Annotated in this window: 74 protein-coding genes and 1 pseudogene; 44 read left to right on the forward strand and 31 right to left on the reverse strand. The window is 68.7% G+C overall.

Annotated features, from left to right (window positions below; genetic code table 11):
* The 7 genes from MKK54_RS02340 to MKK54_RS02370 all read left to right on the forward strand — a co-directional run.
* A partial coding sequence (locus MKK54_RS02340; RefSeq protein ID WP_279597128.1) for a transketolase C-terminal domain-containing protein occupies positions 1 to 297 on the forward strand: 297 nt, incomplete at its 5' end.
* 154 nt (positions 298 to 451) lie between these two features.
* Positions 452 to 1,477, forward strand: a complete 1,026-nt coding sequence (hpnA, locus tag MKK54_RS02345) for a hopanoid-associated sugar epimerase (protein ID WP_244008895.1) — start codon at positions 452 to 454, stop codon at positions 1,475 to 1,477.
* Complete coding sequence (gene hpnC / locus MKK54_RS02350; protein ID WP_244008896.1) at positions 1,474 to 2,400, forward strand: squalene synthase HpnC; 927 nt, start codon at positions 1,474 to 1,476, stop codon at positions 2,398 to 2,400. Before hpnA ends, hpnC begins: the two co-directional genes overlap by 4 nt.
* A complete protein-coding gene (gene hpnD, locus MKK54_RS02355; RefSeq protein ID WP_244008897.1) occupies positions 2,397 to 3,251 on the forward strand; it encodes a presqualene diphosphate synthase HpnD in 855 nt (284 codons plus the stop codon). Before hpnC ends, hpnD begins: the two co-directional genes overlap by 4 nt.
* A complete protein-coding gene (hpnE, locus tag MKK54_RS02360) occupies positions 3,251 to 4,555 on the forward strand; it encodes a hydroxysqualene dehydroxylase HpnE (protein ID WP_244008898.1) in 1,305 nt (434 codons plus the stop codon). The genes hpnD and hpnE overlap by 1 nt, the downstream gene beginning before the upstream one ends.
* A gap of 39 nt (positions 4,556 to 4,594) precedes the next feature.
* Entirely contained in the window at positions 4,595 to 6,592 is a 1,998-nt protein-coding gene (gene shc / locus MKK54_RS02365) for a squalene--hopene cyclase (RefSeq protein WP_244008899.1), read from the forward strand.
* Between the two features lie 65 nt (positions 6,593 to 6,657).
* Positions 6,658 to 7,395 (forward strand): phosphorylase, encoded by a 738-nt coding sequence (locus MKK54_RS02370; protein WP_244008900.1) that lies wholly within the window; start codon positions 6,658 to 6,660, stop codon positions 7,393 to 7,395.
* Between the two features lie 20 nt (positions 7,396 to 7,415).
* Here the strand turns inward: MKK54_RS02370 and MKK54_RS02375 are convergent, their stop codons facing one another.
* A complete protein-coding gene (locus MKK54_RS02375) occupies positions 7,416 to 8,687 on the reverse strand; it encodes a DUF5666 domain-containing protein (protein ID WP_244008901.1) in 1,272 nt (423 codons plus the stop codon).
* Between the two features lie 11 nt (positions 8,688 to 8,698).
* Positions 8,699 to 9,532 carry a DUF6502 family protein gene (locus MKK54_RS02380; protein ID WP_244008902.1) on the reverse strand — a complete coding sequence of 278 codons (834 nt, stop codon included), beginning with the start codon at positions 9,530 to 9,532 and terminating at the stop codon, positions 8,699 to 8,701.
* 142 nt (positions 9,533 to 9,674) lie between these two features.
* Between MKK54_RS02380 and MKK54_RS02385 the strand changes: the two genes are divergently transcribed.
* From MKK54_RS02385 to MKK54_RS02395, 3 genes are all read left to right on the forward strand, one after another.
* Positions 9,675 to 9,947 (forward strand): hypothetical protein, encoded by a 273-nt coding sequence (locus tag MKK54_RS02385; protein ID WP_244008903.1) that lies wholly within the window; start codon positions 9,675 to 9,677, stop codon positions 9,945 to 9,947.
* Complete coding sequence (locus MKK54_RS02390) at positions 9,947 to 10,084, forward strand: hypothetical protein (RefSeq protein ID WP_244008904.1); 138 nt, start codon at positions 9,947 to 9,949, stop codon at positions 10,082 to 10,084. The genes MKK54_RS02385 and MKK54_RS02390 overlap by 1 nt, the downstream gene beginning before the upstream one ends.
* A 640-nt stretch (positions 10,085 to 10,724) precedes the next feature.
* Positions 10,725 to 11,738: an HD-GYP domain-containing protein gene (locus tag MKK54_RS02395; RefSeq protein WP_244008905.1), complete on the forward strand. Its 1,014-nt coding sequence runs from the start codon at positions 10,725 to 10,727 to the stop codon at positions 11,736 to 11,738.
* A 267-nt stretch (positions 11,739 to 12,005) separates the two neighbouring features.
* Here the strand turns inward: MKK54_RS02395 and MKK54_RS02400 are convergent, their stop codons facing one another.
* Positions 12,006 to 12,260, reverse strand: coding sequence for a hypothetical protein (locus MKK54_RS02400; RefSeq protein ID WP_244008906.1), 255 nt, complete (start codon positions 12,258 to 12,260; stop codon positions 12,006 to 12,008).
* Positions 12,257 to 13,042, reverse strand: coding sequence for a Crp/Fnr family transcriptional regulator (locus MKK54_RS02405; RefSeq protein WP_313898370.1), 786 nt, complete (start codon positions 13,040 to 13,042; stop codon positions 12,257 to 12,259). Before MKK54_RS02405 ends, MKK54_RS02400 begins: the two co-directional genes overlap by 4 nt.
* Before the next feature lie 594 nt (positions 13,043 to 13,636).
* Here MKK54_RS02405 and MKK54_RS02410 point away from each other — a divergent pair.
* From MKK54_RS02410 to MKK54_RS02450, 9 genes are all read left to right on the forward strand, one after another.
* A complete protein-coding gene (locus MKK54_RS02410; protein WP_409564115.1) occupies positions 13,637 to 15,244 on the forward strand; it encodes an ABC transporter substrate-binding protein in 1,608 nt (535 codons plus the stop codon).
* A gap of 73 nt (positions 15,245 to 15,317) precedes the next feature.
* The gene (locus MKK54_RS02415; protein WP_244008908.1) at positions 15,318 to 16,298 is read left to right on the forward strand and encodes an ABC transporter permease; all 981 of its coding nucleotides are present in this window, start codon (positions 15,318 to 15,320) and stop codon (positions 16,296 to 16,298) included.
* Positions 16,295 to 17,245 carry an ABC transporter permease gene (locus tag MKK54_RS02420; protein WP_244008909.1) on the forward strand — a complete coding sequence of 317 codons (951 nt, stop codon included), beginning with the start codon at positions 16,295 to 16,297 and terminating at the stop codon, positions 17,243 to 17,245. Before MKK54_RS02415 ends, MKK54_RS02420 begins: the two co-directional genes overlap by 4 nt.
* A 10-nt stretch (positions 17,246 to 17,255) precedes the next feature.
* Positions 17,256 to 18,239 carry an ABC transporter ATP-binding protein gene (locus tag MKK54_RS02425; protein ID WP_244008910.1) on the forward strand — a complete coding sequence of 328 codons (984 nt, stop codon included), beginning with the start codon at positions 17,256 to 17,258 and terminating at the stop codon, positions 18,237 to 18,239.
* A gap of 11 nt (positions 18,240 to 18,250) precedes the next feature.
* Positions 18,251 to 19,270, forward strand: a complete 1,020-nt coding sequence (locus MKK54_RS02430; RefSeq protein WP_244008962.1) for an ABC transporter ATP-binding protein — start codon at positions 18,251 to 18,253, stop codon at positions 19,268 to 19,270.
* Between the two features lie 40 nt (positions 19,271 to 19,310).
* Positions 19,311 to 20,807 (forward strand): amidase, encoded by a 1,497-nt coding sequence (locus tag MKK54_RS02435; protein WP_244008911.1) that lies wholly within the window; start codon positions 19,311 to 19,313, stop codon positions 20,805 to 20,807.
* Between the two features lie 16 nt (positions 20,808 to 20,823).
* Entirely contained in the window at positions 20,824 to 21,717 is an 894-nt protein-coding gene (locus MKK54_RS02440; protein WP_244008912.1) for a polysaccharide deacetylase family protein, read from the forward strand.
* Between the two features lie 174 nt (positions 21,718 to 21,891).
* A complete protein-coding gene (locus tag MKK54_RS02445; RefSeq protein WP_244008913.1) occupies positions 21,892 to 22,638 on the forward strand; it encodes a PIG-L deacetylase family protein in 747 nt (248 codons plus the stop codon).
* Complete coding sequence (locus MKK54_RS02450) at positions 22,638 to 23,489, forward strand: glycosyltransferase family 2 protein (protein ID WP_244008963.1); 852 nt, start codon at positions 22,638 to 22,640, stop codon at positions 23,487 to 23,489. The genes MKK54_RS02445 and MKK54_RS02450 overlap by 1 nt, the downstream gene beginning before the upstream one ends.
* A 7-nt stretch (positions 23,490 to 23,496) precedes the next feature.
* Here MKK54_RS02450 and MKK54_RS02455 read toward each other — a convergent pair whose 3' ends face one another.
* Genes MKK54_RS02455 through MKK54_RS02465 form a run of 3 tightly spaced genes read right to left on the reverse strand, consistent with a single transcriptional unit; the run spans position 23,497 to position 26,730 of the window.
* Positions 23,497 to 24,555 carry a glycosyltransferase gene (locus tag MKK54_RS02455; protein ID WP_244008914.1) on the reverse strand — a complete coding sequence of 353 codons (1,059 nt, stop codon included), beginning with the start codon at positions 24,553 to 24,555 and terminating at the stop codon, positions 23,497 to 23,499.
* Positions 24,552 to 25,655 carry a glycosyltransferase gene (locus MKK54_RS02460; protein ID WP_244008915.1) on the reverse strand — a complete coding sequence of 368 codons (1,104 nt, stop codon included), beginning with the start codon at positions 25,653 to 25,655 and terminating at the stop codon, positions 24,552 to 24,554. Before MKK54_RS02460 ends, MKK54_RS02455 begins: the two co-directional genes overlap by 4 nt.
* Entirely contained in the window at positions 25,648 to 26,730 is a 1,083-nt protein-coding gene (locus MKK54_RS02465; RefSeq protein ID WP_244008916.1) for a glycosyltransferase family 4 protein, read from the reverse strand. The genes MKK54_RS02460 and MKK54_RS02465 overlap by 8 nt, the downstream gene beginning before the upstream one ends.
* A 440-nt stretch (positions 26,731 to 27,170) precedes the next feature.
* On the opposite strand from MKK54_RS02465, the gene MKK54_RS02470 reads away from it, so the two are divergent.
* Both MKK54_RS02470 and MKK54_RS02475 read left to right on the forward strand, forming a co-directional pair.
* A complete protein-coding gene (locus MKK54_RS02470; protein WP_244008917.1) occupies positions 27,171 to 27,467 on the forward strand; it encodes a hypothetical protein in 297 nt (98 codons plus the stop codon).
* 415 nt (positions 27,468 to 27,882) lie between these two features.
* Positions 27,883 to 28,938, forward strand: coding sequence for an HD-GYP domain-containing protein (locus MKK54_RS02475; protein WP_244008918.1), 1,056 nt, complete (start codon positions 27,883 to 27,885; stop codon positions 28,936 to 28,938).
* 110 nt (positions 28,939 to 29,048) lie between these two features.
* Here the strand turns inward: MKK54_RS02475 and MKK54_RS02480 are convergent, their stop codons facing one another.
* From MKK54_RS02480 to gltB, 7 genes are all read right to left on the reverse strand, one after another.
* Entirely contained in the window at positions 29,049 to 30,431 is a 1,383-nt protein-coding gene (locus MKK54_RS02480) for a class II 3-deoxy-7-phosphoheptulonate synthase (RefSeq protein ID WP_244008919.1), read from the reverse strand.
* Positions 30,432 to 30,671: 240 nt separating this feature from the next.
* Positions 30,672 to 30,977 (reverse strand): RNA polymerase sigma factor region1.1 domain-containing protein, encoded by a 306-nt coding sequence (locus MKK54_RS02485; RefSeq protein WP_244008920.1) that lies wholly within the window; start codon positions 30,975 to 30,977, stop codon positions 30,672 to 30,674.
* A 64-nt stretch (positions 30,978 to 31,041) separates the two neighbouring features.
* Positions 31,042 to 33,345, reverse strand: coding sequence for an FdhF/YdeP family oxidoreductase (locus tag MKK54_RS02490; protein WP_244008965.1), 2,304 nt, complete (start codon positions 33,343 to 33,345; stop codon positions 31,042 to 31,044).
* 122 nt (positions 33,346 to 33,467) lie between these two features.
* Positions 33,468 to 34,898, reverse strand: coding sequence for a glutamate synthase subunit beta (locus tag MKK54_RS02495; protein ID WP_244008967.1), 1,431 nt, complete (start codon positions 34,896 to 34,898; stop codon positions 33,468 to 33,470).
* Between the two features lie 70 nt (positions 34,899 to 34,968).
* Positions 34,969 to 35,370, reverse strand: a complete 402-nt coding sequence (locus MKK54_RS02500) for a type II toxin-antitoxin system VapC family toxin (RefSeq protein WP_244008921.1) — start codon at positions 35,368 to 35,370, stop codon at positions 34,969 to 34,971.
* On the reverse strand, positions 35,371 to 35,601 hold the full coding sequence (locus MKK54_RS02505; RefSeq protein WP_244008922.1) for an antitoxin: 231 nt from the start codon (positions 35,599 to 35,601) through the stop codon (positions 35,371 to 35,373).
* Positions 35,602 to 35,643: 42 nt separating this feature from the next.
* Positions 35,644 to 40,359 carry a glutamate synthase large subunit gene (gltB, locus tag MKK54_RS02510; protein ID WP_244008923.1) on the reverse strand — a complete coding sequence of 1,572 codons (4,716 nt, stop codon included), beginning with the start codon at positions 40,357 to 40,359 and terminating at the stop codon, positions 35,644 to 35,646.
* Positions 40,360 to 40,993: 634 nt separating this feature from the next.
* Between gltB and MKK54_RS02515 the strand changes: the two genes are divergently transcribed.
* Positions 40,994 to 41,923, forward strand: coding sequence for a hypothetical protein (locus MKK54_RS02515; protein WP_244008924.1), 930 nt, complete (start codon positions 40,994 to 40,996; stop codon positions 41,921 to 41,923).
* Between the two features lie 96 nt (positions 41,924 to 42,019).
* Here MKK54_RS02515 and MKK54_RS02520 read toward each other — a convergent pair whose 3' ends face one another.
* From MKK54_RS02520 to MKK54_RS02545, 6 genes are all read right to left on the reverse strand, one after another.
* Positions 42,020 to 42,310, reverse strand: coding sequence for a formate dehydrogenase subunit delta (locus MKK54_RS02520; protein ID WP_244008925.1), 291 nt, complete (start codon positions 42,308 to 42,310; stop codon positions 42,020 to 42,022).
* On the reverse strand, positions 42,307 to 43,203 hold the full coding sequence (gene fdhD / locus MKK54_RS02525; RefSeq protein ID WP_244008926.1) for a formate dehydrogenase accessory sulfurtransferase FdhD: 897 nt from the start codon (positions 43,201 to 43,203) through the stop codon (positions 42,307 to 42,309). The genes MKK54_RS02520 and fdhD overlap by 4 nt, the downstream gene beginning before the upstream one ends.
* Positions 43,190 to 46,051 carry a formate dehydrogenase subunit alpha gene (gene fdhF, locus MKK54_RS02530; RefSeq protein ID WP_244008927.1) on the reverse strand — a complete coding sequence of 954 codons (2,862 nt, stop codon included), beginning with the start codon at positions 46,049 to 46,051 and terminating at the stop codon, positions 43,190 to 43,192. The genes fdhD and fdhF overlap by 14 nt, the downstream gene beginning before the upstream one ends.
* A gap of 13 nt (positions 46,052 to 46,064) precedes the next feature.
* Positions 46,065 to 47,624 carry a formate dehydrogenase beta subunit gene (locus MKK54_RS02535; RefSeq protein WP_244008928.1) on the reverse strand — a complete coding sequence of 520 codons (1,560 nt, stop codon included), beginning with the start codon at positions 47,622 to 47,624 and terminating at the stop codon, positions 46,065 to 46,067.
* Positions 47,621 to 48,094, reverse strand: coding sequence for a formate dehydrogenase subunit gamma (locus tag MKK54_RS02540; protein WP_244008929.1), 474 nt, complete (start codon positions 48,092 to 48,094; stop codon positions 47,621 to 47,623). Before MKK54_RS02540 ends, MKK54_RS02535 begins: the two co-directional genes overlap by 4 nt.
* 166 nt (positions 48,095 to 48,260) lie before the next feature.
* Positions 48,261 to 49,169 (reverse strand): LysR family transcriptional regulator, encoded by a 909-nt coding sequence (locus MKK54_RS02545; protein ID WP_244008930.1) that lies wholly within the window; start codon positions 49,167 to 49,169, stop codon positions 48,261 to 48,263.
* 413 nt (positions 49,170 to 49,582) lie between these two features.
* On the opposite strand from MKK54_RS02545, the gene coxB reads away from it, so the two are divergent.
* The 14 genes from coxB (at position 49,583) to MKK54_RS02615 (ending at position 64,251) form a co-directional block, all read left to right on the forward strand.
* Positions 49,583 to 50,422, forward strand: coding sequence for a cytochrome c oxidase subunit II (gene coxB / locus MKK54_RS02550; protein ID WP_244008931.1), 840 nt, complete (start codon positions 49,583 to 49,585; stop codon positions 50,420 to 50,422).
* A gap of 87 nt (positions 50,423 to 50,509) precedes the next feature.
* Positions 50,510 to 52,141, forward strand: coding sequence for a cytochrome c oxidase subunit I (ctaD, locus tag MKK54_RS02555; RefSeq protein WP_244008932.1), 1,632 nt, complete (start codon positions 50,510 to 50,512; stop codon positions 52,139 to 52,141).
* Between the two features lie 200 nt (positions 52,142 to 52,341).
* Positions 52,342 to 53,292, forward strand: a complete 951-nt coding sequence (locus MKK54_RS02560) for a heme o synthase (protein ID WP_244008933.1) — start codon at positions 52,342 to 52,344, stop codon at positions 53,290 to 53,292.
* Positions 53,289 to 53,462 carry a hypothetical protein gene (locus tag MKK54_RS02565; RefSeq protein ID WP_244008934.1) on the forward strand — a complete coding sequence of 58 codons (174 nt, stop codon included), beginning with the start codon at positions 53,289 to 53,291 and terminating at the stop codon, positions 53,460 to 53,462. Before MKK54_RS02560 ends, MKK54_RS02565 begins: the two co-directional genes overlap by 4 nt.
* Before the next feature lie 25 nt (positions 53,463 to 53,487).
* A complete protein-coding gene (locus MKK54_RS02570; RefSeq protein ID WP_244008935.1) occupies positions 53,488 to 54,105 on the forward strand; it encodes a cytochrome c oxidase assembly protein in 618 nt (205 codons plus the stop codon).
* A gap of 136 nt (positions 54,106 to 54,241) precedes the next feature.
* Complete coding sequence (locus MKK54_RS02575) at positions 54,242 to 55,099, forward strand: cytochrome c oxidase subunit 3 (RefSeq protein ID WP_244008936.1); 858 nt, start codon at positions 54,242 to 54,244, stop codon at positions 55,097 to 55,099.
* Positions 55,100 to 55,234: 135 nt separating this feature from the next.
* Positions 55,235 to 55,603, forward strand: coding sequence for a DUF983 domain-containing protein (locus MKK54_RS02580; protein ID WP_244008937.1), 369 nt, complete (start codon positions 55,235 to 55,237; stop codon positions 55,601 to 55,603).
* Entirely contained in the window at positions 55,603 to 56,379 is a 777-nt protein-coding gene (locus MKK54_RS02585) for an SURF1 family protein (RefSeq protein ID WP_244008938.1), read from the forward strand. The genes MKK54_RS02580 and MKK54_RS02585 overlap by 1 nt, the downstream gene beginning before the upstream one ends.
* Before the next feature lie 82 nt (positions 56,380 to 56,461).
* On the forward strand, positions 56,462 to 56,890 hold the full coding sequence (locus tag MKK54_RS02590) for a DUF4864 domain-containing protein (RefSeq protein ID WP_244008939.1): 429 nt from the start codon (positions 56,462 to 56,464) through the stop codon (positions 56,888 to 56,890).
* 67 nt (positions 56,891 to 56,957) lie between these two features.
* Positions 56,958 to 58,370 carry a threonine synthase gene (gene thrC, locus MKK54_RS02595; protein ID WP_244008940.1) on the forward strand — a complete coding sequence of 471 codons (1,413 nt, stop codon included), beginning with the start codon at positions 56,958 to 56,960 and terminating at the stop codon, positions 58,368 to 58,370.
* Between the two features lie 6 nt (positions 58,371 to 58,376).
* Complete coding sequence (locus MKK54_RS02600) at positions 58,377 to 59,672, forward strand: M16 family metallopeptidase (protein ID WP_244008941.1); 1,296 nt, start codon at positions 58,377 to 58,379, stop codon at positions 59,670 to 59,672.
* Between the two features lie 242 nt (positions 59,673 to 59,914).
* Positions 59,915 to 62,779, forward strand: a complete 2,865-nt coding sequence (locus MKK54_RS02605; protein ID WP_409564116.1) for an EAL domain-containing protein — start codon at positions 59,915 to 59,917, stop codon at positions 62,777 to 62,779.
* Between the two features lie 133 nt (positions 62,780 to 62,912).
* Positions 62,913 to 63,242, forward strand: a complete 330-nt coding sequence (locus tag MKK54_RS02610) for a hypothetical protein (RefSeq protein ID WP_244008942.1) — start codon at positions 62,913 to 62,915, stop codon at positions 63,240 to 63,242.
* Between the two features lie 64 nt (positions 63,243 to 63,306).
* A complete protein-coding gene (locus MKK54_RS02615) occupies positions 63,307 to 64,251 on the forward strand; it encodes a ferredoxin--NAD(+) reductase (RefSeq protein ID WP_244008943.1) in 945 nt (314 codons plus the stop codon).
* A 117-nt stretch (positions 64,252 to 64,368) separates the two neighbouring features.
* Here MKK54_RS02615 and MKK54_RS02620 read toward each other — a convergent pair whose 3' ends face one another.
* Entirely contained in the window at positions 64,369 to 66,912 is a 2,544-nt protein-coding gene (locus MKK54_RS02620; protein ID WP_244008944.1) for a glycogen/starch/alpha-glucan phosphorylase, read from the reverse strand.
* Between the two features lie 470 nt (positions 66,913 to 67,382).
* Between MKK54_RS02620 and MKK54_RS02625 the strand changes: the two genes are divergently transcribed.
* The gene (locus MKK54_RS02625; protein WP_244008945.1) at positions 67,383 to 68,981 is read left to right on the forward strand and encodes an alpha-amylase family glycosyl hydrolase; all 1,599 of its coding nucleotides are present in this window, start codon (positions 67,383 to 67,385) and stop codon (positions 68,979 to 68,981) included.
* Between the two features lie 168 nt (positions 68,982 to 69,149).
* Positions 69,150 to 70,655 carry a glycogen synthase GlgA gene (gene glgA, locus MKK54_RS02630; RefSeq protein WP_244008946.1) on the forward strand — a complete coding sequence of 502 codons (1,506 nt, stop codon included), beginning with the start codon at positions 69,150 to 69,152 and terminating at the stop codon, positions 70,653 to 70,655.
* Between the two features lie 310 nt (positions 70,656 to 70,965).
* Here glgA and glgB read toward each other — a convergent pair whose 3' ends face one another.
* The 7 genes from glgB to MKK54_RS02665 all read right to left on the reverse strand — a co-directional run bounded on the left by glgB (position 70,966) and on the right by MKK54_RS02665 (position 90,755).
* A complete protein-coding gene (gene glgB, locus MKK54_RS02635) occupies positions 70,966 to 73,266 on the reverse strand; it encodes a 1,4-alpha-glucan branching protein GlgB (RefSeq protein ID WP_409564117.1) in 2,301 nt (766 codons plus the stop codon).
* A gap of 3 nt (positions 73,267 to 73,269) precedes the next feature.
* Positions 73,270 to 76,527 (reverse strand): maltose alpha-D-glucosyltransferase, encoded by a 3,258-nt coding sequence (gene treS, locus MKK54_RS02640; RefSeq protein WP_244008948.1) that lies wholly within the window; start codon positions 76,525 to 76,527, stop codon positions 73,270 to 73,272.
* A gap of 172 nt (positions 76,528 to 76,699) precedes the next feature.
* Positions 76,700 to 80,080 (reverse strand): maltotransferase domain-containing protein, encoded by a 3,381-nt coding sequence (locus tag MKK54_RS02645; RefSeq protein WP_244008949.1) that lies wholly within the window; start codon positions 80,078 to 80,080, stop codon positions 76,700 to 76,702.
* A 163-nt stretch (positions 80,081 to 80,243) separates the two neighbouring features.
* Entirely contained in the window at positions 80,244 to 85,145 is a 4,902-nt protein-coding gene (locus MKK54_RS02650; protein ID WP_244008950.1) for a malto-oligosyltrehalose synthase, read from the reverse strand.
* Entirely contained in the window at positions 85,145 to 86,947 is a 1,803-nt protein-coding gene (treZ, locus tag MKK54_RS02655; RefSeq protein WP_244008951.1) for a malto-oligosyltrehalose trehalohydrolase, read from the reverse strand. Before treZ ends, MKK54_RS02650 begins: the two co-directional genes overlap by 1 nt.
* Before the next feature lie 218 nt (positions 86,948 to 87,165).
* Positions 87,166 to 89,265 carry a glycogen debranching protein GlgX gene (gene glgX, locus MKK54_RS02660; protein ID WP_244008971.1) on the reverse strand — a complete coding sequence of 700 codons (2,100 nt, stop codon included), beginning with the start codon at positions 89,263 to 89,265 and terminating at the stop codon, positions 87,166 to 87,168.
* Between the two features lie 68 nt (positions 89,266 to 89,333).
* Positions 89,334 to 90,755 (reverse strand): trehalose-6-phosphate synthase, encoded by a 1,422-nt coding sequence (locus MKK54_RS02665; protein ID WP_244008952.1) that lies wholly within the window; start codon positions 90,753 to 90,755, stop codon positions 89,334 to 89,336.
* 446 nt (positions 90,756 to 91,201) lie between these two features.
* Between MKK54_RS02665 and MKK54_RS02670 the strand changes: the two genes are divergently transcribed.
* The 6 genes from MKK54_RS02670 to MKK54_RS02695 all read left to right on the forward strand — a co-directional run bounded on the left by MKK54_RS02670 (position 91,202) and on the right by MKK54_RS02695 (position 94,433).
* On the forward strand, positions 91,202 to 91,681 hold the full coding sequence (locus MKK54_RS02670) for a hypothetical protein (RefSeq protein WP_244008953.1): 480 nt from the start codon (positions 91,202 to 91,204) through the stop codon (positions 91,679 to 91,681).
* Between the two features lie 10 nt (positions 91,682 to 91,691).
* The gene (locus MKK54_RS02675) at positions 91,692 to 92,087 is read left to right on the forward strand and encodes a phage holin family protein (RefSeq protein ID WP_244008954.1); all 396 of its coding nucleotides are present in this window, start codon (positions 91,692 to 91,694) and stop codon (positions 92,085 to 92,087) included.
* Positions 92,084 to 92,506 carry a DUF3618 domain-containing protein gene (locus MKK54_RS02680; RefSeq protein ID WP_244008955.1) on the forward strand — a complete coding sequence of 141 codons (423 nt, stop codon included), beginning with the start codon at positions 92,084 to 92,086 and terminating at the stop codon, positions 92,504 to 92,506. The genes MKK54_RS02675 and MKK54_RS02680 overlap by 4 nt, the downstream gene beginning before the upstream one ends.
* 65 nt (positions 92,507 to 92,571) lie before the next feature.
* Positions 92,572 to 93,321: a YqjD family protein gene (locus MKK54_RS02685; protein ID WP_244008956.1), complete on the forward strand. Its 750-nt coding sequence runs from the start codon at positions 92,572 to 92,574 to the stop codon at positions 93,319 to 93,321.
* A 157-nt stretch (positions 93,322 to 93,478) separates the two neighbouring features.
* Positions 93,479 to 94,030: an RBBP9/YdeN family alpha/beta hydrolase gene (locus MKK54_RS02690; protein WP_244008957.1), complete on the forward strand. Its 552-nt coding sequence runs from the start codon at positions 93,479 to 93,481 to the stop codon at positions 94,028 to 94,030.
* Positions 94,031 to 94,139: 109 nt separating this feature from the next.
* Entirely contained in the window at positions 94,140 to 94,433 is a 294-nt protein-coding gene (locus tag MKK54_RS02695) for a hypothetical protein (protein ID WP_244008958.1), read from the forward strand.
* A 322-nt stretch (positions 94,434 to 94,755) separates the two neighbouring features.
* On the opposite strand, the pseudogene MKK54_RS02700 reads toward MKK54_RS02695, so the two are convergent.
* The 3 genes and pseudogenes from MKK54_RS02700 to MKK54_RS02710 form a co-directional block, all read right to left on the reverse strand.
* A pseudogene (locus tag MKK54_RS02700) lies at positions 94,756 to 95,800 on the reverse strand (IS110 family transposase).
* A 126-nt stretch (positions 95,801 to 95,926) separates the two neighbouring features.
* Positions 95,927 to 96,958: a YcjF family protein gene (locus MKK54_RS02705; RefSeq protein ID WP_244008959.1), complete on the reverse strand. Its 1,032-nt coding sequence runs from the start codon at positions 96,956 to 96,958 to the stop codon at positions 95,927 to 95,929.
* An 82-nt stretch (positions 96,959 to 97,040) separates the two neighbouring features.
* A partial coding sequence (locus MKK54_RS02710; protein WP_244008960.1) for a YcjX family protein occupies positions 97,041 to 98,030 on the reverse strand: 990 nt, incomplete at its 5' end.

Consider the following 98,030-nt stretch of genomic DNA (forward strand, 5'->3'; position numbering starts at 1 on the left):
GACGCGGCGCTGATCCTGGATCTGGCAGGCCGGCACGAGGTTCTGGTGACGCTGGAGGAGGGCTCGGTGGGCGGCTTCGGCGCACACGTGCTGCACCTGCTCTCGGAGCGGGGCGCGCTGGATGCGGGCCGGGTGCGGGTGCGGACGCTGACGCTGCCGGACAGCTACCAGGACCACAACGCGCCCGACGCGATGTACGCCGAGGCCGGCCTCGACGCCGCCGCCATCGTCAAGACCGTCAAGGATACCCTGCCCGAACGGAAGGCCGGCCAGTCGGGGCGCCTGCGCCTCGCCTGACGCGCCACCCTTCCGTGACCCGCGCGGGCACCGCCCGTGTGTGGCTCCGTTGCGCTTGTCCGGCACCGGTTTCGATGACAAAAGCGCGCCATCGGCGGGTCCGAACGTCGGTTCGGACCCGTCTCACGTCGAGATTCTCAGACCCACGAGAGAAATGCCCCAGGCGACCTCTTCCGGCCCGTTCGATGCCGGCCCGGTTCTCATCACGGGCGCGAGCGGTTTCCTGGGGGCCGCCCTGGTCGACGTGTTCCGCAAGGCGGGCTTTCCCGTGCGGATCATGGTCCGCGCCACCTCGCCGCGCACGAACCTGACCTGGACCGACGTCGAGGTCGTCGAGGGCGACATGCGTGACCGCGCCGCGGTCGCCCGCGCACTTCAGGGTCAGCGCTACCTCGTCCATGCCGCCGCCGATTACCGCCTCTGGGCGCCCGATCCCGAGGAGATCGTGGCGACCAACCGCGACGGTGCCGTCATCCTGATGGAGGAGGCCCTGCGGGCCGGCATCGAGCGCATCGTCTATACGTCGAGCGTCGCCACCATCAAGCCGCATGACGACGGCACGCCCGCCGACGAGAACCGCCCCCTCACCCCCGGCACCGCGATCGGCGCCTACAAGCGCAGCAAGGTCGTGTCGGAGCGCGTGGTCGAGGAGATGGCGGCCCGCAACGGCCTGCCCGTGGTCATCGTCAATCCCTCGACGCCGATCGGCCCGCGCGACGTCAAGCCGACGCCGACCGGACGCATCATCCTGGAGGCGGCCCTCGGCCGGATGCCGGCCTTCGTCGATACGGGCCTCAACCTCGCCCACGTGGACGACGTCGCGGCCGGGCACCTGCTGGCGCTCCAGCGCGGTCGCACCGGCGAGCGCTACATCCTGGGTGGGGAGAACGTCCTGCTCTCGCAGATGCTGGCCGACATCGCCGGCATGATCGGGCGGAAGGCCCCGACCGTGAACCTGCCGCGCGCCGTGGTCTACCCGATCGCCTTCGTCTCCGAGCAGATCGCCCGCTTCACCGGCAAGGCCCCCTTCGCCACGATCGATGGCATCAAGATGTCGCGCTACCGCATGTTCTTCACCGACGCCAAGGCGCGCGCGGAACTCGGCTACAGCGCCCGGCCCTACCGCGAAGGCCTGTCGGACGCGATCGCCTGGTTTCGCCAGGAAGGACGTTTGAAATGAGCGCGAGGATCCAGACGGCCACCGAGGCGCGCACCGGCAAGGGCTATCGCGACGAGAACTTCCCCGTCGCGTCCCACCTGATCCACCCGAGGCACCGGAGCGCGATCCTCGCGTTCTACGACTTCGTGCGGGCCGGCGACGATGTGGCCGACCACACCGGCCTGACCCCGGAGCGCAAGCTCGCGCTGCTGGATGCGCTGGCGGGCGACCTCACCGGGACCAGCCCCTCGGATTCCGCCGCCGAGCCGCTTCGGCGCGAACTCGCCGCGCGCGGCCTCGCGCCGACGCACGCCCTCGAACTCCTCGACGCCTTCCGCCTCGACGCGCGCAAGAACCGCTACGCCGACTGGGACGAACTGATCGCCTATTGCCGGCTCTCGGCGATGCCCGTCGGGCGCTACGTCCTCGACGTCCACGGCGAGGATCGCAATGTGGTCTGGGGACCGTCCGATGCGATCTGCGCCGCGCTCCAGATCATCAACCACCTGCAGGATTGCGGGAAGGATTTCCGGGCGATCGACCGGGTCTACATCCCGCAGGATGCCCTCGACCGGCATGGCGCCGCGATCTCTGAACTCGGGGCCGACAAGGCCTCGCCCGCCCTGCGCGGCACCATCCGCGAGCTTGCCGAGCGCACCATGCTGCTCCTCGACGAGGGCGCGGTGCTGCCCGACCTGATCGCGGACCTTCGCCTGAGCCTGGAGATCGCCGCGATCCACCGCCTCGCCGTCGTGCTGTGCCGGGGCCTGATGGAGCGTGATCCGTTGAGCGAGAAGGTCCATCACGGTAAGGCCGCCTTCGCGCTGACGGCGCTCGGCGGCATCGCCGCGACGCTGGCTCGCCGCCCGTTGCGCGGCCGGACGCTGCGCGCCCAGGCCCTGCGGCAAGCCCATCGCCCGTTGGCGCGGGAGACCCGCCCGTGAGCGCGACCGTGTCCCCCGCCGCTGAAGGCCCCCCGACCGAGGTCGCGGCGCTCCCGGCGAAATCCTCCTCGTTCTACACCGCGATGCGGCTGCTCCCGCCGGAGCGCCGCGAGGCCATGTACGCCGTCTACGCCTTCTGCCGGGCCGTCGACGATGTCGCCGACGATGGCGGCCCCGCGCCGGTTCGCGCCGCCGAACTCGATCGCTGGCGCGCCGATATCGACGACCTCTACGCGGGGCGGCCGGCGCCGCGCGTGCAGGATCTGGTGGTGCCGATCCGGCGCTACGGCCTGCTGCGCGCGGATTTCCAGGCCGTCATCGACGGCATGGCGATGGACGCCTTCGAGGATATCATCGCGCCCGACGAGGCCACCCTCGACCTCTACTGCGACCGGGTCGCGAGCGCGGTCGGGCGCCTGTCCGTGCGCATCTTCGGCGTCTCCGAGGCGGAAGGCATCGCCCTCGCCCACCACGAGGGACGTGCCCTGCAGCTCACCAACATCCTGCGCGACATCGACGAGGACGCGGAGCGCAACCGGCTGTACCTGCCGCGCGAGAAGCTCGCGGCGATCGGGCTCGATGCACCGACGCCGCAGCAGGCGGTCGACCATCCGCGCATCGGCGAAGTCTGCGCGCAGGTCGCGGCGGAGGCCGATGCGCATTACCGGGCGACCTGGGAGATCATCGCCCGCTGTCCCCGCAAGGTGACGAAGGCGCCCCGCCTGATGGCCGCCGCCTATCGGCTCTACCTCGATGCCGTCCTGGCGCGGGGCTGGGCCAAGCCGCGCGCGCGCGTGAAACCGAGCAAGCTCGCGCTCTTCGGCGTCGCCCTCCGGCACGGGATCGTCTGATGGCGGGGACCGTTCACGTCGTCGGCGCGGGCCTCGCAGGGCTGTCGGCCGCCGTCTCGCTGGTCGAGCGGGGCGAACGGGTCGTCGTGCACGAGGCCGCCAAGCAGGCCGGCGGCCGCTGCCGCTCGTACTACGATCCGACCCTCGGGCTGACCATCGACAACGGCAACCACCTGCTCCTGTCGGGCAACACCTCGGCGCTCGGCTTCATGAAGACGATCGGCGCGCCCGACAGCGCGCTGAGCGGGCCGGTCGAGGCCGCCTTTCCCTTCGCCGATCTGAAGACCGGCGAGCGCTGGACCCTGCGCCCCAATGCCGGCCGGGTGCCGTGGTGGGTGCTCCAGGCCTCGCGCCGGGTTCCCGGAACCTCGGCGCGCGACTACCTCGCGCCCCTCGGCATTCTGAAGGCGGCCGCCGGCAAGGCGCCCGGACAGGGCGGCACCATCGGCGAGAGCATGGCCTGCTCGGGCACGCTCTACGAACGCCTCTGGCACCCGGTGCTGCTGGCGGCTCTGAACACCGACCCGAAGGAGAGCGACACCGGCCTCGCGGCGACGATCCTGCGCGAGACCCTGGGCGCGGGCGGCAAGGCCTGCCGGCCCCTCGTGGCGGTGGGCGGCCTCTCGGCGGCCTTCGTCGATCCGGCCGTGGAGTACCTGACGGCGCGTGGCGCGGAACTCCGCTTCGGTCATCGGCTGCGCAGCCTGACCCTGGGCGAGGGCCGGATCGACGGCCTCGTCTTCGGCGACGAATCGATTGCCCTCGGCCCCGACGACGGCATCGTCCTGGCGCTGCCGGCCTGGGTCGCCAGCGACCTTCTGCCCGGCCTGCCCGCGCCGCAGAGCCACCGCTCGATCGTCAATGCGCACTTTGCCGTGGTTCCGCCGCCGGGCTCGCCGTTACTGCTCGGCGTGGTGAACGGACTGACGGAATGGCTATTCGCCTATCCGGATCGTCTGTCCGTGACGATCAGCGGCGCGGATCGACTGCTCGACGTCCCGCGCGAAGATTTGGGACGTCGGATCTGGGACGAGATCGTGACTTTGACCGGACTTGCGCCGGAACTGCCAAGCTGGCAGATCGTCAAGGAGAAGCGGGCGACCTTCGCGGCAACGCCCGCCGAGGCCGCGCGGCGCCCCGGCGCCGCGACGGGCCATCGGAATCTCGTCCTGGCAGGCGACTGGACCGCGACCGGTCTGCCTTCGACGATCGAGGGAGCGATCCGTTCGGGAACGACCGCCGCGCATGCCCTCGGCCGAACGGCCGGGACGTGTGGACAGGCACCGGCACGCGGCGCGGCGTGAGGTATGGCGGCCGCCTGCGCGGCCGGTGAGGCGAGGACGATGCGGGACGCATTCAAGAAGGTCGAGGCGCTGCAACGCCCCAAGACTCAGGAAATCTCACTCGAGGACGTCGAGCGCGGCGTCGTGCGCGCGACCCAGGCCCTGACGGGTCTGGTGCATGCGGACGGACACCTGTGCTTCGAACTCGAGGCGGATGCGACCATCCCGTCCGAGTACATCATGTTCCACCAGTTCCGCGCCACCGAGATTCCGGCGGATCTGGAAACCAAGATCGGCAATTACCTGCGGCGCACGCAGGGCAAGCACGGCGGCTGGGCCCTGGTCCATGACGGGCCGTTCGACATGAGCGCCAGTGTGAAGGCGTATTTCGCGCTCAAGATGAGCGGCGATTCCATCGAGGCGCCCCACATGCGCCGGGCGCGCGAGGCGATCCTCTCGCGCGGCGGGGCCGCCAATTCCAACGTGTTCACCCGCTTCCTGCTCGCCCTCTTCGGTGAGGTCCCGTGGCGCGCCGTCCCGGTGATGCCCGTCGAGATCATGCACCTGCCGAAGTGGTTTCCCTTCCACCTCGACAAGGTCTCGTACTGGGCGCGCTGCGTGATCGTGCCCATGCTGGTCATCCAGGCGAGAAAGCCGCTCGCCAAGAATCCGCGCGGCATCGGCATCCCCGAACTGTTCGTGGCCCCGCCCGAGACCGTGCGCACCTGGCCCGGCAGTCCGCACGCGACCTGGCCGTGGACGCCGATTTTCGGCGCGATCGACCGCATGCTCCAGGTCACGCAGGAGTACTTTCCGAAGAAGCCGCGCGACCACGCGACCGACAAGGCCGTGGCCTGGGTCAGCGAGCGCCTGAACGGCGAGGACGGCCTCGGCGCGATCTTCCCCGCCATGGTCAACACCGTGCTGATGTACGACGTGCTCGGCTACCCGCACGATCACCCGCAGGTGCGGATCGCCTGCGAGGCGATCGAGAAGCTCGTCGTCGTCAAGGAACACGAGGCCTACGTGCAGCCCTGCCTGTCCCCGGTCTGGGACACCGCGCTCGCCGGCCACGCACTTCTGGAAGCCGGCGGTCCCGACGCCGAGCATCAGGCCCGGCGCGGCCTCGACTGGCTGAAGCCCCTCCAGGTGCTCGACATCAAGGGCGATTGGGCGGCCGGCCGGCCGAACGTCCGTCCGGGCGGTTGGGCGTTCCAGTACGCCAACCCGCACTTCCCGGACCTCGACGACACCGCCGTGGTCGTCATGGCGATGGACCGGGCGACCCGCCAGCACGGCCTCGTCGCCGACGTGCCGGATTATGCCGGCTCGATCGCCCGCGCCCGGGAATGGGTCGAGGGCCTGCAATCCAGCGATGGCGGCTGGGCGGCGTTCGACGCCGACAACAATCACCATTACCTGAACCACATCCCGTTCTCGGATCACGGCGCGCTGCTCGACCCGCCCACCGCCGACGTGACCGCCCGCGTGGTCTCGATGCTGTCGCAGCTCGGCGAGACCCGGGACAGCTCGAAGGCCCTCGATCGTGGCGTCACCTACCTCCTGAACGATCAGGAGGAGGACGGCTCCTGGTACGGACGCTGGGGCATGAACTTCATCTACGGCACGTGGTCGGTGCTGTGTGCCCTGAACGCCGCCGGCGTCGATCCGGCCGCGCCGGAGATCCGCAAGTCCGTGGCCTGGCTCATCCGCATCCAGAACCCGGATGGCGGCTGGGGCGAGGACGCATCCTCCTACAAGATCGATCCGGCCTTCGAGCCCGGCTATTCCACCGCCTCGCAGACGGCCTGGGCCCTGCTCGCGCTGATGGCGGCGGGCGAGGCCGACGATCCGGCCGTGACGCGCGGCATCAACTACCTGACGCGGACGCAGGGCGCCGACGGGTTCTGGTCCGAGGAGCGCTACACCGCGACGGGTTTCCCGCGCGTGTTCTATCTCCGGTATCACGGCTACCCGAAGTTCTTCCCGCTCTGGGCCATGGCCCGCTACCGTAACCTGCAGCGCAGCAACACCCGGAACGTCGCCTTCGGGATGTAGGGCTCCGCGCCTCGCCGGAGACGTTGTCCGGCGACAGGCCACGCCGCGTCGAACCGAAGAGCCGCATGATCAGCGACCGAGCGTCCTCGTCTCTCCCCGTCCTCGCGGTCACCGGCTTGGCGAAGGAGGCGCGGCTGGCGGCCGGGCCGGGCGTTCTCGCCATCGGGGCGGGCGGAGATCCGGTCCGCCTGCGTGCCCTCCTCGCGAGGCGGACGGAGCCGGGCTGTCGCGCGGTCGTCAGCTTCGGCATCGCCGGGGGACTCGAGCCCGACCTGCGACCCGGCGACGTGCTGATCGCCTCGGCCATCGTCTCCGTGGACCGACGCTTCGAGGCCGATCCGGCGATCGCCGACGCGCTGCTGAAGGCTCTGACGAAAGCCGGCGCGCGGGTCCGCTCCGGCGCGCTCGCGGGCGTGGACGAGGCGGTGCTGACCGTCGCCGGGAAGGCCGCGACCCGAGCACTAACCGGATGCGTGGGCGTCGACATGGAATCCCACGTGTCCGCGGCGTTCGCCGAACGGCACGGACTGCCCTTCGCGGCCCTGCGCATCGTCTGCGATCCCGCCGCGCGCGCCATTCCTGCCTTTGCGGCGAAGGCCTTGAAGCCGAATGGCGAACCGGACATCCTGGCGGTTCTGTCGGCGGTCGCGCGCGATCCGAGACAGATCCGCCCGCTCATTCACCTCGCCCGCGATTCCGGCACCGCCTTCGCCAGCCTCAAACGCTGCCGGGTCCGACTCGGCGAGGGCCTGGGTGTGCCGTTGCTCGCGGATGCCCGCCCGACCCGGGCACGGGCGATCTGACCTGGATGGCGGCGGCCGGATCAGCGGCCGCCGGGGCCGCCAGGTCCTCCACCGCCAAGGCCTCCTCCACCGCCGGGGCCTCCTCCACCGCCGGGACCACCGCCCGGACCGCGACCGAAGCCCCCGGGTCGCTCGAAGCCCCCGGGCCGCTCGGCGCCACCCGGACCACCGAAGCCGCTGCCCGAACCGGCGCCGTGACCGCCGAAACCACCCGCGCCCGGACCGCCGGGCGACCGCGTATCGATGTCGAGGTGCTGCGGCGTACCGGGGAGGCCCCCGGGCCGCGAGAACTCGGGGCGGACGCCGTCGAGACGCGGCATCCCGCGCTCGCCGGGGCCCGGTTCATCCGGTCGCACGCTGCCGCGCGGGTCGATCTGCAGGCGCTCGACCGTGAGGCGGCCATTCCCGGACGTCTCGGCGGTGACGATGGCCCGCACGCTTCCGCGCCGAGGCAAGCTCGAACTCGGAGCCCCGGCGACATCGTATCCCGAACCGAGGTGGAGACCGCTGCCGTTCCGGCCGACATACGCCTCGATGGAAACCCGATGCAGCCCCGGAACGAACAGAGCGCGCGCTTCGTCGACCTGGGTGACCCTGAAGCCATCCCCGGTCATCTCGCCCGTCACCGTGGCGCGATGGCCGAGATGCCGGGGCTCGACGCCGATCAGGCGGAGGCCACCCAGCATCGCGCCACCATCCTGGGTACGCCGGATGCGCCCGGCGACATGGGCGGGGCCCGACGCGCGGCCCTCGACGAGGCTCGCGACCACCACGCCGTCCGGCCGCCGCAGGCCGCTCACCGCGACCCGGTCCCCCACGCTCCAGGTGCCGGAAAGCCGGGCCGGCACGGCGACGCGCTGCCCGAGCACGGTCAGCGTTCCCTTGCCCACCGCCTCCACGGGTCCAACGACTTCGCTGGTCACGTCGATGCGGCGTGTAGCGAGCCCGCTTCCGTTCACCCGCGCCACGACGCGGACCACCTGACCGATCTTCAGGTCCGAGACGGAGGCGGGGGCTCCGTCGATGCGCACCGCGACATTCTTCGGATAGGCGATGCGCAGATCGTTGACGATGATCGAGCCGAAGCGGCGGATCGTTCCGATGACGCCGGTGCCACCGAGGCCGCGGTCCCCCCCCTCCTCCGGGCCGTCACCGGGCGGATGGCTCGGGCGGGCCCCCGTGCCGCCGATGCCCTGATCGCGGATCGGCGGGAGCGGATCGGCCCGCGCCGCGAGGACAAGGGGTGCCGAACCGAGCAGGCGCAGGGCGTCGCGACGGGTGGGAACGCGCATGGACGTCCCCCTCACGCCTTGGCCGCCGTGGGTGGCGTATCCTCGGCATAGACGTAGAGACCGAAATTCCAGCGATGGCTGCCGCCCGGATCCGTCTCGCAGGCGGCATGCGCCTCGCGGTTGGCCTGCTGCAGCGCCTCCATGGCGATCTCGCGCGCCCTCGCCTCCAGACGCTCGGCGAGTTCCTTGGACAGGCCGTCGTAATGAACGGCGCGTTCGAGGAAGCGCGGCGTCGGCTCCGTGATGTTGGCGACGCTCGCGGCGATGTGGTCGTGGAGGTTGCGGCCGAAATAATACAGGTGCGATTCGCTGCCGCCCTTGGGCACGTAGGCCGCCTCGGCCAGGACGATGCGGCCATCCGCATCGGCGATCACGAGGCCGCGGTCGAGCCACTCGTCGAGAACGGCGCGGGGGCGCAGGTCACGCGTGACGGCGGCGACCAGGCTCTCGAAGGACGGTGCGTCGGCCTCGCCCGCCCGCACGAGCGGCAGGGGTTGTCCGTTCGCATCCGTGAATTTGGGATCGGCGAGCCAGCGCGCGATGATCCGGCTGGTGCGCGAGACCACCGACGGCACGACGCTGACGGGCGCGCCGGCGCCGCGCAGACGGCTGACCTCCTTGCGATGGATACCCGTCAGGAGGCTGACGCGGCTGTCCGTCTGTTCCTTGCCCGGAAGGGCGAAGTCGTATTCCGCGACATTCACGTAGAGTTCGCGCAGGAGGGTCGTCAGGGCCGGAAAGGTGATGCCGCGCGCCACGAACAGGCGCACCAGCGGGCGCAGCAGGCGCGCGACCGGGGCATGCAGGCTCGCGCCCTCGGACAGTGTTTCGGACGGATCGGCCATACCGCCATCTTAGCGGCGAAGGCGTGGGAGACAATCCCACACCGTGCGTGCTCACACCCCGTTTCTCGATTTTTCGCATTGACGTGGGAAATTTGCACACATAGAAAATTTGGCGTGGTAATATTTCCCACGGAGACGCTCGATGATTCCCCTGAGGCCCAATTGCACGGTGTCCGACCTTCCGCCGCTGCAACTCGACCGCCCTGCGGGATCGGACGTCGCGCTTCGTTTCCACCTCCTGTTTCTCACGCGCGGCCTGCTCGTGCTCGCCGCTCTCGGACTGCCCGCTCTCGGCATCCATCTGGCTGATTCCGCCCCCCAGCCAACGGCCGCCGAGGCGATGCAGGTCGCCGCCGTCCTTCCTCCGTCCCCCGTTCGGACGGCGGCGACACCCCTTCTGCGAGGAGCGCGCTGATGCACATGACGCCTCCGCTCCTCCATCCCAATCCCTTCCGCACGATGATCCGGCAGCAACCGATCCTGGCGATCGACCTGATCCTCTGCGCCGTGCTGGCCGTCTCGGTCGTGGGATTGCTGTTCGTCGCCCTCTGAGGACGTTACGGCAGGTCGCGCACGACCCGTTTCCCGATCTCGCGCCCGAATGGCGAAGCCATGCCTTTCTACCGTCTCGACCCACGCCTGAGTCCTTCTCTGCGCGCCTGCCTGCCCACCTCGGAGCGCCGACGGAGCCCGACCGGATGGCGTCTGTGCCCGACCTGGATCGCCCGGATCTTTCGGCGGGCACATGCCGGTCGTCACCGCGGCGCGCTTTGATTTACTGACCGGTCGGTCTCTCGCGCACGAAGGCTTGGACGCCCGGTGCTTCGACGACAGCCATCTCCGGCCCGAACGACGGGCTCGTGAGGTTCGTGGCGCAACACTCATCCGGCGCGGGACCGCACCGGTGTCTGCATTCACACACCTGCGAGCGGACAGGGCTCGAGCGTCCCTTTTCAGGACAGGGCGGGTTCAGGACATGGCGGGAACGCGCACGGCGAGGGCCGATGCGCGAACGTCACGGCCGGCGGACTTCAGCGAACATCACGACCCCACCACCCGTGAACGCACGCGACAACGGCTCCGTTCTGGTATCGAAGGGATCGAGCCGGATCGCCTGACCAGGGGCACCGGTTGCCCGACGCTCAGCCGTGGCCCTGTCGACCGTCGCAGGGACTGGTATACGGAACCCTCGATGTTCGTGCTCATCCTCGACGACGCCCCGCTCAACAACCTGCTGCTCGCCGAGGTCATCCGGGATCTGCCCGACTGCACGGTCCGCGATTTCACCCGGCCCGCCGACGCCCTCGCCTTCGTGCGCGAGAACGCGGCGCGGATCGGCGTGGCGATCTCCGACTTCGAGATGCCGGGGATGAACGGGGTCGAGTTCATCCAGGCGGCCCGACAGGTCCCGGGCTTCGAGCACGTGCCGGTCGTCATGGTGACGAGCCTGGACCAGCGCAGCCTGCGCCGCGAAGCCCTGGCGGCGGGCGCCACGGACTTCCTCGCCAAGCCCTTCGACGCCGTCGAGATCCGGGCCCGCGTGTCCAACCTCCTGGCCCTCAACCAGGCGCGCCTGGACCAGATGGACCGCGCGGCCTGGCTCGACCGCGAGGTGAAGGCCGCCACAGCGCTGATCGCGGCCCGCGAGCGCGAGATCGTCCTGATGCTGATGAAGGCCGCCGAGCACCGGGACAACGAGACCGGCAACCACGTGGCGCGCGTCGCCGGCCTCGTCACCGTGATCGGCACCGGCCTCGGTCTTCCCGAGGATCAGGTCGAGCAGCTCAGCCTCGCCTCGACGATGCACGATGTCGGCAAGATCAGCGTGCCGGATTCGATCCTGCTGAAGCCCGGGCCGCTGACGGCGGAGGAGCGCAGCGTGATGGAGAACCATGCGGAGCGCGGCAAGCGCATCCTCGAGGGGAGTTCGTCGAGCCTGATGCAGCTCGCCGCCGAGATCGCGGCCACGCATCACGAGCGCTGGGACGGAACCGGCTATCCGCTGGGGCTCGAAGGCGAGGCGATCCCGCTATCCGGCCGCATCGTCGCCATCGCCGACGTGTTCGATGCGCTGACGTCGGAACGGCCTTACAAGAAAGCGTGGAGCGAGGCCGAAGCGCTCAATCACATCCGCGCCAATGCCGGTTCGCATTTCGATCCGGCCTGCGTCGACGCCTTCCTGCGCGTGCGGGCATCGAACGGCTGATCCAGGGTCCGCATCGGTTCGTCGACGCAGCTCTTCGGCGCGGGACGATCCGATGGACGCGAGGGCCGTCGGAACGGGGTCTCGCCGATACGATCGGGGGGCAAAGCATCGACGAGACCCGGTCGAGCAACGCGTGCCCGACCCGTCGAGTCTGCCCGGCCTCACGCAAGCCCGCACTCACAAAGGTCAAAACCGTGCCGCGATCCGCCAGCGTCGTTTCGTGTCCGCCTCGCGCATGGACGCGGCGGCTCGAGGCGTGAGCGGCGCTCAGGCGCGCGGTGCGTCGGTGCCGAGTTGTCGGACGATCCAGTCCTGCGCATGGGCGAGATCGTCGAAGAGCGGTGCGTGAGGATCTTCGACGCGTCCGAAACCGATCTCCAGGAACCACTTTCCCGCCTGGGAATCATGCTCGCCGGACAGCTGGACCAGCACGGCGACAAGCAGCCCGTTCTCGAAAACCAAGCGGCTCTCGCGGTCGTTGCTGCCCGTCGCGATCTGAACGGGCTGTAGCTTCATGCTCATGCCGCGGCCCGCGTTCCCAGGTGCAGGTACTTCGCGTTGAATTCTGCGATCGACCTGAGGCGTTGACGATCCAGGATCTTCAACGTCCTGCCCTTCAGTTCAATCACCCCCTGACGCCGGAGTTCCTGAAGCGAACGGTTTACGTGCACGTTCGAGAGGCCGACCGTGTCGGCGAGATCGAGCTGGGTGACGGGGAATTCGTAGGAATCCTCGCTGGCGAAACCCACAACCTGGAGTCGCACCAGCAATTCGCAGAACAGGTGCGCGATCCGCTCGATGGCGGAGCGGCAGCCCACGTTCACCAGCCACTCGCGCAAGGTGGCCTCGTCCACCAACGTCGAGATGCGCAGCGACCGCGCGACGGCGGGATGCTCGTCCATCAGGCGCTTGACGTGATCGGTCGGGATTCGCACGACGCGGCAGGGGGACAGCGTGGTGATGGTATGGTCCATCTGCGTGACCAGCGCGACGTCGAGATCGCAGGCGTCGCCCGGCACGAGATAGGCCGTGATCTGGCGCGCCCCGTTCGCCCGGTGCTTCTGGCGGCAGGCGATGCCCTCCATGACGAGGATCACGCCATCGGGCGCGTCGCCTTCACGCACGAGGTCGATCCGTGGCCCGATGACGTGGCCACCGGCGCTGAGCCGCTCCAGGAGCGCGCGATCGGTGCCCGAGAGCGGCCCGAAGCCCTCGAGCTTTCGCACGAACGGATTGACGATGTCGGGGGGCGAAGCGGGCAAACGAGGGGGCAAATCGGCATCCGTACCAAGGGCGTCTGTCACGGGATCTCACGCATGGCCCTGATGCGGTCGCCGGGCCCGAGACCGATGATCCGCCGATCCGGGATGGGGCCTCGGATCGAACGGCCTGCCCGCCGAACCATCGAAGAGGCAGGACGACGACCGATAGGGCGAGCCGGCACCGATCGCGGCCAGCCAATGCCCGGCCTGCCCGACAGATCCTCGATCCGGCGACGCCATGTACCTGTCTTTCGGATCAACGCTTCGGAGCACGCGGATCGATTGCACGCAGATCACCGCCCTCAGCCTGCGTCCTCGGACCCTGTAAGCGCCTGTTGCCGCTTCATGTGATTTCAAACACTAACCTAGGTTTATGGCCGCGTAGCGTTTCGTCTTTCTTGTTCCCGCCGGGTCCGAACTGCTTCGTCGATCTAGGATCAACACCTCGACCGGGGAAGCGCGACGGATCGACTTTCAGGCGGACGACCGCGCGGCCTTGGCCGGGGCCGGAGGCCGACGGGGCGTGGACGGCGCGCGCGAGCCGGTTCGGAGTTGGCCCGATCCATGCCAAGGTGCGGGTTCCAGGCGGCGGTGACGCCCGGCGCGCGGACGGCAGACACGAAGAGGATCGAAGCCTTGTTGAACTCCACGCTCAAAGCGTTCGTGTCGGCGACGGCCCTTGCCGGGTTCCTCGGGCTGGCCGTCACGGGTCCGGCTCAGGCCGCCAACGTCTTTCGCTTCGCGTTCCAGGGCGACATCAAATCCCTCGACCCCTACTCGCTGAAGGAAAGCTTCACCATCGGCATGCACGGCGCGGTGTTCGACTCGCTCACCACGCGCGACAAGGATCTCAACATCGTCCCCATGCTGGCGGAATCGTGGGAGACGCCGGAGCCGACGCGCTGGCGCTTCCACCTGCGCAAGGGCGTGAAATTCCATGACGGTTCGGATTTCACCGCCGACGACGTGATCTTCTCCGCCAACCGCGTGCGGGCGCCGGGTTCCAACTTCACCACCAACGTGCCGGCCGACGCCACCTGGGTGAAGGTCGACGACCACACGGTCGACATGGTGCTGAAGACACCGAACCCCATCGCCCTGTACCAGTTCTCGACCTGGTACATCATGTCGAAATCCTGGGCCGAGAAGAACGGCGCCGTGGCACCCACCCTGCCGAGCGCCACCTCCACCAGCTACGCCGCCCTCCACGAGAACGGCACCGGCCCATTCATCATCAGCGAGCACCAGCCCGGTGTCCGCACGGTGTTCAAGAAGAACCCAAACTACTGGGGCAAGGTCGAATCGAACCTCGACGAGGCGATCTTCACCACGATCCAGAACGATGCCACGCGGGTCGCCGCCCTGATCTCCGGCGAGGTCGACTGGATCGACCCCGTGCCGCTGCAGGACGCGCAGCGCGTGAATTCCAGCGGCACCGCCACCGTGATGGCCGGGCCGGAACTGCGCACGATCTTTCTCGGCATGGATCAGTCCCGCGACGAGTTGAAGGACTCGAACGTCAAGGGCAAGAACCCGTTCAAGGACGTGCGCGTGCGCGAAGCCTTCTACCGGGCCATCGACGAGGAGACGATCGCCAAGCGCGTCATGCGCGGGCAGGCGGTGCCCTCCGCCCTGCTGATCGCACCGGTGCTCTACCCGCGCGCCTCCGAGTTCAAGCGGCCCGACTACGACCCCAAGCGCGCCAAGGCCCTGCTCGCGGAAGCCGGCTACCCGGACGGCTTCTCGCTCGGCATGGACTGCCCGAACGACCGCTACGTCAACGACGAGGCGATCTGCCAGGCGGTGGTCTCGATGCTGGCCCGCGTCGGCGTCAAGGTGAACCTGAACGCCCAGCCCAAGGCCAAGTACTTCGCCAAGGTGCTGGCGCCCGCCTACGACACCTCGTTCTACCTCGTCGGCTGGACCCCCTCCTCCCAGGATTCGCACAACATCCTGTTCGAGATCGCGGGCTGCCGGAACGGATCGAAGCCCGGCCGGGGCAACTGGAACCTCGGCAATTACTGCAACCCGAAGGTCGATGCCCTGGCGGATTCGGTCGAGGCCGAGACCGACCAGACCAAGCGCAATGCCGAGATCAAGGAAGGCTTCGAGACCATCCAGACCGATTGGGGCTTCATCCCGCTGCACCAGCAGGCGCTGGCCTGGGGCGTCTCGAAGAAGGTCACGCTGACCCAGCGTCCCGACAACATGCTGATGCTGTACTGGGTCTCGAAGCAGCCGTGAGAAGACGCATGGTCGGCCCAGCGACTGCTGATCGGCGGGGCGCGCTCGGCGACACGGCCGGAGACATCCACCCATGATCGCCTTCGTCCTCCAGCGCCTCCTGCAATCCATCGCCGTCCTGTTCGCGGTCGGCCTCATCGCCTTCTCGATGTTCCGCTTCGCGGGCGACCCGGTGAACCAGATCGTCGGCGTCGACACGCCCTATGCCGAGCGCGTCGCGATCCGGAAGGACCTCGGGCTGGACGATCCCGTGGCGGTGCAGTTCCTGCGCTATGCCGGCAACGTGGTCCGGGGCGAGTTCGGCACGTCGTACCAGTTCCGCCAGCCGGTCTCGGCGCTGCTGGCCGAGCGCATGCCCGCGACCCTCGAACTCGCGCTCTGCGCCACGATCTTCGCGCTGACCGTCGGCATCCTGATGGGGGTCTATTGCGCGCTCAGGCGCGAGACCTGGCTCGCCAAGGTGTTCCTGGCGATCTCGCTCGTCGGCATCAGCCTGCCGACCTTCCTCATCGGCATCCTGCTGATCTTCCTGTTCTCCGTGACCCTGGGCTGGCTGCCCTCCTTCGGGCGGGGCGACACGGTGCGCCTCGGCTGGTGGACGACCGGATTCCTCACGGCCTCGGGCCTGCGCGCCCTCATCCTGCCCTCCGTCACCCTGGGGCTGTTCCAGATGACCCTGATCATGCGGCTCGTGCGCGCCGAGATGCTGGAGGTGCTGCGCACCGACTACATCCGCTTTGCCCGCGCGCGCGGGCTGACCACCCGCTCCATCCATCTCGGCCACGCCCTGAAGAACACCCTGGTGCCGGTCATCACCATCGCGGGGCTCCAACTCGGCTCGGTCATCGCCTTCTCGATCATCACCGAGACGGTGTTCCAGTGGCCCGGCATGGGGCTGCTCTTCGTCCAGGCGGTCCAGAACGTCGATATCCCCATCATGGCCGCCTACCTGCTGCTGGTGGCCGCCATCTTCGTCGTCATCAACCTCGTGGTGGACGTGCTCTACACCATCGTCGATCCCCGCCTGCGCCTCTCCACGGGGCGCAGCGCATGAAGGCGTCCACGCAGGACATCCTGCCCGCCCCGAAGCGCTCGGCCCTTGCCCGCTTCCGCGATTCCGACCTCTATGCCAGCTTCCGGCGCTCGAAGCTGGCGATGGGGGCCTTCGCGGTGACCCTCCTGTTCTTCCTCCTCGCGGTGGCGGCCCCCTGGATCTCGCCGCAGAACCCCTACGATCCGGCGCAGCTCGAGCTGATGAATTCCAGCCTGCCGCCGCTCTGGTACGCGGACGGCGTCTCGCCCTTCGCCCTCGGCACCGACGACCAGGGCCGCGACGTGCTCTCGGCGGTATTCTACGGCCTGCGGCTCTCCCTCGTGGTCGGACTCCTCGGCGTAGTGGTCTCGGGCTTCCTCGGCATCCTGCTCGGGCTGGTGGCGGGCTATTTCGGCGGCGTCATCGATACGCTGATCATGCGCGTCGCCGACGTGCAGCTCACCTTCCCGGCCATCCTGATCGCGCTCGTGGTGGACGGCGTCGCCAAGGCGGCCCTCGGCAGCCAGATGGACGCGAACGCCGCCATCGGCCTCATCGTTCTGTCCATCGGCCTGTCGTTCTGGGTGCAGTACGCCCGCACCGTGCGCTCCTCAGTGCTGGTCGAGAAGAACAAGGACTATGTTCAGGCCGGGCGGCTCATCGGCCTGTCCTCGCCGGTGATCATGGTGCGCCACGTCCTGCCCAACGTGCTCGGGCCGGTCTTCGTCATCGCCACGATCAATCTCGCGCTCGCCATCATCACCGAGGCGACGCTGTCCTTCCTCGGCACCGGCCTGCCCGATTCGATGCCGTCGCTGGGCACCCTGATCCGCACCGGCAACCGCTTCCTGTTCTCCGGCGAGTGGTGGATCGTCGCCTTTCCGGGCCTGGCGCTCGCCGGCCTCGTGCTGGCGATCAATCTGCTGGGCGACTGGCTGCGCGACGCCCTGAACCCCAGATTGCAGTGACAGGGTCGCCATGACAGAGCCCGTCCTCTCGGTCCGCAACCTGCGCGTCGCCTTCGCGGGCCGGCGCGGCACCCTGACCGCCATCGACGACGTCTCCTTCGACATCGCGCGGGGCGAGATCCTCGGCGTCGTCGGGGAATCCGGCGCCGGCAAATCCGTCACCGGCTCCGCCGTCATCGGCCTCATCGACCCGCCCGGCGGCATCGTCGGCGGGCAGATCCTCCTGAAGGGCGAGCGCATCGACGACCTGTCCCCCGAGGCCATGCGGCGCATCCGGGGCCGGCGCATCGGCATGATCTTCCAGGACCCGCTGACCAGCCTCAACCCGCTCTACCGGGTCGGCCGGCAGATCGTGGAGACCATCCGCACCCACACCGACCTTTCGGAGAAGGCCGCCCGCCGGCGCGCCATCGACCTCCTGGCGGAGGTCGGCATCCCGGCGCCCGAACGGAGGATCGACGGATACCCGCACGAATTCTCGGGCGGCATGCGCCAGCGCGTGGTGATCGCCCTGGCGCTGGCCGCCGAGCCGGAACTCATCATCGCGGACGAGCCGACGACGGCGCTCGACGTCTCGGTCCAGGCTCAGATCATCGCGCTGCTGAAGCGCCTCGGCACCGAGCGCGGCACCGCCGTGATGCTGGTGACCCACGACATGGGCGTGATCGCCGAGGCCGCCGACCGCGTGGCGGTGATGTATTCCGGGCGCATCGCCGAGATCGGTCCCGTGCGCGACGTGGTGCAGAACCCCCTCCACCCCTACGCCAAGGGCCTGATGGGGGCGATCCCGACCCTGGCGCAGGAGACCGACCGGCTGGCGCAGATCCCGGGGTCGATGCCGCGCCTCTCGAACATTCCGAAGGGCTGCGCCTTCAACCCGCGCTGCCCATCGGCCTTCACGCGCTGCGTGGTCGAGCGGCCCGACCCGATCCCGGTCGGCGCCCACCGCGTCGCCTGCCACCTCTACGACCGTTCGGAGGCCTCCGCCGCATGAACGCGCCCGTGATGCCCCTGCCCGAGACGGACACCCGGCCCTCCGACACGCCCTATGTGGCGATCCAGGGCCTGCGCCGCACCTTCGACGTCTCGCGCCCCTGGCTGAGCCGCGTCATCGAGCGCCAGCCGAAGCAGATCCTGCGCGCGGTCGACGGCGTCAGCTTCAGCATCCGCCGGGGCGAGACCTTCGCGCTCGTCGGCGAATCCGGTTCGGGCAAATCGACCGTGGCCCGCATGGTCGTGGGACTGCTTGCCCCGACCGAGGGCGATGTCCGCATCACCGGCGTCTCGATGACCGACCCGCGCGAGGCGGCGGCGCGCCGGCGCCTGCGCCGCCGCATCCAGATGATCTTCCAGGACCCCTACGCCTCGATGAACCCGCGCTGGCGGGTCCGGAAGATCGTCGCCGAGCCGATCCGGGCCTTCAACCTGCTGCACGGCGAGGCGGCCATCGGCAGCCGGGTCGGCGAACTCCTCGGCCTCGTCGGCCTGCATCCCGACGACGGCGTGAAATACCCGCACGCGTTCTCCGGCGGCCAGCGCCAGCGCATCGCCATCGCCCGCGCGCTGGCCTCCGAGGCCGAGTTCCTGGTGGGCGACGAGCCGACCTCGGCCCTCGACGTCTCGGTCCAGGCCCAGATCCTCAACCTGATGCGCGACCTTCAGGACCGGCTCGGCCTGACCTACCTGTTCATCAGCCACAACCTCGCCGTCGTCCGTCACATGGCGAACCGCATCGGCGTGATGTACCTGGGACGCGTGGTCGAGATCGCAGACGGACGGGAACTCTTCCGTGCTCCGAAACATCCCTACACGCGCATGCTGCTCGATGCGGTGCCGGATATCGGCCTCACCGGACGCAAGCGCATCCCGGTCTCCGGCGAGATCCCGAACCCGATCGATCCTCCCTCGGGCTGCGCCTTCAACCCGCGCTGCCCCTTCGCGAACGAGCGCTGCCGCGCGGAAGTCCCCGCCCTCCTCGAGGGCGTGGCCTGCCATGCCTTCCAGGAGCGGCGCCTGCCGGTCTGAGGGCGAGCGGTCCGCGCGTTAGGTGTTCCAGAGCGAGCGCATGAGCACAGACCCATCCATCGCCGCGGCCGTGCCGCCGTCGACGGGCGAGGACGCGACCACGGACATCCTCGACCTCAGCGCCGTCGACCTCTCGGCCGCGATCCACGCCCGCCGCGTCTCCTGCGTCGAGGTCATGACGGCATATCTCGACCAGATCGAGCGGCTCAATCCGGTGGTCAACGCCATCGTGGCCCTGCGCGAGCGCACCGACCTCCTGAGCGCCGCCGAGGAGCGGGACGCGCAGGCCGCGCGCGGCGAGTTCCTCGGGCCCCTGCACGGCGTCCCCCTGGCGGTGAAGGATATCGATGCGGTCAAGGGCCTGCCCTTCACGCAAGGGTCGCCGATCTTCCGCGACCGGATCGCGGCCGCCGATTCCATCATGGTCAAGCGCTTGCGCAGGAGCGGCGCGATCCTCGTCGGCAAGACCAACATGCCGGAATTCGGTCTCGGGTCGCAGACCTTCAATCCGGTCTACGGCGCCACCCGGAACGCCTACGATCCGACCAAGACCTCGGGGGGATCGAGCGGCGGCGCGGCCGTGGCGGTGGCCCTGCGCATGCAAGCCGTCGCCGATGGCAGCGACCATGCCGGATCGCTGCGCAACCCGCCCGCCTTCAACAACCTCTTCGGCCTGCGCATCGGTTACGGCCGCATCCCGATCGAGACCAAGGACGCCTTCACCCCCGGCCTCGGGGTCGCGGGCGGGATCGGGCGCTCTCCGGCCGATATCGGCCTGCTGCTCTCGGTGCAGGCCGGCTACGACGCGCGGGTGCCCTACTCGAACACGCAGGACCCGGCGATCTTCGCCGAGGACCTGAAGCGGGACTTCACGGGCGCGCGCATCGCCTGGTTGGACGATCTCGGCGGCCACATCCCCTTCGAGCCGGGCGTGCTCGACCTCGATCGTAACGCGCTGCCCGCCTTCGAGGCGCTGGGGGCCCGGGTCGAGTGGGACCGGCCGCGCTTCGACATGGGCAAGGTCTGGCGCGACTGGCTCACCCTGCGGGCCTGGATGACCGCCTCCAACCTGCGGCCCCTCTACGATGAGCCGGCCTATCGCGCCCTCCTGAAACCCGAGGCGGTCTGGGAGGTCGAACGGGGGCTGGCGCTCAACGCCGATCAGGTCACCGCCGCGCAGGAGGGCCGCACCGCCTGGTACGAGGCCGTGCGCCGCTTCCAGGAACGCTACGACTTCCTCGTCATGCCCTCGACGCAGGTGTTCCCCTTCGACGTCGCGGAGCGCTGGCCGACCTCCGTGGGCGGCCGGGCCATGGGCACCTACCATCGCTGGATGGAGGTGGTGATTCCCGTCACCATGAGCGGCCTTCCGGCTCTGAACGTCCCGGCGGGGTTCGATCCCGCCGGGCGCCCGTCCGGCATCCAGATCGTCGGCCCCAACAACGGCGAGCGCGCCTGCCTGCAACTCGGCGCCGCCTACGATGCCGCGACGAACTGGGTGCGCCGGCGCAAGCCCGCCCTGCTCGACCCGTCCTGATGTCCGGAAGGCCCCGATGACCGACCAACCCGGCCCGCATCACGGCCGCTACCCCTACAGCGCCCTGCCCGACCGGCCCGTCTACGACTGGCCCGGGGGCAAGCGTCTCGCGGTCTATCTCGGGCTGAACCTCGAGGGCTTCGATTTCGGACGCGGCCTCGGCGCCGAACTCGCTCCCGGCGTTCCGCAACCGGACGTGCTGAACTACGCCTGGCGCGATTGGGGCAACCGCATCGGCGCCTGGCGCATCAAGGAGACGCTCGACACGCTGGGCCTTCCCGCCAGCGTCATCGTCAACAGCCGGCTCTACGCCGATTGCCCCGGCCTGATCGAGGCCTTCCGGGCACGCGGCGACGAGATCGTCGGGCATGGCCGCACCAATTCGGAGCGCCAGGGTGATCTCGACGAGGCCGGGGAGCGCGCCCTCATCGCGCAGGCCACCGCGGCGTTGACCGAACGGGAGGGCAAGGCGCCCGCCGGTTGGCTCGGACCCTGGATCTCCCAGAGCCGGACCACGCCCGATCTCCTGGCGGAGGCGGGCTACCGCTACCTGCTCGACTGGTGCCACGACGACCAGCCGACCTGGTTCGCGACGCGGAAGGGCGGCCGCATCCTCGCGATCCCCTATCCCCAGGAACTCAACGACATCCCCGCCATCGTGGCCCGCAAGGACACCGGACCGCAATTCGCCGAAGCCCTGGTCGAGGCGTTCGACGAGATGCTGGAGCAGTCCCGCACCGCGCCCCTGGTCATGGGCATCGCGCTGCACCCCTATATCGTCGGGCAGCCGCACCGCCTTCGCCCCCTGCGCAGGGCCCTCGCCCATATCGCCGCCCGCCGCGACGACATCTGGCTGACCACGGCCGGCGGCATCGCCGCGTTCACCGAGGCGAGCGGCACGGCGGTGTGAGACGGTCTCGCTCAGCCCGCGCGGCGCCCGAGCGAAGTCCAAATCCGCTATCCCGAAGGGATCGATCGGATTTGGTGTAAGGCCGGGGCGGCTCCGGCCCTCGTTCAGGCAGCGATCAGGGAACCCCGGCTAGAAAAGCGGCTCGCGATCGCCGCGCCGTCACACGAGCCCGTCATGCACGCCGATGCCTTCCTCGCCGCCGCCGAACGCCTGCCGGTGGTCGATCTCGATACGCTCACGGGCGGTGCGGGGCTCGTCGTCGTGGCGCCGCATCCCGACGACGAGAGTCTCGGCTGCGGCGGCGTGATGGCGGAAGCCCGTGCCCGTGGGCAGACGGTCGAGGTCGTGATCGTCAGCGACGGCTGCGGCTCGCACACACACTCGGCCCTGTACCCGCCCGACAAGCTGCGGACGCTTCGCGAGCAGGAGACCCGCGACGCCGTCGAGGCCCTCGGCGTGCCGGCTGAGTGCGTGACGTTCCTGCGCCTGCCCGATGCCGGCGTTCCGCGTTCGGGCCCGACCGCCGAGGCGGCCGCCGCCCGGATCGTCGACATCGCCAAGCGCGCCGGCGCTGGCGCGGTCTGCGTGACCTGGGGGCACGACCCGCATTGCGACCATCAGGCCGCTGCCGCCATCGTCACGCTGGCGCGAGGCCGGCTCGGCAGGATCCGCAGCTTCGCCTATCCGGTCTGGGGCTGGACCCTGCCGGAGGGCACCGAGGTCGGGGACGCGCCGACAGGATACCGGATCGATGTCGGCGTTCACCGGGCGGCCAAGGCCCAGGCCGTCGCCGCTCACCGATCGCAGACGACGGACCTCATCGCCGACGATCCCGCCGGCTTCCGGCTGGAGGCGGCGATGATCGAGCGCTTCCTCGGCCGTCACGAGATCTTCATCGCCATGGACCCGTCCGCCTCGTGATCGCCGGAACCACCGTCATCACCCTGAACAAGGGCCGGGACGCGCATCTGGCGCGCCTCCTCGAAGGTCTCGCGCGCGGTCCTCACCCGGAGGATTGCATCGTGGTCGAGATGGGGGCCGAGCCTGCGCCACTGACGGAGCTCGGGTTTCCGATCCGCCGCGTCGTGCTCGATGCTCCGGGCCTGCCGCTGGCGCGGGCCCGCAACGCGGGCCGGCGGGCGGCGACCACCGAGCACCTGATCTTCCTCGACGTCGATTGCATCCCCTCCGCCGATCTCGTGCCGCGGCTGAGCGCCGACCTGGAAGAGGCCGATGGCCTGATCTGCTGCGAGATCCGCTACCTGCCCGCCGGTGCCGTCGCGGATGGCTGGACGGAATCCGGCCTGCGCGCGGCCGGCCATCCGCACCCCGTGCGCCACTTCCCCGAGAGCGGACGCGAACGCTCGGGGAATGCCGGCCTGTTCTGGTCCCTGGCCTTCGGCGTGCGCGCGACGACCTTCGACCGTCTCGGCGGTTTCGACGAGGGCTTCGACGGCTATGGGGCCGAGGACACCGATCTCGCCTTTCGAGCAGACGCGCTCGGTGTTCCGGTGCTCTTCACCGCCGGGGGCCGGGCCTTCCACCAGCACCACCTCGCCTGCGACCCGCCGCTGCAGCACTTCACCGACATCGTCCGCAACGCAGAGCGCTTCCATGGCCGCCATGGGATCTGGCCGATGGATGGCTGGCTCGACGCCTTCGCGGCGCGGGGCCTGATCGGCCCGGACTGGCGCACGACCCTCTCCGTCCTGCGCCAGCCGACGACGGAGGAGATCGCGGCCACGCGGGTACCCGCCGACCGCCCGTTCTAAGGTCGCTTCAGGCGCGGCGTGCCTCGGCCCGGTCGGCGACGTCGCCGATGAGCCGGGCCGCCCGAGCGACGGCGCCGGGCTCCGCGAGGGCCCCGATGCGCGCCGGGTCGAGCCGCAATCCGGCGGCGATCAGGGCCGGCCATTCGGACCCTCGCGGCCAGGCCGGGCAGTGGATCGCAGCGGCCATCGCCGCCAGGGCCTCGGCCTTGGCGACCTGTTCGTCGAAGGCACGCGGCTCGGGCAGGCAGAGGAAGCGCTTGGCCAGGGCCGCCACCGTCGAGACCACGCCGTCGCCACCGGCTCCCACCACCAGGGCGGCCCGCGCGAGGAACGCGGCCGGATCGGCGACCCACCCGTAAAGGGTGAGATTCGCGGGCAGATCGGCGGCGACGCCCTCGACCGGTCCAAGGACGTGCCAGTGCCGCTCCGGAACCGCGCGGGCCGCATCGGCAAGGTCGGTGATCCGGCCTCCCTCGCCGCCCCGCCCGTAGACGACGACGATCGAGCCGTCGTCCGAGACGGGGGTCGCGACGGTCCCGGGCGCCAGCATGCCGGCATAGAGGGTCTTTGCCCGAACCCAGTCCGGCGTTCCGGCCGCCTCGAGTTCGGGAGAGAAGAACGCCAGGACCGCCTCGGCGCTTCGGAAAGCCTCGCAATGGGGCGTGTCGGTGCGGTTGCCGGACAGGCGCACCACCAGGGTCGGCACCGACATCAGGCGCGCGAAGAGGGCGATCTCCACCGAGACGTCGACGACGATCAGCGCCGGGTCGGCCTCGACGATCCAGGCCGCGAGACGGCCCATGCGCGCGCGCACGTTGTCCGCGCCGACCGGCGCGTAGTGGAACGCCTCCGGGCGCGCGGAGGCGCCATCCCGTCCGTCGAAGCGTGCGAGCAGACGATCGTCGGGCAGGTCGAGGGTGGGCGCGCGTGCGCCACGCGTGTCGAGATCCGCCAGCGTTCCGATCAGCGTCACCGGGCGGTCCAGGGCCTCCGCGATGAGGTTCGCCCGCTGCCAGTGCCCGGCGCCCTGATGATGGACATAGTAGCCGATGGGCCGGCGGCTCATGCGACGCGCGCCATCCCGGCCTCGGCGAGCATGGCGTGCAACCCTGCCAGGGCCTCCTCCAGCGGCACCGCCACCGCCTCCGGGATTCCCTCGCCGACCCGCGCCTCGACGCGCTCGACCAGGGCGATCGCGTTCGGGCAATGCGTCGGGGCGACGGCGGCGATATCGGCCGGCGAGAGGCCGAGGGCCCGCAAGGCCGCCTCGGGTCCGGCCGGATCGGTCAGCGTCGCGGCGATCGCGCGACGGCGCTCGATCAGGCTGCGCCAATGCCGGGCCGATGGCAGCCGATAGGCCTCCGTGCCGGCAGCGACGCGCGCCCGGCGCACCATCTCGGTCGCCATCCCGCCCTGGACCCGGCCGATGCCGCGATCCGAGACCAGGATCGAGACGTGGGGGCAGTGACGCACGCGGCCGCCATGCCAGCGCACGCGCGAGACCAGCGCGTTGTCCTCGCCGCAGGGCAGCATCGGCAGGCCGCCGACCCGCTGATAGAGATCGGCCCGCAGGCACAGGCTGGCGGCGACGTGATCGCCGTGGCGCGGAGCGGGATCATGCGCCGGCGGATCGAATGCCTCCTCCAGGTCGCGCACCGCCGACCAGTATTCCTCGATCCGATCGTGAAGCGCGCGGATCGCCGGGTTGTCCGCGCGCTCGTCGCCCTGCAGGCGCAGGCGACCGCCGACGAGCTCGCTCCCGCGCAGGGCGCGAAGGTTGGCGCGCACCCAATCCGGTGGCGTGATCGCGTCCGCATCGGTGCTGAGCAGGACGCCGTCGGCGACGCCGTCCTCGGCCAGCCACGCGACGCCGGCATCGAGCGCCCGGCGTCGCGCCGTCCCCACATGCGCGTCCGGAGGCGCGATCGTCGCCTCGACGATGCGCAGATCGAGATGAGGGACAACGCCGTCGCTCCGCATCGCGCGCAGGGTGGCGGCGGTGGCGTCGGTGCAGTTGTTGGCGAGCACCAGGACGCGCAGACGCGCCCCGTCACCGTAACCGTCCTGCCGGTCGAGCGAGCGGATGAGGCGGGGCAGCGCCTCCGCCTCGTTGCGGGCCGGGACGCAGACCACCGCCCGGCCGAGGGACAGGTCCATCTCAGGCATTGATGACGCGTGCCGTGATGGCTGCGCGAGCGGCCCGCTGAAGCTCCATGTCGTAGAGCTGCTCGTACCGGTCGGTCATCGTGCTGGCATCGAAGAGATGCTCGGCCCGGCGACGGCAATCGGCCCGGTCGAGGCGGATGGCCTGGGTCACGGCCCGACCGAGATCGGCGACGTCGTCGGCATCCGCCAGCACGCCCGAGGCGGCATCGAGGATGTCGGGGATCGCACCCCGCCGGAAGGCGGCGACGGGCGTGCCGCAGGCGAGGAACTCGGCGAGCACGAGGCCGAACGGCTCCTCCCACCGCGGCGTACACAGGGCGACATGCGCCTCGCCGACCCGGGCCGCGAGGTCGTCGTGCCCCAGATGTCCGAGATAGGTGATGTCATCGCCGAGCCGCGGCGCGATCTCGGCGTCCCAATAGGCGGGGTTCGAACGGGGACCGGCGAATTTCAGCGGCAGTCCTGCGGCGCGGGCGGCATCGATGGCGAGGTGCGGACCCTTCTCGGGGACGAGGCGACCCATCCAGATGGCGTGCGGTGCTCCCTTCGGCGCAGCGGAGTAGCGGAAGGCATCGAGATCGATCCCGTTGCCGATGACCTGCGGCTCACCGAGCAGGTCGCGCCATTCCCGTGCCAGGGAGGGCGACACCGCCGCGAAGGTCATGTCGCGGGCGCGGGCTCGGACGCCGCGCACGAACGGCTCGAAGGGCGGCGTGTGAAGGGCCGTCACCATCGGAACGGCCAGTTCGCCCGCCCGCAGCAGCGGAAGGAAGTGCAGGCTGTTGTTGTGGACGAAATCGTAGCCGCCGGCCACGACCGCATCCATGATCCGCACGTAGGCGGCGTGCTCGGCGGCATCGATCCGGGCTTCCGAAACGTCGTCGAAGGCACAGCCCGTCGGAGGACAGACCGAGACGAGATCGAAATGTCCACGTGACCCCTCCGAAGCATAGAGGGTGACGGAATGCCCGCGCGCCTGGAGCGCCGATGCGAGCAGATGCGTGTGCATCTCCAACCCCCCCGAGAACGGCTGAGCGATCGGGAACTTGAGGTGCGCGATGATGGCGATCTTCACGGGATGCGGATCACGGACGTTCGAGGGCGGGAGGCACCGGATTGCAGGAAGCCGGACCATCGGAGCCGGTATCGCGGGGATGCCGGCGATGGAGAGGAAGCCATCCCGATCCACAACGTAACGTGAACACGCGGGCGGAAAAAGGCGGCTGGTGTACCAGAGACACGATCCTGTTCGTCGCAGGTGCGGTGTCGAGCCGGCGTGCCGACCCCCGGGGCAGGAGGATCATCGTCTCCGACGGACGAGGTCATCCGCGCGCAGTCAAGGCCATGGTCTCATTGCGCCGCAACATCGAATGCGCAGTCCTCATCGGCGTCGGTGTCAATGCAGGCCGATGGCCCGCAAGTCTCGCTGGCGCCCAGCATCAGGAACCAAGGCAATCACGCGACGTTGAGAGCCCGATAAGAATCACGTCTGCGACGAACAAGTCTGGAGATCACATGTCCCGCCTGACGACACTCGCCGGTACGGCCTTCATCCTCGGTCTGTCGGCGACCACCGCCTTCGCGGCCCCGTGCAGCACCGGCTCCACGGGCCAGAACCCGAGCCAAGCCGACAAGTCCTCGAAGGTCGAGCCCGGCTCGACCGGGAACGTCACGCCGGGCGCCAAGGCCGAGTCGCCCGGCACCGTCGGCGCCCTGAACGGTGTCGGCACCGACCGCGCGACGTCGCCCAGCGATGTGGCCAAGCAAACCGAGGGTAAGCCGACGGCCGCGCAGAAGGCCGAAGGCTGCTGAACCCTCCGATACTCGGCCGGGCGGACAGGTGACGCGTCGCGGAGCGAGGTGGATGACGTGAAGGACGCGCGGACCGCGACGGGCGAAAGCTCCGCGGTCCGCGCTCGCGTGACGGACGAACGATCGCGGGGGCGACGTCATCTCCCGCTCCACCCCGTCGAACAGACACCTCCGAACCACAGATCGTCCGCGAACGACGGGAATTGCGGCGAATTCACCTCGGCGTTTTTATCCGACTTTCTTGCACGTTCGGCAGCTGACTTCCACACCGAGTGAGGCACAAGCAATACTCTCCCGCGAAAATCTAACCTTGATGTCGGCGCGCCAGAATTTATTGTTGCGTCGACAGCGGCTCGGATAAACGACTTGTTTTCGATTTCGGCGCATAACGCGGCGTGGGAGGAACAAAGCCGTTATGCGACAGGGCGCGATCTATCTGCTGACCGACCGTCCCGATCGGAGCGCCGCCCTCGAGACGCTGATCAAGGCGATCGGGCAGTGCAAGGTCGTCGGCAGCAGCGAGGAGGCCGTCGGCTATACCAAGCCCTGCGCGATCGTATCGGATCTGACCCTGACCCGTCGTGAAGCGGTCAGTCGGTTGCGTGCCTTCATTCCTCATGGAAAGGCGGCCGAGATTCCGCTCATCTGCCTGCTGCGCTCGACGTCGGATCGCGATCTGCGCCTTGCGCGCGATCTCGGCGCCACCGTCTGCTTCCCGGCCTACACGGCGCCGCACATCGTCGTGAACGCGCTGCTCGACCAGATCGGCCCGGACGAATCCGACCCGAAGATCCTGCCGGTCGTGCAGGGAGTCACCCGCGCGACGGAAGTGCTCACGGGTCTCTTCGATGGTGTTCGGGACGGGGGCACGATCGCCCTCCCGCAGCTCGATGCCAGCCTCGACCCGATCCTCTCGGCCGTGCGCGAAGGCGGCTTGAACCGCTGGTTGGAAACCGTCTGGACGCACGATGACGCCACCTACCAGCACTGCCTGCTGGTGGCCGGCGTGGCGGCGCAGTTCGTTCTGCATCTCGGCTTTCGCACGGAGGACCGCGAGCACTTCGTGCGCTCCGCCCTGTTGCACGACGTAGGCAAAGCCAGGATTCCCCGCGAGATCCTGAACAAGCCCGGCCGCTTGGACGCCGACGAGACGACGATCATGCGCCAGCATCCCGTGATCGGCTACGAGATCCTGCGCGACAGCGGATGCGATGCCACGACCCTCGGCGCCGTTCGTCACCACCACGAGATGCTGGACGGATCGGGCTATCCGGATGGGCTCGTGGGCGCCGAGATCAGCGACACCGTCCGCCTCCTGACGATCTGCGACATCTACGCGGCGCTCACCGAACGGCGGTCCTACAAGCCGCCGATGCCGCCCCGCGATGCCATGGCGATCCTCGAAAGTATGCAGGGCAAGCTCGAGATGCGCCTCGTGCAGCGCTTCGGCGACGCGATGCTCGCCTCCTGATCGGCGGAGGATTCGCGACCGGACGGACCGGCACGGGACATCGACGGCATCGCTGCAAGCCGTATCCCGATCCGCCGCTCCGCCCGTGTCGCTTCTACCGCGAGCGGCCGCTATTCGGCGGCGTCGAGGCGCGGCCGCTCGATCGCGGTGCGCTCGCGCTTGACCAGCTCGGCGGTCAGGAAGGCCACTTCCAGGGCCTGCTCCGCGTTCAGGCGGGGATCGCAGTAGGTGTGGTAGCGGTCGCGCAGATCGTCGGCCGTCAACGCCCGGGCGCCGCCCGTGCATTCGGTGACGTCCTTGCCGGTCATCTCAAGATGGATGCCGCCCGCGACGGTCCCCTCGGCGCGATGGACGCCGAAGAAGCCTTCGATCTCCTGCATCACCCGCTCGAACGGACGCGTCTTGTATCCGCCGGCCGAGATGGTGTTGCCGTGCATGGGATCGCAGACCCAGACCACGTTGCGCCCTTCCCGCTCCACGGCCCGGATCAAGGCCGGCAGATGCTCGCCGACCTTGTCCGCGCCGAAGCGGCAGATCAGCGTCAGGCGCCCGGCCTCGTTGGCGGGGTTGAGCTGGTCCACGAGCCGGATCAGGCCCTCGGCCGTCATCGACGGTCCGCATTTCAGGCCGATCGGGTTCTTGATGCCGCGCGCATATTCCACGTGCGCGTGGTCCGGCTGACGCGTGCGATCACCGATCCACAGCATGTGCCCCGAGGTGGCGTACCAGTCGCCGCTGGTGGAATCGACGCGGGTCAGCGCCTCCTCGTAGCCCAGCAGAAGGGCCTCGTGGCTGGTGTAGAAATCCGTGGTGCGGACTTCCTGGTGCGTCTCGGGGTTGATGCCGATGGCCCGCATGAAGTCCAGGGTTTCGGTCATCCGTTCGGCGCAATCGGCGTAGCGCGAGGATTGCGGCGAATCCTTCACGAAGCTCAGCATCCAGCGGTGCGAGTTCTCGAGGTTCGCATAGCCGCCGGTGGCGAAGGCGCGCAGCAGGTTCAGCGTCGCCGCCGACTGGCGGTACGCCTCCAGCTGCCGGCGCGGATCGGGCACGCGCGCCTCTTCCGTGAAGCTGAGCCCGTTGACGATGTCGCCCCGGTAGCTCGGCAGGCTCACGCCCTCCAGCGTCTCGGTCGGCGAGGAGCGCGGCTTGGCGAACTGACCGGCGATGCGGCCGACCTTCACCACGGGTGAACCGCCCGCGAAGGTGAGGACTAGTGCCATCTGCAGGAAGACGCGGAAGAAATCGCGGATGTTGTCGGCCGAATGTTCGTCGAAGCTCTCGGCGCAGTCGCCGCCCTGAAGCAGGAACGCCTCGCCCGTGGAGACACGGGCCAGGGCGGACTTCAACTTGCGCGCCTCGCCTGCAAAAACGAGCGGCGGGAAGCTCGCCAGTTGCGATTCGACGGACTCGAGGGCGGCGGCATCCGGATAGGCCGGGACCTGCTGGATCGGCAGGTTACGCCAGGTCTTCGGTGTCCAACGCTCGGCCATAATCGTCTCCGTTCCGCCTTTCGGTCGGGTCCGCGCGGCGGAAAGCGCCGCGGAGAGCGGGGCTTATAGAGCGGTTCTCACGCGGAGGCGAGGGAAAGCGCGGACGCGGCTGCCATTCCCGGTGCGCGCGGCGCACTGGATTGGCGTGGGGCGGGACGATCACCCGACCAGAACATCGGTCGGAGCCCGTCCACGTCGCCCGAGTGAGACCGTCTCCGCTTCGATCGAGCAGAGACAGTATCACTCCCCGGCCGGATCGCCGTCCTCGATGGCGATCCCGTGCTCCGAGAGAATCCAGAAGATGGCTTCGAGGTCCTCGGCCGTGACGTCGCGCGGCGGGAGGGCCTCCTCCAGGTCCTCGTAGGTCAGGCGACGCTGGCGCTGCGCCTCGGCCTTCGCCAGCAGGAGGTCGACGGTCCGGCGCATGTCCTCTGACAACCCGCCATGGCCGCGTGGCCCCTCCTCTCCGGCCGGATGCAGCGCCTCGGCGAGCATGCGGTCGATGATGGCCTGGCGCCGGTCATGCGCGTCGTCGAAGCGTTCCATGCAGCGATTATGGGTCGCCGAAGCTGGCCGTCGAGGGAGTGGCACCGGAAAAACCGGCCCGGCGTCAATCCGCGACCGCGAGCGGCCCCCCCTTCCGGATGCGCACCGGGATCGCCTTGGCGGCCGGTGTCTTGGCCTGCGCGTCGTAGTGCCAGAGGGGGATCAGGGCATTGAGCTCCGGGTAGTAGCCGCCGACATTGCCCGCGGGAATGCCATACTTGATCACGCGCAGGCCTCGGACCTCGCGGACGAATTCGTCCTTCGCCTCCGTCACGAGGTCGACATCCTCGCCATCGGACAGGGCGAGCCGCTCCATGTCGTCGCCGTTCATGAACAGCACCATGCGGGTACCCTTCACGCCTCGGAAGCGATCGTCGTAACCGTAGACCGTGGTGTTGAATTGGTCGTTCGATCGCAGGGTGATGAGGTCGAGCACGTCGCGCCGGTCGCTTCCCATGTCGGGGTCGGCTTCGAGGCCGCCCGGCACCGTGAAATTCGCCTTGCCCGTCTCGGTCTCCCACTTGCGGTCGCGGGCCGCCAGCGGCTTGTGCAGCCCGCCCGGATCGAACATCCGCCCGTTCAGGTCATGGAACACGGTCGGATAGGTCGCCTCGATCGCGTCGCGGACCTTGGCGTAGTCACCGACCCAGGCGTCCCAGTCGACCTTCGGATTGGGGGGAAGCAGGCTCTTGGCGATCTCGGCCACGATCCAGGGCTCGGATCGCACGGCCTCGCTCACCGGCTTGGTCTGGCCACACGAGCCGTGGAAGCAGGAGGTCGAATCCTCCATCGAGACCGCCTGGGGACCGCTGGCCTGGACGTCGACCTCGATCCGGCCGAGACAGGGCAGGATGTAGGCGACCTCGCCGTGGACGAGGTGCGAGCGGTTGAGCTTGGTCGAGATCTGGACCGAGAGGCGTAAAGATCGCCAGGCCTCCTCCATCCGCACCGTGTCGGGCACCGCCCGGACGAAGTTGCCGCCGAGCCCCACGAAGGCTTTGACCTCGCCGGCGACGATGCCCTCACAGGCTTCCACGGTGTTGAGGCCCTTCTCGCGCGGGGGCTCGAATCCGTAGAGGTCCTTCAACGTGTCGAGGGGAGCGAGTTCCGGTTTCTCCGTGATGCCGACCGTGCGCTGGCCCTGCACGTTGGAATGCCCGCGCACCGGGCAGAGGCCGGCGCCGGGGCGGCCGACATTGCCGCGCAGCAGCATCAGGTTGACGAGCATCTGCACGCCCTCGGTGCCGCGACGATGCTGCGTCAGGCCCATGCCGTAGACGGCGATCACCGAGCGGGCGCGGGCATAGACCGTCGCTGCCTCCTCCAGCGCCTCGCGGGTCAGGCCGGAACGCGCCTCGATGGCCGGCCAGCCCTGCCCGTCGCAATAGGTGACGAAATCCCGGAAGCCGTGCGTGTGCTCGGCGATGAAATCGACGTCGAGGATGCGAGGTCGGCAGACTTCCGTCGCTTCGCGGTCGGCGGCGATGAGCACCTTGCACATGCCGGTGATCGCCGCGATGTCGCCGCCCGCCTTGACCTGATGATACTGCGTCGAGATCTCGGTGGAGCTTCGCGTGAGCATCTCGGTGGGCGATTGCGGGTTGGTGAAACGCTCGAGTCCGCGCTCTCTCAAGGGGTTGAAGGTGATGATCGGAACCCGCCGCTTGCGGGCATCCTGCAGCGGATGAAGCATCCGCGGCGCGTTGGAGCCGACATTCTGGCCGAAGAACAGGATCAGGTCGGTCGATTCGAAGTCTTCCAGGATCGTGGTGCCGACCGGACTGCCGATCGAGGCTTTGAGGCCGACCGAGGTCGGCTCGTGGCACATGTTCGACGAATCGGGGAGATTGTTGGTGCCGTGCATGCGCGCCATCAGGGCGTACATGTACGAGGTCTCCAGGGAGGCCCGACCGGAGGTGTAGTAGATCACCGAATTCGGATCGAGGGCGCGCAGTTCACGCCCGATCTCTGCGCAGGCGTCTTCCCACGAGACGGAAACGTAGCGGTCGGTGGCGGGGTCGTAGCGCATCGGATGGGTCAGGCGGCCCTTCTCCTCCAGCGCGTAGTCGGTCCAGCCCAGCAGTTCCGTCACCGAGTGGCGGGCGAAGAAGTCGGGTCCGACCCGCTTGGCGGTCTGCTCCCAGACCGTCGCCTTGGCGCCGTTCTCGCAATATTCGAAGGTGCTGGGCTTGGCGGGCTTCGACCATGCGCAGGACACGCACATGAAGCCGCCAGGCTTGTTCTGCTTCATCAACAGGGCGGCGCCCGAGACCGGGATTTCTTCCCGCTTCAGGATTTCCGCGAGGGACCCCGCCGAGCCCCAGCCACCCGCGGGGCCGTCATAGGGTTCGATCTTCGGCTCGGCCATCGGCTCGGTCATGCGCGGGTCCCGACTTCATCGTGTGTCGGAAGGGCAATCGGGAGCGGGTGCACGGTGTTCCGGACTGCGACGGTTGGGCCGTCACAATCCGGAATCGGAGGTCTTCGGCCTCAGCGCGGCAGGATGCTCGCGCCCATCAGGGCTTCGTCGATCGAGCGGGCGGCCTGACGGCCCTCGCGGATCGCCCAGACCACGAGCGACTGCCCACGGCGCATGTCGCCGGCGGCATAGATCTTCTCGTTCGAGGTCCGGTAGTCGAGCTCGTTGGCGGTGACGTTGCCGCGCTTGTCCATGACGACGCCCGACTCTTCCAGGAGGCCCTTGCGCACCGAGCCGGCGAAGCCGATCGCCAGGAAGACGAGGTCGGCCGGGAGAACGAACTCGCCGCCCGGCACGGGCTGGCGCTTCTCGTCGACGCGGGTGCAGACCACGCCGGTGAGCTTGCCCTTCTTGCCCTCTAGACGAAGCGTCGCCGCCTGGAACTCGCGCTCGGCGCCCTCGGCCTGGCTGGATGAGGTCCGCATCTTCGTCGGCCAGTACGGCCAGACCGAGAGCTTGTCCTCGCGCTCGGGCGGACGCGGACGGATGTCGAGCTGCGTCACCGACAGGGCGCCCTGGCGGAACGAGGTCCCGACGCAATCCGAGGCGGTATCGCCGCCGCCGATCACCACGACGTTCTTGGCGGTCGCCAGGATCGGCGCCTCGCCGTTGCCCGGCATCGGCTCGGCCCCGACGCGGCGGTTCGACTGCACCAGGAACGGCATGGCGTAGTGCACGCCGGCCAGATCCTGACCCGGAAGCTGCGGATTGCGCGGATCCTCGGCGCCACCGGCGAACAGCACCGCGTCGAACTCCGCCGTGAGTTCGTTCAGCGGCTTGTTCACGCCGACATTGACGCCGTAATGGAAGCGCACGCCCTCGCCTTCCATCTGCTTCACGCGCCGGTCGATGTGGCGCTTCTCCATCTTGAAGTCGGGGATGCCGTAGCGGAGCAATCCGCCGGCCTTCGGCTCACGCTCGAAGACGTGGACCTCGTGGCCGACGCGGGCGAGCTGCTGCGCCGCCGCCATGCCGGCCGGGCCGGAGCCGATCACCGCGACCTTCTTACCGGTCTTGTGCTCAGCCGGCTCGGGCTTGACCCAGCCGTTGTTCCAGGCGCGATCCGCGATCGCCTGCTCGATGGTCTTGATCGCCACCGGCTGGTTCTCGAGGTTCAGCGTGCAGGCCTCCTCGCAGGGCGCGGGGCAGATGCGGCCGGTGAACTCGGGGAAGTTGTTGGTGGAGTGCAGGTTGCGCGCCGCCTCCTCCCAGTCGGACTGGTATACGAGCTCGTTCCAGTCCGGAATCTGGTTGTGGACCGGGCACCCGGTGTCGCCATGGCAGAACGGAATGCCGCAATCCATGCAGCGCGCCGCCTGCTTCTTGAGGTCGTGCTCGTCGAGCGGCAGCGTGAACTCGCGGAAGTGCCGCACGCGATCGGCGGCGAGCTGATACTTCTGCTCCTGCCGGTCGAATTCGAGGAAACCCGTGACCTTGCCCATAACCGAAAGCCCCACCTTATCTTCGTTGCTCCGCGCGAAGCGGAGACTCAATCCTTCGCGCGAATGCGCGCTAGCGCTCGAACCAGTTCTCCACCCGCAGACCCGGTACGCGTGAGAACTCGCCGACATTGTCGGTCACCATGACACTCGCGTCGCACAACGCCTGCGACGCGATCAGGAGGTCGTTCGCGCCGATCGGCGTTCCGGCTCTCTCCAGGGCCCAGCGGACCTCGCCATAGACGCGATCGGCCGGGGGAGAGAACCCGGCGACGTCGATGGCGTCGAGGACGCGCTCGACTTGCCGGGAAAGGCGCTCCGATCCTCGCTTGGCCGCCCCGAAGCGCAGTTCGGCGGCGACGACGACGCTCGTATAGACGTTGGCCTCGCCGACCTCGCCGATCTTCTCAGCCAGATATCCGTTTGGAGCCCGAACGAGTCCCGAGAGGATGTTCGTGTCGAGAAGGTAGCGCATCTAGAAGGCGACGGCTTCGGGCGGCCGGTCCTCGATCTCCGGCCAATCCTCGTCGATCGGAGACAAGCCCGCGAGTGTCGCGAGCAGCGACGGCCGCCGGAGAGGAACCAGCGTCAAAAGCCCGTCCTCCACCTGAAGCAGGGCCTCGTCCCCGGGCAGCGCGAACTCGGCCGGAATCTCGATGGTCTGGGACGGACCGTTGCGATGGAGCCGCACGCGTCTCTCGATCATGAAGCCCTCCTCTTCCAGTCCGCCCCAGACGACCCGAAACGCCTATTCGGCCGCCACCGGCATCCGCGCCATCTCCATTTCGCGCAGGGCGCGCCGGTACTCCACCGGCATCACCTTGACGAACTTGGTGCGGTAGCCGGCCCAGTCATCGAGGATCGCCTTGGCACGCGGGGAGCCCGTGTACTTCAGGTGATTGGTGATGAGCTGGGACAGGCGCTCCTCGTCGTGGCCGGACATGTCGGCCAGGATGTCGACGCGGCCCTTGGTCTCCAGGTCGCCGTCCTGGTGGAAGCGGCGCATGAGGTCGTCCTCCTCCTCCACGGGCTCCAGATCGACCATGGAGAGGTTGCAGCGGGCCGAGAACGAGCCGTCCTCGTCGAGCACGTAGGCGATGCCGCCCGACATGCCGGCCGCGAAGTTGCGACCGGTCTCGCCGATCGAGACGACGACGCCGCCGGTCATGTACTCACAGCCATGGTCGCCCATGCCCTCGACCACCGCGATGGCACCCGAGTTGCGCACGGCGAAGCGCTCGCCGGCCGAACCCCGGATATAGGCCTCGCCCGCGATCGCGCCGTAGAGCACGGTGTTGCCGGCCATGATGGTGTGCGAGCCCGGCGCCTTCAGTTGATCGGACGGGCGGATGATGAGCTTGCCGCCCGAGAGGCCCTTGCCGACATAGTCGTTGGCGTGGCCCGTGAGCACCACGGTGACGCCGGCCGCCAGCCAAGCGCCGAAGCTCTGCCCGGCGGTACCGGAGAGTTCGACCCGGATGGTGTCGTCGGGCAGGCCCTCGTGGCCGTACGCCTTGGCGACCATGCCGGAGAGCATGGCACCGGCGGTCCGGTCCGAGTTCCTGATGACGTCCCGCACCACCACGGGCTCGCCACCGTCGAGCGCCGACTGCGCGCCCGCGATCAGGCGACGGTCCAGCACGGTGTCGATCGGGTGCTTCTGCTTCTCGGTGTGCCGGATCGCGACGTGCTCGGGCACGTCGGGACGGTGGAACAGCTTCGAGAAGTCGAGGCCCTTGGCCTTCCAGTGCTGGATCACCTCGAGGGTGTCGAGGTAGTCGGCCCGGCCGATGAGGTCCTCGAGCTTGGTGAAGCCCATCGCCGCCATCAGCTCGCGCAACTCCTCCGCCACGAAGAAGAAGTAGTTGATCACGTGCTCGGGCGTGCCCTTGAAGCGCTTGCGCAGGACGGGGTCCTGCGTCGCCACGCCCACCGGGCAGGTGTTCAGGTGGCACTTGCGCATCATGATGCAGCCGGCCGCGATCAGCGGCGCGGTGGAGAAGCCGAACTGGTCGGCTCCGAGCAGCGCCGCGACGAGCACGTCGCGGCCCGTGCGGATGCCGCCATCGGCCTGGAGCACCACGCGCCCGCGCAGGTGGCTGAGCACCAGGGTCTGCTGGGTCTCGGCGAGCCCCGTCTCCCAGGGGCCGCCCGCGTGCTTGATCGAGGTGAGCGGGGCCGCGCCCGTGCCACCGTCGAAGCCCGAGATGGTGATGTGGTCGGCGCGCGCCTTGGCGACGCCCGTGGCGACCGTGCCGACGCCGACCTCGGAGACGAGCTTCACCGAGACGTCGGCCGCCGGATTCACGTTCTTCAGGTCGAAGATCAGCTGGGCCAGATCCTCGATCGAGTAGATGTCGTGGTGGGGCGGCGGCGAGATCAGGCCGACGCCCGGGGTGGCGTAGCGGACCTTGGCGATCTTGGCATCGACCTTGTGGCCGGGCAGCTGGCCGCCCTCGCCGGGCTTGGCGCCCTGCGCGACCTTGATCTGCATCATGTCGGAATTGACGAGGTATTCCGTCGTCACGCCGAAGCGGCCCGACGCCACCTGCTTGATCGCCGAGCGGCGCGAGCGCCCGTCCGCCATCGGCTTGAAGCGCTCGACCTCCTCGCCGCCCTCGCCCGAATTCGAGCGGCCGCCGAACGAATTCACCGCGATGGCGAGCGTCTCGTGCGCCTCCTTGGAGATGGAGCCGTAGGACATCGCGCCCGTCGCGAAGCGCTTGACGATGTCCGCCGCCGGCTCGACCTGATCGATCTCCACCGGCGCGCGGCCGAGCTCGGCAGCCTGCTTGATGCGGAACAGGCCCCGGATGGTCTTGAGGTGGTTCTCCTGCTCGTTCACGAGGCGCGCATATTCGCGGTAGCGATCGGGCAGGCCCAGACGCACCGCGTGCTGGAGCGTGGCGACCGAATCCGGCGTCCAGGTGTGGCTCTCGCCGCGCAGGCGGTAGGCGTACTCGCCGCCGACATCGAGGGCGGTGCGGTAGATCGGTGAATCCCCGAAGGCGTCCGAATGGCGCCGCGCGGTCTCCTGCGCGACCTCGGCCATGCCGATGCCCTCGATGGTGGTGGCGGTGCCGAAGAAATCGCGGGCCACGAAGGACGAGTTCAGGCCGATCGCGTCGAAGATCTGCGCGCCGCAATAGGATTGATAGGTCGAGATGCCCATCTTGGACATGACCTTGAGCAGGCCCTTATCGATCGACTTGATGTAGCGATAGACGATCTCATCCGGCGTCAGGTCCGGCGGGAACTCGTCCTTCATCGCGATCAGCGTCTCGAAGGCGAGGTAGGGGTTGATCGCCTCGGCACCGTAGCCGGCCAGACACGCGAAGTGATGCACCTCGCGCGGCTCGCCCGACTCGACCACGAGGCCGACCGAGGTACGCAGCCCCTTGCGGATCAGGTAGTTGTGCACGGCGGCCGTGGCGAGCAGAGCCGGGATCGCGATACGATCCGGGCCGATCCCGCGATCCGACAGGATGATGATGTTGTAGCCGCCGCGTACCGCGACCTCGGCCCGGTCGCAGAGGCGATCGACCGCGCCCTCCATGGCGGCCGCCCCGGTCTCGGCCGGGAAGGTCATGTCGAGGGTCTTGGTGTCGAAGCGGTCCTCGAAATGCGAGATCGAGCGGATCTTCTCGAGATCGCCGTTGGTGAGGATCGGCTGGCGCACCTCGAGGCGCTTCTTGCGGGAGGCGCCCTCCATGTCGAGCAGGTTCGGGCGTGGGCCGATGAACGAGACGAGGCTCATCACGGCCTCCTCGCGGATCGGGTCGATCGGCGGGTTCGTGACCTGCGCGAAGTTCTGCTTGAAGTAGGAGTAGAGCGACTTCGGCTTGTCCGAGAGCGCCGAGAGCGGCGTGTCGGTGCCCATGGAGCCAACCGCCTCCTGGCCGGTCACGGCCATGGGCGCCATGAGGAGCTTCAGGTCCTCCTGGCTGTAGCCGAAGGCCTGCTGGCGATCGAGTAGCGACACGTCCGAGCGCGAGGCGCGCGGGATGACGGGCTTCAGGTCCTCCAGAACGATCTGGGTGTTCTTGACCCATTCGGCGTAGGGGTGGGCTGCGGCGAGCTCGCTCTTGATCTCCTCGTCGGAGACGATGCGGCCCTTCTCCAGGTCGATGAGCAGCATCCGACCCGGCTGCAGGCGCCAGGATTCGACGATCTTCTCGTCGGGGATCGGCAGCACGCCCATCTCGGAGGCGAGCACCACGAGGCCGTCATCGGTGACGAGATAGCGGGCCGGGCGCAGACCGTTGCGGTCCAGCGTCGCGCCGATCTGACGGCCGTCGGTGAAGCACACGGCCGCCGGCCCGTCCCACGGCTCCATCAGGGCGGCGTGGTACTCGTAGAAGGCGCGGCGCTCCTCGCCCATCAGCGGGTTGCCGGCCCACGCCTCGGGGATGAGCATCATCATCGCATGGGCGAGCGAGTAGCCGCCCTGCACGAGGAATTCGAGCGCGTTGTCGAAGCAGGCGGTGTCCGACTGGCCCTCGTAGGAGATCGGCCAGAGCTTGGAGATGTCGTTGCCGAACAGCTCCGAATCGACGCTGGCCTGGCGCGCCGCCATCCAGTTCACGTTGCCCCGCAGGGTGTTGATCTCGCCGTTATGCGCGACCATCCGGTAGGGGTGGGAGAGGCGCCAGGTCGGGAAGGTGTTGGTGGCGAAGCGCTGATGCACGAGCGCGAGGCCCGAGACGAAGCGCTCGTCCTGCAGGTCACGGTAATAATCGCCGAGCTGGTCGACCAGCACCATGCCCTTGTAGACGATAGTCCGGGTCGACAGCGAGACGGGATAATAGGTGCTCGCCCGCTCGTCCTTGAGCCCGTAGACCTTGTTCGAGATTACCTTGCGGGCGGTGAACAGGCGGCGCTCGAAGGCGTCCTCGTCCGCGATGGTCGCGGGCCGGCCGATGAAGACCTGACGGTGGAAGGGCTCCGTCTCCTTGACCATGACGCCGAGATCGCTCGGGTCCACCGGCACGTCGCGCCACCCGAGGAAAGGCAAGCCCTCGTCGGCAAGCGCCTTGACGACGATCTCCTCGACGAGGCCGCGCGCCTCCGGATCCTTCGGCAGGAAGAACTGACCGACGCCGTAATGGCCGGGCTCGGGCAGCGCGATGCCGAGGGCCTCGCATTCCGCCTTGAAGAAGGCGTGCGGGATCTGCACGAGGATGCCGCAGCCATCGCCCATCTTCGGATCGGCGCCGACGGCGCCGCGATGGTCCAGGTTCTTCAGGATCTGGAGGCCTTGCTGCACGATGGCGTGGCTGCGCCGGTCGTGCATGTCGGCGACGAAGCCGACGCCGCAGGCATCGCTCTCGCGGGCCGGGTCGTAGAGCCCCTGGGCTTTCGGCAGGGCCCGGTCGCGCACGATCAGCGGCGCGCCGCCGTCGCGGGTGGCGGGAACCGGCGCCTGCGACGCCCCGAACTCAGAAGATGCGACCACGTCCACCATCTCTCGCCTCCGACCTGCCCGCATGCGAGCATGTTTCATGCCCAGAGGCCAAGGGGCATCTGGGTTCGCGTCTCTCGACAGCGTCGGCTCTAGGCGGGTTCTTCGGTCAGAAGCGCCCGCTCCTCGCGGGCTCGACGCCGGCTTGGTCTCAAGCCGTGCGGGCCCGGATCGCCATCATGGCAACCGGCTTCGAATCTCGTTTGGTCGCCGGCACACTCACCTGAGCGAGATCCTCACAGCCATCCGGGCAGGCTCTCTACCGGAAATGGGACAGCCTTGCTGTCCTACCGAGGGAAAGTGACAGATTTTAACCGCTCCAGCAAGTGCGTGCCGAGGCGCACACCACGGTTTTCCGGCCTGGAACCCACCGCCAAATGCGGAAACGATGCCGCAGGGTGAAGGCAGCCCCGGGAGCGGACCGATCCGGGATCTGACGGCGCGGAACAATTCCGCCGCAGCGACCCCGCATTGTCGCCCCAATCCAACGCTTAACACGGTTCCGCCGAGCACAAGCGGCATGCGGGGTTGCGAGACCCGGCGGATCGTGAACCGGGGGACCTGCGCCAACAGCAGGCCTCCGGATCGACCCCTTATCTGGATTCCGAACCCGATGAATCCGTGTCGCAGGACGCCCATGCGTGCATCCCCGTCACTTCGCGCCATATCCGCAGGCCTCGTCGCGGGCTTTCTCACGGTATCGGCCCTCGGGATCGGCAGCGCCCGGGCACAGTATGCCTACGAGCCGGACCCGATCATGCCGCCGCGCGCCGTGGTCTGGCGCCTGAACGACCGTGGCTTCACCGACGTCACGCGCCCTCAGTTCGACGGACGAGCCTACATCGTCGAGGCCTCGAACCCCTATGGCGACCGGATGCGCCTGTTCGTGGACTCGCGCGACGGCCGAATCATCGGGCGCCAACGCCTGGATGTCCCGCCCGAGCCCGTGGCACGGATCGCCCGCCGCGGCGCCCCCGGCTATGGCTGGACGGAGGAGGACGAAGGACCGCGCCGGCCGATCCGCGAGGCCGAGCGATTCGTCCCGCCCGCCGACATTCCCTTTCCGCAAAGCCAGTCGCGCCGGGCACGTCCGGCCTCGCCGGAGCGCCAGGACCTCGCGGCACGAACCGATCCCGGCCTCCAGGCCGCGCCGCCGCCGCGCGCCGAGCCGATCGATCGCAATCCGATGGGGCTGAACCCGGATGCGCGCGGCTCCGACGCCAGGCCGAAGGCCGATACGCCGCGCAAGGCCGCGCGGTCGAAGCCGCCGGTCCAGCCCGCAGCGCCCTCCGTGACGCCGGACGCCCCGAAGCTCTCGGACGTCCCGCCGGCCGCAGCGAAGATCGAGGCCGCGCCGGGCACGGCCAGCGCCGCGATCGCGCCGCCCAAGGCCACATCGCCGGCCGCCTCGGGATCGAGCATGACGCCCGCCTCGGTGCAGCCTCCACCGGCCGACAAGCCGGCTGCCCAGAGCTGGAAGGACGTTCCGGCCGAGGCCAAGCGTCCGGTGCGGGTGATCGGAGGAGCCACGATCGTGCCCGGCACCAGCGCCAAGGACGCCGAGTAGGACCGAACCCCGTCAGAGACGGCACTGAACGAACAGGACCGCGCGGTGATCGCCGCGCGGTCCTGTTGGTTTCGAGGTCCGACGCTCGCGGCGTGGTCAGCCGGCGTCGCTGGCGCCGGCGCCCTGGAGCTGCGGGTTCCGGGTCCCGGCGCGAACCGGGCTGTCGGCCTCCGGCTTCTCCCGAAGCGCACGGAGCGCCAGCGGATCGAGCCCGCTCTCGGGCTTCGGTCCGAAGGCCTCCAGGGAAGCGCGCATCTTCGGCGTCCAGAACGCGAGGATGTGCTTGTGGATGCCCGCCACGGCCTCCTCCTCCGGGTAGGACCGGAAGAAGGTGGAGATCTGGTTCGCCATGCGGACGAGCTTTTCGTCGGACGTGAGGGCGCTCATGGGATCGGAACTCGCGTTGATGAAGGGGGACTCGCGGGAAGACTGAGCCTTTCGCGGCCGGTGAAGACCGTCAGGGTGTCGGATCGGGCGATGGCGCAGAGCGTCATGCCGTGCAGCCGGGCCCGGTCGATGGCGAGCGAGGTCGGAGCCGAGATCGCGACGAGGACGCTCGCCCCGAGGCTCGCCGCCTTCTCCACCATCTCGAACGAGCACCGGCTGGTGATGACGATGAAGCCGTCCGCCGGGTCGGTGCCGCGCCGGATCAGGGCGCCGATCAACTTGTCGAGCCCGTTATGGCGCCCGACATCCTCGCGCACGGCGATGAGCGCCCCGTCGAGCCCGGCCCAGGCCGCCGCATGCACCGCGCGCGTTTCCGCATTCAGAACCTGCGCATCGCCCATCGCGAGCAGCGCGCGCTGGATCGCCGCGACGCCGACCCGCCCCGCCCCGTGCAGCGGCGCATCGGCCTTCGGCAGCGAGGCGAGATCGTCGATGCCGCAGACGCCGCATCCGGTGCGCCCGGAGATCGCGCGCTTGCGGGCCAGATGCTCCCGCAGGCGCCCGGGCACGAGATCGACGAGAAGGCGCATGCCACCCTCCGCCTCGTCCCGCTCGAGCACGACCGAGCGGATCTCGTCGGCCGCCTCGACGATGCCTTCCGTCAGGCTGAACCCGTAGGCGAAATCCACGAGATCGGCCGGCGTCGTCATCATCACGGCATAGGGCACGTTGCCGTAGACGAGGTTGACCGGCATCTCGACCGCGAGGGGCCGGGTGTCGGCGCGGGGTTCCGCGTCGTCGTAGGCGACGACCAGGGTGGGGACGCGCCGGGCCGTCTCGGCCGGCGCGTCCGCTTCGTTTCGCGTCAGAACGTCGTGCTCACTCGGCCGCATTCAGCTGGGTCGCAATCCGGGTCAGCGAGAAATCCTCCTCGAAGAACCGCGCCTGCCAGTCGGAGGGGCGGTTCGTCCGCCGGACCTGCACCGCCGTGACCTTGTACTCGGGGCAGTTGGTGGCCCAGTCCGAGTAATCGGTGGTGATCACGTTGGCGCCGGTCTTGGCGTGGTGGAAGGTCGTATACACGACGCCGGGCTGCATGCGCTCGGAGACGATGGCCTTCAGGGCGATGTCGCCCGAGCGGCTCTCCAGCGCGACGAGGTCACCGTCCACGATCCCGCGCACCTCCGCGTCGAAGGGATGGATCTCGAGGATGTCCTCCTCGTGCCAGCGCGAGTTCTCCGTGCGGCGGGTCTGGGCGCCGACATTGTACTGCGACAGGATGCGGCCGGTGGTGAGGATGAGCGGGAAGCGCGGGCCCGTGCGCTCCTCGGTCGGTACGTATTCGGTGATCATGAACTTGCCGAGGCCGCGCACGAAGCGGTCCACGTGCATCATCGGCGTGCCGAGGGGGGCGGCCTCGTTGCACGGCCACTGGATCGAGCCGAGCTCGTCGAGCTTGGCGAAGCTGACGCCCGAGAAGCTCGGGGTCAGGGACGCGATCTCGTCCATGATCTCGCTCGGGTGGCTGTAGTTCATCGGATAGCCGAGCGCGTTCGAGAGGAGCATGGTGCCCTCCCAGTCACCGACGCCCGAGAGCGGCGGCATCACCTTGCGGACGCGGGAGATGCGGCGCTCGGCATTGGTGAAGGTGCCGTCCTTCTCCAGGAACGAGGCGCCCGGCAGGAAGACGTGGGCGTACTTGGCCGTCTCGTTCAGGAAGATGTCCTGGATGACGATGCATTCCATCGCCATCAGGCCGGCGGTGACGTGGTGCGTGTCGGGATCGGACTGCGCGATGTCCTCGCCCTGGATGTACATGCCCTTGAAGGCGCCATCGACGGCTTCGTCGAGCATGTTGGTGATGCGCAGGCCGGGATGCTGGTCGAGCGACACGCCCCAGAGCGATTCGAAGGTCTCGCGGGTGGCATCGTCCGAGACGTGGCGGTAGCCCGGAAGCTCGTGGGGGAACGAGCCCATGTCGCAGGAGCCCTGGACGTTGTTCTGGCCGCGCAGCGGGTTCACGCCGGCGCCCAGCATGCCGATGTTGCCGGTGGCCATGGCGATGTTGGCCATGCCCATGACCATGGTCGAGCCCTGGCTGTGCTCGGTGACGCCGAGGCCGTAATAGATGCCGGCGGCGCCGCCCGTGGCGTAGAGGCGGGCGGCGGCCCGCAGCTCGGCCGGGTCGATGCCCGTATAGGTCGCCTGCGCCTCGGGAGAGTGGCGCTCGTCGGCGACGAAGCGGGCCCAGGCCTCGAAGTCGACCAGATCGCAACGCTCGCGCACATAGGCCTCGTCGACGAGACCTTCCGTGACGATGACGTGCGCCATCGAGTTGATGAAGGCGACGTTGGAGCCGGGCTTCAGGGGCAGATGGTGGTCGGCCTTGATGTGAGGCGACTTCACGAGGTCGATCTTGCGCGGATCGGCGACGATGAGCCGGGCGCCCTCGCGCAGGCGCTTCTTCATGCGCGAGGCGAAGACCGGGTGGCCGTCGGTCGGGTTCGCGCCGATGACCAGGATCACGTCGGAATGCGCCACGGAGGCGAAGTCCTGCGTGCCGGCCGAGGTGCCGAGCGTCGACATCAGGCCGTAGCCGGTGGGCGAATGGCAGACACGGGCGCAGGTATCGACGTTGTTGTTGCCGAAGGCGGCGCGCACGAGCTTCTGGACGAGGTAGGCCTCCTCGTTGGTGCAGCGCGACGACGTGATGCCGCCGACCGAGTCTTTTCCGTATTTCGCCTGGATGCGCTTGAACTCGGAGGCTGCGCGATCGATGGCCACCTCCCAAGAGACTTCCTGCCAGGGGTCCGTGATCTTGTCGCGGATCATCGGCTTGGTGATGCGGTCCTTGTGGGTGGCGTAGCCGTAGGCGAAGCGGCCCTTGACGCAGGAATGGCCGTCATTGGCCTTGCCGCCCTTGTAGGGCACCATGCGGACGATGCGGGTGCCCTGCATCTCGGCCTTGAAGGAGCAGCCGACACCGCAATAGGCGCAGGTCGTGATCTCGGAGTGATCGGGCTGGCCGTGCGCGATGATCGACTTCTCCTGGAGCGTCGCGGTCGGGCAGGCCTGCACGCAGGCGCCGCAGGAGACGCACTCCGAATCCATGAAGTTGGTCGGGCCGGCGGCAACGCGGCTGTCGAAGCCGCGGCCGGAGATCGTCAGCGCGAAGGTGCCCTGGATCTCCTCGCAGGCGCGGACGCAGCGGTTGCAGACGATGCACTTCGAGGGATCGTAGGTGAAGTACGGGTTCGAGGTGTCCTTCGGCAGGTATTGCTCGGAGGTCGGCTTGACGTGGTTGGCACCGTCATAGCCGTAGCGCACATCGCGCAGGCCCACCGCGCCGGCCATGTCCTGCAACTCGCAGTCGCCGTTGGCGGCACAGGTCAGGCAGTCGAGCGGGTGATCGGAGATGTAGAGCTCCATCACGCCCTTGCGGAGCTTGGCGAGCTTGTCCGTCTGGGTCGAGACCACCATGCCGTTCTCGGCGGGCGTGGTGCAGGAGGCGGGCGTGCCGCGCCGGCCCTCGATCTCCACGAGGCAGAGGCGGCAGGAGCCGAACGCCTCGAGCGAATCGGTGGCGCAGAGCTTGGGGATCTGCGTGCCGGCATGCATGGCGGCGGCCATGACGGAGGTGCCGGCCGGGACGGTGACGCTCATGCCGTCGATGGTGAGCGTCACGGTCTGCTCGTTCACCCGGATCGGGGTGCCGTAGTCGATCTCTTTGATGAGGGCCATGGGTCGCGCCTCCTTACTCGGCGGCAACGGACATCGTTCCGCGCTGCTGGAAATCCTCGGGGAAGTGGGTGATCGCGCTCATCACGGGCATCGGCGTCAGGCCGCCCATGGCGCAGAGCGACCCATCGGTCATCACGTCGCAGAGGTCGGCGACCACCGCGAGGTTCTCGGTCGGACGGATGCCGGCGATGACCTTGTCCATGGTCTCGACGCCGCGCGTCGCGCCGATGCGGCAGGGCGTGCACTTGCCGCAGGATTCGACGGCGCAGAACTCGAAGGCGAAGCGGGCCTGCTTGGCCATGTCCACGGTGTCGTCGAACACCACGATGCCGCCATGGCCGACGAGCCCCTTCTTGGCCGCCATCGCCTCGTAGTCGAGGGGCGTGTCGAGGAGGTGATCGGGGAAGTAGGCGCCGAGCGGGCCGCCGACCTGCACCGCCCGCACCGGACGGCCACTCTGCGTCCCACCACCGAAATCCTCGATGATCTCGCGCAGCGTGATGCCGAAGGCGTACTCGATCAGGCCGCCGTGCTTGATGTTGCCGGCGAGCTGGATCGCCAGCGTGCCCAGCGACCGGCCCATGCCGTACTCGGCATAGGCCTTGGCGCCGTGCTCCAGGATGTAGGGCACGGCCGTGAAGGTCATCACGTTGTTGACCAGGGTCGGCTGGCCGAGGAAGCCCTTCAGGGCCGGGATCGGCGGCTTGGCGCGCACGATGCCGCGACGGCCCTCCAGACTCTCCAGCAGCGAGGTCTCCTCGCCGCAGATATAGGCGCCGGCGCCGAGGCGGACCTCGAGGTGGAAGGCCTTGCCGGAGTTCATGACGTTGTCGCCGAGGACGCCTGCCGCGATGCCGTTGGCAATGGCTTCCTTCAACGTCGCGAAGGCCTGCGGGTATTCGGAGCGCAGATAGATGTAACCGCGCGTGGCGCCGGTGGCGATGCCCGCGATGGTCATGCCCTCGATGAGGTTGAAGGGATCGCCCTCCATCATCATCCGGTCGGCGAAGGTGCCGGAATCGCCCTCGTCGGCGTTGCAGACCACGTATTTCTGGCCCGACTGCGCCAGCATCACGGTGTTCCACTTGATACCGGCGGGGAAGCCGGCGCCACCACGGCCGCGCAGGCCGGAATCGCGCACCTGCGCGACGATGCCGGCGGCATCGAGCTTCAGCGCGGCCTCGAGCCCCCTGTAGCCCCCGTGCGCCCGGTAATCCTCGACCGAGACCGGATCGACGACGCCGCAGCGCTGGAAGGTGAGCCGGTGCTGGCGGGCGAGATAGGGGATCTTCTCCGGGTCGCCGAGGCAGAGCGCATGGGCGCTGCCCTCGACCAGGCCGCCATCGAGCAGGCCGTCGACATCGGCCGGGGTCACGGGCCCGTAGGCGACACGGCCCTGGGGCGTGACCACCTCGATCATCGGCTCCAGCCAGAGCATACCCCGCGAGCCGGTGCGCACGATGGTGACGTCGAGGCCCCGGCGCTCGGCGCCGGCAAAGAGCGCGCGCGCGACACGATTGGCGCCGAGGCCGAGGGCGACGGCGTCGCGCGGAACGGTGATCGTGATGCTCACGACTTCATCTCCGTCAGGGCGGCTTCGAGGGAATCGGCGGTCAGGCGGGCGATCGGCTCGTCGTCCACGAGCGCGCCCGGACCGTTGGCGCAGAGACCAAGGCAGTAGACCGGCTCCACCGTCACCTGCCCGTCGGGGGTCGTCCCGTGCCAATCGATGCCCAGGCGAGAGAGGATCTGCGCATGCAGCGCGTCCGAACCCATGGCCTGGCAGGCCTCGGCCCGACACAGCTTCACCTGATGCCGGCCCGCCGGAGCGCGGCGGAAATCGTGATAGAAGGTGATGCAGCCGTGGACCTCGGCCCGCGACAGGTTCAGCGCATCCGCGATGAGAGGTACGGCGCCCTCGTCGACGTAGCCGAATGTCTCCTGCAAGGCGTGCAGGATCGGCAAGGTCGCGCCTTCGAGGTGGACGTGATCGGCGATGATCCCGGCGGCGCGGGGCTCGCTCCAGGGCTCGTTCGGCACCATTGTTCCTACCCAGATTGATCTTGTTCTGGTTCCAGGGTGGTATATCGCCAACACGTGATCAACCGTGCTGTTCGGTCGGGCGACATGTATTTTTTGTCGAGAAGCGTTGCCGCAACGCAAAAGACCAGGGTAACAGGTGCTAATTTTGTGCCCGTCTCAAATTTTTCTATAGGACATCAATCATCTGGGTGATCCCGGGGGCCACCGCCCGCGCCTCCACGATGAGACCGGCGCAGAGCGGCGTCATCGGTTCGCGCTCCGGAACCACGAGGCCGACGAGGTGGCTGAGGTCCGGCTCCACGATGGGAACGGCCCGGACGCGATCGTTCAGCCGGAACGTGTCGGCCAGCACCGCCGGCATGATGCTCGCCCATTTCGCCGTGCGGACATGGGTCAGGAGCACGATCATGGAGTTCGATTCGAGCAGAGGCGCCGATTCGGTGCCCGCCTTCAGCAATTGCCGGTCGATGATGCGCCGGTTCTGCATGTCCGGCGTCAGGAGACAGAGCGGCAGGCTCGCCACCTCGTCCCAGGTCACCATGTCTCGGGCGCCGAAGATCCCGTCGATGGCCGTGAGCAGCCGGTACCGCTCCCGATAGAGTGGGACCGCCGTCAGCCGGCCGAGCGGCTCGTTCTCGAGATAGGTGATGCCGGCATCGATCTCGAGATCGGCGATCAGGCGCCCGATCTCGCCCGAGGTCGTGGATTGAACGGAGAAGCGGACGTTCGGATGCCGCGTCCGGAAGGGCGTGGTCAGTGCCGCCACGATGGGCGTCGCGGTCGGGATCGTGGCGAGGCGCAGGGTGCCGGTGAGGCCGCGCCGCAGGCTCGTGACTTCCTCGCGCATGGCGCGGGCATCCCCGACGATGCGCCGCGCCCATTCGAGGACGCGCTCGCCTTCCGGCGTGAAGCCCTGAAAACGCGAGCCGCGTTGCACCAGAAGCACACCCAAGCGTTCCTCGAGCTGCTTCACGCCCGCCGAAAGCGTCTGCTGCGAGACGTTGCAGACCTGAGCGGCACGCCCGAAATGGCGCTCGCGCGCCAGGGCCAGGATGAATTCCAGTCGATCGATCACGCGCGGACCTCTGCCGGGCAGGCTTTTAAACAACGGGCGCCAGAGACAGGCTTGCATCCTGCGCACTTCGAGACATTCGGCGCCAGGGAAAGCGGTGCACCGGCACGGATCCGTCCCGGCGGGAGGTCAGAATACCCGGTATCCACTGGCGTATTGAATACATACCGACGAAAGCCCAGGCCGTGACATCGCGAGAGACGGGGAAATGGCCGCCTCGACCCCAGGAAGGCGCACGATGCGACGCTGTTGCGGTTGCGCACCTCACGCCCTTGTGGTCTGACACGCCAATCGGCGCGACATGGGCTCGGACCCATGGACGGCCCGCGATCCGCGAAATGCACTTGCGATTTGTAACAAACCCAGCAAGACGCGCGGCATCGGCAATGACCATCACGGGGAGCCACGAGAGGCAGATGCGGACGACGCAGGCGCAACACCGGTCATCATGGGGGCTTGCCGCGCTCGGCGCGTTCCTCGTCTCAACGTCCTCGGCTCTCGCGGCCGGCATCGGCCAGCCCGTGCCGTGGCAGATGGACCGTCAGGTCGCCGTCACCGAGAACGCACGGGACATCCATGCGTTCGAAAACGGCATGCACTGGCTGTCGTTCGGCATCTCGCTGTTCGTCCTCGGGCTGCTCCTGTACTGCGTGTACCGTTTCAGCGAGAAGGCGAACCCGACGCCCTCGAAGACCACGCACAACACCATGATCGAGGTGGCCTGGACGATCGTCCCGGTGCTGATCCTCGTCGCCGTCGCGATCCCGTCCTTCCGCCTGCTGCGCACGCAGCTCTCCGACCCGAAGGCCGACGTGCTCGTCAAGGTCATCGGCCATGCCTGGTACTGGTCCTACGAGTACCCGGCCGTGGAGAACGGCGGCGGCTTCACCTTCGACGCGAACCTCGACGAGGACAAGCAGCCCAAGCTCCTGGGCACCGACAACGACATGGTCGTGCCGGTGAACAAGATCGTGAAGATCCAGGTCACGGCCGCCGACGTGATGCATTCCTGGGCCGTGCCCTCCTTCGGCTTCAAGATCGACGCCGTCCCAGGCCGCCTGAACCAGTTCTGGTTCAAGGCCGACCGCGAGGGCACCTATCATGGCCAGTGCTCGGAGCTCTGCGGCGCCCGCCACGCCTACATGCCGATCACGGTCCAGGTCGTGAGCGAGGAGGCCTACGCCAAGTGGCTCGCCGAGGGTAAGACGAAGTTCGCCCGCATCGACGACCCGTCGAAGTTCGCCGACGCCCGGTAAGGGCGCGGTTTCCGGACCGGGCCCTCGAGCGGCGCCCGGTCCTTCATTCGAGATGATCACGAGAAACCTGGACTAAGGTCTGCTTCCATGGCGAACGCCGCTGCACATACGGGGCATCACGATGCCCACGACCACCACATGCCGTCCTTCTTCTCCCGCTGGTTCCTGTCGACGAACCACAAGGACATCGGCACCCTCTACCTGTTGTTCGCCTTCTGCGCCGGCATCATGGGCGCGTTCCTCTCCTTCGGCATCCGCATGGAGATGGAAGAGCCCGGCCTGCAGTACTTCGCCAATCCCGGCACCTACAACGTGTTCGTGACCGGCCACGGCCTCATCATGGTGTTCTTCATGGTGATGCCCGCCCTGATCGGCGGTTTCGGCAACTGGTTCGTGCCCCTCATGATCGGCGCGCCCGACATGGCGTTCCCGCGCATGAACAACATCTCGTTCTGGCTGACGGTGGCGGGCTTCTGCAGCCTCGTCTGCTCGCTGTTCGTCGAGGGTGCGCCGGGCTCCAACGGTGCCGGCACCGGCTGGACGGTCTATCCGCCGCTCTCCTCGGCCGGCCATCCCGGCCCGGCGGTCGACTTCGCGATCTTCGCCCTGCACCTGTCGGGTGCCGGCTCGATCCTCGGCGCGATCAACTTCATCACCACCATCCTGAACATGCGCGCGCCGGGCATGACCCTGCACAAGATGCCGCTGTTCGCCTGGTCGATGCTGGTGACGGCGTTCCTGCTGCTCCTGTCGCTCCCGGTGCTCGCCGGCGCGATCACGATGCTGCTGACCGATCGCAACTTCGGCACGACCTTCTTCGACCCGGCCGGTGGTGGTGACCCGATCCTCTACCAGCACCTGTTCTGGTTCTTCGGACACCCCGAAGTGTACATCATGATCCTGCCGGCCTTCGGCATCGTCTCCCACATCATCTCGACCTTCTCGCGCAAGCCCGTCTTCGGCTACCTCGCCATGGCCTACGCGATGGTCGCCATCGGCGTCGTCGGCTTCGTCGTGTGGGCCCACCACATGTACACCGTCGGCCTGTCGCTCCAGACGCAATCCTACTTCGTCTTCGCCACGATGGTCATCGCGGTGCCCACCGGCGTGAAGATCTTCTCCTGGATCGCGACGATGTGGGGCGGGTCGATCCGCTTCACCGCCGCCATGCACTGGGCGGTCGGCTTCATCTTCCTGTTCACGGTCGGCGGCGTCACCGGCGTCGTGCTCGCGAACTCGGCGGTCGACAAGTACCTGCACGACACCTACTACGTGGTGGCGCACTTCCACTACGTGCTCTCGCTCGGTGCCGTGTTCATCATCTTCGCCGGTGTCTACTACTGGTTCCCGAAGATGACCGGCCACATCATCCCGGAATGGGCCGGCAAGCTGCACTTCTGGCTCGCCTTCATCGGCGCGAACGTGCTGTTCTTCCCGATGCACTTCCTGGGGCTGGCCGGCATGCCGCGCCGCTACGCCGACTATCCGGAGGCCTTCGCCGGCTGGCACAAGGTCTCCACCTGGGGCGGGCACATCTTCGCGCTGGGCATGGTGGTGTTCTTCATCGGCGTCGTGATCGCCCTGCGCTCGAGCCGCCGCGCGGCCGACAATCCCTGGGGCGAGGGTGCGACCACCCTGGAGTGGACCCTGTCCTCCCCGCCGCCCTTCCACCAGTTCGAGACGCTCCCCCGGATCGTCGACGCGCCGGGCCACCACTGAGGCGAACCGAGCGCCTCTCGGCACGAGAGCGCTCGGCGCGAACACATCTCGGATTGCGAGGACCGCGCGAGCGGTCCTCGCTCTTTCCCGGAGGCCCCGGTCGAGCTCCGCGTGAGCCCGACCGGGACTTCCCGCAAAGGGCGGCGCCTCGCGGCGCGATCCGAAGCCCGAACCGGACACGAAAACCGCATCAGGGACCCATGACGAGCCTGTCGAACAGCCTATCCGCTGGCGCCGAGCCGCAAGTTCTGTCGCCGGTCGGCGGCGAGGTTTCGGACTTCTTCGCCCTGCTGAAGCCGCGCGTGATGGTGCTCGTCATCTTCACCGCCCTCGTCGGCATGGTGGTCTCGAACGTCCACATCCAGCCCGTCGTCGGCTCGATCTCGCTGCTGATGATCGCGGTCGGGGCCGGCGCTTCGGGCTGCCTCAACATGTGGTGGGACGCCGATATCGACGCGGTGATGACCCGCACCGCCAAGCGTCCGATCCCGGACGGGCGCATCCGGCCCGACGAGGCGCTGGCCTTCGGCATCGTGCTGTCGGTCGGCTCCGTGCTGGTCCTCGGCCTCGCCTCGAACTGGCTCGCGGCCGGGCTCCTCGCCTTCACCATCGTGTTCTACGCCGTGGTCTATTCCATGTGGCTGAAGCGGGCGACGCCGCAGAACATCGTCATCGGCGGCGCGGCCGGCGCCCTGCCCCCGATGGTCGGCCAGGCCGCCGTCACCGGCGGCATCGGCATCGAATCGGTGGTGTTGTTCCTCATCATCTTCATCTGGACGCCGCCCCATTTCTGGGCGCTCGCGCTGATCAAGTCGGCCGATTACGCGAAGGCGGGCATCCCGATGATGCCGAACGTCGCCGGCCCGCAATCGACTCGCCGCCAGATCATCGCCTACTCGGTCGTCCTCTTCCCGCTCTGCCTCGCGCCCGTCATCCTCGGGTTCGGCGGCTGGCTCTATGCCGTGACGGCCTTCCTCGGCGGCCTCGGCATGCTGGCCTTCAGCGTCCACGTCTTCCGCAATCGCGAGGGTGAGCCCGAGCGCAAGGCCGCCATGGGCATGTTCGGGTTCTCGATCCTGCACCTGTTCCTGATGTTCGCGGCCCTGCTGGCCGAGCAGAGCCTCGGGCTGTTCCGCGCGGTGGTGCTGTGAACGATCGTCCCGGATTGCCGGGTGCGCCGCGTCCGTTGACGCCCGAGGAGTCGCAGCGGCGGCGCAAGCGGTCCATCGCCATCGCGGCCGTCCTGTTCGCGCTGGTGACGATCTTCTACGTCCTGACGATCGCCAAGCTCGGACCGCAGATCCTCAATCGCCCGATCTGATCCTCCAGGATAGCGACGGAGCCTCATGACCGACCGCCGACAGGACCAGCCCCACGCGACCCGGCCGAACAAGGCCGGCGTCACGGCCATCGCCTGTGCCGGCCTCGTCTTCGGGATGATCGGCCTCGCCTTCGCGTCGGTGCCGCTCTACAACATGTTCTGCAAGGCGACCGGCTACGACGGGACGCCCCGCACCGGCCTCGCCCCGACGGCGGCGGCGCTCGACGACAGCATGGTCGTCCACTTCGACACCAACGTGTCGTCCGGCTTGCCTTGGCGCTTCCAGGCCGAGTCGCAGAACGTCGAGGTACGCATCGGCGAGACCAAGACCGTGTTCTTCCGCGTCAAGAACACCGGCACCACGCCCTCCACCGGCATCGCCACCTACAACGTGCAACCCGGCCTGATGGGCGGGTTCTTCGTGAAGGTGCAGTGCTTCTGCTTCAACGAGCAGACGCTCCAGCCGGGAGAGACGATGGACTTCCCCGTGGTGTTCTACGTCGATCCGGATGTCCGCAAGGACCCGAACACCGCGCATCTCGCGGAGATGACCTTGTCCTACACCTACTTCGCCTCGAAGAACGGCCAACCCACGGCCGCGCTTGCGACAACGGGTGGCACGGGGACGAAGTCGAATTTTTGATGGCGAAAGCGTGACAATGGCGCGCGACCCTGGCTAAGGGTTGGCCACAACAATCCGGGGCAACCCGGTCCGGAACGGCATTCAGAGGATCGAGGGTCGGCGACGACCCGGAGGTCGGGGGTAGGAGAAAAGTTAGATGGCCGAGGCGCACGCCAAAAATCACGACTTCCACATTCTGGCCCCGAGTCCCTGGCCGCTGATCGGCGCCTTCTCGGGCTTCCTGATGGCCTTCGGCGCCGTGTTCTGGATGAAGAGCCTGCAGGTCGGCACGCTCACCCCCGGTCCCTACATCTTCGGCGCCGGCACCCTCGGCGTGCTCTACACCATGTTCGCGTGGTGGAAGGACGTCGTCCACGAGGCCAACACGGGCGACCACACCCGCGTGGTGCAGCTCCACCACCGCTACGGCATGATCATGTTCATCGCCTCCGAGGTGATGTTCTTCGTGGCTTGGTTCTGGGCCTATTTCGAGGCCGCCCTCTACACCGCCGATCCGATCCAGGCCTCGCGGGTGGACTTCACCGGCGGCACCTGGCCCCCGAAGGGCATCGAGGCGTTCGATCCCTGGCACCTGCCGCTCCTGAACACGCTGATCCTGCTCACCTCCGGCACGACCATCACCTGGGCGCACCACGCCCTGCTGAACGACGACCGGAAGGGCCTGAAATACGGCCTGTGGCTGACCATCATCCTCGGCGTGCTGTTCTCGGCCTGCCAGGCCTACGAATACGCCCACGCGCATTTCGGCTTCTCGGGCAGCATCTACTCGTCGACCTTCTTCATGGCGACGGGCTTCCACGGCTTCCACGTCATCATCGGCACGATCTTCCTCGCGATCTGCCTGTACCGCGCCTATCTCGGTCAGTTCACGGTGCGTCAGCACCTCGGCTTCGAGTTCGCCGCCTGGTACTGGCACTTCGTCGACGTGGTCTGGCTGTTCCTGTTCGCATCGATCTACGTCTGGGGCGCCGGCGTCGGCCACGGCGCGCACTGAGCGCGTCACCGACCGCATGGCAGGGTTGAAGAGGGCGGCGCGAGCCGCCCTTTTTCTTAGGGGCCGCGTGAAGCGGGCCGCGCCGATGCCCATATCTCACAAGGCGGCGCCAAGCCGGTCGAGGAGTTTTTGATTTTGGACGTATCGCGGCCGACCCCCTCCCCGATCTCCGCCGGCCTGCGCGGCCGCTGCCCACGCTGCGGCGAGGGTCACATGTTCGATGGCTTCCTGACGTTCCGACCGTCCTGCGAGGTCTGCGGCCTGGATTACGAGAGCTTCAATTCCGGCGACGGACCGGCCTTCTTCGTGATGTCGATCGTCGGCATCGTCGTCGTCGGCCTCGCCCTCTGGATGGAGATCACCTACGAGCCGCCGATCTGGGTCCACGCCCTCGTGGCCGGCACGCTCTCCATCGGCCTCAGCCTGCTCATGGTGCGCCCGTTGAAGGGGGTCCTGGCAGCGCTGCAATACACCAACAAGGCCGAGCAGGGACGCTTCCGCTAGTGGCTGGATCGGCGATCCGAACCGGTGCCTGGCGCAGCCTTCTGGCGCCCGGCCTCGTCTCCCTCGTCTGCCTTGCGATCCTGCTCGGCCTCGGAACGTGGCAACTCGGCCGCAAGGGCGAGAAGGAGGCTCTCATCGCCCGCATCCTCGCGCGCTCGAAGGTCGAGCCGCCCGCCCCCCTGCCCGATGCCGCCGCCTGGAACCCGGAGCGTGACGAGTTTCGCCGCGTCCGCGCCAGCGGGACCTTCCTGCACGGGGACGAGACCCTGGTGCATGGCCTCGCCGCCGGTGACGTGCCCGGGCGCGCCCTCCAGGGCTATTACGTGCTGACGCCGTTCCGCCTCGACGATGGCGGCATCGTCCTGGTCAATCGCGGTTTCGTGCCGACGGAGCGCAAGGCGCCCGCGAGCCGCGAGGCCGGACAGGTGCCCGGACCCACTGTCGTGACGGGCATTCTGCGCGGGTCGGAGCCGCGCACCATGTTCGTACCGGCCCCCGATCCGGTGCGCAACGAGTGGTTCAACCGCGACATCGCCGGCATCAGCGCCTCACGCGGGATCAGCGATCCGCGCCCCTATCTCGTCGAGGCCGACGCGACGCCCAATCCCGGCGGATGGCCGAAGGGCGGCCAGTTGCGGGTCGACCTGCCGAACAACCACCTCCAATACGCCTTCACGTGGTTCGGCATCGCGGCCTGTCTGGTCGGCGTCTTCGGCGTCTTCGCATGGCGCCGCCTGCACGACGAGCCGGAGCCGGCCTCGAGCGCGCACTCGTGACGAGACCGGCCGAGATCTTGCCTTGCCGCCCCTTGCGATCGGCGTAGGCTCGACGCCACGGTCTCGTCACGGAGTGGGTTCCATGCGCACGGTCCTCCTGTTCCTCGCCCCTCTCCTCCTCGTCGCGGCCCCGATCCTCCCCGCCCGGGCGGCCGACGCGGCGGCGCGCGATGCGGCGCGAGCGACGGTGGAGCGCCAGATCGAGGCGTTCCGCCGGGACGACGCGGCCACGGCCTACGCCCAGGCCGCGCCCGCGATCCAGGGGATGTTCGCCTCGCCCGAGACCTTCATCGCGATGGTCCGGCAGGGCTATGCCGCCGTCTACCGCGCACGCCGCTTCAGCATCGACCGGATCGAGGATGCGGGCGAAGACGGCCTGTCCCTCGGCGTCACGCTCCAGGACGAAGCGGGGGTCGACTGGGCGGCGCTCTACAGCCTGGAGAGGCAGGCGGACGGGGCTTGGCGGATCACCGGCTGCCGTCTCCTGAAGGCGCCGGGCAGCAGCGCCTGAGTCGCCGCGGCGGCTTTCGACACGGGAGCCGACATCGTGTAGACGGGGCGCCTTCCCGGAGGCCCCCTTGCTTCACGTTTCGACCCGCGGCGCCGCGGCGCCCCTCAGCTTTTCCGATGCCCTGCTCGCCGGCCTTGCCCGCGACGGTGGGCTCTACGTGCCCGAGAGCTGGCCGCAGATCGCCGAGCCGGCGATCGCCGGCCTCGCGGGCCTCCGCTACGCCGACGCCGCCAAGACGGTCCTGCGCCCGCTGATCGACGGAGAGATCGCGGATGCCGATCTCGACCGCATGATCGAGGACGCCTACGCCACCTTCCGGCATCCGGCCGTGTGCCCGCTGACGCAGCTCGACGACAACCTGTTCCTGCTCGAACTCTTCCACGGCCCGACGCTCGCGTTCAAGGACGTGGCAATGCAACTGCTCGGGCGCCTGATGGACCACGTCCTGCGGGCGCGGGGCGCGCGCGCCACCATCGTGGGCGCCACCTCGGGCGATACCGGCAGCGCGGCGGTGGAGGCCTTCCGGGGCCTCGATCAGGTCGACATCTTCATCCTGTTTCCCGAGGGCCGCGTCTCTGAGGTGCAGCGCCGGCAGATGACGTCGGTGGGCGCGCACAACGTCCATGCCATCGCCATCGACGGCAATTTCGACGATTGCCAGAACATCGTCAAAGCGTTGTTCCAGCACGCGGATTTCGCCGATTCCGTGCGCCTGTCTGGCGTGAACTCGATCAACTGGGCCCGCGTCGCCGCCCAGGCGGTCTACTACTTCACATCCGCCGTGGCCCTGGGCGCGCCGCACCGCCCGGTCTCCTTCGCGGTGCCGACCGGCAATTTCGGCGACATCCTCGCCGGCTGGGTCGCCAAGCGCATGGGCTTGGGCATCGAGCGCCTGATGATCGGCACCAACGCCAACGACATCCTGGCGCGGACGTTGGAGCATGGCTCGTACGAGGTCCGGGGCGTTCAGCCGACGACCTCGCCCTCCATGGACATCCAGATCTCCTCGAATTTCGAGCGCCTGCTGTTCGAGGCCCTGGGCCGCGATTCCTCGAGCCTCGGCCGCCTGATGGCGGGCCTGAAGCAATCCGGCGGTTTCCACCTCGATCCGGGCGTGCTCGGCGCGATCCGGTCCGAGTTCGACGCCACCGCGGTGTCGGAGCCCGAGGTGGTGGCGGAGATCGCCCGCACCCATGCGGAGACCGGCCACGTCATCGATCCGCACAGCGCGATCGGCGTGCACGCGGCGCGCAAGCTGCTGCGTGACGATCCCCGCACGCCCGTAGTGGCGCTCGCCACGGCCCATGCGGCCAAGTTCCCCGATGCGGTCGCCAAGGCGATCGGCGGCCGGCGCCCGGAACTGCCGCCGCATCTGGCCGACCTGATGGACCGTCCCGAGAGCTTCTCCCGCGTCGCCAACGATCAGGCGGCGGTCGAGACCTTCATCCGCGAGCGCGCCCGCATCACGAAGGAAGCCTGAGCGCTCATGAACCAGCACTTCGCCACGCACGGCGCCTCACCCGACCTCAAGATCACGAAGCTCGACAACGGAGTCACCGTCGTCACCGAGGCGATGCCCGGCGTGGCCACCGCGACCCTCGGCGTCTGGGTCGGCGCGGGCTCGCGCCACGAGCGCGCGGACGAGGGCGGCCTCAGCCACCTCATCGAGCACATGGCCTTCAAGGGCACCCGGACCCGCTCGGCCCGGCGGATCGCCGAGGACATCGAGAATGTCGGCGGCGACATCAACGCCGCCACCAGCGCCGAAGGCACGAGCTACACGGCGCGCGTGCTCGGCGAGGATGCGGGCGTCGCCCTCGACGTCATCGGCGACATCCTCACCGACTCGGTGTTCGACGCAGGCGAACTCGCTCGCGAGAAGAGCGTGATCCTGCAGGAATACGCGGCCATCGAGGATACGCCGGACGACGTCGTCTACGAGGCCTTCACGGAGGCCGCGTTCCCGAACCAGCCCATGGGTCGCCCGATCATCGGCACGCCGGAGACGATCAACAGCTTCGATCGCACGGCGATCGAGGCCTACATCGCGCGCGAGTATACGCCCGACCGCATCGTGCTCGCGGCGGCCGGCGCCATCTCCCACGACCGGATCGTGGAAGCGGCGCAGCGCGACTTCGGGGCCCTGAAGCCGACCCGCCCGCCGGAGACGGTGCCGGGCGTCTATGGCGGCGGTGAGAAGCGCCTGCCCAAGAAGCTCGAACAGGCCAACGTCGTCCTTGGCCTGCCGGGCCTCTCGTTCCGCGACGAGAACTACTACGCCCTGCACATGTTCGCGCAGGTGCTCGGCGGCGGACTGACTTCGCGCCTCTGGCACGAGGTGCGCGAGACGCGCGGCCTCGCCTACGAGATCCAATCCTTCCACTGGTCGTTCTACGATTGCGGCCTGTTCGGCATCGGCGCCGGCACCTCCGGCGGCGACCTCGCCGAACTCGTGGACGTGACCCTGGAGGCGACCATCCGGGCGGCGGCGGACGCCGACACGGTCGAGGTGGCGCGCGCCAAGGCGCAGCTGAAGGTCGCGCTGCTCTCGGCCCTGGAGACACCGGGCGGGCGCATCGAGCGGAACGCCCGCCAGATCCTGGCCTGGGGCCGGGTCATCCCCGCGAGCGAGGTGATCGCCAAGGTCGATGCCGTGACGGTCGAGGATGTCCGCGCGGCCGGCAAGCGCCTTCTGACGGGGGCGCCGACCCTGGCGGCGATCGGGCCGATCATGAAGCTGCCGGGCCTCGATCGCATCTCGGCGACACTGCGGGCCGCGTGACCCGACACGGTCCGGCTTGTTTTGGCCGCAAAGGCGGGCGATCGAGGCCGCTCGGCGCCACGGTTAGGAAACGGTGAACGTCTTCATGTAGGGCACCCCCCGCGCCTTGCCCGCGGAGGAACCCGCCGATACGACTGATGCCCCGGCTCAGCCGTATCCTGCCGTCCCCTCTCCTCGACCATGCCCCGCCCGGCCGGAACACTCGCCCGTTGCGCAGAATCGCTCCCGTCACCCTCGCCGTCCTGTCGGCCTTCATCGCAGCTTTGCTGGGTGTCCTGGCCGCCGGCGTGCCGGCCCAGGCCGTCGAGGCGGTGCGCGTCACTCCGGATGCCTCGGCGATCGACCTCACGCCGATGATCGAGCGCTATCGCTCGGACGGCGACCTCATCCAGATCTCGACGGCGCCGGGCAAGGACGGCATCGTCCGCCGCATCGTCGTCAAGGCCCGCGACGCGGGAGCGCGGCCCGACTGGATGGTCTTCGCCCTGACCAACGACACGGACGAGCAGGTCGACCGCGTCCTGGTCGCCCCGCATTTCCGCCTCGTCGGCTCGGGCGTGATCTGGCCCGATCTCGGCGGCTCGCGCATCGCGGCGATCACCGCGAGCCAGGGCATCCGGCCCGAGCGCGACGAGAACCCGGAATCCGACCAGTTCGTCATCACCCTCGATCCCGGCTCGACCGTCACCTACGTGGCAGAGTTGCGCGGGCCCAACATCCCGCAGGTCTACCTCTGGGATCAGGAGGCCTACCGCAAGAAGTCCACGGGGCTGACGCTCTACAAGGGCATCATCATCGGCATCGCGGGGCTGCTCGCCCTGTTCCTCACCATCATCTTCGTGGTCAAGGGCGCGATCATCTTCCCCGCCGCCGCCTCCCTCGCCTGGGCGGTGCTGGCCTATGCGTGCATCGATTTCGGCTTCCTGCAGCGGGTCTTTCCCATCACGGAGGTGGCCGAGCGGGTCTACCGGGCCTCGACCGAGGCGGTGCTGGGCGCGACCCTGCTGGTCTTCCTGTTCGCCTATCTCAACCTCAGCCGCTGGCACGTGCGCTACAGCCACGTCGCGATCATCTGGCTCCTGTTCCTCGCCTGCCTCGTCGGGCTCGCGGTGTTCGATCCGCCCGTGGCGGCCGGCGTCGCGCGCATCTCCATCGCGGCGGTGGCCGGCGTCGGCCTGCTGCTCATCGTCTACCTCGCGGCGCATAACGGCTACGACCGGGCGATCCTGCTGGTCCCGACCTGGTGCCTGCTCCTCGTCTGGGTCGTGGCGGCGGGCTTCGCCATCACGGGCCAGATCGGCAGCGACCTCGTACAGCCGGCGCTCATCGGCGGCCTCGTCCTCATCGTGATGCTGATCGGCTTCACGGTCATGCAGCACGCCTTCGCGGGCGGCGGCCTCACCCACGCCCTCGTCTCGGACACCGAGCGGCGCGCCCTCGCGCTGACGGGTGCGGGCGACGTGGTGTTCGACTGGGACGTCCCGGGCGACCGGGTCTTCGCCGGCCAGGAGATCGAAGGGCAGCTCGGCCTGCGGCGCGGTGCCCTCGAGGGGCCGGCCGCGAACTGGCTCGGCCTCGTCCATCCCTTCGACGTGGAGCGCTACTCGGCGGCCCTCGACACGGTGATCGAGGAGCGGCGCGGCCGCATCGTCCACGATTTCCGCCTGCGCTCCACGGCGGGCCCCTATTTCTGGTACCGCCTCAAGGCGCGCCCGGTGATCGGCTCGGACGGCGAGGTCATCCGCATCGTCGGCACGATCAGCGACGTCACGGAAGTGAAGACCGCCGAGGAGCGCCTGCTCCACGACGCCGTGCACGACAGCCTCACCGGCCTGCCGAACCGCGAGCTCTTCTACGACCGGCTCGATGCCGCGTTGGCCTTCGCGAGCCAGGATCCGCGCCTCAAGCCGACGACGATCGCCCTCGACATCGACCGGTTCAAGGCGATCAACGAGGCCATCGGGCTCTCGGCGGGCGATTCCATCCTGCTCACCCTGTCGCGCCGCCTCGGCCGCCTGCTGCGCCCGCAGGACACGCTGGCCCGGGTCGCCGGGGACGAGTTCGCCCTGATCCTGCTGTCAGAGCGCGAGCCCGACCGCATCCTCGCCTTCGCGGAGATGATCCGCAAAGCGATCGCGACGCCCATCACCTACGCCGATCGCGAGATCTTCCTCACCGTCTCGGTCGGCATCGCCCTGTACGAGGGCGGCGCCAACCTGAAGCGCGAGGAGGTGTTCAAGAACGCCGAGATGGCGATGATCCAGGCCAAGCGCGGCGGCGGCGACCGGACGGAAGTGTTCCGCGCCACCATGCGCAACGAGCGCAGCGACCGCCTGATGCTGGAAGCGGACCTGCGCCGCGCGCTGGAGCGCAACGAGATCAAGGTGCTGTTCCAGCCCATCGTCCGCCTGGAGGATCGCACCGTGGCGGGCTTCGAGACCCTGCTGCGCTGGGACCATCCGAAGCTCGGCCGCATCACGCCCGCGACCTTCCTGCCGATCGCCGAGGAGAGCGGCTTCATCGTCAACCTGGGCATCTACGCCCTGGAGCGCACGGCCCTGGAACTCGCCGCCTGGCAGCGCTCCCTCGACGTCGAGCCACCGATCTTCGCCTCCGTCAACCTCTCGTCGCGCCAGCTCCTGCGCCACGACCTCCTGCACGACGTCAAGACGATCCTCGCCCGCTCCGGCGTGATCCCGGGGTCGCTCAAGCTGGAGATGACCGAGAGCCTGGTCATGGAGAATCCGGAATACGCCGCGCAGATGCTCCACCGCATCCACGATCTCGGCGCCGGCCTGTCGCTCGATGATTTCGGCACGGGTTACTCGGCGCTCTCCTACCTCCAGCGCTTCCCCTTCGACACGATCAAGATCGACCAGTCCTTCGTGCGCCAGATCGGCACCGGCCAGACCGCGATCCTCCGCTCGATCGTGAAGATGGCGCAGGAACTCGGGCTCTCGATCATCGCCGAAGGCGCGGAGTCCGAGGCCGATACGCAAGCGTTGTTCGAGCTCGGCTGCGAGTATGCGCAGGGATTCGCGTTCGGCGAACCAATGTCCATGCTTCAGGCCCGACAGTTGTTGGGCGCCGCACCGGAAGCAGCCTGAAGATCAGGCATCCCGAAGCGAGCGTGATCCGCAGGATCACATTAAAGCTCCCTTAACCATGATCCGCCATCGTCCAATCCGAGAACGGGTGCGGACGGCAGGGCGCGAGCGCAGGCCGGCGGGAGATGGCGTGATGACGCAGGCTGCGTTGCGGATCGTGGACGATGAGTTCGACACCAGCATCGTCCGACGCCTGATGGCTCGGCCGCTGCGGGTGGTCGCCGAGGTCGCCCCGACCGGCTCCGAGCCCGAGGCCGCTTCCGTCGCCGCCACGGAGCTGTCGCGCCTGAAGGCGGAAGTCATGGTCATGAAGGCCGTGCTCGGCGCCGAGCGTCGCGAGAGCGAGCGCCTCCGGGCCTGCCTCACCCGAATGGACGATCCCGAGACGCTGTCGCCCGAGGCGCGGGCCGTGCGCGACCGCTGGGCGGCCCTCGTCGACTTGATCCTGCAGGCGCCGCACTGACGCCGCGCGAGCGGACCCAGGCGACCTCCACCCTTCCCATCTCTCCCCGACACGAAGGACGACCATGAGCGCCCGCTGCTCGCTCGTCGTCAACGGCAAGTCCGTGCGCTGCTCGACCGGCGATACGCCGTTGGAGGCCGCCCTTGCCGATGGGATGATCGCTCCCAGTCCCGGTCTGAACGGACAGGGTGCCGCCCCCGCGCCGCGCCGGGCGCAGAGCCGCGCGCACCGCAGCGAGTCGGTGAAGCTCTCGCTGCCGCGCGCGGCCGCCATCGAGGCGCCGCGCCCCTCCGCATTGCCGACCCGGCCCGCCGCCGCGCAGAAGCGCACCGGCACCGTGACCGAAGTCACGGCCCTCGGCCCGCACACCGTCGAGGTCGTGGTGACGATCACGCGGCGGCTGGCCCTGGAGCCGGGCCACCAGGTGGTCGTGACGTTCGAAGGCTTCGCGCCCGTCACCCTGAGCCCGACCCTGCGCGTCGACGGGTCGGCGGAACTCAACGAACTCGTCTTTCACCTGCGCCTCGAAAGGGATGGCACCGGTCTCGGCCACGCCTTCGGCGAGGCGATCGGCCTCGACCATCCCGTGAAGGTGAAGGGTCCCGTCGGCCGTGGCTACTACCGTCCGGGCAGCGGGCGCCTGGTTCTCGTCGCCGCCGAGACGGGCTTCGCGCCGATCTGGTCGATCGCCCGCGCGGCGCGCTACATCGATCCCGCGCGCGAGATCACCCTGATGGTCGGTGCCCGCGATCCCCTCGACCTCTACATGCGCCCGGCCCTCGACTGGCTGCGCGCCACGGGCGTCACCCGCATCGTCACGGTCTCCGACCGCATGCGCCAGCGCCCGCCGGAGGTTCGCCCCGGTCCCCTCACGGCGCACCTGCCTTCCTTGCGCAGCACCGACGTGGTCCACGTGGCGGGCGATGCGTCGACGGTGGGCGCCGTCGAGGTGCTGGCCGCCTCGGCCGGTGCGCGCTGCTACCCGGTTCTGCTCGAACCCGGAACCTGATCCCCGGCCGAACGAAAACAGGAACGGGCGCGTCTCTCCGTGGGAGACGCGCCCGTTCCTGTCGGCGGGTAATTCCGGCGAATGCCCGGTCCTCGGACAGGACCGGGCAGAGCCCTCTCAGGCGACCCGGACGCGCCAGATCTCCTCGGCATATTCCCGCATCGAGCGATCCGACGAGAACCACGCCATCCGCGCGGTGTTGAGGATGGCCGCGCGCCACCAGGCTTTCGGATCGCCCCAGGCGGCGTCCACCGCCCGCTGCGCACGCCAGTAATCGTCGAAATCAACGGTGAGCAGGTAGCGGTCGTTGTGGCGCAGATCGTCGACGATCGGACGGAAGCGGCCCGGTTCCTCGGGCGAGAACCCGCCGGCCTCAATGAAGTCCAGGGCGGCCTTCAGGCGCGGCGAGGCGGCGATGGCGGCTTCCGCGTAATTCGGCTCCGCCATCCGCGCCTGCACGCCGGCCGCGTCCAGGCCGAAGATGAAGATGTTGTCCGCGCCCACGTGATCGCGGATCTCGATGTTCGCGCCGTCGAGGGTCCCGATGGTGAGCGCGCCGTTCAGGGCCAGCTTCATATTGCCGGTGCCCGACGCCTCCATGCCGGCGGTGGAGATCTGCTCCGACAGATCGGCCGCCGGAATCATCGCTTCAGCGAGGCTGACCGAGTAGTTCGGCAGGAAGGCCACCTTGAGGCGCCCGGCGACGTCCGGATCGGCGTTCACGAGCTTGGCGACGTCGCAGGCCAGCTTGATGATGAGCTTGGCCTGGACGTAGCTCGGCGCCGCCTTGCCGCCGAAGATCTTGACGCGCGGCGTCCAGTCCCTCTTCGGATCGGCCTTGATCGCCTGGTAGAGGGCCACCGTCTCGATCACGTTGAGAAGCTGGCGCTTGTACTCGTGGATGCGCTTGATCTGCACGTCGAACAGGGCGGACGGATCGATGGCGATGCCCGTGCGCTCCGCCACCACGCCGGCGAGCGTCTCCTTGCGGGCGCGCCGCATGGCGGCGTAGCGCGACTGGAAGTTCGGGTCTGAGGCCACGTCGGCCAGTCCGGTGAGAAGCTCGGGCGTGTCGAGAACCTCCGGTCCCACCGCCTCGATCGCGAGCGCGGTCAATTCGGGGTTCGCGTTGTGCAACCAGCGGCGGAAGGTGATGCCGTTGGTCTTGTTGACGATCTTGTCGGTGTCGAGGGCGTGCAGGTCCTTGAACACCGTCGAGCGCATCAGGTCGGTGTGCAGGGCCGAGACGCCGTTGACGCGGCGGGCCCCCAGGAAGGCGAGATGGCCCATGCGCACGCGCTTGCCGTGGCTCTCGTCGATCAGCGAGACGGAGGCCAGCTGCGCGGCGCTGCCCCGTCCCTGCTTGCCCTGCTCCTCCAGGTGCATCCAGTTGATCAGGTAGATGATCTGCATGTGGCGCGGCAGCACCCGCTCCATCAGCTCCACCGGCCAAGTCTCCAGAGCTTCCGGCAGGAGGGTGTGGTTGGTGTAGCCGAGGGTGTGGGTGGTGATGTGCCAGGCATCCTCCCAGTTCAGGCCGTGATCCTCCAGGAGGAGACGCATCAGCTCGGGAACAGCGATGGCCGGATGGGTGTCGTTGAGCTGGATCGCCGCGTGGTCGGGCAGCGAGCGCAGATCCCCGCGCTCGGCGACGTGGCGGCGCACGAGGTCCTGCAGCGAGGCCGAGGTGAAGAAGTATTCCTGGCGCAGGCGCAGTTCCTGGCCCTCGGCCGACGAGTCGCTGGGGTAGAGCACCCGCGAGATGGCCTCGGCCCGCGCCCGGTTCGCCACGGCACCGACATGGTCGCCGCCGTTGAAGCGCGCGAGTTCGACCGGCGCCTCGGCCTCCGCCTTCCACAGGCGCAGGGTGTTCACGTGGCGTCCGCGCCAGCCGACCACCGGCACGTCGTGCGCCACGGCGCGCACGGTCTCGGCCGGGTGCCAGTGGCGGCGGATGACGCCCTCCGACACGGAGGACATGGTGACGTGACCGCCGAAGCCGATCGTGTAGGAGGCCTCGGGCCGCACGAATTCCCAGGGGTTGCCCTCGGCGAGCCAGGTCTCGGGGGCCTCCCTCTGCCAGCCATCCTCGAGGGACTGGCGGAACAGGCCGTGATCGTAGCGGATGCCGTAGCCGATGGCGGGAATCGAGAGGCTCGCCATGCTCTCCATGAAGCACGCGGCCAGGCGCCCGAGGCCGCCATTGCCGAGCGCCGCATCGGGCTCGGCCGCCTCGACGTCCCCGAGGTCGACGCCCAGTTCGCGCAGCGCCGCGCGGGTGGTCTGGACGAGACCGAGGTTGTTCATGGCATCGGACAGGAGGCGACCGATGAGGAATTCGAGCGACAGGTAGTAGACGCGCTTGTTCGGGATGGTCCGCTCGCCGTCGATGCAGGCATCGACGATGCGGTCGCGCAGGGCCAGGGCGGTCGCGGCGAACCAGTCCCGCTCGCGCGCGGTCGCGGGCGTCTTACCGATGGCATAGGCCAGCTTGCCGAGGATCGCCTCCCGCAAATCGGCGACATCGTTGCCGGACACCGCCTTCGTCGGCAGCGCTCGACTCGAGACGGTGGATGCGCCGGAGCGCGCCTTCACGTCCGGGGCCATCGCGGCGGAGGCCTCATCGTGTCCATCCCGTCTGATCAATTTCTCGTTCAACACGTCTCAAGTCCCCCCTTCTCAACCGTGGGACATGGCCGCCAGGCTCGGCTCGACAACCCGAGGGGTCGAATTCAGTCCAGCGTTCCTGTCCTTCGTTCGGTCCAGCCACCTTGGTCGCGCTCATCGATCGTTAGTCATCTCAAGGATGAGATGAACCGGTATTTCCTTCGTAATTCCTGCAGATTTTTTCAAAAATCATCCCGGTGCTTATCGCGTTGGCCGGCCCTCTGGCAAATCTGCGGTGATCGAGGCTGCCTCGGGTTGCTTGCGCGGGCATGCCTTGACGACGTGGCCCGCGCGCGACATCCGCCGCGTCACCGTGACCGACAGTCCCAACGAATGCGTGCGGGAATAAGACCACACGACGTTGGAATATTGTCTGAACGCGCATGCCCGGGACGGGTCGCGACGCACCGAATCTGCCGCTAGGGTCCGGCCCGTGCACGGAGCGGGATCGGCGGGAGACAGGCATGGCAGATACGGTCTGGTGGAAACGCGGCACCGTCTATCAGGCCTATCCCCGCTCCTTCCAGGACAGCGACGCGGACGGGGTCGGCGACCTGCGCGGGATCACGCGGCGCCTGGACTACCTCGCCTGGCTCGGCGTCGACGCCGTCTGGATCTCGCCGTTCTACCCCTCGCCGATGGCGGATTACGGCTACGACGTGGCAGATTATTGCGGGGTCGACCCCCTGTTCGGAACGCTGGCCGATTTCGACGCGCTGGTGGCAGAAGCGCATTTCCGCCGCCTGAAGGTCATTCTCGACTTCGTTCCGAATCATACTTCGATCGCGCATCCCTGGTTCGCGGAGAGCCGGGCCTCGCGGACGAGCCCGAAGCGCGACTGGTACATCTGGCGCGACCCCGCGCCCGATGGCGGGCCGCCGAACAATTGGATCAGCAACTTCGGCGGACCGGCCTGGACCCGGGACGAGGCGAGCGGACAATATTATTACCACGCGTTCCTGCGCGAGCAGCCGGACCTGAACTGGCGAAACCCGGAGGTCCGGGCCGCGATGCACGACGCGCTCCGGTTCTGGCTCGACCGGGGCGTCGACGGCTTCCGTGTCGATGTGATCTGGCACCTGATCAAGGACGAGGGATTTCGCGACAATCCGGAGAACCCGAATTTCGCGGCGGGACAGGCGGAGATCAATCGCTTCGCGCAGGTCTATTCCGCCGACCGCCCGGAGGTGTTCGATATCATCGCCGAACTCCGCGCCGTGCTCGCGCCCTACCCCGAGCGGGTGCTCATCGGCGAGATCTACCTGCCGGTGGAGCGGCTCGTGGCCTATTACGGCGCCAACCTGACCGGCGTCGATCTGCCCTTCAATTTCCAGTTGATCCAGGCGCCGTGGAACGCGCGCTCCCTCGCCGACCTCATCGAGTCCTACGAGGCGGCCCTGCCGCCCGGCGGCTGGCCGAACTGGGTGCTGGGCAACCACGACCAACCGCGCATCGCCGCGCGGGTCGGGCCGGCCCAGGCCGCGATCGCGGCGATGCTCCTCCTCACCCTGCGCGGCACGCCGACCCTGTATTACGGGGACGAGATCGGCGTCGCCCACGTGTCGATCCCGCCCGAACGGGTCCGGGATCCTTGGGAGCGCAACGAGCCCGGCCATGGCCGCGACCCCGAGCGTACGCCGATGCAGTGGGACGACTCGTGCCATGCCGGCTTCAGCGATGCCGAGCCCTGGTTGCCCCTCAGTCCCGACGCGGCGACCCGCAACGTGGAGTGCCAACGCGACGACGCCACCTCGCTCCTGACCCTGTACCGGCGGCTGCTGCGCCTGAGACGCGACCACACCGCCCTGTCCGTCGGCGCTTATCGCGGATTGCCCGGGATGCCCGACACCGTCCTCGCCTACGATCGTCACGACGATGCCGCGACGCTTCGCATCGTGCTCAACTTTGGTGCGGAGCAGCAGACGATCACCCTGCCGGAAGAGCGCGGCCCACGCTGGTCGTTGCTGCTCTCGACACATCCGGACCGTCCGGAGACCACGATCGCCGGCGGATTCGTGCTCGGCGGCGACGAAGGCCTCATCCTGATCCGCGATCACCCCTGAGGCGCGTCCGCCCCGACATTCATCGCACGTTCAAAAAATCGTCGTCGACGTGGCGTAAATTGTGCGTCGCAACGGAACCGCGACCGATTTGAGGCGTTCACGATGTCGACGTCGAAGCTGGGCCCTCGTTGCCAATCCCCGCCTATCGCTCGACGCGGGAATGATTTCATGAGCCTGGCGGATCAGACCGATCACCTCGACACGCACTATCCCCTTCGATCCCGCCCCCATCTTCAACCCCGCATCCTCTTCGCGACGCCGGAGATGGCCGACTTCGTCAAGACGGGCGGCCTCGGCGAAGTGGCGGGGTCCCTCCCGAGAGCCTTGCGCAAGCATTACGACGTCCGGGTCCTGATCCCGGGATACCGTCAGGTCGTCGAGCAGTTCGACCATATCCCGGTCGTCGCGCAGTTGCCGGGTCAGGCGGACGTTCCGCCCTGCGAACTCGGCCTCGTGGAGACGGGTGACGGCCTGCAGGTCTACGTTCTGCTCAACGCCGACCTCTACCAGCGCGACGGGACGCCCTACGGCAACGCACAGGGCGATTTCGGCGACAACGACATCCGGTTCGCGCGGCTCAGCCTCGCCGCGGCAGAGATCGCGCGCGGGATCGACCCGGCCTGGGCGGCCGATCTCCTGCATCTGAACGACTGGCAAGCCGCCCTTGCCCCGGCCTATCTCGCCTGGCGCGGCCTGCGGGTGCCGAGCATCCTCACCGTCCACAACCTCGCCTATCAGGGCGTTTTCCCGCGCGAAACCCTCGGTCGCCTCGGTGTGCCGGAAGACGCCTTCCAGATGGACGGCGTGGAATTCTACGGCCAGATGTCGTTCCTCAAGGCCGGCCTCTACTACGCCTCGCACGTCACGACGGTCAGCGAGACCTATGCCCGCGAGATCATGACGCCCGAATCCGGTTGCGGCCTCGACGGGCTGCTGCGCACCCGCGCGGCCCAGGGGCGCCTCGCCGGAATCCTCAACGGCATCGACGAGAGCTGGGACCCGCGCACCGACCCGCATCTCGCGGCCCGGTTCGAGGTCGACGACTGGAAGGGCAAGCGCGCGAATGCCGAGACCGTTCGGCGGCAGTTCGGCCTCGCGGTCTCGCGCGGCCCGCTCTTCGCCATCGTCTCCCGGCTTGTCCACCAGAAGGGCATCGACCTCAGCATCGCGGCAGCGGAATCCATCGTCGCCGAGGGGGGCCAACTGGTGGTGATCGGCCAAGGCGAGCATCGCTTCGAGGGCGCGCTGCGGGACCTCGCCCGGCGCCACCCCGCCTCGGTTGGCGTCCATGTGGGCTTCCAGGAGAAGGATGCCCGGCGCATGTTCGCCGGCAGCGACTTCCTGCTGATGCCTTCGCGCTTCGAGCCCTGCGGCCTCGCCCAGATGTATGCCCAGCGCTTCGGCTCCCTGCCGATCGTCCACCGCACCGGCGGCCTCGCCGACACCGTCGAGGACGGCGTCACGGGCTTCACCTTCGGCGACGCGTCGGCACGCGGCTTCTCGCAGGCCATTCGCCGGGCCTTCGACACCTTCGGACAGAAGAAGCGCCTGAACGCCATGCGACGGCACGCCATGTCGCGCTCGTTCGGATGGGACGAGGCCGCGGTGAACTACGCCTCGCTCTATGCCCGGGCCTTCGGCAATTCGGCGGGCCTGCGGATGCGCGCGGCCTGATCCGCCGTCCCGACGCCCTGGAAACGACAGACGCCGGCGAGGTTCTCCTCGCCGGCGTCTGTCGTTTCGGACCCGTCTTCCGCCGCTCAGTCCGGTGAGCGGCGGGATTGACCGGCGGCCGGATCATACTGTTTCCGCCTGATCAGTTCGGTGACGGAGTGACTCGCGGGTCCCCTCTCCTGGAAGGAGAGGGACAGGGTGAGGTGTGTGACCTCTCCGGAGACGGACCACACCTCACCCCAACCCTCTCCTTCCAGGAGAGGGAGCCCGTCGCGTCTGATCGTCCCGAAGGGGTCAAGCGGAACCGGTATCACCCCTCGCGGACGAAGATCGTGGTGGCCAGCGGCGGGATCGTCAGGGTCACCGAGTAGGGCTGGCCATGGCTCTCGACGGCCTCGGCCTGGACACCGCCCATGTTGCCGACATTCGACCCGCCGTAGCGCTCAGCATCCGAGTTGATCGCCTCGCGATAGAAGCCGGCCGCGGGCACGCCGATGCGATAGCCCTCGCGCGGCACGGGCGTGAAGTTCGAGACGACGACGGCGAGTTCCCCGGCCTCGCGCCCCTTGCGGGCCCAGGCGATGACCGAATTGTCCTGGTCGTCCGCCACGAGCCACTGGAACCCGGCGGCCTCGGTGTCGCGCGCGTGGAGGGCGGGCGTCGCCGCGTAGAGGTGGTTCAGGTCGCGGATCAGATCCTTGACGCCCCGGTGCATGCCATCGTCGAGCAGGTGCCAGTCGAGGCTCTGGTTGTGGTTCCACTCCTTCTCCTGGCCGAACTCGCAGCCCATGAAGAGCAGCTTCTTGCCGGGATGCCCCCACATGAAGCCGTAATAGGCCCGGAGATTCGCGAATTTCTGCCAGCGGTCCCCCGGCATCTTGCCGAGCAGCGAGCCCTTCCCGTGCACCACCTCGTCGTGGGACAGGGGTAGGATGAAGTTCTCCGAGAAGGCGTAGAGCAGGCCGAAGGTCAGGTCGTGGTGGTGGTAGCGCCGGTGGATCGTCTCCTTCGAGACGAAATTCAGGGTGTCGTGCATCCACCCCATGTTCCACTTGAAGCCGAAGCCGAGGCCGCCCGTGTAGGTCGGGTGCGAGACGCCCGGCCAGGAGGTGGATTCCTCCGCCACCGTCAGGGTGCCGGGAGCGTGAGAATAGGTCGCCTCGTTGGTCTTGCGCAGGAACTCGATGGCATCGAGGTTTTCGTTGCCGCCGTACCGGTTTGGGATCCACTCGCCCTGCCGGCGCGAATAATCGAGGTAGAGCATCGAGGCGACCGCATCCACGCGCAGGCCGTCGAGGTGGTAGTGCTCCAGCCAGAAGCGCGCGTTGGCAGCGAGGAAGCTCGAAACCTCCGTGCGGCCGAAATTGTAGATGTAGGTGCCCCAATCCTGGTGGAATCCCTGCCGCGGATCGGCGTGCTCGTAGAGATGCGTGCCGTCGAACTGACCGAGGCCGTGGGCGTCGAGGGGGAAGTGCCCCGGCACCCAGTCGAGCATCACGCCGATGCCGGCCGCGTGGGCCGCATCCACGAAGGCCGCGAACTCGTCAGGCGTGCCGAAGCGGCTGGTCGGCGCGAAGAGCGAGACCGGCTGGTAGCCCCATGAGCCGTCGAACGGAAATTCCGTGATCGGCAGCATCTCGATATGGGTAAAGCCCATCTCCTTGACGTAGGGGATCAGCCGCTCCCCCAGTTCCCGATAGGTCAGGTAGCGGTTGCCCTCCTCGGCGACGCGCGCCCAGGAGCCGAGATGGACCTCGTAGATCGAGATCGGAACGTGGCGCGGGTCCTTCTCGCCCCGCGTCGCCATCCACTTCTCGTCGTGCCACGCGGGGTCGTTGGTCCCCTGGAGCACGGAGGCGGTCTCGGGCGGCTTCTGGGCCGCGAAGGCGACCGGGTCGGCCTTCAGCGGCAGCAGCGAACCATCGGCGCCGCGAAGTTCGTACTTGTAGTGAGCACCGGCCTTGAGGCCCGGGACGAACAATTCCCAGACGCCGCCATTCTGCCAGAGCCGCATCGGGTGGCGCCGGCCGTCCCAGTTGTTGAAGTCGCCGACGACGCTGACGCGGCGCGCATTGGGGGCCCAGACCGCGAAGCGGAAGCCCTCGATGCCGTCCACGCTGCGCGCCTGGGCACCGAGGATGCGGTAGGTGACGTTGCTGCCGACCTCACGCAGGTTGTCGATGTCCTCCTGCCGCAGGGACGAGCCGAAGCCGTAGGGGTCGTGGCGCGAGCGCTCGACACCGTCCCAGGTCTCGACCACGAGTTCGTAGAGCGGGCGCCCCTCGCTCGCCACGCGGGCGACGAAGAACCCGTCCGGATGCTTGCGCTCGAAGGCCGTCCGCTTGCCGCCGACGAGGAGGCTCGCCGATTTCGCCTCGGGCAGCACGGCACGAACCTCCCACTGACCCTTGGCGACCTGATGCGGTCCGAGGACCGAGAAGGGATCGCCGTGGTTCGCCGCCATGATGGACGCGATGGCGTCCGGGTGCAGGGAGGCCGTTTCGGGCGCCGCGCCGTGCGGCGCCCGCGTGGCAACGGGCGCAACGTCCGCCGATCCGGAGGAGCCCGAGGGGTGTCCGGTCCTGCTCGCGAACGTCTCGTCGATGCCCATCATTCAAACGCCTTTCTTGATCTCGTCCAGAATGTTGAGAACCCCACGTGCGGGGATTTCGATCCAGTCGGGACGATTGTTCGCCTCGTAATCGACCTCGTAGAGCGCCTTCGTCAGGATCGAGAGCTTGAGCAGGCGGCTCTCGGTCTCCGGGTCGGTGACGGCCGCGCGGCTCACCGAGACGGCCTCGCGGTAGCCGTCCAGGAAGGCTGCATCGATCATGCCGCGCCAGGCGATCGAGGCTCGGCGCGCGCGCTCCTCGGAATCCGAGAAGCGCGCGGCGATCCCGCGGGTCACCGTCTCGGCGCCGTAGGCGAAGGAGCGCAGCATGCCGGCGACGTCGCGCAGCGGCGTCGACTTGGTGCGACGCTCGTCCGCCGGCCGCGAGGGCTCGCCCTCGAAATCGACGATGATGAGGTCGTCCTCGGCCGCCAGCACCTGCCCGAGGTGATAGTCGCCGTGGATGCGGGTCTTCATCGCGCCGATGGGGGGACGCGCCGTGAGCGTCTCGATCGCGGTCTCGACCTCGTGGCGGCGACCCGCCAGTTCGGTGCTGGCCGCATTCGAGGCTCGGCCCGCCAGACCGTCGAGGCCCCGGAAGGCACGCTCGGCCTGACGCCGGGTGTCGTCCGCGAGGGCGTGCAGGTCCGCGTGATCGAAGGGCTCCGCCGCGAAGGCCGGATCGTCCGTCTCCACCGCGAAGGCATTGTGCATCTCGGCGGTGCGGCGTCCGAGCAGGATCGCCCAGCGCAGATGCGCCTCGAAGGCCTCGGCCGGCGACGGCGCCTCGCTCTCGGGTGCCAGCACCACCGTGTCGAAGTCGCGGCGCAGGCCCTCCAGCATCAGGGTCCAGGCATCGCCCTGATTCGGCACGAACTTCTGGAGCACGGCCAGAGCCGTGCGCGTGCCCTCGGCATCCACGTGCTCCAGCACGCCCAGAAGCGCCGGAGTGTTGTGGAAATGCGCCGTCTCCGTCAGGAACCGCCCGACCTCGATCTCCGGATGGACGCCCGTCTGCAACCGGCGCAGCAGCTTGAGCATCATCTTCGAGCCGATGGCGATCGAGGTGTTGCTCTGCTCGGCGTTGAGCGAACGGACCTCACCCGCCTCGAAGGTGACCTCGGGATCGAAGGCCGAGGTGGTCGAGAACACGAGGCGCCCGGTCTCGGTGGCGATCTCGCGGCCCTCGCGCATACCCTCGATCATCGACACCGCGAAGGTCGGCGAGGCGGATGCACCGAGGAGCAGGCCGGTGCGCGGACCGCGGCGGACGCGGGCCACCGCGTGCTGCAGCATCGCCTCGTCCTCGCGGCCTTCGTCGACCGCCACGGGCACGAAGTAGTCCTGCCGCTCGCCGGTGGAGAGATGGACCGCCACGCGCGGCAGCAGGAACCGGGCCTCGCCGGTGCTGTCCTTGAGGGCGGCGCTGTCGGTGACCTGCACCGACTTGATGCGCGAGCCCTTGGCGGCGAACCAGCGGCGGGTGGCGATGAAGCGCGGTGCCACGGTGCGCTCGAAGGCGATGCGCTCGCGCCCCGCCATCAGGGTCTCGATGCCGCCGGTGAGGACCAGCGTGAACAGTTCGGGCAGTTCCGGCTGCGGGCCGACGGCCCCGGTATTCGCCGCACTCAGGGAGAACCAGTAGAAGCCGTAGGACGGCAGGGTGAGCAGGTAGGGCAATTCGCCGATGGCCGGGAACTCGGACCCTCCGGTGAGTTCGATCGGCACCGCGTTGCGCAGTTCCGAAAGGTCGAGCTGCACCGCCTGCGGCGCCCGCGAGAGGTTGGCGACGCAGAGCACGCGCTCGCCCTCGAACTCGCGGATCCAGGCCAGCACCTTGCGGTTCGAGGGATACAGGAACTGCATGCCGCCGCGCCCCAGGGCGACGGAGTTGTTGCGGATCGCGATCATGCGCCGCGTCCAGTTCAGCAGGCTGGTCTGCGACTGGGTCTGCGCCTCGACGTTAATCGCGTCGAAGCCGTAGATCGGGTCCTGCACGGAGGGCAGGAACAGCTTCTGCGGATTGGCGCGCGAGAAGCCGCCGTTGCGGTCCGGCGACCATTGCATCGGCGTGCGCACGCCGTCGCGGTCACCGAGATAGATGTTGTCGCCCATGCCGATCTCGTCGCCATAGTAGAGCACCGGCGTGCCGGGCATCGACAGGACGAGGGACTTCATGAGTTCGATCTTGCGCCGGTCGTTCTCGAGGAGCGGCGCGAGGCGACGGCGGATGCCGAGATTGATGCGGGCACGGCGCTCGGCGGCGTAGAACGACCAAAGGTAGTCGCGCTCCTCGGCCGTCACCATCTCCAGCGTCAGCTCGTCGTGGTTGCGCAGGAAGATCGCCCACTGACAGCCCTCGGGGATCTCCGGGGTCTGCCGCATGATGTCGGTGATCGGGTGCCGGTCCTCACGGGCGATCGCCATGTACATGCGCGGCATCAGCGGGAAGTGGAACGCCATGTGGCATTCGTCGCCGTCGCCGAAATACTGCGCCGTCTCCTCAGGCCACTGGTTGGCTTCCGCCAGCAGCATCCGGTCGGGATAGCTCGCGTCCAGCGCCGCGCGGATCGCCTTGATGACCGTGTGGGTCTCTGGCAGGTTCTCGCAATTCGTGCCGTCACGCTCGATCAGGTAGGGAATCGCGTCGAGGCGCAGGCCGTCGACGCCCATGTCGAGCCAGTAGCGCATCACCTCGATCACGGCTTCCAGCACCGCCGGGTTGTCGAAGTTGAGGTCGGGCTGGTGGCTGTAGAAGCGGTGCCAGAAATACTGCTTGGCGACCGGGTCCCAGGTCCAGTTCGAGACCTCGGTGTCGAGGAAGATGATGCGCGTGTCGGAATACGGCGTGTCGGTGTCCGACCAGACGTAGAAGTCGCGCTCAGGGCTGCCGGCCGGCGCCTCGCGGGCGCGCTGGAACCAGGGGTGCTGGTCGCTCGTGTGGTTGATGACGAGCTCGGTGATGACGCGCAGGCCACGCTCGTGCGCCGCGTCCACGAACCGCCGGAATTCCTCCATCGTGCCGTAGGAGGCGTTCACCTCGCGGTAGTCGCCGATGTCGTAGCCGTCGTCACGCAGCGGCGACGGGTAGAACGGCATCAGCCAGATCGCCGTGACGCCGAGGTCGCGGACATAGTCGAGCTTCTGCGTCAGGCCCTCGAAATCGCCGATCCCGTCATTGTTGGAGTCGAAGAACGACTTGACGTGGATCTGGTAGATGATGGCGTCACGGTACCATTGCGGATCGCTGCGATCGATCATCGCGTCGTTGCCTCATACGTCGAGTTCAAGGGCGTTTTCGGAGTCATCGCACCGGCTCCTCGCGAGAGGTGACCAAGCGTGCCGTCAACTGCGTGGGTAGGCGCCGACACTGAGGCGACACCGCGACGACCGTCACCGATCGCCGGGTTTTTTGCTGACACGGGCACGCGCGTCACGCAACCCGGCGCGGGGCCCGGAGCCGCCAGATCACCGCCGAGCGCTCGGCGGGATCGAGGGCGATCCGGTGCGATTTCCCGCGCAGCTCGAACGTGTACCCGAGCAGTAGGTCCTCGACCTCCACCGCGCCGTCATCGGGCTGGCCCAGCAGCCAGAGCGGCACCTCGTAGGTGCATTCCTGGCGGTTGCGCGGGTCGAGGTTGACGAGCACGAAGATGCAGTTGTCGCCCTCCGGCGTCACCTTGGCGTAGCCGATGATCTGGTCGTTGTAGGCGCCCGTGAAGGTGACATTCCGGAAGTCCCACAGGGCCGGATTGTCGCGCCGGATCTGGTTGAGCTTGATGACGTGCTCGCGGATATTGCCGGGCCGGTGGTAGTCCCAGGCCTTCAACTCGTACTTCTCCGAGTTGAGGTACTCCTCCTTGCCCGGATAGGGCTCGGCCTCGCAGAGTTCGAATCCGTTGTAGATGCCCCAGACGCTCGACAGGGTGGCGGCCAGCGTCGCGCGCACGATGAAGCCGGCCCGCCCGCTGGTCTGGAGATAGATCGGGTTGATGTCGGGCGTGTTGGCGAAGAAGTTCGGGCGATAATATTCGCCCATCTCCCCGGCGAGTTCGGTGGAATAGGCGATCAGGTCCGGCTTGGTGTCGCGCCAGGTGAAGTAGGTATAGCTCTGCTGGTAGCCGGCCTTGGCGAGCTTCTTCATCATCTTGGGCCGGGTGAAGGCTTCGGCGAGGAAGATCACGTCGGGATAGCGGGCATTCACCTCGCCGATCATCCATTCCCAGAACGGAATCGGCTTGGTGTGCGGGTTGTCGACCCGGAAGATGCGCGCGCCGAGTTCGGCCCAGCCCATGACGATGTCGCGCAGCTCGATCCAGAGCGAGGGCAGCGCGCCGCCGTAGAAGTGGACGTTGGAGATGTCCTCGTACTTCTTGGGCGGATTCTCGGCGAACTTGAGGGTGCCGTCCGGGCGCCATTCGAACCATTCGGGGTGGTTCTTGATCCAGGGATGGTCGGGCGAGCACTGGATCGCGAAGTCGAGGGCGATTTCCATGCCGTAGGCGTGGCTCGCGGCGACGAGCCGGCGGAAATCGTCGAGGGTCCCGAGCTCCGGATGCACCGCCTCGTGGCCGCCCTCCTCCGAGCCGACCGCGTAGACCGAGCCGACATCGCCCGGCAGGGCCTTGAGGGTGTTGTTCTTGCCCTTGCGGTTGGTCTTTCCGACCGGATGGATCGGGGTGAAGTAGAGTACGTCGAAGCCGAGTTCGCGAATCTCTGGCAGGCGCCGGATCACATCGTCGAAGGTGCCGTGACGGTTGACGTCCATCGACTGCGAGCGCGGGAAGATCTCGTACCAGGCCGAGAACCGGGCCGCGAGACGGTCGGCGATGACGGGTACGTCGACGGGGTAGCGCGAGAGGTTGATGCGCGGCGCGTGCCGGCGGATCAGGCCGGCATTCTCCGGCTGCAGCATGAGATCGAGTTGCGCCGCCGAGCCGCTTCCCTGCGCGTCCAGGTCCGCGACCAGGGCCTTCAGCCTGTCGCGGTCCGGGCCGCTCGCATTGGCGGCCGCCCCCGTCACGAAGGCGATGCCCTCGATGGTCTCCAGCCGCACGTCGACACCGGCATTCCGCTTCTTCAGGGTGTCGCGGACCCAGGACGAATAGCCGTCCCTCCAGGCTTGAACCGTGAACTCGTAGCGGGCGTTGCGCAGCAGCGGGAAGTGCCCGCCCCAGCGGTCGTTGTCCACGAACACCATGCGGTCGGCGCGCCACTCGCTCTCGCCGACGACGCGGGAGACGATTTCGGCGTCGATGATCTCGTGGCCGTCGCTGAAGATGTCGGCGGTGACGTGGACGCTCTCGCCGACCACGCGCTTCACAGGTGAGCGGCCGCCGTCGATCTCGGGCATCACCGCCTCGATGACGACACGGCCCTCGCCGGTCGGCGTGCTGGGCTCCGGCGCCTTCGTCACGGCCGCGCGCTCGGCGGCGAGGATGCGCACCTCGCCGGGCGCCAAGGCCAGGGCGATGCCCGGCCGGAAATCGATCCGCGCGGCCTCGGGCGTGCGATCGATGAAGTCGCCGAGCATGCCGCCGGTGCGGGCGAGCAGCGTGCCGGGCTCGACCGGCACCGATGCATCGGTCGGGTTGTAGAGTACCATCGTGGCGCCGCGGGCGGAGGCGCCTTGGCCGGTGTCGAAGCGCAGCAGCGCGGCGTAGGCCGCGTCCGGCGCGGAAATGCGGGCTTGCGCGCCCTCCACGTTGGCGGCCGGGAGTTCGGCCCGCAGCGCGTTGATCGCCGCGACGTAGCCCGAAATGTCGATCCCGGTGTCGGTTTCGCGCGCCTCCGGCGTCGTCTCGACCACGTGGAGCGACGTGCGGTAGCCCCACTCGTAGCCGATCGGCATCAGGACACCGGCCGAGAAGAAGGCGGAGAGGGCATAGCGCGCCTTCAGCTGCCGGGCGATCGCATCGGCATCGCCGTCGAGCTCCGCCGCGAGGCGGGCCATGTCGTGGTTCTCGGGGAAGGCGATCGAGGGCGCGATGACGCGCAGGCGCTCGTACTGCTCCAGGGCCCAGGAGGCCTTGAGGTCCCACCACGCGAAGCTGTTGAACAGGTAGTCGAAGCCGGCGCCCGCCGTGGATTGCGCCTCCTCGAAGGTGCAGCCGAGGGTCTCGGCGGCGAACAGGCAATCCGGCTCCAGGGCCTTGGCGGCGCCGATCAGGTCGCGCCAGACATCGGCCGGCACCTTGTAGGCGGCATCGCAGCGAAAGCCGCCGACGCCGAGATCCTGCAGGCGGTTGATGTAGCCGGACCAGAGGGCAGTCAATTCCCGGCGCGGGCCCTCCGAATGGTAGTCGAGCTCGGCCAGATCGCCCCAGACCGTTCGGATCGACGGATCGTCCGGGTCCACCGCGTAGGGGCTCTCGATTCTGCCATCGGAATCCTTGAGGAACAGGTCCGGGCGCTGCGCGGCGAGCGGACCGTCCATGGCGGTGTGGTTGATGACGAGGTCCGTCATCACGCCGAGGCCGTGCGAGGCGGCGGCCGCGCAGAAGCGGCGGATCTGCTCGTCGTCCGACGTCCCGTCATGATCGCGAAACCGCTCGTCGAGCCGGTCCGGGTCCGCCACCGCATAGAGGCTGTGCGAGCCGCCGGTCTGGTGGAACGGGTTGAGGTAGACCCAGTCGAAACCGAGCGCGGCGATGCGGGGAAGTTCGGCGGTCCAGGCCGAGACGCGCCCGACGAGCAGGGGGAACAGGTTGTAGATGCGCGGCCCCTCGGCGCGGGGCGCGAGGCTGGCCGGAAGCGGCACCTGACCGGCTTCGGTCCGCTGGGCGGCGGTCGTTGCGGGGCTCGGTGCGTTCATGCGTTCTCCATTCGGTTCGTTCGTGTGCGCTCGCCGGTCCGTCCGCGGTCGATGCCGGGAAACGGGGGTCTCGAAGCGGCGCCGTCGTGCCGGGGGACACGCGGCTGTCCCCCGCTCTTCGTCGCGGCCTCGCCCCCGATGCCGGCGGCGAGGTCGGCCATGCTCAGCGGGTCCGCTTCAGCACGGCATAGGGCAGACGCGCGAACACCCGGCCGAGTTCGATCCGACCGTCCTCGGAGACGACGTCATCGCCGGTCACGAGATCGGTCCAGGCCGATCCGGGCGTGACCGTCAGCGTCGTGCCCGCGAACGGTTCGGCGGACCAGACCCCGTCCCCGACGAGGCCGGAGACGAGGCGCGGGACCGCCACCACGAGATCGCCCTCCCCCGTCGTCGCATCGGAACGTGTGAATGCGATGACATGATCGGCCCTCCCACCCGTCGCCGGCAGCGCCTGATAGTCGGCATCGGCGTAGAAGCTCGGCCGCGCCGCGCGGTCGGCCAGCAGGCGCGTGAGGGTCGCCTGCTTCACGCGGCCATCCGTCCAGTGCGCCAGCAGATCGGCGGCGGGAACCCCCTCCTCCAGCGCGCGGGACAAGGCCGGATAATCCACCGGACGGCGGTTGTCGGGATCGACGAAGGAGAAGTCCCAGAACTCGGTGCCCTGGTAGGTGTCCGGCAGGCCCGGCAGCGTCACCTTGAGGACGGTCCGCCCGAGGCCGGCGATCATGCCGAGATGAGCGAGCCGCTTGGCGAACGGACGCAGCGTCGCCAGGAACTCCGAACCCGGAGCGATCAGCTTGGCGAAGAGCGCGTGGACGGCGCCCTCGTAGCCCTCGTCCACGTTGACCCAGCTGGACCGGCGCTTGGATTCGCGCAGGGCCTTCTCCGCATAGGCGTCGAGCCGGTTGCGGAAATCCTCGATCGCGGCGGGCTCGTCACGCTCCAGCAGTTCCAGCGGCCACGCGCCGAGAATGGCCTGGAAGAACATCCACTGGTCGTTGGCGTCGGGCGCGGTCTCCTTCTCGACGAGGCCGAGATGGGGCTTCGTCAGGGCGGTCCAGGCCGCCCAGGCCTCGGCCCAGTCCTCCGGCATCTCCGAGAGGGCGAGCAGGCGCGAGCGGGCGTCCTCGCCACGCTTGGTGTCGTGCGTCGCCGTGGCGATCATCGCGTTCGGCCAGTCGCGGGCACGGGCCGCCTGGAGCGCGTGGAAATGCTCCGCGTCGATGCCGTACTCGCCGGGATCGCCGCCGACCTCGTTGAGGGCGAGGAGTTCGGCGAAGCGATAGAACAGCGTGTCCTCCAGGCTCTTGGCCATGACCGGGCCGGTGAGCTGCTGGAAGCGGCGGCGGAAGCGCAGGATCACCTCCGAGTCGGGGCGCCCCGAACCCGTCACATCGATGCGGCCGAGCATGGTGTCGGCGGCGAAGTCGTGCACCGAGCGGTCCGGCAGGGCGCTCCAGCGCTTGGCCTTCTTCACCGCCGTCTCGATGAGGCGGATGTCCTCGTCCTCGACGTCACTCTCATCGAGATCACCGGGCAGGTAGCTCCGGTAGGTCGGGAAGCGGGCGATGATCTCGATCAGCGCACGGCGGATGGCGTTGACCGAGAAGTCGCGGGTGCGCCGGTCGGCATCGGCCACCGCCTTGAGGTCGGAGGTCATCACCTCCAGTTCCGAGGCGAAGCTGATCTCCAGGATCTCGGCCTTGGCGGCACGGAGCATGAACTTGTAGGGCTCGTCGAACTGCGTCCGGCTCTCGTAGAGCGCGCGGATCTCGGCGCGCTTGCCCTGGTCGACGAGGATGCCGTCGAGCTGGTTGAGCACGTCGTAGCCCGTGGTGCCGGCCACGGGCCAGGGCCGCAGGCGCTCGCCCGGTTCGAGGATCTTCTCCACCACCACGTAGAAGCCCGGGCCGATCGCGGCCTGGAGCGCGCGGGCATAGCCGAGCGGGTCGGCCAGACCGTCGATGTGGTCGATGCGCAGGCCGTCGATGCGGCCCGCCTCGATGTGGCGGAAGATCGTCTCGTGCGAGCGCTGGAAGATGTCGGATTGCTCGACGCGCAGGCCCGCGAGGCCGTTCACGTCGAAGAATCGACGGTAGTTGATGTCGCTCGCCGCGATCCGCCAATGGGCGAGGCGGTAGGATTGCTGCTCCAGCAGGCGGTGCAGTGGGCCGAAGCTGTCGGGGTGTCCCTTGGCCCCGTTCAGGAGTTTCAGCGTCCGTTCGATCGCCGCCGCGATGGCGGGCGAGGCTTCGACCGCCTCGACGAGCCGATCCTTCAACGTCTCGGCCTCGTCCGGGAAGGCGCGGCGGCGCTCCTCGTTCGTGTCCTCACCCATCAGGCGAAGGCGTTCGGAGATGCCGAGCACTTCGAGGGCCGCGGCATCCTCGATGTCGCCGAGGGCGGCGAGCGAACGGTTCAGGATGGTCGGGTATTGCAGCGGGCAGATCGGGAATTCGTGCTCGTAGTGCCAGACGCTGAACGCGCCCTTCCGAGGATCGAACCGGAGTTCCAGCGTGCCCTTCTCCAGGGCCTCGCCGTAGCGGTCGCCGAGGAACGGCACCACCAGCTTGTTCTTGGCGCCGAGCCGCGACCAGTCGATGTCGAAGGCATGCGCCGAGGCGGAGAGTCCGCCCCATTCGAGCACGGAGAGCCACCACGGATTGTCGGCGCCGCCGACCCCCATGTGGTTCGGCACGATGTCGAGGAGCAGCTTCAGCCCGGCCGCGTGCAGCGTCTCCGAGAAGCGGACGAAATCCTCCTCGCCCCCGAGTTCGGGGTTGATCGTCGAATGGTCGACGATGTCGTAGCCGTGGGTCGAACCCGGCCGCGCCTTCTGGATCGGCGAGGCGTAGACGTGGCTGATGCCGAGCTTGGCAAGGTACGGAACGATCTTTTCCGCGTCCGCGAAGGTGAAGTCCTTGTGGAATTGCAGGCGGTAGGTCGCGCGCGGGGGGGCCGAGGCGAGGCGGGCGGCGCCCGAACGCGGCCCGCGATCCTCGGCCGAGAGCGAGGCCGCCAGCTTGGCGAGCGGTCCGCCCGGCGCCGCGATGCTCTCGAGCGTGCGGTCGAGCTTGCGCCGCCAGTTCGGGTAGCCCTCCGTCGACCCCGGCACGTTGGCCTGGGACAATTCGGAGACCACGTCCTCGTACTGGACGGCGGTCAGCATCGAGGGGGCGCGGCCGAGATAGCGCGCGGCCGCCTCGAAGGGCGCGGCTTCCGGCACGTCGTAGCTCGGCAGCAACTGCTCGCCCGCGAGGGCTTCCGTCAGACGGGCGCGCTCGTCCACGCGCTCGCGCCGCTCGACCTCGGCCCGCTCGGAATCGTAGAGGCCGAGGGCCTGGCGCGTGTCGGTATCGACGCCGCGCCACCAGCCGACGAAGGTCGGCAGATCGTGGGTGGTGATGGCGGTCAGCGCGTCGCGCGGGTAGGCGGCGGGCGGCTTGAAGCGGGCGCCCTGCTCGCGCTCGAAGGCGAGGATGCGGTAACTCAGGATGCCGGCCTGCATCAGCGCGTCGGAGAATCCCTCCGGCGCGGTGCCGAGGTCCTCGGCGATGACGAGGCACTTGGCGCGGTGGCTCTCCAGGCGCAGCACCGCGAGCATCGGCTCGAAGGGCATCGCCACGTAGGCGCCCTCCCTGGCCGAGCGCCCCACCGGGATCAGGAACAGGCGCGCGAGCTGGAAGGCATGGTCGATCCGGATCGCGCCCGCATGGCGCATGTTGGCGACGACGAGGGCGCGGAAGGCCGCGAGGCCGTCGCGCTCCATCTCCAGCGGGTGGAAGGCCGGCAGACCCCAATCCTGGCCCTTGGGGGCCAGCAGATCCGGCGGCGCGCCGATGGAGACGCCATTGGCGAAGCGCTCGGGGTGGGACCAGATCTCGGAGCCGCCGCGGTCGGCACCCACCGCGAGGTCGCGATAGAGGCCGAGGCGCATGCCCGTGGCGAGCGCCGTGTTCGAAGCGTCCTCCAGCTGGCGGTCGGCGAGGTATTGCAACCAGACGTGGTAGGTGACGGCCTCGGCATGGGACTCGGCGAAGGCGCGCACGGCCGGCGTGCCGTTGCGGCGCATCTCCTCCGGCCAGTCGCCCAGCCACTGCGCGCCCTCGGCCTGATAATGTTCCGCCAGGGCCTCGAACGTGCCGTGCGCCTCCAGATCCTCGCCCCCGGCGGCCCGGAACGCGGCGAAGCCCGCGTCGGTCCCGTCGCGCGCCGCCGATTCCTGCCAGAGCGCACGCAGCACGGGCGAGAGCACGCCCCAGATGCCGGCGTGATCCACGAGCTTGGCTTCCCGCAGCACCACGACCCGATCGGCCATCGCGGCAAGGAGTGCCTCGGCCTTCGAGCCGATGAAGCCGGGCAGCACGCCCGGTTCGATGAACAGGATTTCGAGGAAAAGCCGCGAGGACGGCGAGTAGGGCGAGATCTTGGTACGATCGGTGGCGAACAGCGCGTGGACCGGGCTGAGGCCGAGGAACGAGGCACCGCGCAGGCCCGCATCGTGCGCGGCCCGTCCGGCATCCGCATAGGAACCGATGCCGAGGTTGTCGGGCGAGCGCAGACCGTAGAGCTGGGCGGCCAGGCCCCAGTCGCGGGCGCCCTCGTCGGCGTAGGCGCGTGGGCGCCAGCAGCGATGCGGGGCCGAGATCACCCAGGCCTCGGCCCGATGCTCGCCGAGCGTGGCGCTCAGGCGATGGTAGCCCGGCGTCAGCGGAGGCAGTTCGAAACTGTCGCCGGAGACCGCGACGCGGCCCTCGCGGTGGTGACCGCGCTCGTCGGTCAACCGCCAGGACAGGGTGCCGGAGGGGTTCGCGAGCCGGATCGGCACCGTGACGGACCGGCGCGCCTCGGCCGGCAGCAGCGGCGGCACGAGGCCGCTACGCACGGCCGCCACCTCCGCGAGACTGGCGGCGATGTCGGCCTCCGACGCGGCGGGGAAACCGAGCGCGGCGATCATGCCCCGGCGGACGTCGAGATCGGTGTCCACGCGCTGCCCGAAGGCATCGGTGTAGCCGGGGGCGACGCCGAGAAGGTCGGCGAGGCGTTCGAGGTCGCGGCTCATCACTTCACACCCGTCAGGAAGACGCCCGTCCAGGACGGGAGTTCGATCGATGCATCACCCGATCCGCTCGACCAGATGACCTGGGCCCCGTCTCGCGCGACGGTGAACGCCTCCGTGCCCACATTGGCGACGAAGCGGAGCCAGCCGCCCGCGTAGGTCCAGGTGCAATCCACCACGTCGGGGCGCGGCAGGGTCGCCTCGGCGCCGAGGTAGCGGGTCTTCGTCAGCGGCACGATCGTCTGGTGCCGGATCTGGAGGAGGTTGCGCGTGTCCGCCAGCACCGACCGGTGCGGCGGCGCGGCGCGCTCGGCCCAGTCGATGCGCGAATCCGTGAAGGTCCGTGCCTCCGTCGGGTCCGGGATCACCGAGGTGTCGTCGGCGAAGGCCGCGAAGCTCTTGAACTCGCGGCGACGGCCCTCGCGCACCGCCGTGTTCAGCGCCTCGTCGGGCGCGAAATCCACGAAGAACAGGAAGGGCGCGGAGGCAGACCACTCCTCGCCCATCCAGAGCATCGGGATCTGCGGGCTGAGGAGGAGGCCCGCGCGGGCGAGCGCCAGCTTCCCGGGGTCGCACAACGCGCTCAGGCGCTCGCCCAGTGCTCGGTTACCGACCTGATCGTGGTTCTGCAGGAAGGTGACGAAGGCCGAGGGCGGCAGATGGGCCGAGGACTCGCCGCGCGGGTGGTTGTCGAGGGTCGGGAAGGGCTCGCCCTGGTAGGCGAAGCCCTCGGACAGGCAGCGGGCCAGATGCGCGACCGGCTTGTCGGCGAAGCTCGCGTAGTAGCCCGCATCCTCGCCGGTCAGCAGCACGTGCCAGCAATGATGGAGGTCGTCCGCCCATTGCGCGTTGTGCTGGATCGCGTGGCCCTGCGCGTCGCGCTCCAGCCAGCGGGCCTGGTTGGCCTCGTTCTCGAGCACGAGGTGGATGTGGCGCCCCGGAAGCCGCGCCCGGACCGTCTCGGCCAGTTCCCCGAGGAAGTGGCGCTTGGAATCGTCCAGGATCGCGTGGACCGCGTCGAAGCGGATGCCGTCGAAGTGGTATTCCTCCAGCCAGTAGAGCGCGTTCTCGATGAAGTAGTCGCGCACCACGGGGCCGCTGGTCTCGCCGTCGAAGTTGATGCCCGCCCCCCACGGCGTCTGATGCCGCTCGGTGAAGAAGGTCTTGGCGTAGGCGTTGAGGTAGTTCCCGGCCGGGCCGAAATGGTTGTAGACGGCGTCGAGGAACACCATCAGCCCGAGGCCGTGCGCCGTGTCGATCAGGTGCTTCAGCGCATCGGGCCGACCGTAGACGCCGTCGGGCGCGTAGGGCAGCACACCGTCGTAGCCCCAGTTGCGCGTGCCCTTGAAGTCCGCGAGCGGCAGCAACTCGATCGCGGTGACGCCGAGGTCGCGCAGGTCCTCGAGCTTGGCTTCCAGCGCGGCGTAGGTGCCCTCCGGCGTCGCGGTGCCGACGTGGAGTTCGTAGAGCACCACCTCTTCCCAGGGCCGGCCCGTCCAGTCCTGGTCGCCCCAATCATAGGCGCGCGGGTCGATCACCTCGCTGAGACCCGAAACGTCGTCCGGCTGGAAGCGGGAGGCGGGATCGGGGACCACGAGGTCGCCGTCGATGCGATAGCCGTAGCGCGCACCACCGCGCACGCCCGGAACGGTGACCCGGCGCCAGCCCTCGCCGGCGTCGGGGATCGGATGGTCCGCCCCGTCGAGAACCAGGGTGACCTCCTGGGCGGTCGGCGCCCAGAGGGCGAAACGAACCCCGTCCTTCACCACTTCGCTGCCGAAGGCCATGCTATGGGCGCGCCGCATCAGGCCACCATCTTCCGTGTCTCGAGTTCGCGAGGGTATCGTGAGCGTCCGCCGCACCTTCCAGAAACCCGCGCGCCGGCCGTTGTTCCCTGGACCGTCAGCGTCGAGGTAAGGCGTGGCACGGCGGCGACAACCGCTCCGCGCGAGAGTTTTGTGCAGCGCACGGAGGAGCGTGGGCGTTCAACGCGCCGATGGCCGGATCGTTCGGCTTACCCTCTTCAGCGCGCGTAGGCGGAGGCCGGCCGGGCGCGCAGGACGTAGACCGCGCGCGCATCGAGGCGCACGCCGGCACCGGCCGGGAACAAGGCCTGCCCGGCCGGAATCGCGCCGGTCGGCTTGGTGGTGTCGAAGATCAGGGTCCAGGGGCCGCCGATCACGGGCGCCAGGGTGAAGTCGCAAGGGTTGTCGGCCGCGTTCACCAGGATCAGGAGGCGGTCGGCCTGGGGCAGGTCGTTGCCGATCTGCATGCCGAAGGCTTGCCGGTCCCCGTCGCCCCAATCACCGTCCGCCATCTCGGTGCCGCCGGGCGCCAGCCAATGCACGTCGCGCAAAGGGCCCCCGTCCACGAAGGCGCCGGTGAGGTAATCGCGCCGGCGCAGGGCGGGCTGCTCACGCCGGAGGCGCGTCAGGTTGCCGACGAAGGTCGTGAGGCTGGGATCGGGGTCCGACTCCCAATCCATCCAGCTCGTGGCGTTGTCCTGCGCGTAGGCGTTGTTGTTGCCGCCCTGGCTGCGCGAGCGCTCGTCGCCCATGAGCAGCATGGGCACACCCTGGGACAGGAACACCGTGGCGAGGAGGTTGCGCTTATGCCTCGCCCTGAGGCCCAGGATCGCGGGATCGTCCGTTTCGCCCTCGACCCCGTGATTGCACGACAGGTTGTGGCCATGGCCGTCCCGGTTGTCCTCGCCGTTGGCGAGGTTGTGCTTCTCCTCGTAAGCGGTGACGTCGGCGAGGGTGAAGCCGTCATGCGAGGCCGCGAAGTTGATGCTGGAGAGCGGCCAGCGGCCCGAGGCGGCGAAGATCTCGCGCGATCCGGAGAGGCCCTGGGTCACCTTGGCGAGCGTCCCGCGATCGCCGCGCCAGAACCCCCGGATGCTGTCGCGGAACTGGTCGTTCCACTCGCTCCAGCCACGCGGATAGCCGCCGAGCTGGTAGCCGCCGGCCCCGATGTCCCAGGGCTCGGCGATCATCTTGACGTGCGCGAGCACGGGGTCCTGCGCCACGGCCTGGAAGAACGCGGATTTCGGACTGAAATCGTGCGGATTCCGGCCGAGGCTGCTCGCGAGGTCGAAGCGGAAGCCCGCGACGCCGTAGGCCTTCACCCAGTGGCGCAGGGAATCGAGCACCATCTGCATCACGCGAGGATGGTCGAGATCAAGGGTGTTGCCGCAGCCGGTGCAGTCCATCTCCCGGCGCGGATCGGCCGGGTCGAGCTTGTAGTAGCTCGCGTTGTCGATGCCCCGGAACGAGAGGGTCGGTCCGGTGTGGTCGGCCTCCGCCGTGTGATTGTAGACGACGTCGAGGATCACCTCGATCTCGGCGGCCGCGAGTTCGCGGATCGCCGCGCGCAGGCCGCCGATACCGGCCGGGCCGCGATAGCGCGGATCGGCGGCGAAGTAGTTCAGCGGCGAGTAGCCCCAGAAATTCACCAGACCCTTTTCGACAAGGAAGCGGTCGTCGGCGAAGGATTGGATCGGCAGCAGCTCGATCGCGGTGACGCCGAGCTTCAACAGGTGCTCGATGATCGCCGGGTGGGCCAGAGCCGCGTAGGTGCCGCGCGCCGCCTCGGGCACGTCCGGATGGGTCTGCGTCAACGCCTTCACGTGCGCTTCGTAGATCACCGTCTGGGAGAGGGGACGGCGCACCGGGCTGACGGCGAGGTCGGGCAGTTCCGGCGGCGTGACCACGCCGCGGGGCATGAAGGCGGCGCTGTCGCGCCGGTCGATCTGGTCCTCGCGCTGGAGGCCCCGACGATGGCCGTAGAGGGAATCGTGCCAGCGGATGCGGCCCTGAATGTCGCGGGCATACGGGTCGAGCAGCAATTTGGCCGGGTTGAAGCGATGGCCATGCGCCGGGTCCCAGGGGCCGTGGACCCGGTAGCCGTAGAGCTGGCCCGGGAACACGCCGCGCAGGTAGCCGTGCCAGACGTCGTCGGTGCGGCAGGGCAGCCGGATGCGTCGGGTCTCCTGGCGCTCGCCGGGGGCGAACAGGCAGAGGTCGACGGCCGTGGCGTTCTGCGAGAACAGCGCGAAGTTCACGCCGCGGCCGTCGAAATGCGCGCCGAAGGGTGCCGGGACGCCGTCCTCGACGCCGATCATGTGGTCCGATGCGATCAAGAGGCTTGTGCCGTTCCGGGTTCTGAGCGCCGTGGAACGACGCGAGGCAACTATTCCGCAGCGGCTGCGGCGCGGGGCGGCTCACGCTCGATCGTGCGGAAATTCTCGAGTTCCGTCATGAAGTTGCGCGCCCACCAGTCGACATCCTCGCGCGTCATGCGCTCGACCATCGGCTTCCAGCGCTCCAGACGCTCGCCGCGCGGCATGTAGAGTGCCGTCCGGATCGCCTCGGCCACCTCGAACCGGTCGTAGGGGTTGACCAGCAGCGCCTCAGGCAATTGCCGCGCCGCGCCCGCGAACTTCGAGAGCACGAGCACGCCCGGATCCTCGTCGGACTGCGCCACGACGTATTCCTTGGCGACGAGGTTCATGCCGTCGCGCATCGGCGTGACGAGGCCGACGCGCGCGGCGCGGTAGAGGCCCGCCAGGACCGGGCGCGGATAGGCCTTGGTGACGTACTGGATCGGCGTCCAGTTCGGCTCGCCGAGGGTCCCGTTGATGTGGCCCACGGTCTCGTTCACCTCGCGGCTGAGCTCCTCGTATTCGGGGACCTCGGTGCGCGATTTCGGGGTGATCTGGATGTAGACGACGTTGCCGCGCTGGTCGGGATTCGAGGCGAAGAAGCGCTCCACCGCCTCCATGCGCTCGGGGACGCCCTTCGAGTAGTCGAGCCGGTCGACGCCGATGAGAAGCTTGCGCGTGCGCAGTCCCGCCATGGTCTCGCGTACGATGCGGTTCGAGCCCGCGTTCTCCGCCGCCTCCTTGAAGCCTGCGACGTCGATCCCGATCGGGAAGCTGCGGATGCGGGTGCGGCGGCCATCGACCATCAGCGAGCCGCCGCCGAGGGGGATCGCGCGCAACTCGTCGATGAGGTTGCGGGTGAGGTTGTGGACGTCCGGGTCGGTCTGGAGACCGATCAGGTCGTAATCCGCGATGCCGCGCAGGAGGTCGTTGCTGGCCGGCAGGGTGTTGAACACGTCGGCCGCCGGCCACGGGATGTGGTGGAAATAACCGATCGGGTTCGCGATGCCGAGGCCGCGCAGCTCCGATGCCAGGGGCAGCAGATGGTAGTCGTGAACCCAGATGATGTCGTCGGGCTCGACGAGATTCGCCAGGGCGCGGGCGAAGATGCGGTTGACGCGCTGATACCCGGCATAGTCGGAGCGCGAGAAGGCCCCCAGACCGAGCCGGTAATGCATGATCGGCCAGAGCGCGCGGTTGGCGAACCCGCTGTAATATTCCCGGTGATCCTGCGGTGACAGATCGACGACGGCGTAACTGACCCGGCCCCGATCGATCAATGTCGGCTCGGTCGAGGGGTCTTCGACGACGTTTCCGCTCCAGCCGAACCAGAGCCCCTCGTAGGCGGTGAACGCTTCCTTGACCGCGACGGCAAGCCCGCCTGCCGCGACGGCCTTGCCCCCTTCCTCAGGGATAGCAACGCGGTTCGATACGATGACGAGACGTGCCACGAAGCCGGCTCCGGTCCTCACGAGTCTCGCGCGGGAAATGCGCTCGACCAGAATGATACATTGGGTGAACGCGCGGAAGCCGAGCGCGATCCGTCCTCACAGCCAAGCGCGTTCGACCTGTCGGGGTCAAGGGCGGAATATCCTGGGTTCACGGCAAAAGCCCCCGATCTTAACCATGGCCGGTCTCGAGCCGGTCTCGAAGCGCCCTTCCCCGACGGCCTCTCACGGGAGCGGGAGCGGCGAAATCCGGCGCCGGGATCCGGCACCCGGGCGGACCCCTCGTCCATCGCCCGCCGGCCCGGCACGCATCCGGTTCCACCCCGGCGCGAGCCCGCTCACGGCCACGATCGGAACCCATCGTTGCTCGGGCGGAACCCGGTCTCTCCCGTCGATGTTGAGACGTCGCAACGGCCAGCCGTTTTTCCATCGTGTCGAGGAGTTTCACCGTGACCGCAAACCATTCCCCAGGCCCGACGGGCGCGGAGCCGGCGAACCAGGCGACCGATTGGAGAGCCCTGCGCGGCGATGTCGAGGGGATCGCGGACGTCGCGGCCGAGCGCGGGCGCGGCTTCGTCGAAGCGGCGCGTGCGCATGCGACCGATTACGTCGATCAGCGCAAGGGCGACGCGGCCCGCTCGGTCACGGATCTGGCCAAGTCCGTGCGCGAATCCAGCAAGACCTTCGAGACGCAGCCCAACATCCGAGCCTTCTTCGACAGCGCCGCCGACGGCCTCGAACACCTGGGCACCTCCATCCAGGAGCGCAGCTTCTCGGAATTCTACGAGGACGCCGAGGCCTTCGCGCGCCGCGCGCCCGTCGCGGTGGCGGTGGCCACGTTCCTCACGGGCTTCGTCGTCGCGCGGTTCATCAAGTCGACCAGCGCCGCGCCGCTGAACGACCCCTACTCCGCCGACCACCGTCTCTGAGGCCCGCGCCATGTCGAGCGGTCCGCAATCCAGCATCCAGGGCCTGATCGGCGACGCCCTGCGGGAAACCAACGAACTCGCCCGGAAGGAGATCGCCCTCTTCCGCAACGAAATGACGAGCAACGTCCGGGCCCTGTTCATCGGGCTCGGCCTCCTCGTCGGCGCCGCCGTGTTCGGCGTCGTCGCCCTCTTCGTCCTCGTGGATGCGCTGGTGAAATGGCTCGCCACCGTGGTGCATTCCGAGGCCCTCGCGGCCCTGATTGTCGGCGGCGTCCTCCTCGTCGTCGCGGTGGCGCTCGCCCTCATCGGCAAGAACGCGATGTCGCTGTCCACCCTGGCGCCAGTCCGGACCTCCCGTCAGGTCCGTGAGGACGCCCGTACGTTGTCTGAGAGGGTGTCGGGATGACCGAATCGTTGAACGAGCTTGAGAAGGACATCGAGGCGAGCCGTGCCCGCCTCGACCAGACCATCGACCAGATTCAGGAACGACTCTCGGTCTCCAGCATCGTCGACGAGATGCTCGGCAACGCACGCCGGACGCCGCTCAGCGGAGCCTATGACGGGGCGCTGGAGGCGGTCCGGCGCAACCCCGTGCCGGTGCTGCTCATCGCGGCCGGTGTCGGCTGGCTGATCCACCGGATGTCGTCGGACGGCAAGGCCACGCCCGGCCAGACCACGTCCGGGAGGACGGCGGCGATCCGCCGCCGCGCCCAGCTCGCGGTGGACGGTCTCCCGGTGACCAAGACTGGGGCGGACCGCGTCTACGACCCCGATCTCCCGACGCAGCACCCGGCCAAAGACCTGTCCAACGGGACGCAGATCTGAAGCCTGCGCCCAGAATCGATCCCGAACGGTCGCCCGACGACCATCGCCGACATCAGGAGTGTGTCATGAGTTCCACGCAGAAGCCGGGCGACGAGCATCGTTCGCTCCCCGACGACATCGCCCTCGCCGCCGGACTGCCGCGCGGTCACCTGGACGAGGGTTCGCTGCACGACGTGCCCTCGCCCGGCACCTACACCGCCTCGACCCATACGGCCGGGACCCAGACCCACGGCATCCACGGCGAGGGCCCGTCGACGGGATCGGTGGCCGACGACCTGAAAGCCCGGGCGAGCGACGCCCAGGCCAAGGCCGGCGAACTGAAGGATCGCGCCGGGGAGGCCGTGAACGATGCGCGCGACCGCATCACGGAATCGGCGCAGGACCTGCGCGACCGCGCCTCGGACGCCTACGACGATGCGCGCGGCTGGGTCGCCGACACGCAGGAAGCCGGCCGTCGCCGCATCAACGATCTCGGCGAGCGCGGCAACGCCCGCCTTCAGGACGGCCGCTCGGCGATCGAGGATTTCGTGGCCGAGAACCCACTGCTGGTCGGTGTGGTCGGCCTCGCCGCCGGCCTGCTCATCGGCGCGCTCCTGCCCCGCACCCGCACCGAGGACCAGAACGTCGGTCCCTGGGCCGACGAAGTGCGGGATCAGGGCCTGCGCTACGCGCGCGACGTGACCCATCGGGGCCGGGAATTCGTGGCGAGCGCCCTCGATCCGGACAACCTGAACGCCGCCGTCCAACGGGCCAGCGGCCACGACCAGGCGCCGGGGACGCCGCAGCCCGAGGCGCCGTCGTCACGGCCGCATTGACGTCTCGTCGCAAAATCCATCGGTGAGACCAGGGGCGGCGCCGATCGGTGCCGCCCGCTTCGTTTCGGCCGGGCGCCAAGCTCCTCGCCGGGCGCCAAGCCCCTCGCCAAGCGCCAGGCCCCTCGACGGTCCCGGATCGAGCCGCTATCGGGAAACCATGAAGATTGCCGATTGCGAGATCCTCATCCTGCCCGGTTATGCCGGATCGGAAGACGAACACTGGCAGGCCCGATGGGCCGAGCGTCTCTCGACGGGCCGCGTCGTCGAACAGGACGATTGGCACCACCCGGACGCCACGGCCTGGCGCGCCCGCATCGTCGCGGCGGTCAACGCCGCGACGCGTCCCGTCGTTCTGATCGCACACAGTCTCGGCGTGGTGGCGGCGGTGCAGGCCGCGCGGGATTTCACGCCCGGCATCGTGCGCGGTGCGTTGCTCGTTGCGTGCCCCGACGTGGAGACCACGCCGGACCTGCCGCCGAGCGTGACAGCCTTCGCGCCGGTGCCGCGCGAGCCGCTGCCCTTTCCGGCTTTGGTCGTCGCCAGCCGCAACGACCCCTATTGCAGCTACGCGCGGGCGGAGGATTTCGCCTATGCCTGGGGCGCCGTCGTGGTGGATGCCGGCGAGTCCGGCCACATCAACGTGGCGAGCGGGCACGGGCCCTGGCCGGAGGGCCTCATGCGGCTAGCCGGATTCATGAAGTCGCTCTGAACGACGGGTTTCTGTAATCGGGCCTCTGCCGTCAAGGGGTGATATGTCATCACCTTTGCAGGAAGATCGGCGTAGAGTGGGAAGCGGCACTAGCTCGTTCGGAGGTATAATGAGATTGAGCCGCACAGGGCTTGCACTTTGCGCAATCTATATATCCGCATCCGTTGCGATCTGGACGTACGCGAACATGATTGCAGGAGATCCAAAAGGCACGTTTGTGCTTATGCAGATCCCCATTGTATTCGCCCATGCCGCAGCCTGGAAGCTTGGTCTTCTCCCGCTCATGGATACGCTGCCCGATCTGATGGTTTGGGCGTTGCTGTTTATACCAACGTTAGCGGTGATCTATGGCATCGGCTGGGTGGCGGGGCTGTTCTTCCACGCCCTTAGGCCAAGCGCATAATCGGCACGATGGCCCCAGCCAACGTGGAAGAATATCCGAGAAAGGCCAAGAGTTTCCATTCCCTGACCGCGTTGATGGCGCGACCAGGAGTCAGACATGCTCTTATGGTTTCGCACCCACGGGGCTCTTGGCTTCTGTCCGTGGTCGGCACATGGTCCGCCACATGATCGCGTTCCGATGAGAGACGAGCCTATATGCGACAGCGGACTTGGCCAGGGGCCAGCACACCCGTCATTCCGGCTTCACCTCCCGCCCGTCCCCGTGAGGACGACCCTTCGAGGTCAGGCGCGCCCGGCCTCGATCCCTGCAAACCGTGAGATGCCTACGTGGCGGCGGCCGGAGCCTCGACCGCGCTGAAGCGGAAGGTCGTGCCGTCCACCCACATCCGGTGCATCACCACCGCCATCTTGCGGGCCAGCGCCACCGTCGCGCGCTTGTTGCCCTGGCGCTGTGCCACTTTCGTGGCCCACGCCTTCAGCCCGGACCACTTCTTGACCCGGTGCAACATGACGTGTGCCGCCTCGAACAGCGCGGCGCGCGCCTCGGTGTCTCCCGTCTTGGTGATCCGCCCGTTCCGGTCGATCTCGCCGGACTGATGCTTGCGCGGCACCAAACCAAGGATCGCCCCGACCGAGCGCGACTTGGCGAACCGGGCCGGGTCCTCGATGGCCGCGATGAAGGACAGGCCGACCACGGCCCCGACGCCCGGCACCGTCATCAGCCTGCGACAGACCGCGTGCTCACGGGCGATCTCCAGCACCATGCGGTTGAGCCGGTCGAGCGAGAGCAGCATCGCGGCGTGCGCCTGTAACAGCACGTCGAGGATGGCGGCGACGCGCGGCAGGTCGGCCGTCAGCTCGCGCACCCGTTCCGAGACGGTTCGGCGCTTGGCGGTGCCGAGCTTGATCTCCAAGTAGGCAGAGCGACCCGCGGATCCGGTTCTCCACGTCGCCGATCTTCAGCACCAGCGTCTTCCGGCTGGTGAGCAACGTGCGCAGTTCCATCGTCCGGCGTGCCTTTACGTGGACCTGCCGGAACCAGCCGGTGCGCAGCATCTGAGCGAGGCCGCGCGCGTCGTTGCGGTCGGTCTTGTGGGTCATCGCGACCATTGCGGCGCGAGCGTGCCGAGCGTCCATGCAGACGACGTTGGGCACGCCGAGTTCGGTCATCTCCTCGCCCAGCCAGCCTGCCAGCGCCCCGGTTTCCAGGCCGACACGGGTCAGCGGTACGCCGAGAGCGCCAAGCCATGTCGCCAGCGCCTTTGGTTCGCGTGCGACCTTGGCCTCGCGGAGGATTTTGCCCTCCTCATCGACAACGCAAACCGACGTCTCCGCCAATGAGATATCCAGACCGGCGTAGTAGCGCAGACCCTGCTCCCGGATGATCGGTCGCGGGCGTCACGCCGCCAGACCGGATGGCACCTCGGGCAGCTTGCCAGGGTCCACGACGCGGGGACGGCTGGCGACGGCCCGATTACCCGATCTCTGCCGGTCTCAGACCTCAGCGTCGTCGCCGAGGGGCTTGAGCAATTCACCGGCCACGTCTGTCAGGCGCGGCGGGGCCTCCCGCACGAACGGGAGCGGCCGGCACACCGCCATGGCGGCGAGGCCGAAGCGGGCGGTCATCAACCCGTTGAGCACGCCCTCTCCGAGCTTGGCCGAGACGCGCGCGGCGATCCCGAGGCCGAGCACCTGCTGGATCATGCTCTCGCCGACCGCCATTCCGCCGGTGACGGTGAGATGGGCGAAGGCCGAGCGGGCCAGCCGCAGGAAGCCGAGGAAGCCGGGGCGCCCGCCGTAGATCGTCGCGATCCGGCGCAGGAGGCGCACGGCGGCGAAGACCACGAAGGCGACGTCGACGATGGCGCGCGGGCTCAAGGCCGTCACCGCCGAGACCTGCTTGGCCGCCGAGGCGATGGCGTTGCGGGCCTGTCGGTCGAGGGGCGCCAGCAATTCGTGCTCGGCCAGACCGATGCGGTCGTCGACGTCGAGGATGGCGTCGCCCAGGGTTTCCAGCCGGGTCCGGCCGGCCGCGAGGGCCGGCCGGTCGGCGTAGAGCGCGGTCAGGTCTCGCACCACCGCCTGGGCCGAGGAATGATCGCGGGTGCCGATCGCCTCCAGGGCCTTGGCCCGGACCCGCTCGATCTGGCGCTCGCGCCAGATCCCGGAGAGTTCACGCGCGACGATGGCGAGGAACGCCACGGCGGCGATCGCCAGGAGAACCAGCGCGACGGCGCCGAGCCAAGGGGCGGCGCTAAACAGGTCGGCGATCAGGCGCTCCACCGACAGGCCGATGCCGAGGGAGACGAGACCACCCAGCGCGAGCAGAAGCAGGCTGAGCCAGGGTGCCCGCGCCTTCGGCGCCACCGGCACCGCGACCCCGTCGGCGGCCTCCACGATCTCGAACGGCTCCTCGACGATGCGGACCTGCGCGGGGGGCGTCGAGGGGGGCGCAACGTCCTCCGGGCCCTCTGGAGGGGGCGCGGCGGGGATGCGATAGGCGCGGGGACGGTTGGTCGAACTCATGACGGGAGCTTCCTGGAACCGGGCTTCCTGAGATGGGGCGTCTTGGAACGGCGCGTCTTGGAACCGCGCGGTACGGCAAGCCTCACGTGAGCTTGTCGCCGATGAGGAACTGCATGGCGCGGTCGAGACGGATCTGCGGCAGGTCGCCGGGGCGGCCGAGCGCGTCGGGTTTCACCAGGGGCGGGCGAAAGCGCGGAAAGCGCAGGGAGCCCGGCGGCACCGCCCCCTCGAGGACGGCCTCGGGCCGCTGCGGCAACTCGCCGGGAAAGATCGCGGCCTCGCTCAGGCCATCGAAGACCTCGTCGCCGACGCTCTCGCCGGCTTCCGGCGTGCCCGACACCGCCCGAAGGACTTCGTCGCCGTCATGAATCGTGGTCTCGCGGGTGGCCCGCACAGAGGCGAGGGCAACGGTGCCGACCCGGGCGCCCGCCGCTTCCGTGCGTCGCATCGCGCGAGAGACGAGGAGGCGCAGCAGCGCGTCGAGGCGGTCGTGGCTGGTCTGGTGCAGGTGGTCGGCCTTGGTCGCGGCGAACAGGATGCGCTCGGCGCGCGGCGCGAACCAGCGCGACAGGAGCGTATTGCGGCCGATCCGGAAGCTGAGGAGCACCGAATCCAGCGCCTCCTCCAGTTCGGCCAGGGCCGCTGGTCCCGCATCGACCGCCGCCAGGACGTCGACCAGCACGATCTGCCGATCGACGCGCTGGAAGTGGTTTCGGAAGAACGGCTCCACGACCTTGGCCTTGTAGGCCTCGAAGCGCCGCTCCATCAGTCCGGCGAGACTGTTCGGCACCAGGGTTTCGGGCAGATTGTCGAGGGGCGCGAAGGTCAGCGCCGGTGAACCGGCGAGATCGCCCGGCATCAGGAAACGGCCGGGCGGTGTCGTCGCCACCGCCTCGGGGCCGGCTCGCAGCGCCGAGAGATAGGTCTTGAAAGCGGTGCTGGCGTGCTCGGCCACCACCTCGTCCAGGGGCCCTTGCGGGTCGAGGGTCGTCAGGGTCTCCAGCCAGGGCGCCGCCATCGCGCCGCGTCCGCTGCGGCGGGTGCCCGCGATCGTGGCGCGCGACCAGGCGGT

Origin of the sequence: Methylobacterium sp. J-068 (genome assembly GCF_022829445.1) — a bacterium.
In the GTDB taxonomy this organism is placed as follows: domain Bacteria; phylum Pseudomonadota; class Alphaproteobacteria; order Rhizobiales; family Beijerinckiaceae; genus Methylobacterium.

Bases quoted from the DNA above. Each gene is read 5' to 3' on its own strand.
- shc (WP_244008899.1), top strand. From the start codon at position 4,595: ATGCGGGACGCATTCAAGAAGGTCGAGGCGCTGCAACGCCCCAAGACT.
- fdhD (WP_244008926.1), bottom strand. From the start codon at position 43,203: ATGCGGCCGAGTGAGCACGACGTTCTGACGCGAAACGAAGCGGACGCG.
- glgX (WP_244008971.1), bottom strand. From the start codon at position 89,265: ATGATCGGCGTCGAGGACGGCGTCCCGGCACCCTTCGGCGCGCATTTC.
- MKK54_RS02625 (WP_244008945.1), top strand. From the start codon at position 67,383: ATGGCAGATACGGTCTGGTGGAAACGCGGCACCGTCTATCAGGCCTAT.
- MKK54_RS02380 (WP_244008902.1), bottom strand. From the start codon at position 9,532: ATGGCCGATCCGTCCGAAACACTGTCCGAGGGCGCGAGCCTGCATGCC.
- MKK54_RS02415 (WP_244008908.1), top strand. From the start codon at position 15,318: ATGATCGCCTTCGTCCTCCAGCGCCTCCTGCAATCCATCGCCGTCCTG.
- MKK54_RS02680 (WP_244008955.1), top strand. From the start codon at position 92,084: ATGACCGAATCGTTGAACGAGCTTGAGAAGGACATCGAGGCGAGCCGT.
- MKK54_RS02645 (WP_244008949.1), bottom strand. From the start codon at position 80,080: ATGAACGCACCGAGCCCCGCAACGACCGCCGCCCAGCGGACCGAAGCC.
- MKK54_RS02520 (WP_244008925.1), bottom strand. From the start codon at position 42,310: ATGAGCGCCCTCACGTCCGACGAAAAGCTCGTCCGCATGGCGAACCAG.
- MKK54_RS02425 (WP_244008910.1), top strand. From the start codon at position 17,256: ATGACAGAGCCCGTCCTCTCGGTCCGCAACCTGCGCGTCGCCTTCGCG.
- MKK54_RS02615 (WP_244008943.1), top strand. From the start codon at position 63,307: ATGAGCGCCCGCTGCTCGCTCGTCGTCAACGGCAAGTCCGTGCGCTGC.
- MKK54_RS02705 (WP_244008959.1), bottom strand. From the start codon at position 96,958: ATGAGTTCGACCAACCGTCCCCGCGCCTATCGCATCCCCGCCGCGCCC.
- MKK54_RS02470 (WP_244008917.1), top strand. From the start codon at position 27,171: ATGTCCCGCCTGACGACACTCGCCGGTACGGCCTTCATCCTCGGTCTG.
- ctaD (WP_244008932.1), top strand. From the start codon at position 50,510: ATGGCGAACGCCGCTGCACATACGGGGCATCACGATGCCCACGACCAC.
- MKK54_RS02400 (WP_244008906.1), bottom strand. From the start codon at position 12,260: ATGAGCATGAAGCTACAGCCCGTTCAGATCGCGACGGGCAGCAACGAC.
- glgB (WP_409564117.1), bottom strand. From the start codon at position 73,266: ATGGGCATCGACGAGACGTTCGCGAGCAGGACCGGACACCCCTCGGGC.
- MKK54_RS02540 (WP_244008929.1), bottom strand. From the start codon at position 48,094: ATGGTGCCGAACGAGCCCTGGAGCGAGCCCCGCGCCGCCGGGATCATC.
- MKK54_RS02430 (WP_244008962.1), top strand. From the start codon at position 18,251: ATGCCCCTGCCCGAGACGGACACCCGGCCCTCCGACACGCCCTATGTG.
- MKK54_RS02395 (WP_244008905.1), top strand. From the start codon at position 10,725: ATGTTCGTGCTCATCCTCGACGACGCCCCGCTCAACAACCTGCTGCTC.
- MKK54_RS02475 (WP_244008918.1), top strand. From the start codon at position 27,883: ATGCGACAGGGCGCGATCTATCTGCTGACCGACCGTCCCGATCGGAGC.
- MKK54_RS02560 (WP_244008933.1), top strand. From the start codon at position 52,342: ATGACGAGCCTGTCGAACAGCCTATCCGCTGGCGCCGAGCCGCAAGTT.
- MKK54_RS02675 (WP_244008954.1), top strand. From the start codon at position 91,692: ATGTCGAGCGGTCCGCAATCCAGCATCCAGGGCCTGATCGGCGACGCC.
- hpnE (WP_244008898.1), top strand. From the start codon at position 3,251: ATGGCGGGGACCGTTCACGTCGTCGGCGCGGGCCTCGCAGGGCTGTCG.
- MKK54_RS02505 (WP_244008922.1), bottom strand. From the start codon at position 35,601: ATGATCGAGAGACGCGTGCGGCTCCATCGCAACGGTCCGTCCCAGACC.
- MKK54_RS02570 (WP_244008935.1), top strand. From the start codon at position 53,488: ATGACCGACCGCCGACAGGACCAGCCCCACGCGACCCGGCCGAACAAG.
- MKK54_RS02515 (WP_244008924.1), top strand. From the start codon at position 40,994: ATGCGTGCATCCCCGTCACTTCGCGCCATATCCGCAGGCCTCGTCGCG.
- MKK54_RS02375 (WP_244008901.1), bottom strand. From the start codon at position 8,687: ATGCGCGTTCCCACCCGTCGCGACGCCCTGCGCCTGCTCGGTTCGGCA.
- coxB (WP_244008931.1), top strand. From the start codon at position 49,583: ATGCGGACGACGCAGGCGCAACACCGGTCATCATGGGGGCTTGCCGCG.
- MKK54_RS02440 (WP_244008912.1), top strand. From the start codon at position 20,824: ATGACCGACCAACCCGGCCCGCATCACGGCCGCTACCCCTACAGCGCC.
- MKK54_RS02485 (WP_244008920.1), bottom strand. From the start codon at position 30,977: ATGGAACGCTTCGACGACGCGCATGACCGGCGCCAGGCCATCATCGAC.
- MKK54_RS02600 (WP_244008941.1), top strand. From the start codon at position 58,377: ATGAACCAGCACTTCGCCACGCACGGCGCCTCACCCGACCTCAAGATC.
- MKK54_RS02390 (WP_244008904.1), top strand. From the start codon at position 9,947: ATGCACATGACGCCTCCGCTCCTCCATCCCAATCCCTTCCGCACGATG.
- MKK54_RS02685 (WP_244008956.1), top strand. From the start codon at position 92,572: ATGAGTTCCACGCAGAAGCCGGGCGACGAGCATCGTTCGCTCCCCGAC.
- MKK54_RS02435 (WP_244008911.1), top strand. From the start codon at position 19,311: ATGAGCACAGACCCATCCATCGCCGCGGCCGTGCCGCCGTCGACGGGC.
- MKK54_RS02420 (WP_244008909.1), top strand. From the start codon at position 16,295: ATGAAGGCGTCCACGCAGGACATCCTGCCCGCCCCGAAGCGCTCGGCC.
- MKK54_RS02695 (WP_244008958.1), top strand. From the start codon at position 94,140: ATGAGATTGAGCCGCACAGGGCTTGCACTTTGCGCAATCTATATATCC.
- MKK54_RS02650 (WP_244008950.1), bottom strand. From the start codon at position 85,145: ATGAGCCGCGACCTCGAACGCCTCGCCGACCTTCTCGGCGTCGCCCCC.
- MKK54_RS02385 (WP_244008903.1), top strand. From the start codon at position 9,675: ATGATTCCCCTGAGGCCCAATTGCACGGTGTCCGACCTTCCGCCGCTG.
- MKK54_RS02490 (WP_244008965.1), bottom strand. From the start codon at position 33,345: ATGGCCGAGCCGAAGATCGAACCCTATGACGGCCCCGCGGGTGGCTGG.
- MKK54_RS02480 (WP_244008919.1), bottom strand. From the start codon at position 30,431: ATGGCCGAGCGTTGGACACCGAAGACCTGGCGTAACCTGCCGATCCAG.
- MKK54_RS02690 (WP_244008957.1), top strand. From the start codon at position 93,479: ATGAAGATTGCCGATTGCGAGATCCTCATCCTGCCCGGTTATGCCGGA.
- hpnA (WP_244008895.1), top strand. From the start codon at position 452: ATGCCCCAGGCGACCTCTTCCGGCCCGTTCGATGCCGGCCCGGTTCTC.
- MKK54_RS02495 (WP_244008967.1), bottom strand. From the start codon at position 34,898: ATGGGCAAGGTCACGGGTTTCCTCGAATTCGACCGGCAGGAGCAGAAG.
- MKK54_RS02575 (WP_244008936.1), top strand. From the start codon at position 54,242: ATGGCCGAGGCGCACGCCAAAAATCACGACTTCCACATTCTGGCCCCG.
- MKK54_RS02455 (WP_244008914.1), bottom strand. From the start codon at position 24,555: ATGAGCCGCCGGCCCATCGGCTACTATGTCCATCATCAGGGCGCCGGG.
- gltB (WP_244008923.1), bottom strand. From the start codon at position 40,359: ATGGTGGACGTGGTCGCATCTTCTGAGTTCGGGGCGTCGCAGGCGCCG.
- MKK54_RS02445 (WP_244008913.1), top strand. From the start codon at position 21,892: ATGCACGCCGATGCCTTCCTCGCCGCCGCCGAACGCCTGCCGGTGGTC.
- MKK54_RS02370 (WP_244008900.1), top strand. From the start codon at position 6,658: ATGATCAGCGACCGAGCGTCCTCGTCTCTCCCCGTCCTCGCGGTCACC.
- MKK54_RS02590 (WP_244008939.1), top strand. From the start codon at position 56,462: ATGCGCACGGTCCTCCTGTTCCTCGCCCCTCTCCTCCTCGTCGCGGCC.
- treS (WP_244008948.1), bottom strand. From the start codon at position 76,527: ATGATCGATCGCAGCGATCCGCAATGGTACCGTGACGCCATCATCTAC.
- MKK54_RS02500 (WP_244008921.1), bottom strand. From the start codon at position 35,370: ATGCGCTACCTTCTCGACACGAACATCCTCTCGGGACTCGTTCGGGCT.
- hpnC (WP_244008896.1), top strand. From the start codon at position 1,474: ATGAGCGCGAGGATCCAGACGGCCACCGAGGCGCGCACCGGCAAGGGC.
- MKK54_RS02610 (WP_244008942.1), top strand. From the start codon at position 62,913: ATGACGCAGGCTGCGTTGCGGATCGTGGACGATGAGTTCGACACCAGC.
- fdhF (WP_244008927.1), bottom strand. From the start codon at position 46,051: ATGGCCCTCATCAAAGAGATCGACTACGGCACCCCGATCCGGGTGAAC.
- glgA (WP_244008946.1), top strand. From the start codon at position 69,150: ATGAGCCTGGCGGATCAGACCGATCACCTCGACACGCACTATCCCCTT.
- treZ (WP_244008951.1), bottom strand. From the start codon at position 86,947: ATGCGGCGCGCCCATAGCATGGCCTTCGGCAGCGAAGTGGTGAAGGAC.
- MKK54_RS02460 (WP_244008915.1), bottom strand. From the start codon at position 25,655: ATGCCTGAGATGGACCTGTCCCTCGGCCGGGCGGTGGTCTGCGTCCCG.